Raw genomic sequence first — 113860 nt, 5'->3', positions numbered from 1 at the left:
GCACGCCGAATATCGCCACCAGAGAATCCACTGAACGTGGAATACCAATCGCCACTACGTCGTCCGCTTGTAAACCGCGTGCGATCAGCAGGTGCGCCAGTTGCATCGCGCGATCGGCGAGCTGGCGATAGCTGAGGCTGCGCTCGGCGCACACCACCGCAGTTTGCGCGCCGTATTGCTCCGCAGCTTGCAACAGGATATCGACGATGGTGCAGGTATCGGCAGGCGGCACGATGGTGGGGCCGGTCGACCAGCGTTGCAGATCGATCTGCTCCTGCGGCGCCAGCAATGACAGCGCGCCCAGGCTCATGTTGGCATCCGCCGCGAACTGCGTGAGCAGATGGCTGATACGCTCGGCGTGACGTTGTAGCGTTTGCGCATCGTAGCGGCGCGGGTTAGCCACCAGTGTGAGCTGTAATACGCCATCGCGGAAGCCGACTTCAAACTCCAGATCGTCTACCGGGCCCATCGCCAGCGTGTGGGTTGGGGCAGCATGGCCGTCGAATTGCAGATCGTCGTGGTAAACCTTGACGTTAATCACCGGGCCATACAGCGTCTGGCTGCTGCCGACCAGGCCGAGATCGCGGCGCAGCTGTTCTGCTTCATAGCGCTGATGACGGCGCGCTTTGCGGATTTCGCCTTGCACCTGCTGCACCAGCATCGGCAACGTCATCTCATCGCTAACGGTGAAAATCAGCGGCAACACGTTGACCACCGGGCCGAGCGTGGAAATCGCCGCCGAACCCATGCGGCGCATAAACGGGAAGCCAATCGACAAACGTTGGCTGTTGCTGAAGCGGGCCAGATAAGCCACCAACAGCGCGCTGACGATATCGCCTTCGCTACTGTCGGCCAATTGTTGTTGCTGACGCAGCGTGGCCAGTTGCGGCAGCGTGACCTGACAGCTGATCGGACGATCGCCATGATCGCTCACATTTTCGCTGGACAGCGTCAGCGTCTCTGGCAGATCCGCTGCGTAGCTTTGCCAGTGGCTAGCGGAGCGCGCATATGCAGGTGAATCCTGCCACTGCTGAATCTCTTCAATCACCGTGGTGAACGGGGTAAACGGCGAGGGCGCGGGCGTTGCTCCGGCGCAAAGGGCGGCATAGATCGCCGCGACGCGTTGGGTCAGCGCTTCAAAACTGAAACCATCCACCAGCAAATGGTGATAGCGCTGATACCACAGCCAGCTGCCGTCGCCGATGCGCATCAGCGCGTGACGATAAAGCGGTTTGTCGCCGTCGGCGGGCAGCTCGGCGGCGAGATCGGCCTGCATTAGTTTGTGCGCCTGGCTGCTCGCATCGGCACGCTGGCTGAAATCGTGCCATTCCGGCGCGACCGGCGCTTGCGCATCAAACCACTGCGCCGGATTGCCATTATCGTCAAGGCCGAAGCGCGCCTGCACAGTATCGGCTTCCGCCATCGCTTGCTGAATGGCGCTGTCCAGCGCCGCCCGATTGATGTTGCCGTGCAGCACGCTGTAGTGCGCCACGGTAAATTGGTTGCGCGGCTGCGCAATGCTGTCAGCGATCCAGATGCCGGGCTGCGCCGCGACTAAAGGATAGGCCGCTGAAGGGGCCGGATTAAACGTTGCCAAAGGACAATTCCTGTCGAGAAAAACGATTAAAAAAAGAGAAAGTTAAAAAATTAATGCGCGGTAGACGACGTCTGTTGCGTCGCTGGCCGCATGTCGTGCCAGTTTGCTTCGATAAACTCAATGGCGGCGCTGCGCGTCAGTGGTCCCGCCACGTTGTGCCAGCCTGCCGGAACCGGAGCAAAAGCCGGCCACAGGCTGTATTGCTGACGCGCGTTGAGCAGCACCAGAAAATCGAGCGTGTCGTTATCAAACGGATTCTGTTGTTCAGACATGGTTATTACCTTCAGAAGGTGAGGTTGTAGGGAGAAAATCGGCCAGCAGCCAGCGGCAGCCGTCGATCAGACCGCCGCGCCAGCACAACGCATCGTGCCCTCCGGCGAAGCGGCGAAAATGTAATTCATGGCCTGCGGCTTGCAGCGCCGGGACGATCTGCTGGTTGACGTACACCATGTCTGCCTCGCGATCGCCCACTTCCTGGAAAATCTTCAGCTTGCCCGGCGGTAAATCGCCCTGTTGCAGCCGTTCCAGTATCAAACCCGGCGCGTGCTGCTCGCGGTTGGCGTAGTCGCGGATGTATTGCAGATGCGGCCACCAGAAGGAGCCGGATTGCGTGAGAATGCGGCCAAAACGCTGCGGCCAGTGCAAACCCGCATACAACGCGGCAAGTCCGCCATAGCTTTGTCCGGCTACCAGCGTGCGGTCGGCGTCGCCGCTGAACGCTGCGTGCTGGCGTGCCAGCGGTAACAGTTCCTGCTGCACCGCCTGCCAGAAGGTTTCATTGCACGGCAATTCGGCTTCGCGATGCTGGCTATCGATGACATCGATAAACAGCCAGCAGGCGGGCGGAAGTTCGCCATCGGCGGTGACCTGATCCAGCGCGCTGAAAATCGGTTGGCCGTACACCCAGTTTTGTCCGTCGAGTAGGATCGCCAGCGGACGCTGTTCGGGCTGAGTTGTTGTGCCGGTGCTGTAGAGCCAGACGTTACGCATGACGTTGAGCAACGTGCTGTGCCACTGCAGGGTTTGCAGCGTATCTGGCCAGGTTTCCGCCATGCCGGCATCCAGCGCGCGCCAGGCGGATTGATCCGGCGCATCCGGCATGTGCGCATTGCTTAAGGCAAAACGGCGGCTGCTGAGAAATGGCGGCGTGGGATTGAATTTGTCGGGGATCGCCAGCGGCATCAGCGAGATCCACCACTTGCGCTGTAGCGCGCGACAGGCGGCATCGTCGCCACAAAACAGCGGCGGCAACTGCTGTGCGGTGGCGGGAATCAGGCTGTAACTGCCGCGCCAATCAGATTCAATGGCGGTCAACCAATGCCAGACGTTGCTGTCGCCCACGCGAACCAGACTTTCTGGCGCTTCGCTGTGGTGATCGGTGACGCCGTTAATATCGACGTAAACCCGTTCAGTGGAAGAAAGTGCGGAATGTCCTTCAGGATCGCGCCAGAAGAAGTGCATGGTCGTTTGGCCATTTTCGTCACGCTCAACCAGCGGCGTACCGACCGCATAAAGCCGCTGCCACCAGCCTTCGCTACCCAAATCCGCCTGCTGCAACCATTGCGCAACTGTCCCGGCGGGCAACCACGTCTGCGTCGTTTTTTCTGCGCTTGTTAGAAACATCCTGCAACCCATCTCCACATTTTGTTCACTGTCTTTACTTAACCAAAGCTAATGCAAATGCTATTGATAACGATTTACATTTGCAATATGATTTTTCGCGCCTAAGAAACCTTCGGATTATCAGTGGATTATTTTGTGAAGGACGTCACGCAGGGAGATTAGGACCGTAAATAACGCAAGCGAGTAATATTTCAATCCGTTACAGCCATTGTCGTTGGGCGAGGGCGACTGAACGGATTATTTCATCTACAAGGCAGTTTGAAATAGAGATGGCAACTATGTCCGTTAAAGCAAGAAATTCAGCAATACCTGCTGTGGCACGTCAATTCAGACTTAATCCTCTGTACCTTTCTCTGGCCTCAATTCTGTTGGTGGCACCGGCTGCCTTCAGCGTGGCCGCCGAAGAGACCCTTACCGTAAACGCCGACACGCGTGAAAGCGTGACCTCGCCGCTGCAAGGTTATGTGGCGAAAGAGAGCGCGGCGGGCACCAAAACGTCCACGCCGCTGCGCAAAACCCCGCAATCCATTTCGGTGATTACCCGTGAGCAGATGGACGATCAAGCCGCGGCTTCTGTTGCCGATGCGTTGAGCTACAGCAGCGGCGTGCTGACCAACTATCGCGGTAACTCCAACCGAAACGATGAGATCATCGCGCGCGGTTTCCGCTATGCGCCGAAATTCCTCGATGGCCTGAGCTACGGTTTATCCGGCCAGGCGGGCGCAGCGGGGCAAATCGATCCCTGGTTGCTGGAGCGCGTAGAGATGATCCACGGCCCAGCATCTGTGCTGTATGGCCAGGTGAATCCAGGCGGCATTGTGGCGATGACCAGCAAGCGCCCAACCGCGCAGAGCATTCACAAAGTACAGCTCAGCACCGGCAACCAGCATTTGGGTGAAGCGGCGTTTGATTTCGGCGGCAAGCTGAATGATGACAACACGCTGTTCTACCGCCTGAACGGTATCGCCAGCACCAAACATGAGTTCGTGAAGGACAACAAACAGCAGCGCATGGCGATTGCGCCAGCGATGACCTGGCTTCCGAACGCGGATACCAGCTTTACGCTGCTGACCATGTACCAGAACGAGCCTAAAGCGGGTTACCGTAACTTCCTGCCGGCCAGCGGTACGTTGAAAGAGAGCAGCGCGGGTTACATTCCTTACGATTTCAACGTCAGCGATCCGAGCTTCAATGAAGCCAAGCGCGAACAGACCTCGATTGGCTATATCTTCGAGCACAATCTCAACGACAACCTGAGCTTCACGCAGAATCTGCGCTACAGCAACATGGACGAATCGTACAAATATCTGGTGTACACCTTTGATGCGGATAACGATCACTCAATCAACCGTCGTCCGCAGCATGACAAGATCAAGTCGAAAGAGTTGGGCCTTGATAACCAGCTGAAAGCCACTTTTGAAACCGGCAACATCGCGCACACTGTGCTCGGCGGGCTGGATTACAAATGGAGCGACGTGGATAACAAACTGTGGCGCGACAGTGGCGATCAATACATTCTCGACTGGGCCAATCCAACGCGTATCAGCATCAACGAGAGCGATTTGACGTTGACCACCAGCACGCGTAAAAAGCTCGATCAGGTGGGCGTTTATCTGCAGGATCAGCTGGAGTGGAATCAGTGGAACCTGCTGCTGTCTGGACGTCACGACTGGAGTGAAGTGCGCACTCAGGATCGCACCGACAACAGCCAAACCCAGCAGAATGACAACAAGTTCACTGGCCGTGCAGGTCTGCTGTATGCCTTCGATAACGGCATTTCACCGTACGTCAGCTACAGCACCTCGTTCGAACCCAACCTCAACAGCGGCGCGCCAGGCACCGATCCGTTTAAACCGACTACCGGCGAACAGACCGAAGTGGGCGTGAAGTATCAGCCGGTCGGTTGGGATGCGGTGTTCACCGTGTCGGCATTTGATATCACGCAAAAAAACATCACGGCGTATAACAGCGTGACCGGCTACAACGAGCAGATTGGTAAAGTGCGTTCGAAAGGGATCGAAACCGAAGCGCATGCGCAGATTACGCCGGAGATCAAACTGTTAGCGGCTTATACCTACACGGATGCGGTGACCAAAGAGAGCAGCATTACTGAGCGTATCGGCCATTCACCGTCGAGCATTCCGCGTCATGCGGCGTCAGCGTGGGGCAGCTACACCTTCCTCGATGGCGTGCTGAGCGGCTTTACGCTGGGCAGCGGCGTGCGTTACACCGGCACCGCGCCAGCGGACGAAATTGGCGTCGACAAAGTCCCGCATTACACCTTGTATGATGCGATGGCCAAGTATGAGCTGGGCGAAGCGGCGAATTCGCTGCGCGGCACCACGCTGCAACTGAACGTCAACAATATCGCGGATAAGCATTACGTAGCGTCATGCAGTAACGAAAGCGCCTGCTTCTACGGCAGCGGTCGCACCATCGTAGCGTCCGTCAGCTACAGCTGGTAATTCCCACTGGCGGCCTCTCTGGCCGCCATTTCTTTCGCATTCCGTGCGGCTCGCTTGCCACTAAGACACTTCTTAGCCGGTTTTCGGAAAATACTGTATTTGTGTGACTGTCATCACTCTGCAAGGCGCGTTAAAATGAACGCTTCTCATTTAGCAGGGGTTTTTCGTCACGATGTTATCGCGCTTCACTTTAGCCACTTTGATGGCAACAATCATGCTTAGCGGCTGCGCCCGCCTTGCCGCCGTTACGGGTACATCACATGACAGCACTGCGACTGCGGACGCGTCCGCCGCTCAGCCTGCAACCGGCGCGCCAATCGACAACAACGATTCGCCTTCACCGTTCGAAACCGGCCCAACGGTAATCAACATTTCGCATGTGGTGACGCGTACCGATGACGGTTCTACTATTTATGTGACGGTAGATGGCCAGGATGCAGGTCTGCTGAAGAAGGGTGAGAAGAGAGAAATTCGCGTTTCGCCTGGTAAACACCAGATTGGAGGTTACGTGCAGACGCTGTTTGGTTTTGGCAAAGTGACCATCGCCTCTGTGGATGTCACCACCGATCCCAACAGCCCGAAAAACGTGGTCTATTCTGTGACGCGCCAGAAGCCCGCGTTCAGCGAAACCGACGCCACGCCGCCAAATAATTCGTGATGTTTGGGTGCGTAAATATGCGCACCAGCAAGGTTTTGTAGGGTCGCCATTCATGGCGACCTCTAAACATCAACTCCGGCTAAACACCAACTTCAATCCGGCAACTGTAAAGCAACAAGCCAGCAGCGCATCCAGCCCACGACGGATGCGGCGATAAAATGTCGCCATCACCGCAGTGGAAAACAACACCGCATAACCGCCAAACACCAGCACGCAAATCGCCGCGCAGCCTGCAATAATCATCGGCAAGGTTGATGCCGCTGCACCCGGTTTTAACGCCACCGACATAATCGCCACCCACGTCAAAATCGCTTTAGGATTGCCGACGTGCATCAACATGCCCTGACGAAACATTTTGCCGAAGTGCGCTTTTTCGCTGCCCGGCGCGAATTCGCTGGCATCTGGCTTACGCAGCGCCGATTTCCCCGCCTTAAACGCCAGCCACAGCAGATACAATCCGCCGCCAATCTTCAGCACAATCAGCAGTTGTGCGAAAGTGGCCAGCACGGTGAGCACGCCGCAGGTCGCCAGCAGCGCCCACATCATCGAACCGCCAATCACGCCGCTGGCTAATGCCAGCGCCGCGCCGCGTCCCTGTTTCATCGCCGTACCCATAATCGCCATATTGCTCGGGCCAGGACTGGCGGTGGCGACGAAATAGGTGGTGTAGATCAGAATCAGTTCATGTGACAGCGCCATAGGTTCCTCTACGATGGCGGAAGGGAACTCACTTTATATCGCCTGAAGCTGCATTCTTCCAGAATGGTTTAGCTAATTGCACCCTTACTTCCCGTGCAACTCCTTCCGTAACAGCACCAACTCGCCCGCCAGATCGCGGCACAGCATCGCCGTCATCAGATGATCCTGCGCATGCACTAAAATCAGCGTGACCGGCACTTTACCGCAGCCTTCATCGGCGCCAATCAATGCGGTCTGGATTTTATGCGCCGCTTTGGCGGCCTCATCTGACGCCGCCAACGCCTCATCGGCACCTTGCCAGTCAGCTTTGCGCGCCTGCTGGATCGCCATCATGGCTTGCGATCTTGCCTCACCGGCATTAATCAGCAACTCCATCATCGTTTGTTCAAAATCCATATTCGCCTCACTTATTGGTATGCCAAATTGGTGGTAACGATGCTACCGGAATACCAAAAAGGAGTTCCGCGAGCATGATCACAGAAATTAAGCGCGAATATCGCCATTTTGGTATGCCACGAACTATCAAGCTGATGCATAACACCTAAAACCGCTGAGGGTTGACCAATGTCTCTACAGGAACGTCTTATCGATTCGCTGGGTAGCTTTGCCACGCGATTCAATAGCTACCGCTACATCATGGCGATCAAAGCCTCGTTCATCACGCTGATGCCGGTGATCATTGTCGGCGCGTTTTCGGTGCTGATTTCCAACATGGTGCTGGACCCGAAAAATGGACTCGCCAGTTTCTCTGCGCTGTCGTTTCTCGCCGATTTAAAACCGATCACCAGCAGCATTAACTACGCCACGCTGAGCTTTCTGAATATTGGCGCGGTGTTTCTGATTGGTATCGAACTGGGCCGCATCAACGGTATCAAAACGTTGTTTCCCGGCCTGTTGGCGATCATCTGCTTCATCTCGGTGACGCCCACCACGCTGCAAATGCTGGTGGATGGCCAGATGCATGTGGTCACCGATGTGCTGGCGAAACAGTTCTCCGATACCAAAAGTCTGTTCCTCGGCATGTTTATCGCCATTCTGTCGGTAGAGATTTACTGCCGGCTGGAGCAGGTTGAACGGCTAAAAATCAAAATGCCGGATACCGTGCCGCCGAACGTTGCTGCGTCATTTTCCGCCCTGATCCCGTCGATCATCACCGTCTCGCTGGTCGCTACGTTTGGCTTTATCTTCCATCAGATCACCGGCATGTACCTGTACGACGCGGTGTACAAAGTGGTGCAGCAGCCACTGGAATCGGTGGTGCAGAGCTTGTGGGGCATTCTGTTGCTGATGTTTGTTGCCCAGCTTTTTTGGGTGATTGGTATTCACGGCAACCAGATGGTGAAACCGATTCGTGAGCCGCTGCTGCTGGGGGCGATTCTGGTCAACATGAACGCCTTCGAACAGGGAAAGGAAGCGCCAAACATCATCACCATGCCGTTCTGGGATGTGTACATGAGCATCGGCGGTTCCGGCCTGACGATTGGCCTGTTAACCGCGGTAATGATTGCCACCAAACGCAAAGAGATGCGGGAAATCGCCAAGCTGTCGTTTGGACCTGGCTTATTCAACATCAATGAGCCGGTAATTTTTGGTATGCCGATCATGCTGAATCCCATTCTCGCTATTCCTTTCATCATTACGCCGTTAGTCACCGGTTCAATTGGCTATTTCGCTACGGTGATGGGCTTCGCCGGTAAAGCGGTGGTGATGGTTCCCTGGACCACGCCGCCAATTATCAACGCGTGGCTGTCTACCGCCGGTTCGATGGGCGCGGTAGTGACGCAAATTATCTGCATCGTGGTTTCGGTATTGATTTATCTGCCGTTTGTCAAAGTGGCGGCACGTCGCGCCGAAGCGGCGGAAGCAAAAAATCTGCAAGCCGAGCTGGCACAAAATTAAGGAGATTCGATGAGTAAGCACACCATTGCGCTGCCGCAGGGCTTTATCCTCGGCGCGGCGGCATCGGCCTGGCAAACCGAAGGCTGGAGCGGCAAAAAAGCCGGGCAGGATTCCTATCTGGATGCCTGGTACCAGCAGGATCGTCATGTCTGGCACAACGGTTATGGACCGGCGGTGGCGACCGATTTTATCAACCGCTTCCGCGAAGACGTGGCGCTGATGAAAGCGGCAGGGCTGACGCACTATCGCACCTCAATCAACTGGTCTCGTTTTCTCACCGACTATGAAAACGCGGTGGTGGATGAGGAGTACGCAGCCTATTACGACCAGCTGATTGATGAGATGCAACGTCAGGGCATTGAACTGATGTTGTGCCTCGAACATTACGAACTGCCGCTGCAGTTGCTGGAAGAGTACGGCGGCTGGCAATCAAAACATGTGGTGGAGTTGTTTATCCGCTATGTCGAAAAAGTGTTTGATCGCTACGCCGGAAAAGTGACGCGCTGGTTTGTTTTCAATGAGCCGATTGTGGTGCAGACGCGCGTCTATCTTGATGCGCTGCGCTGGCCGTATGAGCAGAACACGCATAAGTGGATGCAGTGGAATCATCATAAAAATCTCGCCACGGCGAAGGTGGTGAAACTGTTCCGCCAGCAGGGTTATGCTGGCACGGTGGGCACCATTCTTAATCCTGAGGTGACCTATCCGCGCTCGTCGGCGGCGCACGATGTGAAAGCCGCGAAAATCTACGATCTGTTCTACAACCGGGTATTCCTCGACCCGGCGATCAAAGGCGTTTATCCCGCTGAATTGTTGCAGCTGCTGGATAAACATGAAGTGCAGTGGGACGTCACCGAGGACGAGCTGGCGATCATTGCCGCCAACACCGTCGATGAAGTGGGGCTAAATCTTTACTATCCGCATCGCGTAAAAGCGCCGTCTCGTGCGTGGCATCCGGAGACGCCGTTCCATCCGGCCTTTTACTACGAACATTTTGAACTGCCGGGCCGCCGCATGAACAGCTCGCGTGGCTGGGAAATTCAACCGCGCATTGTCTTCGACATGGCGCAGCGCATGAAAGAGGAGTACGGCAATCTGCCGTGGTTTGTGGCCGAGAGCGGCATGGGCATCGAAAACGAAGCGCAATTTAAGGATGCACAGGGGGAAATCCAGGACGACTACCGCATCAACTTTATTGCTGAACACCTTTACCAGGCAGTGCGTGCGCGTGAAGCGGGCAGCAACTGTCTGGGCTACATGTTGTGGGCGTTTACCGACAATGTTTCGCCAATGAACGCCTTCAAAAATCGCTACGGACTGATCGAGATCGACCTCGACAACCAGCGGCAGCGGCGCATGAAGAAATCCGCGCACTGGTTCCGTCAGTTGCGTGACACCCAGCAATTGACCCTCAACATTGACGATGAAGCCAAATAAGGACCACCGATGAAACGCATTATTTTGGCCTGCGCAGCAGGCATGTCGACTTCGATGTTAGTTACCCGCATTGAGAAAGAGGCGGTAGCACGCGGTCTTGAATACCAGATCTACGCCATCCCGGAACAGAACCTGCGTGAAGAGTTACAAAATTACGGTCAGGACGTGGTAGTGGTGCTGCTGGGACCGCAGGTGCGCTTTAAGCTTGAGGAGAATAAAAAGCTGACCGACAGCTATCAGCTGCCGATTGCGGTGATCGATACCGTGGCTTACGGTACGTTGAATGGTGCAAAGGTACTCGATCAGGCGCTGGCTTTGGTACACTAGCGCCCAGATAGCAGTCAGGTTCCGGCTCGCACAGGACGCGGCCGGGCCGAATGCACCATGATGCAAAAGGGTGAGAGCGTGGAAAAAGCCGAAGCGCCACAAGAGAAAAAGCAGTATCAGGAAATTGGTCAGCATCTGCGTCAGCAAATCCTCGATGGCCATTACCCGGTTGGCTCACGACTGCCGCCAGAGCGCCAGTTGGCGGAAACCTGGGGCGTAAGCCGCACCATTGTGCGTGAAGCGTTGCTGATGCTGGAGCTGGAAGGCACGGTGGATATACGTCAAAGTTCCGGCGTTTACGTGATGCGCATTCCTTCAGAAAGCGAGGATGCGGAAGAGGCCTTTTTCCGCAGCGATGTCGGCCCGTTTGAGATGTTGCAGGCGCGTCAATTGCTGGAGAGCAATATCGCCGCCTTCGCTGCGAAAATGGCCACCAAAGCCGATATCGAAAACCTGCGCCGCACGCTGGAGCAGGAGCAGCGCGCCATCGCGCTCAACGACAGCAGCCAGGATAATGACAAGTTATTTCATTTGCTGCTGGCGGGCGCGACGCAAAATCAGATGCTGCTCGATACGGTCACCAGCGTCTGGCGCCACCACGAAGCCAGCCCGCTGTGGCAGCAGCTGCGGCCGCAGTATGAGACCCGCGCCTATCGCCTGAAGTGGCTGGGCGATCATCAAACCATTCTGGCCGCGCTACGACGTCGTGATGTGATGGGTTCCTGGCAGGCGATGTGGCAGCACCTGGAAAACGTCAAGAACACGCTGCTGGAGTTATCCGATGCCGATGCGCCGGACTTTGATGGCTATCTGTTCGAATCGGTACCGATTTTTCAGGGTAAATTGATGTGATGAGGTCGCCATAAATGGCGTAATGCTCGTCAGTTAAGACTTAATCATGCCGGAACGCATAGCGTTTCGGCTTCTTTTTCACCGCTCGCGGATAATGTCTCGTCCGCCGGGTTGGCAGCACGAAGCTTCCCGCCATCGCCATTATTTCATCTATTATTCTCGGAATTTTTCCCGGCGCTACCGCAGGCAGGAGTCTCAGTTGACCTGTCAGGTACAGTGCCGCCTGCTTAAACCCCAGCTGATAAGGCTCCACGTTTTTCAGGCTATAGGCCATCTGCGCCATCATAAAACGCAGCAGGTTATACGCCAGCGCAACGCCCCATAACTCCTGCTTCACCAGTTCCGGTGTTTTGCTTCTCAGCGTGAGCTCGTTGTTCAACAGATGCTGCTTCATCTCCCGGAAGCCATGTTCTATTTCCCAGCGATGTCCATAAAGATCAACGATATCCCCTCCCGGATATCGCAATGGATCGCACATTGACGTCAGGATTTTCACCACTCTCCCGTTAACCTTTTTGCTTATCAGTCGCGCCGTCAGCGTTTCCGGCACATCTTTCCATTTTTTACGCGCCTGCCACGACAGGTCCAGTTCTATCAGCTCGCTGCCTGAGCCCTGTTTTTGCAGAACACGGTATTTTGCATCGTTGCGCAGAGGTAGCATCCAGTGTCTTTCCACCCCCGAGGTCTGCCAGTAATGCAGGAAGCCGGGCGCATAGAAGCCTTTATCCAGGATCGTTAGCGAGTGATCCGGCGTCTGTCCCACCAGTTGTGCCGCAAGATCAACCTCGCTGGTTTCGGTCACGCTGCCAAAGCTCACGCCCGATAAGAGATGGCTTGTCAGCTCCATCTGGCAGACCATGCGCAGCTGAGGCCAGTCAGACTGACTGTGTGCATTTGCCGTCCGCCCAAAGGCCTTATCGTTTTCCGGCGTATCGGGGGCCCGCCACAGCGTGCCGTCGACCGCCAGCAGTGTCAGGCCGTTCCAGTGTGACAGCGGTGTTTTATCAAACCAGAGCTGGCGTGACTTTTCAAAGACCCGGCGGACCACGTCTTCTCCGAGCCGCTGACGCGCCTGCACAACCGCGCTGGTCGCGACGAATGGGCGCTTGCCCGGCAAAACGATATCCAGATGAGAAACAATCTGGTTCATGGAAAGCGAGCGGAACAGGGCCATGCCGGTAACGGCCCAGACCATCATCTCCATTGGAAGACGGCGTTTTCGCACGGTCACGATACCAGTATCAGCCAGGCATTCGTCGATGAGTTCAGGCGAGAGCAGATCGGAGAGCGCGGAGAACTCTTTGGGCGTAAAGTTAAGAACGGCATCGAGAGCCTGACTGAGTAACATAAAAAAATCCGTAATTCCTGTGAGATTACGGATTTTTGCAGAACTGGAGGATCGTTCAACCGATCATTTCGGGCTTAACTGATCGGCATTACGCCATAAATGGCGCCCCTACAAACCCGCTGTCGTAGGGTCGCCATTCATGGCGACCAGGTGCGCATTTATGCGCACCGCCACGGTGCAATGTAACATTGCCCCCAATTATTTAACCGCTGAAAACTGAAGCCTTTATTTATTTTCTTATGGATCCGCATTAATTACTGCACCAAATTGTGACGCGCATCGCTCTATTTAATCATTAATGCACTTAATTTGTGCCTCTTCTCATAAAACAGACATAAGAAAACACTATATCAGCGTGAAATCCGATTTATTGCAGCATTTAACTGATCCATGTATTAATAATTAAGTTGATATTGTGGTTATTAATCATATGTTTAATTCGCCATCTTCCGTATAAAGCCCCCATTTTTTCGTTAATTTAAAACCTCGCACCTGTCATATTCATGTAAAAAAGACGTTGCACACCTAATTTTTAAAGTGATAAAAGCTTCTCACTTGATAATTATTTTTCATTTCAAAAGGTGACCGATAATGGCTCTTGAAACGGCTGAAGTCCGTATTTCGACATCATGGCAGCGCCCGGAAAATAAATGGCTGGCGGCATTCGCCGAATTTCCGGTTGCCAACATTGGCGATGCGATGGAAAGGCTCAATATGTGCGATGGCGGCATTGTTCCGGTCTCCTCCAACACGGCATTTGTCGGCTTTGCCTTTCCGGTTCAGGTCACGGCTGGCGACAACGCGGCGGTGATCCGCGCGCTGGATCACATCCAACCGGGCGACGTGATGATGATTAACGGCCAGGGTCACATCGATCGGGCGCTGGTGGGTGAGCAGCTGACGCAGCGTTTTCAGCATGCCGGTGCGGTAGCGCAGGTGATCGACGGCGCAGTTCGCGATCGTAGCGTGATTGAATCCACCGGTTTACCCACGTTCTGTCGCGGCACCACACCGGCGGGCCCATTCAAAAACGGTCCGGGCGTGATTGGTGAACCGGTGGCGATTGGCGGCGTAGTGTGCTGCGCGGGTGACATCGTGGTCGGCGACGATGATGGCGTGATCATCATTCCCTTCTGGCGCGCCGAAGCGGTATTAACGGCGGTACAGGAAGTGGCGCGCCGTGAAGCAGAAATGACGGCAGAAGTGACGCGTCAATATAAATAAGCCGCTGGCTTAGCGCATTCCGGGGATGTTTTCACCACACTTTCAGGGCAAACCAATGACGAAATCACATGCGGTAACAATGGATTACGCTTTGCCGAAGGACGGAACAACCAAGAATAACGTCGTCCGTCGCGCCTCGCTGGCGGGCGGCGTCGGATCCTTTGTCGAGTGGTATGACTACGGCATTTACGGCTTATTGGTCAGTTCACTGGTGCTGGTGTTTTCCGCCAGTGACATGAGCACCACCGATTCCGGCCTGATGTTGACCTACCTCGGCTTCACCGTAAGCTTCTTTGTGCGCCCGTTCGGCGGCGTCATTTGCGGCTATCTTGGCGACAAAATGGGCCGTCAGAAGCTGCTGGCGATTCTTTTGCTGATGATCTCGCTGGCGACGGCGGCGATTGGCCTGCTGCCAAGTTACGCCAGCATTGGCTGGGCGGCACCGGCGCTGCTGATTTTGCTGCGCATCGTCCAGGGTTTCTCTGCTGGTGGCGAAGTTTCGGGCGCCGGTTCGTTCGTGGCGGAATATGCCGAAGATCATCGCCGCGCGGTGGTGATGTCGCCGCTGGTGATGGGATCGTTTATCGCGTTGCTGTTCGGCAGCCTGCTGATCAGCGGATTGATCAACGTATTCGGCACGGAGGCGATGACCGCTTGGGTGTGGCGCGTGCCGTTCCTGCTGGCGATTCCAATGGCCTTGATTGGTGTCTACATCCGCACCCGCATTGAGGACACGCCCCATTTTCAGATGGTAAAAGCCAACAAGCGCGTGGTGCGCAATCCATTGCGTGAAGTGCTTTCCTCTAAGCGCCATCTGAAAGCGATTGGACTGGCGATCACGCTGCCAGCGGTCAACGGTCCGGGCTATTACATCCTGTTTGTCTACATGCCGACCTACCTGAATAAAGTGATGCACTTCCAGCAGATTCAAAGCCTGATGGTCACCGCCTGTGGGTTGATCACCATTATCGCCACCATTCCGATGATGGCGTGGCTGTCGGATCGTCTGGGACGCAAGCCGCTGCTGGTGGCGTCGGCCATTGCGATGGCGCTGCTGGCGTGGCCCTGTTTCTGGTTATTGACGCTCGGCATGTTCCCGCTGGCGTGCATGGCGGCCGTTCTGCTGGCCTTTGCCTTCGCCGGACATGCCGGTGTGATTCAGGCGACGCTGGCCGAAATGTTCCCTACCAACGTGCGTTACAGCGCCTACAGCATCGGCTTCAACCTCTCAACGGTGATCTTTGGCGGCTCCGCGCCATTACTGATGACGTGGCTGATCGGCCTGACCGGCATCGCCAGCATTCCCAGCTATATGGTGATTTTCACCGCCGCGCTGACGCTCATCAGCACGCTGTATCTGAAAGAAACCGCCGGTAAGCCACTCGCTGCCGAGTGAACGCCGTAGCAATCTGCCCACATTCTGGATTTCGAGGTCATTATGAAAAACGCGTCACCCTGGCGTATAGGGTTTGATATTGGCGGCACTTTTACCGATCTGGTGCTGTTGAATGACATCACTGGCGAGGCGATCCGGCATAAAACCCTGACCACGCCGGAGGATCCTTCGGAAGGGGCGTACACCGGTTTAACCCAACTGGTGGAGCTGGCCGGGCTCAAAGCCAGCGACATTCACACCATCACGCACGGCACGACGCTGGCCATCAACGCGCTGCTGGAGCGGCGCGGCGCGAAAACCGCCTTCGTGGTGACGCGCGGCTTCCGTGACGTCTTGGTGCTGGGGCGTGAATACCGTTATGACATCTACGATCTGAATGGCGCACCGGCGCAGCCGCTGCTGCCGCGTTCACAGTCGTACGAAATCAGCGAACGCGTGACGGCGCGCGGCGAGGTGATAACGCCGCTCGACGAAGCCGAAGTGGTGCGGCTGGCCGCTGAGCTGCGCGACCAAGGCTATGAAGCCGTTGCCGTGTTGTGCATGCATGCCTATGCGTGGCCGGAACATGAGAATCGCATCGAAGCGATTTTGAGCCGCGAACTGCCGGGCGTATCCATCTCGGTGTCGCACAAAGTGTCGCGTGAAATCCGCGAATACGATCGCGGCGTGCTAACCGCCATGAACGCCTTTGTGCAGCCGAAAGCGCGCCGCTATATGGCACGGCTGGAGACCAAATTGCGCGAGGGCGGCTTCACCTGCGACTGGCTGGTGATGGGATCGAACGGCGGCCTGATGGCGCCGCAGGTGGCAGCGGATTATCCCACGCGCATCATTGAATCCGGCCCGGCAGGCGGCATCGTCGCCACCGCCGCCTTTGCGCGGAAAAATGCCGAACGTCAGGTGCTGGCGTTTGATATGGGCGGCACCACCGCAAAAGCGTGCGTAGTGCGCGATGGCGAACCCTCCATCACCATCGATTACGAAGTGGGGCGCGCGGATCGCCTGCTGAAAGGCAGCGGCTTGCCGGTGAAGTTGCCGGTGGTGGACATGATTGAGATTGGCGCGGGCGGCGGCAGTATTGCGCGCGTCGATTCCCTCGGCCTGCTGGAAATCGGCCCGGAAAGTGCCAGCGCCTGGCCGGGTCCAGCCTGCTACGCACGCGGCGGCGAGCAGCCAACCGTCACCGACGCCAATCTGGTGCTGGGCTTGCTCGATCCCGACGCCTTTCTCGGTGGCCGCATGCCGCTCGATGTAGAAGCCGCGCGCCAGGCGATTCGCCGCATCGCCGAACCGCTGGGGCTGAGCATTGAAGACGCCGCGTGGGGCATTCACGAAGTAGCCAACAGCAAAATGTCTGAAGCGCTGCGCACCCATTCGGTGGAGAAAAACGTCAGCCCAGCGCAAATGACTATGCTGGCGTTTGGTGGCGCGGGCCCAAGCCACGCCTGGTCGCTGGCGAAGCAGCTGAGCGTTAAGCGCGTTTACTTCCCGAACGGAGCGGGCGTTTACTCGGCCTTCGGCTTATTGACCGCGCCGCCCAGCGCTGACTTTGTACGCAGCGATCGCTGCCGCCTGCAGCCTGGCATTGATGTAAAACGCATTGCGGCGCTGTTCGCCGAAGGCTTTGACGAAGCGATCACCACGCTGGCGGCGGCCAACGCTGATCCGAATACCGCGATTCAGCAGAAGCTTGCGGGCGTGCGCTATGTCGGCCAGGGATCGGAGCTCACCGTCACGCTGCCGGAAAGCTTCCTTGCGCACGGTGATGTGCAAGCCTTAATCGACAGTTTTGAAGCCGCCCATCTGGCGCGTTTTGGTCGCACTTTGCCGGGACAAGGTGTGGAAGTGGTTAACTGGCGCGGTCGCGTGCAGACCACGCCACCCGTGCTGAATACCACCGATCAACTCAGCCATCCTGAACCCGACGCGCGCGAGAAGAGCTTGCAAGTCTATCTGGGCCGCGAGCAGGGATTCAGCGCCTGCCGCGTCATCCCACGCAGCTTACTGATTACCGGCGAAGCCATTCACGGTCCGGCGCTGTTGCAGGAAAAAGAGTGCGCGATTTATGTTGGTCCCGGCGCATCCGCGCAGCTGGACGCGCAAGGTAATATTTTGATGGAGCTGAACTAATGAGTGCGACAACCCCCGATCATCTGCGTTTTCTCGACGATCCGATTAGCCTGCGCATTACCTGGGATCGCCTTGTCAGCATCTCGGAAGAGGCGGCGGCCACGCTGGTTAACATGGCGTTCTCGAGCATTATCCGTGAAGTAGGCGATTACTCTTGCCTGCTGATGGACGCCAGCGGCAGCTCGCTGGCACAACCGAAAACCAGCGTGCCAGTGTTTATTGGCACCTTGCCCGCCACGGTGCGCCATCTGCTGGCGAAATTCCCGGCGGAGACGCTAAAACCCGGCGATGCGCTGATCACTAACGATCCCTGGCTCGGCACCGGCCACCTCAATGACGTGACGGTGGTGACGCCAGTGTTCCGCGCCGGCAAGCTGGTGGCGTTTACCGGCGCGGCGGCGCACATGTCCGATATTGGCGGCTCACTGAATATGGGCTCATCGCGCGACATGTTTGAAGAGGGATTCCTCATCCCGCCGAGCAAACTGATGATCGCGGGCGAGGTGAACCAGCAGTTGCTGGATCTGTTCCTTGCCAACGTGCGCTCGCCGGATCAGGTGGAAGGCGATCTGCACGCCATGCTGGCGGCCAACCAAATTGGCGCTAACGGCTTACTTGGCTTGATGGAGGATTTGCAGCTGGAATCGGTGACGCCGCTGGCGGAGAAGATTCACTCGCTGACTGAAATCGCCATGCGCAAAGCTATTGAAGCGGTGCCGGATGGTCGCTATGAAGCGGCGGTGGATATTGGCGATTACGAAGGCGATATCCATCTCAATGTGGCGGTGATTGTTGAGGGCAGCAACATCACCATTGATTATGCCGGTTCGTCGGCGGAATCGCTGTTTGGCAGCAACTGCCCAATGTCATTCACCTATGCCTACAGCGTCTATCCGCTGAAATGCCTGCTTGAGCCGCATCTGCCGAATAACGAAGGCTGCTTTAAATCCATCACCGTCACCGCGCCCGAAGGCTCGATTGCCAATGCGCGGCCGCCTTGTGCGGTGGAGATGCGTAACCGCGTCGGACACATGGCGCACGCCGCCATTTTCACTGCGCTGGCCGATATCATGCCGGATCGCGTAATGGGCCACTCGGGCAGCGCGCCGGTCACCTGCGACGTGTTCGCCGGACAATTTGATGACGGACGCCGCTTTGTCGAAAGCCTGTGCGTCAACGGTGGCACCGGCGCGCGTCCTGCCGCCGACGGTATCGTCACCGGCTTCCCCGGCAACATGTCCTCCACGCCGGTTGAGCTGATTGAATCCGCCACGCCGCTGCTGTTTCTGCAGAAATCCATCGTGCCCGATTCGGGCGGTGCCGGGCGCTATCGCGGCGGCGTGGCGCAGCGCATGGTGATTCGCAACACCAGCAAATATCCCCTCTCGCACAGCATGTTCTACTCGCGGCAAAGACACGCGGCAGAGGGCGTGTTAGGCGCGGCGGCGGGTGCGCCAAACGTTGTGGCGATTAACGGCGCATCGCTGGCGAAACCGGTGGGACGCCATGATGTGTTACCCGGCGACGAAGTCACCATTCAAATGCCGGGCGGCGGCGGCAAGATGCCGGTGGCCGAACGCGATCTCAACGCCATCCTGTGGGATGTGCAGGAAGGTTACATCACTGAAGCGGGCGCGTTGCGTGATTACGGCGTGAACCTGCATGACCTTAAAAGAGGCTAAAACATGGACAGATTAACAGGAAAGGTGGTGCTGATTACCGGCGCGGGCAGCGGAATTGGTAAAGCGGCGGCAGCCGGTTTTGCCGCGCGCGGGGCGCAGGTGATTTTGGTAGGACGACGTCAGGCGGTGCTGGATGAGGTGGCGGCGAGCCTGATCGCGCAGGGCGGTAAAGTGTCGGCTTATGCGGCAGATATCGCGCAAAAAACCGAGGTTGAGGCGCTGGTGGCGTGGGCGATAGCCGAACGGGGCCAGGTCGATATTCTGGTTAACAACGCCGGCAGCGCCAGCAAGACGCTGAATGCGCGCTGGATTGCCGAAGAGGAGTGGGATCAGGTACAGGACGTCAACATGAAAGCGGTATTCCTGCTGACGCAAGCGCTGCTGCCGGACATGCTGGCGCGCAAAAACGGCACCATCATCACCGTATCCTCACTGGCGGCGCTGCGGCCAAATCTGCTGGGTGGCGCGGCCTACGGCGCAGCGAAAGCCGCGGTGCGCAACTTTATGACCTATCTGCACAACACCTTCCGCAACGACGGCATCCGCTCAACCTGCATTTTACCGGGTGAAGTGAACACGCCGATCATGGATAACCGCGCCAATCCGCCGGATCAGGCGATTCGTGATGGCATGGTGCAGCCGGAAGATGTGGCTGAAGCCATTCTGCTGTGCGCCAGCTTACCGGCGCGCACCGTGGTGGAAGAACTGATTGTCGCGCCGACGGTGCTGCGCGATCTCTCCGGCGATCTGGAGATCAGCCGCTGGAAAAATGCCCCGGCAGCGTGCCAGGCCGAACGTGAAAAATCGTAATAGGAATCCTTATGTCGAGCCAAAATTTTAAAGCCGCCGAGGCGGTATTACGTGTAGAGCGCACCTCGCTGCGTGTGCAGCAACCTGCGTCGAGCGGCGATATGGTTTCTCTGGCGATGGGCGAACCGGATTTCGATACCCCGACGCGCATCGTGCAAGCCGCGGTTGAAGCACTGCAAGCCGGTTACACCCATTACGCGCCGCTGCTCGGTGACAAAGCCTTGTGCAGCGCGCTGGCGGACGAGGTATCCGCGCAAAGCGGCAACGCGGTGAAAACCGGTGAAATTCTGGTCACGCACGGCGGCACCGCCGGTCTTGCGGCGGCGATTCTCTCCATCGTCAATCTAGGCGATCGCGTGGTGATCCCCGATCCAACCTATTCGCTGTACGCGGATTTGGTCAATATGGTCGGCGGCATCTGCGTGCCGATGCCGTGCCGCGCGGATCTGCACTGGGATCTGGAACGTCTGGATCGTGCGCTCGACGGCGCCAAACTGTTTGTGTTCTGCAATCCCGGCAATCCCACCGGCATTGTGCACAGCCGCGCCGAAATTGAAGCGCTAGGCCAACTGGTGAACCAGCACGATACGCTGGTGATCGCTGATGAAGCTTATAGCGATCTGGTATTTACCGATCGTCCCTTTACCTCGGTGCTGCACATTCCCGCCTTTGCCGGACGCACGCTGTTCTGTCAGACTTTCTCTAAAAGTTACGCCATGACCGGCTGGCGCGTGGGTTATCTGGCGGGACCGGCGGAGATGATCGCCGCCGCCGCGCGCGTACACAATACGGTGAACGGATCGGTGAACAGCGCGGTGCAGCGTGCGGCGCTGATGGCGCTGACGCAGTGTAAAGATGACGTAAAACGTATGTATGATGTCTACCGCCAGCGTCGCGTGCTGATGATGGAAGGATTGTCGGCGATTCCAGAGTTGAAACTGAATGAACCCGAAGGCGCGTTTTACTGCTTCCCGGCCTATTCGTTGCCGATTCCGGCGATTGATATGGTGTCGTTGCTGCGCGAACAGGGCATCGCGGTGCGGCCTGGCAGTGAATTTGGCGCGGCGGGCGAAGGGCATTTGCGCCTCTCTTACGCTGCCAGCAGTGAAGCCATTACTGAAGGTGTGCGCCGTTTGAAGCGCGGCCTGGCCAGTTTCAAGTAACATCAGCACGTTTAAGGAAGCATACCCACAATGACGGGAAAACCGATGCGCAGTGATACCGAAAGAAACCGCAAGAACCTGATTCAGGCAGCTGCCCGCTTGTTCGAGCGCTCCGAAACCCCGATAAGCATGACGGAAATCGCCGCGGAAGCTGGCGTCTCCGTGGCCACCGCCTATCGTCAGTTTACGTCGGTTGAAGAAGTGCTGAATGCTTATCGTCAGGACGTGGGGCAACTGCTGCTGGATTACAGTCTCGAGCAAAGCTGCAGCGGCTTACTGAAGCTGGAAAAAGTCAGCCGTTACTGGATCAAACTGGTGCGTGAGCGCGGCGCGGCGATGGTGCCGATGCGTAACCGCCGCGGCTATCTGGAACGTTTATGGGAAGGCGCGGAATACCTGTTAGTGCAGGCCGACGCGCTGCGCCCGGCGTTGCGTGAAGCGATGGAGGAGATGGAGCTGCCGGATATTGGCGATAAGGCGGTGTTCCTGTGGAATATCCTGTTCGATCCGCGCGAAATCTTTGATTTGCTCGACACGGTAGGGCTGACGGAAAAACAGGTCGGCACCCAGCTGATGTCGGTTCTGGTCGGCGGTTTACGCGGCTTCGCTACCGCGAATGAATTCATCGCCGAAGCCAGCCGCAGTAAATAGTTTATGTGCCAGGTCGCCATGAATGGCGACCCTACAAAACCCGCTCGTAGGGTCGCCATTCATGGCGACCTGCCTTAAAGCTTCGCGGTTAACGCCCGCAGAGGGGGCCGCAAAACCTCATGCAGCGCGCGGATCGCCGGGGAAAACTGTTTGCGATGCGGGCAGATAAGGTGCAGTGGCGTGCTTTCTCCCGGCATCTCCGGCATTACGCGCTCCAGCCTGCCGGCCAGCACGTCGTCACACACATCAATCCACGATTTATAGGCGATGCCCATACCGGCAATGGCCCAGCGCCGCGCCACTTCGGCGTCATCACATAGCATGCGGCTTTTCACCGTGATCTGGCGGCGCATGCCATCCTGCGGAAATGTCCATTTGTCGTAAACGTGGCCGCCCATAATAAACAGCAGGCCATGATGATGCTGCGCGATCTCCTCCAGCATCTGTGGGCGACCGTGACGATCGAGGTAATCCGGCGACGCCACCATCACGCGGCGATTGTCTTCTGCCAGCGGCAACGCCACGTAGCTGCTGTCTTCCAGCTTGCCGTAGCGAATGGCAATATCCACGGGATCGCGGAACACGTCGCTGATCTGGTCGGAAAACGAGAGACGCACCGCCAGCGCTGGATGCTCGCGGCAAAAATCGGTGATCAGCGGCAGCAGAATATTGCGGCCAATGTCTGATGGCAGCGCGATTTTAAGCTCGCCGCTCAGCGCATCTTCATCGCTCTGCAAGCTGTCGGCACCGGCATGCATCAGCGCCAGCATCTCCTGCGCATAGGGCAGATACTTTTCCCCTTCGGCGGTTAAGCGCAGGCTGCGGGTGGAACGGGCAAACAAGCGCCGGTCCAGTTCCCGTTCCAGCCGCTGGATCGCCGCGCTGACCTGTCCGGGCAGCAAATTCACCTCGCGCGCCGCGCGTGAAAAGCTGCCGAGTGCGGCGGAACGCACAAACAGGGTGACATCTTCCAGTCGGATCATCTTCTTATTCATCGTGGTAGTCGGCAGGGATTTTCACTCTAAGAGTGAAAGTGTTCACCTGCAACTGGCATTTTTCATTGCGCGGCGGCCCGCTATGCTGGATTCACTTCACCAAACCTGCTGATGAATAAGGATCTGCCTGATGAAAGCCATTGTTTATAGCCAAAACGGTTTACCGATTTCCGATGAAAATGCGCTGTATGAGCTCGAGGTTGAGAAGCCAACGCCATGCGCGCGTGACCTGCTGGTAAAAATTCACGCCATCGCGGTGAATCCGGTGGACACCAAAGTGCGCGCCGGTGCGCCAACCGATAAGCCGCGCATTCTGGGTTGGGATGCGGTGGGCGTGGTGGAAGCGGTGGGCGCAGAGGTCACGCTGTTCCAGCCGGGCGACGAGGTGTTTTACGCCGGTGATATCACTCGCGCCGGCAGCTATGCCGAATATGGTCTGGTGGATGAACGCATCGCCGGGCACAAACCGCGTTCGCTGAATGACGCCGATGCCGCCGCGCTGCCGCTGACCTCACTCACCGCGTGGGAACTGCTGTTTGATCGTCTGGAGGTGCAGGCCGATGACAACGCCGCGCTACTGATTATTGGCGCAGGCGGCGGCGTTGGCTCCATGCTGACGCAGCTTGCCAGCAAATTGACCAGGTTGACGGTGATCGGTACCGCATCCCGCCCGGAAACGGCAGATTGGGTGCGTTCACTCGGCGCGCATCACGTGATTGATCATTCTCAACCGCTGGGCGAACAGCTGGCGGCAATTGGGCATAAAGAGGTGCGCTATGTCGCCTCGCTGACGCACACCGACAGCTATTACGATCAGCTGATTGATGCCCTTGCGCCACAGGGCAAGATGGCGTTGATCGACGATCCCGAGACGCTGGATGCGGTGCCGCTGAAGCGCAAAGCGATTTCGCTGCACTGGGAATTGATGTTTACCCGCTCGTTGTTCCATACCGCCGATATGCAGCGCCAGCATGAGATTCTTCAGCGCGTGAGCCAGTTGATTGATGACCAAACCCTGCAAACCACCGCGGGCGAACATCATGGCGTCATCAGTGCCGCCAATCTGCGCAAGGCGCATGCGTTGATCGAGAGCGGTCGCGCACGCGGTAAGATTGTGTTGAGCGGGTTTTAAGTATTTTAAATAAATCAGGAGATCTCACATGACACTCAATGATGCAGTCGCTCGTCGTCACACCGTCAAAGCGTTTGAGGGCGGTAAAAGCCTGCCGCAGGATGAAATCGACACCTTGCTAAACGTGCTGCGCAACAGCCCGTCATCGGTGAACTCGCAGCCGTGGCATTTTGTGGTGGCGTCCACCGCCGCCGGTCGCGAGCAGATGGCCAAATCCACCGAGGGCGCCTTTGTCTACAACAGCCCGAAAGTGCTGAACGCCTCGCACGTTATCGCGCTGTGCATGCGTACCGATCTCGATGAAGCGCATTTACAGAATGTGCTGGCGCAGGAAGAGAAAGATGGTCGTTTCGCCAAACCAGAAGGCAAAGCGGGGCAGGATAAGAGCCGTCGCAGCTACGTGGATATGCACCGTTACGAGCAGCGCGATGTGCCGCAGTGGATGGAAAAACAGGTTTACCTGGCGTTAGGCGGATTGTTGCTGGGTGCGGCGATGTTGGGCATTGATGCCACGCCGATGGAAGGTTTTGACCAGCGTGCGCTGGATCAGGCGCTGGGCCTGCGCGAGAAGGGCTTTACCAGCGTAGTGCTGGTGTCGCTGGGCTATCGCAGCGAGGCGGATTTCAACGCTGCATTGCCGAAATCACGCTTGCCGCGTGAGGAAATTTTTACCTTTATTTAAAATTTGCGGTCGCGATTTCGTAGGGTGCGCATTTATGCGCACCGTTTCAATGGCCGCACCCAACCGATGGAAACCGCAAGGTAAAACGATTCACGCCATCTTCGCTGTGCACCTCACAACGTCCCTGATGCAGCCGCATAATGCTGCGTACAATCGATAATCCCAAACCGCTGCTGCCCTGATGCCGTGACGCGTCGGCGCGCCAGAAGCGATCAAAGATGCGCGCCTGCTGTTCGGCACTCAGCGGCGAACCCTGATTTTCCACCATCAAACTGTTGCCCTGATTGAAAACTCGTACGGTGGAATCTCGATCGCCATAGCGCAAGGCATTCGCCATCAGATTCGCCAGCGCGCGTTGCAGCAGTTGCGGATCGGCGCGAAGTTCGCCGTGCAGCGTCATCTCCAGCCGCATCGACTGCTCTTCTGCCATGCCGTCAAAGTAGTCCTGCAACTTCTCGCCAAGCTGCGCCAGATCGATGTCCTGCAGATCCATTGCCTGGCTGGCATCTTCCGCTTTGGCGAGAAACAGCATGTTGTCGATCATCTTCGCCAGCCGGTCCAGCTCCTCGTAATTGGAGCCGAGCAGCGCCTGATAATCGCCGACGCTGCGCGTCTGACTCAGCGCCACTTCGGTTTGGCCGATCAGCGTGCTAATCGGCGTACGCAGATCGTGCGCCATATCGGCAGAAACCTGGCTCAGCTGGTGATAACCCATTTCAAGGCGGCTCAGCATCTGATTAAAAGCCGCCACCAGCGGCTGCAGTTCCGCAGCTGCCTGTTCAGGCATGCGCTGCGACAAATGGCGTACGTCAATGGCATCCGCCTGCGCCGCCAACCGACGCAGCGGTGTTAAAGCGCGCCGCACCAGCCAGACGCTGATCGCCGCCACCATCAACGCCGCCAGCGCGGTGGCGAGGATGATTTGATCGCGATAACTGTTGAGCGTTTGCGTGCGGTCGCTCATCAGGCGGCCGGTGATGATCTCAATCTGGCCGTTGCCATCACGCGTTGGTGCCAGCGCGGCCGCTGAGATAAACGGCGTGCCGTCAGCGGCAGCGAGATGATGTACCGAGGACAGCGCCAGCGGTTGATCGGCTGGAACCGGCGTAATCGCAGGAATCGGGCGCTGGCCGGGATTGACCACAATCAGCGGCGGCTGGCCCGGAAAACGCAGCACCAATAACGATTCGGTATTGCCGAGCATGTTGGCGAATAAACGCGGCTTTTGCTGAATCAACGTAATCGCATCTTCATCGCGCAGCAGGGTGCGAATCTGATCGATGCGCGTCAGCAGCGCCGCGTCATCGCGCACGCCAATCTGTGTCGCCAGCGAGTGATAAAGCGCAATACCGCTGAGGGAAAAGATGACGAACACCGTGGCGCTGAGCAGCAGCGACAGGCGGGCGGCGAGCGAACGGGTCTTCATGATTCGGCTTCGCAGCGATATCCCACGCCGTACACGGTGTGAATCAGCGGCTGGGCAAACGGGCCATCAATTTTCTGTCGCAGACGTTTCACCGCTACATCCACCACGTTGGTGTCGCTGTCAAAATTCATGTCCCACACGCGCGAGGCAATCAGGGTGCGCGTCAGCACTTCGCCGGGATGCAGTAGGAACAAGTGCAGCAGGTTGAACTCTTTATTGGTGAGATCGATACGCTGGCCGCCGCGCTCAACGCGACGTTTCAGGATATCCAGTTGCAGATCGGCGAGCTGGAGAACATCCGGCAACTTCTGCTGACCGCCCCGCCGCAGTTGGGTGCGCACCCGCGCCAACAATTCGGCGAACGAGAAGGGCTTCACCAGATAATCATCTGCGCCGAGTTCCAGCCCTTTGATACGATCCTCCAGCGTCCCTTTGGCGGTGAGGAAAATTACCGGCGTGTGGATCTGCTTATCCAGCGCCGCCATTACTTGCCAGCCGTCCATGCCGGGCATCATTACGTCGAGCAGAATCAAATCGTAATGATGCTCCTGCGCATAGAACAAACCATCCTGGCCGTTTTCCGCCACATCGACGATAAATCCCGCTTCGGTCAATCCTTTGCGCATGTAATCGCGCGCTTTGGCTTCATCTTCAATCACCAAAATTTTCATGCGCTTCTCCGCGGGATAGGGTTTCAGGGCTGGGCGTGTAACGCGGCTTGCTCGATCAACTTCGCGACGTCATCAGGATGCGATTGATACACCGAATGGCTGGCTCCGGCAATCTCCACCGTGTGGCTGTGCGCGCGTTTGGCGTACATGCGCTCCAGATCGGGACTGATGATTTTGTCAGCTTTCGCCACCATGTACCAGCTAGGCTTGGTCTTCCACGCCGGGTCAGGAATGTTGGCGGTGAACACGGCTGAGTTGGTTGGCATCTGCGCGTGCGCTTCAAAATCAGCCTGCGCCGCCGGTAAATCGGCAGCGAAATCACTGTGGTAATTTTCCGGCGCGATGGTTAGATAACCGTCGCTGGATTTAGCAAACGGATGCGCGCTGTTGGGGAATTTTTTGCCGTTGCTGGCTTCGGTTTCGCCGTTATCCAGCGCATGCGCTGCGATATAAACCAGCCCAGCCACTTTCGCGTCGTTACCGGCTTCAGTGATGATCGCACTGCCGTAACTGTGGCCGACCAGAATCACCGGGCCATTTTGCTGATCGATAATGCGGCGCGTCGCCGTCACATCTTCCGGGAAGCCGGTCAGCGGTTCTTGTACCAGCGTCACGTTGTAGCCGTCATGCGTCAAACGGTCATACACCGGACGCCATCCCGCACCGACGACGAACGCGCCATGCACCAGCACAATATTCTTCACCGGCTGCGCCTGAACCTGTGCCGCGCCGCCTGCGATAGCCAACAGCATGCCCGCTGCAAAAGTAAGTTTGTTCAATTTCATCGTAATGCTCCTGATGGGAAGGTAGGCCATCAGGATATGCAATCGGCTCTGACATCAGCGTGAGCGAGTTATGACAAAAGAATGACATGCAACTGGCGAGCATTAAGTAAAACTTAATGGGGCATCAATAAAAGCTAACCTACTAACAATTATAAGTATTTACTCTGCATTAAATCCGTAATTTCTGTAGTGGGATCATGTCCACCATGTTATTAACTCTGTATGACGTTGTGAATTTAGCTACCTGCCGGAGAGAACAATGAAGAAAAGTTTGTCCTTTGCCTTACTGCTTTCACTGAGCGCGTTTAGCCACGCTTCTTTTGCTCAGGAAACCTTGCGTTTCGGCGTCGATCCCACGTTCCCGCCGTTTGAATCCAAAGCCAGCGACGGTTCGCTGCAGGGCTTTGATATCGATCTGGGTAACGCCATTTGTGCCCAGGCGAAAGTGAAGTGCCAATGGGTGCAGATTGGTTTTGATGGCAGCATTCCGGCACTGCAGGCGAGAAAGTTTGATGCCATTCTCTCGGCGATGTCGATGACCGAAAAACGTCGCGAGCAGGTGGCCTTCAGCGACATGCTTTATGTCACGCCGAGCGCGTTACTCACACCGGCCAACGCGCCGCTAACCGGAGACATTAACGCGCTGCGTGGCAAAAGAATTGGCGTCGCGCAGGGCACCATTCAGGAAACTTACGCCAAAGCGCAATGGGCAACCAAAGGCGTGAGTGTGGTTTCTTACCCCAATCAGATGGAGATCTATCCGGACTTGGTGGCAGGACGTCTCGACGCCAGCCTGGCAAATGCGGTTTCGGCAGAACAAGGTTTCCTTAACACGCCAGCAGGCAAAGACTACGTCATCAGCGCCACGCTGGTGGATAAAGAAGTGTTGGGTAATGGCGTGGGCATTGGATTGCGGAAAGACGATGCGGCCAATCTGAAGTTGATCAACACCGCGCTGGCGGAACTGCACAGCAACGGCACTTACGATCAACTGGCGAAGAAGTACTTCAAGTTTAAGGTCTATCCGTAAAAGTCATATGCACGTAGGGTCGCCATTTATGGCGACCTCGCTCACCAACCGCACCCACACTCATTCAAAAAATCATGCAAAACTTACCTCACTACCCAACTCAACGCGCCCGTTTTCTCGCTGCCGTTAAACGACAAAACGGCGCATTAACGTCTTACGCGCATCCGTTACCCGGTCCGCAAGGAGAGGAACTTTTCACCGATGTGGCGGTGATCGGCGATGCTAAGGCATCCCGTCTGATGCTGGTGATTTCCGGTACGCACGGCGTGGAAGGCTATTACGGCTCCGATTGCCAAATCGCCTGGCTGGATACCTTCAACCTCACGGCGCTGCCCGCTGACACCGCCATCGTGATGCTGCATCTGCTCAATCCGTGGGGCGCAGCGCATTTACGCCGCGTCAATGAAGACAACATCGATCTCAATCGCAACTTCATCGATTTTTCACAGCCCGCACCCGCCAATCCGGATTACGCCGCGTGGCATGGCATTTATCATGGCGATCGCGCCAGCGCCGATAAGCTGTTAACGGAAACGCTCAACAGCGCCGGTTGGCCAGCGGTAAAACGCGTGGTGGAAGCGGGGCAATATGGTGCGGCGGACGGTTTCTTTTACGGCGGCCAACAGCCAAGCTGGTCGTATCGCACGCTGGAAACCATCATCGCCCATCATTTATCGCAGGCCAAAACCATCATCAGTTTCGATTTGCATACCGGCGCGGGCGCATGGGGACATCCGATGCTGCTGTCGATTGCCGAGCAGCGCTTCGCTGCGCATGACTGGGGCAAAGCGATTTACGGCGAATGGTTAACGCTGCTGTTCACCGGCGCGGGACGCGACAGCGAAACCGGCGTCACCGCGACGGCCACCGGCTATGTCTCGCAATTCCTGCTGACCTCGCTTCCGAACACGCAGATTTTGCCGCTGGTGGTGGAGTGCGGCACTTATCCCGGCGAGGAGATGCATCGCCGCGTGCGCGACGATCACTGGCTGCATCTGCAAGGCGATCCAGCCAGTGAAAGCGGGCAGGCGATTAAGCAGGAACTGGTGGAAGGATTCTGGCCCGCCGACGCTGACTGGCGGGCGCTGGTGGCCTTTCGCACTCAGCAAATCTTCGTACGCGGCTGGCGGGCATTAATCGATTTATAAGCGTCCGTAAAACGTCATGCGGGCGGTTTCCGACAGCGCAATGCCCGGCTCGGTGTTGTACGCCAGCACCGCCAGCATGCGCGTGATATCGCCTTCGGTTGGCGTGACGCGATGCAGCGAATTGCGGCCACGGAATAGCACCAAATCCCCGGCATCAATCGCCAGCGCTTCCACTGGCTGGCGCTGATCCAGCACCGCTGCCACGCCGTCGAAATTCATCTCGCCGGCATCGGCATCGCGCAGATCCTTCACGTACTGGAACACCGCGCCGGCGCGCGGCTTCTGCACCAGCAGCGTGATGGCGAACGACGAGTTATCAAAGTGCCAGCCCAGTTCCTGACCGTCGGGCGCGTAGTGCAGATTGATCGACGACAGCGGATCGGCATACGGATAGAGCGCCTCTTCACCCAGCACATCGCACAGGAAGCTTTTAAACAGTTCATCATTGTAGAGCTGGCGCAGCGGCGAATCGGCGGCAATCACATCATCGGTGATGCAGCCTTTGGTGCTGATGACATCGCGATTACGCGGATGATCGGCGCTGAAAGCCTCATCTTTCTTCATCAGATAAACGTTGTGTTTGCTGGCGGTGTGATACGCCAGATGGCGCTGCGCCTCACCTTCGGCAATGATGGCTTGCAGCGCGGCGGGCTGCAGAAACTGACGCAAAACTAACGCGCCGTGCTGATTAAGTTGCTCACGGCAGGCGCGACGCCAGTCGGCATCGGCCAGCGGATGCAGATCGAAACGAATCAAGGCAGACATAGTTTCACTTCTCATGCGTTACAGGTGTGTAAAGACTGTAACTCGCTGATATGTTAATACGTAACGATAAAAATTTAACACCTTGCTAAGGAAACCTTAATGCCCGCGCCATCACCGCGTTTGCCCAAAATCAGCGTTATTCAATCGTTCAAAGTGGCGGCGGAACTCGGCAGCCTGGCGAAAGCGGCTGCGCAACTGGCGTTAACGCCCGCTGCGGTGAGCCAGCAAATTCGCCAGTTGGAAGAACAATTAGGCAGCGCGCTGTTTGTGCGCACGCAAAGCGGTGTGATGCTGACGGAGATGGGCAAAGAGTATCTGCGTTATGTCACCGAAGCGTTTGACATTCTGCATCTCGGTCAGCAAAACCTGCGTCATGCGGCATCAACACCGCGTTTAACGCTCTATTCGCTGCCGGCGCTGGCCTCAAAATGGCTGCTGCCGAATATTGCGCAGTGGCGCGAGCAATGTCCTGATATCGATTTAGCGTTGCACGGCACGCATACGCAGGTGGATTTCAACGCCACGCCCGCCGATTTTGTTATCTGTTTCGGCGAAGATCGTTATCCGCAGTTGGATAAGCAGTTGCTGTTCCTGGATGAAGTGTTGCCGGTGGCGAGTCCGGCGCTACTGCAACGTTTTGCTGATCAGGATGTGTTGCAGCATGCGCCGCTGATCCACCTTGACTGGGGCAACGAAGGGCGCTTTTTACCCGACTGGCGCAGCTGGTTTCAGGCGAAGGGCATTGACGAACCTCCACCGCAGCCGTCGTTCAGTTTCAATCTCACCTCGCTGGCGATTGATGCCGCCGTGGCAGGCGCGGGCTTGCTGCTCGGTCAGCGGCGTTTAATTGCCAACGAACTGGCGTGTGGCGATTTAGTCATCGTCGATCCACTTAGCCTGCCGCTCAGCAAACCCTATTTCCTCGCCTGGCCGCAGCGTTCGCTCAGCCAGCCGGGCAGCGACGCGCTGATCCGCTGGCTCACGCAGCTAGCGGGTTAACGCAACCACTCGAAGGGTCGCCATTCATGGCGACCTGGAAAAGAAAGGGAGTTCACCAATGACCGCAGATCTCAATTTCTGGCTTACCGCGCTGGTGGTCGGCATCACCATTTTGCTATGGGCCAGCGCGCGTTTGCCGGAATACGTCACCGCGCTGCTGTTTTTCGCGGCGGCGATGTTGCTTCAGCTGGCGCCCGCCAGCAGCGTATTCAGCGGCTTTGCCTCATCGGCGTTCTGGCTGGTGCTCAGCGGTTTTGTGCTGGGCGCAGCGATCCGCAAAGTCGGCCTTGCACAGCGCTGGGCCAACTGGCTGGTGGTGCCGCTCAGCCAAAGCTGGCCGCGCATGATTGCAGGCACCGTGCTGCTGACTTATCTGCTGGCGTTTGTCATGCCCTCTAATATGGGACGCATCGCGCTGCTGATGCCGGTGGTGCTGGCGATGGGCGAACGCGCGGGAATCAAAGTGGGCAGCCGTGGCAGTATTGGCCTGGCGCTGGCGGTGGGATTTGGCACTTTCCAGCTATCGGCCAGCATTTTGCCCGCCAACGTGCCGAATCTGGTGCTGAGCGGCGCGGCGGAGAGCGCCTATCAGCTGCATCTGCAATGGTTGCCGTGGTGGTTGCTGCACATGCCGGTGGTGGGCATCGCTAAAGGATTGTTGTTGATTGCTTGCCTGCTGTTGCTGTTTCGTGCTCAGCCTAAAGCGGTGCTACAGCGCGATAGCTTAAGCGCGCTCAGCCGCAGCGAGTGGCGCTTGATTGGCCTGCTGGCGGTCACCTTGCTGCTGTGGATGACCGACAGCGTGCACGGCTTACCGGCTGCATGGGTAGGATTGGCTGCCGCCAGCATCTGTTTGCTGCCGCGCGTGGGGTTTATCTCCAGCGAGGACTTTGCCAGCGGGGTGAATTTTCGCACCTGCATCTACATTGCCGGGATTCTCGGCGTCGCCACGCTGGTGGTGGATTCCGGTCTGGGACGGATGATCGCCAACGCGCTACTGAGCGTATTGCCGCTGCAGGATCATCCCTCCTTTAGCAATTTCGCGGTGCTTAATGCGCTGGTATCGCTGCTAAATTTTGTGCTCACCGCCAACGGCGTGCCGGCGATGGTGACGCCGATGGCGCAAGAGCTGGCGAACGCGTCCGGTTTTCCGCTGCTCACCGTGATCATGTTGCAGGTGTTTGCCTACGCTACGCCGCTGCTGCCGTATCAGGCGTCGCCGGTGGTGGTGGCGATGGGACTCGGCAATGTTCCGGCGAAGGCCGGTTTGCAGCTGTGCGCGCTGATTTTTCTGCTTAGCGTGGTGTTGCTGTTACCGCTGGATTACCTGTGGTTTCGGCTGCTAGGCTATGCCTGATATCTCTGCGTGAGAATGCTTATGCCAGCCAATAACGATTGGGTTGATTTTCGTCGTGACGATGAGACCGGAATAGAAAGCGTCAACGCGCATTTTCGCGGACATGCTTACGATCCGCACGATCACAACGAACTGCTGGTGGGCGTGACGCAGCAAGGTTTACAACGCTTCAACTGCCACCGTTCGCTGCACACCAGCACACCGGGTCGGGCGATTTTGATCGAGCCGGGCGCGGTTCACGATGGACACGCGCCGGACGCCGAGGGTTTCACCTACGTGATGCTTTATCTGCCGCAGAGTTGGGTGGCGGAGATGATGCAGCGTCGCGGATTGGGCGATGTGTCGAATATCGAAGGCGCTTTTCGCCACACGCTCACGGACGATGCGCTGTTAGCCAGCGCCATTCAGCAAGCCTGGTTTGCGGTGCATCAGGGCGAAGGGCGGTTGGCGCGCGATCAAAGTCTCGATCACTTGCTTACCATGCTATCGCGCCATCTGGATACCAAACCCAGCGTGCAGCACAGCGAAGCGATGCGTCAGATGCAGCTGCTGCGCGACTATCTGCACGATTTTATGGCGCAGGATATTGGACTGGATGAGCTGTCGCGCCTTTCCGGCATCGATCGTTTCCGCCTGACGCGCCAGTTCAAACAGGCGTTCGGTCAATCGCCGCATGCCTATTTGGTTCGTTTGCGCTTACGCAGCGCACGCACCTTGCTGGCACAGGGCATTGAGCCGGTAAACGTTGCAGCGCAGGTAGGATTTGCCGATCAAAGCCATCTCGGCCGCTGGTTCCAGCGCGCCTATCGCATGACGCCCGCCGCTTATCAACGTCAGTGCACAAACGTTCTATACGCTTCCCCGTCCGCTCTTAGATGATGAGGTTTTCGTTGTCATTGGAGAGTTGTTGCAGATGTTTGATACCAAAATCGCCCTGATCGTACGTGATGATTTAGCCACCTGGCAGCGCCTGAATGTGGTGGCGTTTCTCGCCACCGGCGTGGCATCCGCCGCGCCCGAGATGATGGGCGAACCCTATGTTGATGCCAAAGCGCGACAGTACGGCAACATGGCGGGCCAGCCGATGCTGGTGTTCGCCGGGGATTTAACCGGTTTACAGCGCGCGCATCGTCAGGGATTAGAGCGAGAGTTAACCATTATTCCTTATGTTGAAGCGATGTTCTCCACCGGCCACGACGCGGCGAACCGCGAAGTTTTTATGGCGGAGGATGCCGATAATTTGAATCTGGTCGGCATTGCGCTGCGCGGTCCAAAGAAAGCGGTGGATAAGGCGATCAAGGGATTGACGTTGCACGGGTAGTGCGGGTTTTCCCTCACCCTAACCCTCTCCCGCATGCGGGAGAGGGAACCGAATGTGCAGTTTAGCGGCTAATCATCCCCTCTCCCTCTCGGAGAGGGCCAGGGTGAGGGCGGCGCTAGCAAACAAACCTATCCGCCGCGCTCAGCAACAAATCTTCCCGTCCTCGCAGCGCCAGCAGCTCCAGCCCAATCGGCAAACCCTCATTGCTAAATCCTGCTGGAATGCTGATCGCTGGCGCACCGGTCACCGCTGAAATCAGCGCGTTGCTGCCTTCCTGCATCTCACCGTGCTTAACCGGCGCACGACGCACTACTGGATAAGCCAGCAGATTGATCTGGTGCGCAGCGAAAAATTCAGCCAGCTGCTGATACAGATCGCGCTGACGCTGCTGTACCTGCTGATAACCTTCACTCGCTACGCCCGGATGCTGCGCCCGCGTGGTAAAGACCGTTTCCAGCTGCGGATGGTAGCGCTTGGACGCCACCACTTCCGCCAGCGTGCGGATATGTGCCTGAGGCTTGTCCGCCAGATACTTTGCCAGCGCATCAGCAAATTCGTAGCCGATGATATTGGCGTCAGCCGCCAACGTCTCCAACTGCGGATAACTCACCTCACGCGGCGCGAAATCCGCCAGCGCCGCGCGCACCGCCTGATTAATCTCGACTTCATCAGCAGCAAAACCTTCCTGCCAGATGCCGATGCGCAGTGGCTCATCGCTTTCGGCAAACTGCTGCCCGCTCAAAATCTCAGATGCTAACCGTAAATCCTCTGCTGAGCGTGCCAGCGGGCCGGGAATATCCTGCGTTGGCGACAGCGGCACAATACCTTTGGTGCTGATGGCGCCGCGCGTCATGCGCAGTCCAAACAACGCATTAAACGCCGCCGGAATGCGCACCGATCCGGCGGTATCGCTGCCGATCGCCAGCGGCACAAAACCGGCCGCGACCGCCACGGCAGAACCGCTGCTCGATCCGCCCGGCGAGCGGCCTTCAACCCACGCATTGTGGGTAAAACCGCTCAACGATGACGCGCCGGTAATGCCCGCCGCCAGCTCATGCATGGCGGTTTTGCCGATCAGAATCGCGCCTGCCTTTCTCAATCGAGTAACCAACGGCGCATCGTCGCTGGCGATAACCTCACGCAGCAGCACCGAACCGGCGCTGGTCGGCCAGCCTTGCACTTCGATATTGTCTTTGATCAGCACCGGAATCCCTTCCAAAGGTCCCGCCACTTCTCCGTGCTGACGACGCGCATCGCTGGCGTCCGCCGCTGCCAGGGCTTGTTCGGCAAACAGCCAGGTAATGGCGTTGTAGCGCGGTTGATCCACCTCGCCAATGCGTTGCAGCGCGAACATCGTTAACTGGCGAGCGCTCACCGTGCGCTGCGTCAGCGCCTGCTGTAAATCGTTAATCGAAGCGGTGAGATAATCGGCGTATTGCATCAGGTTAAACCTCCAGTGGAATCCATTGCCCGTCGCGCGTGACGCGTCCGCACGAGCTGCCATTAAAGTGGGTGCTGAACCAGATTGCCTGATGTTGTGCGCACCAGTCCACTACGCGTTGCCGCGACGTGGCGGCCAGCGCTTTATCCTCGCAAAACAGTGAGTTCCAGTGCGGATACTGAAACTGGATGGAATTGTGCATCACATCACCAGCAAAGATGGCCGATTCACCGACGCTTTCTAACACGATCGATGCATGATCGCCGCTGTGACCCGGTGTGGAGAGATAGCGCAGCACGCCCGCAAACAGCGGGGAATCCTGCACGTTGATGGTCTCAAGCTGTCCGCTCTCGATCAACGGCAGAATGCTATCGCGATAGAGTTCCTGCGCCGCCGGATTTTGCTGGCAATGCGCCAGTTCCCGCGCCGAGCAGATATAGCGCGCATTCGGGAACATCGGTTGCCATTCACCGTCTTGTTGATGGGTGTTCCAGCCAACGTGATCGGTATGAATATGTGTCATCAGCACCAGTGTCACGGCCGCCGGGTCAACGCCCGCGCGCGCCAGATTTTCGGCATACGGCGTATTCAGCTGATGAAACAGCGGTTTGTTATCGCGATTGCGGCCGTTGCCGGTGGCAGTATCGATGATGATGGTGTGTTCGCCGGTTCGCACCACCCAGCTGTGAATCGACATTTCAGCAGGTTGATTGGCTAATTCGTCACTCATTTCCCCGCGATGCGGCGTAAACAGCACGCCGATTGGGAAGATGGCGGTTTGTTCGCTCACTTTGGTAATCAGGCAATCGCCGACGCGAGTCATCATGAGGTGCTCCTTATTGCTTGGTTGCAGCGAAGAAGCCTCACTATACTGGCGGCACGGTTATTATTTAAATCGATTAAAATTATGCAAAGCATCAACGAAAATGATTTTGCACGCATCGACCTGAATTTGCTGGTGGTGTTGCTGGTGATGTACGAGGTGCGCAGCGTCACGCTGGCGGCAAACCGGCTCTATCTTGGGCAACCGGCCGTGAGCGCGGCGTTAAAGCGTCTGCGCGAGATGTTTGACGATCCGCTGTTTGTGCGCGCCTCAAACGGCATGACGCCAACGCCACGCGCCGAGCAGTTGGTGCAGCAGTTCGCGCCGCTGATGCAGGATCTGCATCGCGTGATCTTCACGCAGCAGCCGTTCAACGCGGCAGAAGATAGCTACAGTTTTCGCATTGGCATGAGCGATTGGCTGGAACATTGGCTAATGCCGGATTTGCTGGCAGAACTGGCGTGCGTGGCGCCAAATATTGATGTGAAAGTCATCGCCGCCGATCCGTGGCAGGCGATTCCGCTAATGGAGCAGCAGCATGCGGATGTGGTGATCACGGTCGGCAACGAAACCAGCCGCGACCTTACGCGTGAGAAGATCCTACGCGCAGGTTTCAGCACGGTTTGGCACCGCGATCAGATTCAACTCGACGCGCCGCTGACGCTGCAGCAGTTTGTCCATTACGATCACGCGCTGGTGTCATATCGCGGCGTAAGTGAAAGCGCGCTGGATCGGCAGTTGCATCAGCATGGAATGGCGCGGCGCGTGCGCTATGTGACGCCGCACTTCTCCGCGTTGCCAATGCTGCTTAAGCGTCTGCCGCTGTTCGCTACGGTGCCACAGGGTTTGGTGCCAGGCTGGTGCGCGTTATATGACTTGAGCGCCGCGCCCGTGCCGGTCAGCATGCCGGATTATGAGGTGTCGCTGCTGTGGCACAACGCATGCAGCGAAGATGCCGCCAACCGCTGGCTGCGGGATGTGCTGCGCGGGTTGATAATGAATAAGCTTTGATAAGGTCGCCATGAATGGCGACCCTACGACAGGGCGGCGGGAATTCCGTAGGGTCGCCATTTATGGCGACCGACATGCCGACCTGCTCGCTCACCACGGCACCACGCGCCCTAAATAATCCAGATAATGGATCCCGCGCCGTCCGGCGTAACTTTCCATGGTATTCAGCAGATTCGGGATGCTCTCCTCTATGGTCAGGCGCGCTTCCGGGCCGCCCATATCGGTGCGCACCCAGCCGGGCGCCATCAGCAATAACGTGCGTTCGCCGCCACTGCGTGCGGCGAAGCTGCGCATAAACATATTCAGCGCCGCTTTGCTGCCGCGATACACCTCGTAATTACCGTTGGTGTTGTTGGTCAAACTGCCCTGGCCGGAAGACATTACGGCGATGGTGCCGCTGGTCGTCACGCAATCTTTAAAGGTCTCGATCACCCGCAGCGGACTCAGCGCGTTGGTCACCATCACGCGGTTAAACTCACTGGTTGAGACATCGGCGATGGTTTCGCGATCGTCATTTTTCACGCCCGCGTTAATAAACAGCATGTCGAACTGGCGATCTGCCAGTCGCGCATGTAGCGCCTTGACCTGTTCGGGTTCATTGATATCCACGCTTTCTACCGTAAGTTGTGCGGGGAAGCGATCGGCCAGTTGCTGTAAATTCCCTGTCGAATTTTCACGTCCGGTGGCGACCACCTGATAACCGCGCTGCAGCATGGTTTCCGCCAGTGCCAAACCCAATCCACGCGATGCGCCAATCAGTAAAATGTTCATGTTGTTCTCCTCGGTGTTTGATATGCATAGAGTGTAGCGCCGGGTGAGGGCAGGCGGAACGCGCAGCATTGACATTATTAACCTGCACCAAACGCCTTGTCTCGATGCGTCGAATCGGCGAGGATAAACCGCATGAATGATGCCGATCTCAACCTGTTAATTGCTTTGGATGCGCTGCTGATTGAAGGCAGCGTGATTGGCGCTGCGCGTCGCTTAGGCTTAAGCGAATCGGCGATGAGCCGCACGCTGGGACGCTTACGCGCCACCACCGGCGATGCGCTGTTAGTGCGCGCCGGGCGCCAAATGGTGCTGACGCCTTATGCTGAAGCGATCCGCGAGCGCACGCATCACACGGTAAGTGAGGCGCGTGCGGTGTTAAGCCCGACGGCGCAATCGCTGGATTTGCGTCAGCTGGATCGCTGCTTTACCCTGCGCACCAATGAAGGATTCATCGAAGCGTTTGGCAGCGCACTGATCGCTGCCGTGGCGGAACAAGCGCCGCACGCGTGGCTCAGTTTTGTGCCCAAGCCAGAGAAAAGCGCGCGCGATTTGCGCGAAGGCAACATCGATTTGGAGATTGGCGTGCTGGGCAATATGGGCCCGGAGATTCGTTTGCAGGCGCTGTTTCGCGATGACTTTGTCGGCGTGGTGCGCGCCGGACATCCGCTCACGCAGCAGCTGGATATCGCACAGTTCGCCGCTTTTGGTCATATCGTGGCGTCACGGCGCGGTGAGCTGGGTGGGCCGATTCATGATGCGCTGCGGCAGGCCGGATTAACGCGCAAGGTCGCGGCGCTGGTACCGGCATTTTCCAGCGCGGTGGCGCTGGCGCAGGATTCAGATCTTGTCGCCTTAGTGCCGCGTTCGCTGTTTCTGCATCATCCGTTAATCAAAAACAGCAATACGTTAGCGATGTTTGAATTGCCGTTCGCCACGCGGGAAATGGCCGTGTCACAGCTGTGGCATCCGCGACTGGAAAACGACGCCGCGCACCGCTGGCTGCGTGGCGTGGTAAAAGACGTCTGTCAGCCGCCGCGCACCGAACCGCGCCACACCACATCGGCCTGATACAGCAGACTGTCGTGCTGCTGTTCACCTTGCGGCGTGAAGCCGGTTTCCTCCTGCTCGGTTTGTATCAGCCACTTCACTGCATCCTGCGCGAACTGCTCAACCGGCTGGGAAAAGGTGGTGAGATTATAGGAAGACCAGCCAGCCTGCGCGATGTTGTCGTAGCCGATCAAACAGAGATCTTCCGGCACGCGCAGGGCAAAGCGGTGACGCGCTTCATCCATAAAGCCGCAGGCCACCAAATCGGTGACGCAAAACACCCCGTCTGGCCGCTGATGGCGCGTCAGCAAGCGGTGCGCCAGAATCTGGCCGCTCTCATACGATGTGGTGCCAAAGCGTTCCACCGTCACGCTTAATCCCGCACGTTCCGCAGTCGCGACAAAAGTGTCTTCACGCTTTTTCAGGCTTGGCGTGCCCGCCAGCGAATTGGCAAACGCCAGATGCTGGCAACCGGCGCGCTGAAATGCCATTACTGCGGTTTGTGCAGCGCTTTCGGCATCGAGATTGATGCTAAGCGAGCCCGGCAGCGCTTCATCGCGGTTAATTAAAATGATGCGCTGGCCGTGCTTATAACACTGGCGCGTGATGGTGCGATCCGGCATGCCGGAGAGAATGATCGAGGCATCGGCGCGGAAATTAATCGCCTGCTGCAGTGCCGCTGAAACGCTGTTGTCCGAGCGATCGGTGTTGATCAGCATCGCCACTTTGCCTGCTTCCTGCAAAAACTGCGTCAGCCAGCGCACCAGGCTGGCGCGATAGGGCGTGGCGATCTCCGAGACGATCAGGCAGACAATGCTGCTGCGATTGCTTACCAGACCGCGCGCCAGATGATTGACGTGATAACCCAACTCTTCCGCCGCTTTCATTACCCGTTCACGCGTTGCCGGTGACACGCTGGCGCCCGGCGTAAAGGCGCGCGACACCGCCGAGCGCGAAACGCCCGCGCGCTCGGCGACATCCTGCGCACTGACCACCGCTTTCTCATGCTGCATGCTCAACACCTCTTCACAATCTGGCTGCCACTGAGTCTGCCTCAGATTGCAAAGCTGTGCAAACCGCTTTAGATCTCATTTGTTGCATTTTTGTGACATCGCCTAACAATTGCGCAGTATGGTGTTTGACAGGACATTTCTTGTTCATTACTACTTTGCACACACGTGCAATAAAAGGTGCCAATGAAGCACCCACCCTACAATCCAGGAGAACACTATGCGAGTCACCTCAATGGCCATCGCGCTATCCCTCTGTTGCACTGCACTGCCGTTTGCCGCCTCTGCAGCGGGCAATCTGAATATGGTTTGCTCCGCCGATGTGGTGGTGTGCGAGCACATGACCAACATCTTCAGCAAGGCGCATCCGGATATCAAAGTCAGTATGGTGCGCCTCTCAGCGGGCGAAGCCTATGCACGTCTGCGCAGCGAAGCACGCAATCCGCGCACCGATATATGGTGGGCGGGCACCGGCGATCCGCATATGCAGGCGGCGGAAGAGGGGCTGACGCAGCCATACAAATCGCCGCTGCTCGATCAGCAACAGGATTGGGCGCAGAAGCAGGCGGAAAACTCCAATTACCGTACGGTGGGCATTTATGCTGGCGCGCTTGGTTGGGGTTATAACACCAAACTGCTGGAATCGAAAAAGCTGAAAGAGCCGAAATGCTGGGCCGATCTGCTGGACCCAAGCTTCAAAGGAGAAATTCAGATAGCCAACCCGAATTCGTCGGGTACCGCCTACAACACGCTGGCGACGCTGGTGCAGATCATGGGTGAGGATGAGGCCTTTGATTACCTGAAAAAGCTTAATGCCAATATTTCGCAGTACACCAAATCGGGCTCGGCGCCGGTGAAATCCGCAGCGCGCGGTGAAACCACCGTCGGCATCGTGTTTATGCATGATGCGGTGGCGATGGAAGTGGACGGTTTCCCGATCAAGACCGTCGCGCCGTGCGAAGGCACCGGCTATGAGATTGGCTCGATGTCGATTGTCAAAGGGGCGCGCAACCTCGCTAACGCTAAAGTCTGGTACGACTGGGCGCTAAGCGCTGAAGCGCAATCACATATGAAAGAGGCCAAATCTTTCCAGCTGCCGTCGAACCGTAACGCGGAGATTTCTGAGTACGCGCCGCGCTTTGAGAACATCAAACTGATCGATTACGACTTCAAAACTTACGGCGATTCGGCCAAACGTAAAGCGTTGCTGGGACGTTGGGACAAAGAGATCGGTGCCAGCGCGCAGTGAGATCGGTGTGGTTTGTGGGAAGGTCGCCATAAATGGCGACCCTACAAAACCCAATGAATTCCGTAGGGTCGCCATTTATGGCGACCTGGTTAAGCACCGCACAAAAACCCGAATTCGAGGTATGTGATGAATGCAAATAATCGCCGTCTGGCAGGCGCGCTGATCATCGGCGCAGTGGCGTTACTGCTGCTGCCGTGGTTCAGCCTGGAAGCCGGTTTCTTCAGCAGCGGCTGGCTAACCAGCCTGTGGAGCGACAGCGCCAACGCGCCCGCGCTGTGGCAAGTGGGTGAACATCCGTGGCTGCTTATCGCCATCGCGCTGTTCGTGCTGTGTGCCGGTTGCGGCATCCTGCCGGGCGCGGCGCGCAGCCGTTTGCTGCTGCTGTTCAGCGCGCTTGGCGTGCTGTTCCTGGTGATTGAAGGTCACGCGATTGGCTACAGCGGCTGGAGTTGGCTGTGGCTGGAAAATCGCTTCGGCGCGCTCGCATCCGGCCAACCGGCGATGGGCGCGGGTGCGCTGCTGTTGCTGACCACTTTCCTGCTGCTGTTCTCCTTCGCGCTGGCCGAACGCGGCGTAATGAAAGGTGATGCCTTTGTGGTGGCGTCGCTGGTGCTGCTCACCGCGCTGGTGAGCATCTTCGTGCTTTATCCGGTGCTGAGCATGTTTGTGGTGTCGGTGCAGGACGTGGACGGCAGCTTCAAGCCGGATGGCTTAATCAGCAACATTCAGGACCCGTCGATCTGGAGCCTGTCCTGTTTGTCGGGTGGCACCTGCGGCACCGCATGGCGCACATTGTGGCTGGCGCTGATGACCGCCGCCGGATCAACGCTGCTCGGTCTGGCGTTTGCCTTAGCCGCCACGCGCACGCCGCTGCCGTTTAAGAAAGCGCTGCGCATGTTGACGATTCTGCCGATCATCACGCCACCGTTTGTGATTGGCCTGGCGCTGATCCTGCTGTTTGGCCGCTCCGGCGTGGTGACGGAACATCTGGCGGCGCTGTTTGGCATCGAACCGGGCCGCTGGCTGTATGGCTTAACCGGCATCTGGATCGCGCAGGTGCTGTCGTTTACACCGATTGCGTTTCTGGTGCTGATTGGCGTAGTGGAAGGCGTAAGTCCGTCGCTGGAAGAGGCGTCACAAACGCTGCGCGCCAATCGCTGGCGTACCTTCACGCGCGTCTCGCTGCCGCTGATGGCGCCGGGTTTAGCCAACGCTTTTCTGATTAGTTTTATCGAAAGCATGGCCGATTTCGGTAATCCGATGGTGCTGGGCGGCAGTCACGGCGTGCTCTCCACTGAGATCTTCTTCTCGGTGGTCGGCGCGCAAAACGATCCGAGCCGCGCAGCGGTGCTGGCGATGATTCTGCTGTGCTTCACGCTGACGGCCTTTGTGCTGCAGCGCTGGTGGCTCGGCGGCAAAAACTTCGCCACCGTCACCGGCAAAGGCGACGGCGGCAAACATGTGCAGCTGCCACGCGTGCTGCGCTTTGGCGTGTACGGCATGGTGATTCCGTGGGGCCTGTTCACGCTGGTGATCTACGGCATGATTGTGGTCGGCGGCTTTGTACAGTCGTGGGGATTGAATGATGCGCTGACCATCGAACATTACGTGCGCGCCTTTGGCGTGAGTTTCAGCGACGGGCATCTGCTGTGGAGCGGCGTGGCGTGGAACTCGTTCTGGACCACGCTGGAGATCGCGCTGATTGCCGCACCGCTCACCGCAATAGTTGGGCTGCTCACCGCCTGGCTGATTGTGCGACAGAAGTTTGCCGGTCGTCAGACCTTCGAGTTCCTGCTGATGCTGAGCTTCGCCATTCCCGGAACGGTGATCGGCGTAAGTTATGTAATGGCGTATAACCTGCCGCCGCTGGAGATCACCGGCACCGCGATGATCCTCGTGGCCTGCTTTGTGTTCCGCAACATGCCGGTTGGCGTGCGCGGCGGGATCGCGGCGATGAGTCAGCTGGATAAAAGTCTGGATGAAGCGTCACTGACGCTCGGGGCTAACAGCTTCCGCACGCTGCGCAAAGTGGTGCTGCCGCTGCTGAAACCGGCGATCAGCGCCGCGCTGGTCTACGCCTTCGTACGCGCCATCACCTCGATCAGTGCGGTGATCTTCCTCGTGAGCGCGCAGTACAACATGGCAACCTCTTACATCGTCGGGCTGGTGGAAAACGGCGAATACGGTGTGGCGATTGCTTACTCAACCGTCTTGATTGTGGTGATGCTGCTGATCATTGGCATGTTCCAGTGGCTGGTGGGCGAACGGCGTCTGCGCCGCGTGGCCCGTCCGGTCGACATGGCAATTCCGCCAGCTTCAACGTCCTTAACCCAGGAGAGAGCCGTATGACACGCGTAACCGCTGGATCTGTGGTGTTTGAACACGTCTCGAAACGCTTTGCCGGTTTTGATGCAATTCCCGATCTCTCGCTGACGGTGGAACCCGGCACGCTGGTGACGCTGCTAGGTCCATCCGGCTGCGGCAAAACCACCACGCTGCGGCTGCTGGCCGGGTTGGAGCATCCCACCGCTGGACGCATTTTGATTGGCGGCAAAGATGTCACCAACTTGCCCGCTAACGAGCGCGACGTGGCGATGGTGTTTCAGTCTTACGCGCTGTTCCCGCACATGAGCGCGCTCGACAACATCATGTATGGCTTGCAGTCGTCGGGCATGAATAAGCGTGAAGCGCAGGACCGCGCCCGTGAAGGGCTCAAGTTGGTTGGCCTCGAACATCAGGGCCAGCGCCTGCCTTCGGAGCTTTCCGGCGGGCAGCAACAGCGCATTGCGGTGGCACGCGCGCTGGTGCTGGAGCCGCAGGTGCTGCTACTGGATGAGCCGCTCTCGAATCTTGATGAGCGTTTGCGCCGCCGGGTGCGTACCGATATCCGCGACTTGCAACAGCGGCTCGGCTTCACGGCGGTATACGTCACGCACGATCAGGAAGAAGCGCTGGCGGTGTCCGATAAGATTATTGTCATGAAAGAGGGTGATATTGCCCAGCAGGGCGCGCCGGAAAGTCTCTATCACGCGCCGAACTCGGTGTTTATCGCCGACTTTATGGGCGAGGCGAATATTCTGCCGTGCGAAGTCGAGCAGCTTGATGGCAGTGAAGCGCTGGTGCGACTCGGCAGCCAGCGTTATCGCGTGCGCGGCAACGGTTTGAAAACCGGCGCGGCACAGCTGTCGGTGCGACCGCAGTTTATTACGCTGCGCGGAGAAGGCGCAGGCGCACTGCGCGGCGAAGTGACGCACAGCACGTGGCTTGGCGACCATATCGAATATGAAGTCGCTACCGAATTGGGTTCGCTGTTTATTGTCGATGCCGAGATGGAGCAGCAGCTGCCGCTGGCATCGAACGTCGCGATTGATTTTAAACCTCAGGGTTTGGCCCTGATTGCCGGTTAATTTAAGGATGGATGATGAGTGAATTAGACAATGACCCGCTGTTATCACGCCTGATTTTAGCGGAGAAGGTGGCACGCGCCGGTGGCGCGAAGGCGCTGGAGTATTTCCATCAGCGCGACACCTTAGTGGTGGAGACCAAATACGATTTGCAGGATGTGGTGTCCCGCGCTGACCGCGAAGTGGAACAGATGATCGACCAGCAAATTCGCGCACAGTTTGCCGACGACGGTTTTCTTGGCGAAGAGTACGGATTGCAGGACGGTTCATCGGGTTATACGTGGGTGGTCGATCCAATCGACGGTACCAGTCCATTCCTTAACGGCATGCCGAACTGGTGCGTGTCGGTCGCGGTGCTGCACGACGGCGTGCCGGTGATTGGCGTGATTTTCGCGCCCACTTATCAGGAATGTTACGTCGCCGCTCTCGGACAGGGTGCGACGCTCAACGGCAAGCGCTTGCAGGTGGATGCCAGTCGCACGCTGCAAAATCATGTCACCGGATTTGGTGCCAACAGCCACGTTAGCCCGGATGAAGTGGGGAAAATCCTCGCATCGCTGCTGGCGGCGGGCGGGAATTTTATTCGCATTGGATCGGGTGCCTTGATGCTGGCGTGGGTCGCAGCTGGGCGTGTGGTCGGTTATTACGAGCCGTATATGCATGCGTGGGATTGTCTGGCCGGTTATTGCCTGGTAAAAGAGGCGGGCGGCTGGTATCACCCGTTTAACACCGAAGGCGAACGTTTGCTGAAAGGCGCGCAGGTGCTGGCGGTTGCGCCGGGTGCGGAAGCGGATTTGAAGCGGATTGCCGGATTGTGATGTTGGTTGCGGTCGCCATGAATGGCGACCCTACAAAAACGCGCAGAATCGTCGTAGGGGCGCCATTTATGGCGACCTCCTATCAAACCAGAATAAACTCCCGATAACCCGACCAAATCACATAGATCGCGAAATAGACAAAAATCAATGCGGAAGCGAGATAGGAATACTTCAACAAACGCTGCCCCAGCAGCTTGCCGCCCATGCTGCCAACCATGCACATTACGCAGGTCCATACCACGCCCGCAATAAAGAAACCGCCGAGGAAGGATGACGTTGCCGCCGCGCTGCCGTGTCCCATGCGTGAAATCAAGGCACCGCCGACGCTGGCAAACCACAAAATCGCGGTCGGCGACGACATCGCCAGCATCACGCCACGGCTGAACTCGCGCAGCAGCGATCGATAGGGCTGTTGTGCGGTTTCCGGCAGTGCAGCCTGCTTCTGCAACGCCGCATGCAGCATCTTCCCGGCAAACCACAGCAACATCACGCCGCCGCCAATCCATAAAACCCAGCGCACGGCGGTGAACTGCAACACAATCGCCATGCCCGCCAGCGCCAGCAGCGCATAGATTAAGTCACCAATGCAGGTGCCAATCCCCAACCAAAAACCGTGAAAATAGCCGCGTTGCATCGCCAGCGTGATCATGGCGATATTGGCGAGACCGATATCAAGGCACAACGACAAACTCAGCAGAAAACCATTTGAAAACTGCAGCATAGCAACATCAGCATCCCTGGCATGTTAAGAGGGCTTCATTAAAGCATGCCGGGAAAACGCAGTAATAATAAGAATTACGCATTTGAGGTATTTGGGCTGTTAAGTTTGGAGGTAATCGTGCTCTAACGGCGGATAAATCCCCGATAATGTGAACACGATCACGCCCGTTCGACGCGAATCAAAGCAATACCACTATAGTCGTAAAGCGGTCTGCAACATCGGCCGCAAGCACAATAAAAAATCCAACGCGACTAACGCTTTTTATCAAGAACATTCCGATTATGGTGGGTACTACAATGAAAAATCACAATAAATCCGTGTCTGGCGGTTTGGCGTCACGTCTAAGCGTGGCATTATCGCTAGCTGTTTTCACATTAGCGGGAAGTGCAATGGCAACTGCAGCGGAACATCACAACCAAACGGCCTTAGTGGGCACATGGACCAGCATCCCGGATGCGCCGTTAGTGCAAAATCCAGGTCATCCCAGCGAAGGCTTGTACCGTTTGAAGGTCAATAGCGACGGCACGCTGACGCCGCTCGATTTCATCAAAATGAAAAGCCCATCGTGGATTGTGAAATCGCACGATGGTCGTTTTGCCTACACCACCAATGAAGAAAACGCCGGTGCGGTCACTGCACTGGCGATCGATCACAGCGGCAAGGTGCGGGTGATTAACGCGGTGGATAGCCACGGCCAGCAGCCAACGCATGCCACCATCAGCCCGGACGGTAAATTCCTGTTTGTCGCCAACTATTCGGTGGCCAAAGGCGGCGCCAGCGTAGCGGTGTTCCCGATACATCATGACGGTTCGCTCGGCGAGCAGGCGCAGAATTTCCCGTTTGCCAGCGGCAGCGGTGCGGTAAAAGATCGTCAGGATAGCGGCCACGCGCACTCCACCACCTTTACGCATGATGGCAAATACCTTTACGCCGCAGATCTCGGCGGCGACAAACTGCACGCTTATGCCTATCACGCGGGCAAAACTCAGCCGCTGGCAGCCGATACTTCGCGCGATGTCTCCTTCCCAGCCGGTTCTGGCCCGCGCCACATGGTGTTTTCCCCGGATGGCAAACACGCGTATGTCATTACCGAAATGGCCGGTGAAGTGGTGGTGTTTGCGGTGAAGGACAATCGTCTGGAGCAGCAGGCTAAGGTCAAACTGAACACGGAAAACAGCAGCGCCGAGTATCGCAGCGGCGGCGGCATTATCCTTAGCCCGAACGGCAAGTTTGTGATTGCGGCTAATCGCGGATCGGATAACAGCTTAGTGGTGTTTAAAATTGAGCAGGATGGTTCACTGGGAACGCCGGTGCGCTACAACGCGGATGGCATTGAACCGCGTGCTTTCGCCTTTGATGCCAGCGGTAAATACCTGTATGTGGCGAACGTGTTCACCAATAACATTACGATGTTTCATTTCGATGCTGAAAGCGGTGTGTTAAAAGCCGCAGGCGAAGTGGCGAAGATTGCCACGCCTACGGATATTAAGTTTTTTAATTGAGTGGTTAATTGAGGTCGCCATAAATGGCGACCCTACAAATCGGTGATAATCATTCGTAGGGGCGCCATTTATGGCGACCTGCACCTTATTAGTGCTCAATGCTATTTAGCAGTGCGCACATTCCCATAGCAGCGCAATTAATCTCCCCATTACGCCAATCTGCGGCCTGTTAATTATTTGGCCCACTTCTTGCTTTATACAAAATAACGCCCCAACGATGTGGCAACCCTCTTGTTAACGCAGACAGCGCCGTCTGCCGATCGCTTTTATTCTCTCCGGCCTCCCGGAAACAATCCAATTTGACCCTTCCCTTTCAAGAGGTTGCTATGGCTATTAGTCGTCGTTCATTTATCCAGGGTTCAGCAGTTTCAGCATTAGGTTTGGCGGCGGGCGTTGCGCCTAAGTTTTCTTTCGCCGCCGACAGCAAAGACGCGATTAAAATCGCCAGTATTCTCGACTTATCCGGCGGGCTCGATATCTACGGCAAGCCAATGTCGAACGCGATTAATTTGGCGGCAGAAGAGATCAACGCAGCGGGCGGTTTATTAGGTCGCCCGTTGCAGGTGATTAATTACGATGCGCAATCCAACATGCAGCTTTATGCGCAATATGCGCAGCAGGCGGCGCTGAAAGATAAAGTGGCGGTGGTGCACGGCGGCATTACCTCGGCTTCGCGCGAGGTTATTCGTCCGGTGCTGGATCGTTTTCGTTCGCTCTATTTCTACCCGGCGCAATATGAAGGCGGCGTGTGCGATCGCAACTATTTCTCTTCCGGTTCTACCCCGGCGCAAACCGTGGAAAAACTGGTGCCTTATGCGGTGAAGAAGTGGGGCAAAAAAGTTTACGTGCTGGCGGCGGATTATAACTACGGGCAGATCGTCTCGGCGTGGGTGAAAAAGTCGGTGCACGATAACGGCGGCGAAGTGATGGCGGTTGAATTCTTCCCGCTGGATGTCACCGATTTTGGTGCGGCCATCTCCAAAATCCAGAGCGCCAAACCCGACATGGTGTGGTCAGCGCTGGTCGGTGGCGCGCACATCTCCTTCTATCGCCAGTGGCATGCGGCCGGTATGAGCGGCAAGATCCCGATTGCCTCCACGGTGTTTGGTGGCGGCAACGAACACATCATTCTGTCACCGGAAGAGAGCAACGGCATTCTGGTGGCCGCCAACTATATGCAGGAAATCCCCTCGCCGGAAAACAAAGCGTTCGTCGAACGATTCCATGCGCGTTACGGCGCGAATACGCCGTACATCAGCGACCTCGCGATGGGCGCTTATCAGGGCATGTTGATCTGGGCGGAAGGGGTGCGCAAAGCGGGCGATATCGATCGCATGAAAGTGATTGAGGCGCTGGAGTCCGGCGTCACGCTGACCTCGCCGAGCGGCAAGCTGAGCGTTGATCCGGCCACGCATCACTGTTCGCTGGATGTGCATATCGCTGAAGTGGAAAACCATCAGATGAAAATTCTGGAAACCTTCACCGATCAAGCGCCAGTGGATACCGCGATGGTGTGCGATCTGAAGAAAAATCCGCGCGATACCAAACAGTATCAAATTGAGCTGTAACAGGAGCCGCTATGGATCTGTTCATTATCTACGCCATTGAAGTGCTCAATGCCATCGCCGTGCTGGTGATCATGAGCGTTGGGCTGGCGGTGGTGTTCGGCATGATGAAAATCGTCAATATGGCGCACGGCGAATTCATGATGCTGGGCGGCTACAGCGCCATTTTGGCTACCAATCAGTGGGGCGTGCCGATTTGGATCTCAATGTTGGTGATCGCGCCGCTCACCGTGGGCGTGTTTGGCGCGGTGATTGAGCGCGTGATTATCCGCCATCTGTATGGGCGGATGATCGATACCATGCTGGCGACTTGGGGGCTGAGTCTGGCGTTGATCGGTGCCGCCACCATGCTGTTCGGCAACACCACGCTGGGCATCAGTTCGCCGCTGCCCAGCGTCAGCATCGGCCATTACAGCACCAGCGGTTATTCGCTGTTCATGATTGTGTTTGCCGTCGGCTTGCTCGGCGCGCTGTGGCTGCTGCTGCGCTTTACCACCTTAGGTCTGTGCGCGCGCGCCACCATGCAGAATGCGCGCATGGCGGCAGCGCTCGGCAGTAATCCGGGCAAGATCTACAGCCTGACGTTTGGCTTGGGTGCGGCGCTGTCGGGTTTGGGCGGCGCGCTGTTAGCGCCGATTACCGGCGTGATCCCAACCATTGGCGTCAGTTTTATCGCCAAAGCCTTTATCACGGTGATTGGCGGTGGCAGCGCCATCATCGCCGGTACGCTCTCCGCCTCCACGCTGTTCGGCACCATCTCGCAGTTGGTGACCTACTTCTCCACGCCGGTATTTGGTGCGGTTGCGCTGTTGCTGAGCGCCATTGTGCTGCTGCGCTTGCTGCCGCAGGGCATCACCGGACGCTTCTTCAGGAGATCGCTGTAATGAAACTGTTCTCGGAAAAGATCCAGATTGTCGTCACTTCTCTGGCGATGGTGCTGGTAGCGCTGTGGCTGTCAGGCGCGATTGAGCTCTACACCTTGCTGTCACTGACGGTGTTTCTGGTAATGGGCTTGTTGTCGCTTAGCCTGGCGTTTATCTGGGGTTGCGGCGGCATCCTGTGCTTCGGCCAGGCGGCGTTTTTCGGTTTAGGCGCTTATACCTATGCGATTTGCGCCATCAACTGGGGCGATTCGACCTGGGCAGTGGTGATGGCGGTGCTGCTGCCAACGCTGTTCTCGCTGCTGCTCGGCTACGTGATTTTTTATGGCGGCGTCAGCGATGTCTATCTCGGCGCGATCACGTTGGCAGTGAGTCTGGTGCTGTTTAACTGTGTTAACTCCACCTCCGGCAGCGAATATCACATCGGCGAAGCGCTGCTGGGCGGCTTTAACGGCATTCCCTCAGTTCCGACGCTCAACCTGCCGTTCCAGCCGGATGCCTTTTTATCGCCCGAGGCGATCTTTATGGTCACCGCCGGTTGTCTGGCGCTCTGCTACGCCTTGCTGAAGTTCGTGCTGCTGAGCCGCTTTGGCAAAACCGTGGTGGCGATTCGTGAGAACGAGCAGCGCGCCGGATTGCTCGGCTACAACGTGCCGGCGCATAAGCTGGCGACCTTCGCCATCGGCGCAGCCATTGCCGGACTGGCGGGCTGCTTGTATGTCAACTGGGGCGCGTTTGTCAGTCCCGGCGTGTTCAGCATCAGCCAGTCGGCGCAGATCATCATCTGGGTGATTGTCGGTGGACGTGGCACGCTACTTGGGCCGGTGATCAGCTGCGTGCTGTTGCAGTGGATGGTGACGCGGCTGGGCGCGCAGCAAACCGTGGATGTCAATTTAGTGCTCGGCGTAATCCTGGCGGTGTTTGTGTTGCTGATTCCGGGCGGCATTTTACCGACGCTGCAGCGTCTGTGGCGGCGCAAGCGTCCCGCCGCCGCACCCGCCAGCCGTGCGCAGGTCACTGAGGTGAAACAATGACAACCAACGTGTTACTGGAAACCCGCAAAATGGGCGTCAGTTTTGGCGGCGTACATGCGGTGAAAGAGGTGGATTTCACCTTACGTGAAGGCGAGTTGCGCTGCCTGATTGGCCCCAACGGCGCAGGCAAAAGCACCTTCTTCAAGATGTTGAGCGGCCAGGTGACGCCGACGCGCGGCGAGTGTCGCTATCGCGAACAGGTGATCTCCGGCAAACGACCTTGGGAGATCGCGCGTTTGGGAATTGGCATCAAAACCCAGGTGCCGAGTGTGTTCGAGAGGTTAAGCGTGCGGGAAAACTTGTGGCAGGCGGCAGCCAATAAGCTGGCGAAAGCGGCGCTGCCAGCGGCGATTGAACAGGTGCTGGGGGATATCGGTCTGGTTGATCTGCAACACGCGGTGCTCTCGGAACTGGCGCATGGTCAGCGGCAATGGGTGGAACTGGGGATGATCCTGATCTCCAAACCGCAGCTGGTGCTGCTGGATGAACCGGCGGCGGGCATGACGCATCAGGAAGTGCGTAAAACCGCGCAACTGATCAAGGCGATTAATCAGCAGAGCACGGTGGTGGTGGTGGAACACGACATGGAGTTCATCAGCATGATTGCGCAGCAGGTGACGGTATTTAACCAGGGAGCGGTGCTGGCGGAAGGCAGTTTCCGCGAGGTGACGCAAAATCCGTTGGTGAAAGAGGCGTATCTCGGCAATCTGGAGATTAAACATGCTTGAAATAAAAGAGATGGTTTCGGGCTACAACAAGATTCCGGTGCTGAACTTATCCGAGCTGTTTGTCGGCGCGAAGTCGTTCACCGGCGTGCTGGGCCGCAACGGCATGGGCAAAACCACGCTGCTGCGCACCATTATGGGCGAACTGCCAGCCTGGCAAGGCCGCATTGCGCTGAACGGCATCGATATTACCGGTTATCAGGCGCACCAGCGTGCGGTGGCGGGCATCGGTTTTGTCCCGCAAGGACGACAGATTTTCCCGCAGCTGACGGTGGAGGAGAATCTGCGTATGGGCTGCGTGAAACACTTCTCCCGCGCCGGGCAGATTATCGATCAGATGCTGGAATATTTTCCGCGCCTGAAACGCCTGCTGGCGCAGCCGGGCGGTGCGCTATCGGGCGGCGAGCAGCAGCTATTAGCGCTGGCGCGTTGCCTGTGCGGCCAGCCGCAGCTGGTGCTGCTGGATGAGCCAACGGAAGGGATTCAACCGAATATCTGCGAGGAGATCATTGAGACGTTGCGGCGGCTGCGCCACGAGATGGATATTTCGATCATTCTGGTGGAGCAGGATATCGAGTTTCTCTATGCGCTGTCTGACCAGATTCATGTGATTGAAAAGGGGCAGATTGTGCAGAAGATCAATCCGAAAACCCAGTCGAGTGCCAGCGTGGCGGAACAGTTTTTAGGGTTTCATGTTTGAGTTGTATTGCCATTGCCCTCACCCTAGCCCTCTCCCGCAGGCGGGAGAGGGGACAGATTGAGCGGGCTTGTATATGGCAGCATCGCCCTCTCCCTGTGGGAGAGGGCCGGGGTGAGGGCATCAGCGCGCAGAGGACGTTGTCCGCCCTGACACAGCACCCGGCAGCATCAGCAAAGCACGGATTCAGCCGCTCGCTTACTGTGAGGCTTCCTCATTCGGGATGCGCATAGGGTGAACCATGACTGAACAAACATTACTGGCAACGCTTTCTGGTGTCCGGCTGCATATTTTCCATCCTGATTCACAGAGCGTGCGCGCGTTTTGCGCTTCGCTGACGCAATTAGGCTGTCACGCGCATCACAGCTGGCCGCCTGCTGCATCAATCCCTGTGGATACGCAGCTGCTGCTGGTGGCGATTGATGTGCATCAGCAGCAGCCTTTATCCACTCTGTTCAACAGCGCGCGCGAAAAGGATATTCCCATTATCGCGCTGGCGGATAGCCACAACGCGCGGCTGTTTCCGCTACTGCTGCAATTCCAGCCGAACGCCATCGCCGAGCGTGAGCTCAATCCGTTTGCCTTAATTGTGCAGATGATTGGCACGCTACAAACCGTGCTTCATCACCAGCGGTTGCGTGCGGTGCAGGAGGCGCGTAAAGCGCGCGGGGAAAGGTTGGCGCAGGCCAAAGGCGTGCTGATGCAAACCTTCGGGCTGGATGAATCGGGGGCGTATCGCTTGATGCGCAGCGAAGCGATGAACACGCGCAGCAGCATGGAATACACCGCCGAGCGCGTGATCACCACGCTACAAAAGTAGCGGCGCGTCCGGCTGCCGTAACAGGCTGCTGGGCGTATAACCAAAGGCTTTGCGAAACGCCAGGCTGAAGTGCGACATATCGCTGAAACCGTGATCCAACGCCACCTGAGTGATATTGCGCGCTTTGCCTTCGGCCAGAACGCGATGGCACGCCTGCAAACGCTCCTGCCAGAGGAAGTTCATCGGCGTCGTGCCGTGGGCGGCAAACACCCGGCTGATGGTGCGCGGCGAGACGTGATGCGCATTGGCGATCTGCGCCACCGACAGCTCCGGCTCCTGCAAATTGTGGCGCAGAAAACTCACCACGCGCGAATACAGATCCGGTTTCAGCGCCTCTTCACTGTGCTGCAAATTGACGCTCACCGAAATCATATTCAGCAGCGTGTTGGCAAACTGCTCCGCCAGAAACGGATTCTCGCGGTCGGGATTAAACACAAAGGCTTCCTGTAAAAGCAGCTTAAGCGATGCCATGCCGGGGCGCGTAAGATCCAGCGTTTTGCCCGCCAGTTTGGCGGTGGCAGGCGCTTCCTTCTCCATGATGTGGCGCGGCAGATGCACGATATTGATCGCCACCTTCTCCATGGCAAAATCAAACGGCGTCGCGGCATCGTAGATCACCACGTCGCCCGCGCTGACGCGTGATTGATGGCCATTCTGCCGCAGCGTGCCGCTGCCAGCGCAAACATAACCCAGATAGAAATCGTGATTAGGATGGCGGCGGATGCACTCCGGCGTGCGTTGCCACATCAGCGCGGTATGCGATACGTGATTGGCAATATCCATGTGACCGAGCATCGAATAGGCAAAGCTGCCGGAAAAGGTGCCTGAGTGCATCTGGCGCGCTTCGGCTTTGATCAGACGCGAGCACACCGCATCACGCCAGGCATCGAAGCGATGACGGTTATCGAGATCGTCGGTGGTGAAAAGCTCTTTCATATCAGCATCCCCTAAACATGGCGAAAAGGGCGGAAGTCAGGGAGTTAAAGCAAGTTTCAGGCCATGAGCGGGTGAAATGACCGCCCCGAATTTGTTGGGGCGGCAAAGGCGGCGGATTTACAGCGCGGGATGCTGTTTGTGCCAGTCGGTAACCTGCTGGAAGGCCCACGCGCCCTGAATCATGGTGGTTTCGGCGAAATGTGCCGCCACCAGCTGGAAGCCAATCGGTGCGCCGCTGGCGGTTTTGCCGCACGGCAAGGTGATGGTGGGGTGTCCGCTGGCGTCGAATGCACTGGTATAGCGCAGTACGCCGTTAAACAGTGCCTGATCGGTACCAAAACGGGTCATGGTGTCCCAGGTCAATCCGGCATACGAGGTGGCCGGTGCCAGAATCAGATCAACCTGAGTAAAGAGCGCGGAGATATCTCCACGCAGCGCTGCACGGCTGAGCAGCAAGCGCTGATACGCCAGCGCGGTGACGCTGTGGCCAAGATCCAACAGGCCAGCCAGGCCGGGACCGTATTGATCTTTCTGCGCTGGATAGGTCTCTTCATGCGCCAGCGCAGTTTCCACGGCGCAGAGTGCGCTCCACTCGGCGGCGGCTTTTTCGGTATCAGGCAAGGTGATATCCACCATGGTCGCGCCGAGCGAGCTCAAGGTGGCGATCGCCGATTGCAGCGCGGCGCAGGTTTCCTCGTCAACTTTCTCCAGCGCCCAGCTTTTATCTACGCCGATGCGCATCTTGCTAATGCCGCGCGTCATCAGCGCCAGATAATCCGGCACCGGCTCGCTGCTGGAGGTGGGATCTTTGTCATCGCGACCGGCAATGGCCTGCAACATGGCGGCGGCATCGGCGGCGTTACGCGCCATCGGACCAATATGATCCAGTGATGCCGCCAGTTCACAGGCACCGTGACGCGTGACGCGGCCCCACGTCGGTTTAATGCCGGTCAGCCCGTTGGCGTTGGAGGGAAAGCGAATCGATCCGCCGGTATCGGTGCCAATCGAGCCGAAGCATAAACCTGCGGAAGTGGCGACGCCGGATCCGCTGGAGGAGACACCGGTCCACAGCGCGCTGCCCCACGGATTATTGGGGCGGGTGATATCGGGATGGTGATCGGCGAAGGCGCTTTCGGTTTGCGTCAGCTTGCCGAGAATCACCGCACCCGCCGCGCGGAAGCGCTCCACCACGGTGGAGTCTTCCGTTGGGTAACGATCTTTGTGGATGATCATGCCGTGGCTGGTGGGCGCGTCTTTGGTCCAGATCAGATCTTTCAGCGCAATCGGTACGCCGTGTAGTGGACCGCGCATTTTTCCCTGCGCAATTTCGGCATCGGCTTCAGCCGCCTGTTGCAGCGCACTGTCGCGCATCACGTAGAAGTAGCTGTGTAAGTCGCGATCGAGCGTATCGATGCGCGTCAGCAGGGTTTGTGTGACCTCCACCGAAGAAATTTCGCCCGACTGAATCAAGCGGCCAATTTCCAGCAAGCTTTTGTAATGCAGATTATCCATCGTGACCTTACCTCGTGAGTGAGAGATGTGTTGATGAATAACGTAAGTCACCGCGTGAAGTGCGGCTGTGTTTAGGCGGACAGATGGTATGTCAGAACTGCCAATGCATTTCCCTCACCCCAGCCCTCTCCCGCAGGCGGGAGAGGGAGCAGACGGTGCACAATCGGTTCCCTCTCCCGTTTATGGGAGAGGGTTAGGGTGAGGGCAAAAACCATTAAAGCTGCTGAACATTTCGCCGATAACTCTCAGGAATAGTACACAACGAGGATTATTTTCATGCTAAATGGGATTGGCAGCAGCGTACTGAGAAATTTAATCGCATCGAATGCGGTGGTGACGCCAGCGGTGAACAACAAATCCGCGCAAAACGCCCTGACGGCGGAAGCGTCCACCAAAGTCACCTTCAGTGAGGCGAGCGATGCCATCGCCGCTATCTATAAAATCGAACCCGCGCAGGTTAAGAGTTCCGTCGATGTCACCAGCAGCCTGCAAGCGCAGCTCAACGGTGCCGCGCATGCCAGCGGCGTCGGCATGAACGGTCTCGGCAGCACCTTACTGAGTAATCTGGCCAGCCATCGCGGCGACGTGACCTTGAGCGTGCCAGCCACCGAAGCGGTGAGCGGCGCAAAGAGCAGCAGCCAAAGCGCGCTGGCACTGACCATCACCACGCAATCGGGCGTGCAGGTGAGTTTGCAGATGACGCGCCAACAGGGCGGCATGGTGGTGGAGTTGAAAACCAGCGGCGGCCAGCTGAGCAACGATGAAGCGGCGGCAATGGGGCAACTGTCAGCAGGCTTGCAAAAAGCGCTGGATGGCCTGGATGGCAGCACCACCAAGCTCGATATCAGCGATCTGATGAAGTTCGACAGTTCAGTATTGAAAAGTGTCGATTTGAAGACCGATCTGCGGAATGGCAATAACGTCACGCAATCTCTGAATCTGCATGCCGACGATCAGGAGCGCTGGCTTGGTTTCCATAACGGCGATGTCAGCATCAAACTTGATACTGATATGTCGAAACTGACGCAGGCGGGCAGCGCGGGGCAGCAGGCGGCGGCACTGGATCAGTGGAGCAGCAAATTCGATCAGGCGGCTTCGCGCGGCCATGGCGATAGTGACATGCTGGCGCTGTTTAAGGACAGTTTCCGCGCGCTGAACACTACCGAAGGTAAAGCGGCGGAAAGCATCAACACGCAGCGTGTGAAGTCGATTGATGCCAATGCAGCGAAGAACGGTGCGATCAGCGGACTGGCAGATTTCTCGGCTACGTATCAGCAGACGCCGGTTTCCGGTAATCCGTATAAGCCGGAAGAGCAAGACACCTTCTCACTTAACGTGGCGCAAAAAACCGCTGCCCAGACGCATGGCGATACCCAGGATTTGACCCAGCAAACGCTGTTTAAACTCAAGGCCAGCTTCCACACCGCGCTGGATTCTGACTCGGCGGTGAAATTGACCGAACAGAAGTCGTCACAAAATTATAAGTACCATTTGATTGATGACGAAGAGCGTAGCCAGACATCGGTGGCGCAGAATAAGAAAGGCGATTTGACCGCGAATTATTCCCAGCAGCTGACGCAAACTGAGACGGTGCAAACCTATCAGCTGGCGAAGTTGATTGATAGCGTACAGATCCCGCACAGCGTGAAAAACGAATTCACCCGCAGTTTCGCCGCCGCGCAGTTTGATGCGCAAATATAAAATCGTAGGGTCGCCATTAATGGCGACCTTATATAATCCCGCACAATTCCGTAGGGTCGCCATTTATGGCGTAATGCCGATCAGTTAAGCCCGAAATGATCGGTTGAACGATCCTCCAGTTCTGCAAAAATCCGTAATCTCACAGGAATTACGGATTTTTTTATGTTACTCAGTCAGGCTCTCGATGCCGTTCTTAACTTTACGCCCAAAGAGTTCTCCGCGCTCTCCGATCTGCTCTCGCCTGAACTCATCGACGAATGCCTGGCTGATACTGGTATCGTGACCGTGCGAAAACGCCGTCTTCCAATGGAGATGATGGTCTGGGCCGTTACCGGCATGGCCCTGTTCCGCTCGCTTTCCATGAACCAGATTGTTTCTCATCTGGATATCGTTTTGCCGGGCAAGCGCCCATTCGTCGCGACCAGCGCGGTTGTGCAGGCGCGTCAGCGGCTCGGAGAAGACGTGGTCCGCCGGGTCTTTGAAAAGTCACGCCAGCTCTGGTTTGATAAAACACCGCTGTCACACTGGAACGGCCTGACACTGCTGGCGGTCGACGGCACGCTGTGGCGGGCCCCCGATACGCCGGAAAACGATAAGGCCTTTGGGCGGACGGCAAATGCACACAGTCAGTCTGACTGGCCTCAGCTGCGCATGGTCTGCCAGATGGAGCTGACAAGCCATCTCTTATCGGGCGTGAGCTTTGGCAGCGTGACCGAAACCAGCGAGGTTGATCTTGCGGCACAACTGGTGGGACAGACGCCGGATCACTCGCTAACGATCCTGGATAAAGGCTTCTATGCGCCCGGCTTCCTGCATTACTGGCAGACCTCGGGGGTGGAAAGACACTGGATGCTACCTCTGCGCAACGATGCAAAATACCGTGTTCTGCAAAAACAGGGCTCAGGCAGCGAGCTGATAGAACTGGACCTGTCGTGGCAGGCGCGTAAAAAATGGAAAGATGTGCCGGAAACGCTGACGGCGCGACTGATAAGCAAAAAGGTTAACGGGAGAGTGGTGAAAATCCTGACGTCAATGTGCGATCCATTGCGATATCCGGGAGGGGATATCGTTGATCTTTATGGACATCGCTGGGAAATAGAACATGGCTTCCGGGAGATGAAGCAGCATCTGTTGAACAACGAGCTCACGCTGAGAAGCAAAACACCGGAACTGGTGAAGCAGGAGTTATGGGGCGTTGCGCTGGCGTATAACCTGCTGCGTTTTATGATGGCGCAGATGGCCTATAGCCTGAAAAACGTGGAGCCTTATCAGCTGGGGTTTAAGCAGGCGGCACTGTACCTGACAGGTCAACTGAGACTCCTGCCTGCGGTAGCGCCGGGAAAAATTCCGAGAATAATAGATGAAATAATGGCGATGGCGGGAAGCTTCGTGCTGCCAACCCGGCGGACGAGACATTATCCGCGAGCGGTGAAAAAGAAGCCGAAACGCTATGCGTTCCGGCATGATTAAGTCTTAACTGACGAGCATTACGCCATTTATGGCGACCCTACGTTATATGCATTATTTAAATTTTGATTGCGTTATTTGATCTTAAGAATTACTCGCCGCTTTTTTATACTCGCTAATTGCCCGCAGCGCCGCTGCTAGCCTGTTGTTGTGCTTAATTAAATCCATAGCTTAATAATGGCAACGCATTGCCGGATATAGCATAACCGCGCTATTTACTTGTTTTAACCTCGCTGATTATCATCGCTTTCAATCCGTTATTCATTCCACGGCCTGCTGACTTTTTCAGTGCAGGCTTACCCTTCGCTGTGCAGTAAAAGTGAAATCAGCTATGACGCAAAACAGTGACGAGATTATTAACCGCGCGGCGGTATTAAATAGCGATGAACAAGCCATCGCCGCCGCACGCCATTTGGCCGAGCAGGCGAAAGGCGGGGCAGTCGAGCGCGATCAGCAACGCATCTATCCTATCGCGCTGCTCAACCAGTTCACCGCGTTGGGCCTTGGCAGCATCAGTGTGCCACGCGAATTTGGCGGCGCAGGTTTGTCGTACCAAACCCTGGCCGAGGTGTTTCGTCTGATCTCCGCCAGCGATCCGTCGCTGGGGCAAATCCCGCAAAACCACTTTGGTCTGATTCAGTTCATCCTCGGCGAAGGTTCGGCGGCGCAACAGCAGCAACTGCTGAGCGCGGTGGTGCAGGGCAAGCGTCTGGGCAACGGTGGGCCGGAGAAAAACACCAAACATACGCGTGATGTGCAGGCACAGCTGGTGACAACGTCACAGGGCCTGCAGCTCACCGGCGAGAAGTTCTACTCCACTGGCGCGTTGTTCGCCGACATTTTGGTCACCACCGCGATGCACGATCAGCAGCCGAAGATGGCCTTTATTCCGCTGCCAGCATCGGGCGTGGAGATTGTTGATGACTGGTCGGGTATCGGCCAGCGCACCACCGCCAGCGGCACGGTGAAACTGCAGCAGGTTGCGGTGGATCCGGCGTTATTAATGTCGCTGCCCGCAGCCGAAAAACCGACGCTGCGCGGTGCGGTTTCCCAACTGATTCAGGCGGCGATTGATGCAGGCATTGCGCAAGGCGCGCTGGATGAGGCGCTGGAGTTTGTGCGCAGCAGCTCGCGACCTTGGGTCGATGCCAATGTCAGCCGCAATGCCGACGATCCTTACATCCTCGCCGATGTTGGCCGCATCAGCACCGAACTGAGCGCCGCCAACGCACTCCTGACGCGGGCCGCCCGCGTGCTCGACAGCATCGATCAGCAGGCGCTGACCGCCGAAAACTGCGCGCGCGCCTCGATTGCGGTAGCGGAAGCCAAAGTACTCACCACCCAAGTGGCGCTGCGTGCCAGCGAGAAACTGCTGGAATGGGGCGGTAGTCGCGGCACTTTGCTGCGCCACGGACTCGATCGTCACTGGCGCAATGCGCGCACTCACACTTTGCACGATCCGGTGCGCTGGAAAACCCACGCCATCGGCAACTATTACCTCAATGATGCGCTGCCTGCGCGTCATGCGTGGATTTAAGGAGCAACCATGACGCAGGTATCGCCTAAACAGCGCGCATCGCGCATCACCCACGCCCAACAGGCCTTGCAGGTGGCGCAGGAACTGGCGGAACGTTTTCGTGCCGGTTCCGCCCAGCGCGACCGCCAACGTGAACTGCCGCACGCCGAGTTGCAGGCACTGTTTCAATCCGGGCTCGGTGCCATCACCGTGCCGCGTGACTTTGGCGGCATTGAGATTTCTACCGCCGAACTGGCCGGGATTTTCGTGATATTGAGCGCCGCCGACGGATCGATTGGTCAGGTGCCGCAGAACCATTTTTATGCGCTGGAAGTGCTGCGCATCAACGGTAGCCAGGCGCAGAAACAGCGGCTCTACGCCGAAGTGCTGGCAGGGGTGCATCACGGTAATGCGCTGGCGGAATTCAGTTCTCCTGCCGCGCATCAACGTTCTACGGCGGTTTCGCAACAGGCCGAAGGATTGCGCCTCAACGGCAACAAGTTTTACTGCACCGGCGCGCTGTATGCCGACCGTATTCCGACGCTGGCGATTGCCGATGACGGCAAAGAGCAACTGGTGTTTGTGCCGCGCCATCAGTCCGGCGTCAACGTGATTGATGACTGGAGCGGCTTTGGTCAGCGCACCACCGGCAGCGGCAGCGTGCAGTTCCGCGATGTGGCGATTGCGCCGGAAGATGTGGTGCCATTCCAGACCGCGTTCGAGCGTCCGAGCACCGTTGGGCCCTTTGCGCAGATTATGCATGCGGCTATCGATCAGGGCATTGCGCGGGCGGCGTTTGAAGACATGCTCGATTTCCTGCGTCTGCGCGCGCGTCCGTGGCCGGACAGCGGCGTGGATCGTGCCAGCGACGATCCGCTGACGCTCGATCGTACCGGTCGTCTGGCCGCACGTCTAAGTGCGGGCGATGCGCTGCTGGCGATTGCCGGTGATGCGGTTGACGTCGCGCAGCGCGATCCCAGTGCCGAAAACGTGGCGCTGGCGTCGGTGGACGTGGCGAAGGCGCGCGCCTGGACCACAGAAGTGTCGCTGGAAGCCAGCAATCTGCTGTTTGAACTCGGCGGATCGCGTTCCAGCCTGCGCGAACACAACTTCGACCGCCACTGGCGCAATGCGCGTACGCATACCTTGCACGATCCGGTGCGCTGGAAATATCCGGCAATCGGCAACTACCTGCTGAATGGCGTGTTGCCGCCGCGTCGGGGGACGATATGAGTCAAAAACAGATTCTGCTTAACGCCTTCAATATGAACTGCGTTGGGCACATTCATCACGGCATGTGGACCCATCCGCAGGATCGCTCGGTGGATTTCAACTCGCTGGATTACTGGCTGGATCTGGCGCGCTTGCTGGAGCGCGGACTGTTTGATGGGCTGTTTATCGCCGATATTCTCGGCGTGTATGACGTCTATCAGCAAGGCATTGGCCTGACCGCTAAAGAGTCGATTCAGCTGCCGGTCAACGATCCGCTGATGCTGATTTCCGGCATGGCCAGCGTCACGCAGCATCTGGGTTTTGGCGTGACCGCCAATCTGAGTTATGAAGCGCCGTATCCGTTCGCACGCCGCCTCTCCACGCTCGATCACCTGACCAAAGGGCGTATCGGCTGGAACATCGTCACCGGATATCTCGATAGCGCCGCGCGTGCCATGGGGCAGCAACAGCTGCTGGCGCACGACCGCCGCTACGATCAGGCCGATGAGTTTCTCGATGTCACCTACAAGCTGTGGGAAGGCAGCTGGCAGGATGATGCGCTGGTGCAGGATAAAGCCCATCGTTGCTACGCCGATGCCAATAAAATTCACCAAATCAATCATCAGGGCGAGTTTTATCAGATGCAGGGTTATCACCTGAGCAGCCCGTCGCCGCAGCGCACGCCGCTGCTATTTCAGGCCGGTTCCTCGGCGCGCGGCGTGCAGTTCGCCGGACGTCACGCCGAGTGCAGCTTTGTCAATGCCGCGTCACCCGCCGCGATGCGCGAGCAATCGACGCGCCTGCGCCAGGCGGCGGTGGAGGCCGGACGCCATCCTGACGATCTGCGTATCTTTATGGGCGTCAGCGTGATTGTCTCGCCAACCGAACGCGAAGCGCAGGAGAAGCATAAAAGCTACCTCAAATACGCCAGCCCGGAAGCGGGTATCGCGCACTTCTCCAGCTCGATTGGCCTGGATCTGGCGGCGTTCGAACTTGATGAGCCGATTCAGACCGGCGACACGCGCGCCATTGAATCAGTGAGCAAAGCTTTCAGCGGCTGGACGCGCCGCCGTTTGCTGGAGCAGCACGCGATGGGCAGCCGCTATCCGCTGATCGTCGGCAATCCGAGCCAGGTCGCGGATGCATTGATTACGTGGATCGATGAAGGCGATATCGACGGCTTTAACCTGACGCGCATCCTCAATCCGCAGAGCTACCGCGATTTTATCGATCTGGTGGTGCCGGAATTACAGCAGCGCGGCCGATTCAAGACCGCGTATCAGCCCGGTTCGCTTCGCCACAAAATTTTTCAACAGCAGGACCGCTTGCCCGATCGCCATCCGGCGGCGCGCTGGCGCGACGGCGTTTAACCTTCGTTAATTTAACCTCAGGGATCTGATATGAACATTGCACGTCATTTTGCACTGGCTGCCAGCGTCGCACTGCTGGCGTTTAGCGCCGTCGCCGCCGAAAACTACAGCGGCCCGCTGAAAGTCGGTACCACCGCCGCCTTTGCACCGCCGCTGGAAACCGCAGTTGCCGAGGCGAAGAAACAAGGCTTGAACGTCGAGCTGGTGGAGTTCACCGACTGGACCGCGCCGAACGTTAGTGTGGAAAACGGCGATATCGACGTGAACCTGTTCCAGCACAAACCGTTCCTGGAGAACGCCAATCAGCAGGGCGGATTCCATCTGGTGCCGTTCGCGCCAGCGATCATCAATAACATCGGGCTCTATTCGAAGAAACATACCGCGATTGACCAGATTCCTGATGGCGGCACGGTGGCGATTGCCAACGATCCAATCAACGGCGCGCGCGGCCTGCTGCTGCTGCAAAAAGCCAAACTGATTACTTTAAAACCGGGCGCGGGCCTCAAATCTACCGTGGATGACATCGTCAGCAACCCGAAGCATCTGAAAATTATTGAAGTGGAAGCGGTGCAGCTGTCGCGTTCGCTGGATGAAGTCGATTTAGCGCAGGGTTATCCGCACTATCTGCGCCTGTCGAAGACCATCGATCCGAACAATGCGCTGCTTTTCGATGGACTGGAGCATCCGGAATACGTGATTCAGTTCGTGATCCGCGACGGTCATCAGAACGATCCGCGCCTGGCGAAGTTCGTTGATATCTACCAGCATTCGCCGGTGGTGCGCGCCAAACTTGATGACTTCTACGGCAAGCTGTATCAGCCGGGCTGGAGCCAGTAAATATGGTGAGCCTGACGCTACCTGGCGAGCGCGATGCGTTGCTGTCACCGACGGCTGAGACGGCAGGGAAAATCCACGTGCAGATTCGTGGCCTGAGTAAGCGCTATCCGGGACAGACTCAGGACGCGCTGAAGGAGGTCGATTTGCAGGTTAAGCGCGGCGAGATTTTTGGCATCATTGGGCGCAGCGGTGCCGGTAAATCGACGCTGATTCGCTGCCTCAATCGGCTGGAAAATCCCACTCGCGGTCAGGTGGTGATTGACGGTATCGATCTCGGCACGCTGAGCGATCGTCAGCTGGTGGATTGGCGACGCGGTACCGGCATGATTTTTCAGCACTTCAATTTGCTGTCGGCAAAAACGGTGCGGGAAAACATCGAGCTGCCGATGAAAGTGGCGGGCGTGCCTGCGGCGGAGCGGCGGCGCAAAGTGGATGAACTGCTGGCGTTGGTGAGCCTTGAGCAGCGCCAGCACGCGTGGCCTGCGCAGCTATCCGGCGGGCAGAAACAGCGCGTCGGCATTGCGCGCGCGCTGGTGCACGATCCGGAACTGCTGCTGTGTGATGAAGCCACCTCGGCGCTCGATCCGGAAACCACGCGTTCGATTCTGGCGCTGCTGAAAAAGATTAATCAACAGCGGCACATCACTATCGTGCTGATCACCCATGAAATGGATGTGGTGCACGACCTCTGTCATCAGGTGGCGGTGATTGATCAGGGCGAAATCATTGAGCGCGGACCGGTGTGGCAGGTGTATAGCAATCCACAGCAAGAGACCACGCGCCAGCTGCTCAATCCGCAGTTCAGCGCCTTGCCGGAAGCCATTCAACCGCTCTTGACGCCGACGCGTCTGCATGGCGATTCACGCTTGCTGGTGCGTCTGCGCTACACCGGACAAGGCGCGCAGCCGGATTTGGCGGCCCTGAGTGCGCGGGTGGGTGGGGAGCTGACGCTTATTTATAGTGCGGTGGAGTGGGTGGATAGCAAACCGACCGGGCAAATGTTGCTGCTGCTCGATGCACAGCATGACGCGGACGCCGCGCGGACGCGGTTAACCCCGATTACGGACCAACTGGAGATTCCGGGCTATGTCACTGGCTATTGATCGTTTATGGATTGGACTGCTGGATACGCTGCTGATGGTCGGCGTGTCGTCGCTGCTGGCGCTGGCGCTGGGATTACCGATGGCGGTGATTCTGGTGGTAACCGGACGCGGCGATCTGTTCCCGAGCCCGCTGCTGAATCGCGTGCTGGGTTGGGTGGTGAACCTGTTCCGCTCGATCCCGTTTTTGATTCTGATGGTGGCGCTGATTCCGTTCACCCGCTGGATCGTCGGCACCACCTATGGCGTGTGGGCGGCAGTGGTGCCGCTGACATTGGCTGCGACGCCGTTCTTTGCGCGCATCGCCGAAGTGAGCCTGCGCGAAGTGGATAAAGGGCTGACCGAAGCGGCGCAGGCGATGGGCTTCCATCGCTGGCATATTATCTGGCATGTGCTGCTGCCTGAAGCGCGGCCCGGCATTGTCAGCGGATTTACCATTACGCTGGTGACGATGATTAATGCTTCGGCAATGGCGGGCGCGATTGGCGCGGGCGGGTTAGGCGATTTGGCGTATCGCTACGGTTATCAGCGTTTTGATATGCAGGTGATGCTGACGGTGATTGTGGTGCTGGTGGCGTTGGTGACGGTGCTGCAGTTTTTTGGCGACAGGTTGTCGCGCAGGTTGAATCATCGTTAGGTGCGGTGTTTGGCCAGGTCGCCATAAATGGCGACCCTACGGCGCGTTATGTGCATGACGGTGATGTGGGGTTTTCGTAGGGTGCGCATTAATGCGCACCGTTTAAATGGCCGCGATTTAGCGGATCTGTAATTCTTCTAACGCCGCCAGCAGCGCATCCACTTTGGGAAGCAGCTGTTTGCGGCGCGGCCAAATCAGGGTTAAGGCCAAACCGTCCGGCTGTTGCTCGGGCAGAATAATCTCCAGCTCGCCGCGCGCCAGCGGTTCACGTACCAGCCACGATGGCATCTGCGCCACGCCCAATCCGGCGCACAGCGCCTGCATCTGCGCATCCACATCACCCAACGCCATGCGGTGTGGCAGGTTGCGCCAATGCGGATAGCCATCTTCCGTAGTGAACAGCCACGGCTTGGTGCTGCCATCGACGCGTTCATACATGATCGCCTGATGCTGCAACAATTCGGCTTCGCTGTTGGGTCGCCCCACGCGCGCCAGATAATCCGGTGCCGCGCAAAACACCATGCGTTCGCGGCCCATCTGACGACAGCCCAGCGAGGCGGGCAGATCCGGCGAGCCACCAATGCGCACCGCAACATCAATCCCTTCATCAAACAGATCAATAAAGCGATCCGAGAACGTCAGGTTGAGCTCCACATCCGGATGCTGACGGCAAAACGGAATCAGCAGCGGCATTACGCCAAGGCGACCATAGGTGTTTGGCACCGCCAAGCGTAAGCGCCCGGAAGGAATGGTGCGCTGCGCCGCCAGCACCGCTTCGGCTTCTGCCAGTTCCTCCATAATGCGCAAACAGGTTTGGTAATAGGCGTTGCCTGCATCGGTGAGTTTCAGGCTGCGGGTGGTGCGCTCCAGCAGCCGTGAACCGAGACGGGTTTCCAGCCGCGTGACGCTTTTGCTCACTGCCGAACCGGTGAGATGCAAGCGCTCAGCGGCGGCAGCAAAGCTGCCGCTCTCGACGCTGGCAACAAAGGGAACGATATCTTTCAGGCGCTGATCGTGCATGTATTCGTGAACTCAGGTTGTGAATGCCGTGAATTAATGCCAGGGATGGGAATTAAATTCTCTATTAAACTCATCATTACTGAAACTTAGGAGAATTGAAATGCATAAGCAGGCATTGATTGTTGGCATCAGCGGCGTAATTGGACGTGCGCTGGCAGAAAAATTACAGCGCGAAGGTTGGCAGGTGAGCGGTTTATCACGCGGGCGTGGCGCGGTGCCGGAAGGTTGCCGCAGCCTGACCGCCGATCTGACGGATGCCGACGCAGTGCGGTCTGCGCTGGCTGAAGAGAAGCCGGATGCGTTGTTCTTTAGCGTCTGGTCGCGCCAGGAAAATGAGAAAGAGAATATCCGCGTTAATGGCGCGATGGTGCGTAACGTGGTTGAAGCGCTGGGCGAGCGTCTGAATGGCGCGCATGTGGCGCTGGTGACCGGCCTGAAACATTATCTCGGCCCATTTGAAGCCTATGGCAAAGGCGCAGTGCCGGTGACGCCATTCCGCGAAGAGCAGGGACGTCAGCCGGTCGATAACTTCTATTACGCGCAGGAAGACGAAGTGTTTGCCGGTGCCGAGAAATATGGCTATCGCTGGAGCGTGCATCGTCCGCATTCGATCGTTGGATTTGCACTGGGTAACGCGATGAATATGGGCCAGACGCTGGCGGTGTATGCCACGCTGTGCCGCGAGCAAGGCTTGCCGTTTATTTTCCCAGGTTCGCCCGAGCAGTGGAATGGTGTGTCCGATGTCACCGATGCCGGTTTACTGGCGGAACAGTTGCTGTGGGCCGCGACTGCGGCAGAAGCGGCCAATCAGGATTTCAACGCGGTAAACGGCGATGTGTTCCGCTGGAACTGGCTGTGGCCTCGACTGGCGGCCTATTTTGGTGTGGAAGCGGCAGCGTATCCGGCGCAGATGATGCCGCTGGAAGGGCGCATGCAGGATGCCGCTGAAGCATGGCGCGAAGTGGCGGCGCGTTATCAGTTGCGTGAGGCTGATATCACTAAATTGGCCTCCTGGTGGCACACCGACGCAGATTTGGGCCGTCCGATGGAAGCCTTCACCGACATGAGCAAGAGCCGCAAAGCGGGCTTCACCGGCTATCGTTCAACGCTGGATTCATTTACTCAGCTGTTTGATCGGTTGAAAGCGGAGAAGGTGATTCCGCAGTAACGTTATGTTGATAGAAAAGGGCGGCTTGCTGGGCCTAATGCACGTTAGTTAAGCGTAAAATGGTCGCCATGAATGGCGACCCTACAAAGGTTTGGCGCGTTTTTCGTAGGGTGCGCATTCATGTGCACCTATATACATAAAATCAGGCATTGAGCGCAAAACCTGCATTAAACGCGTTGAGGTGAAAAATATAAATCACCTAAGTCACATCCTGCCTATGATTAGTTTTATATTCCTGTAAGTAATTAATGATTTTTTATTCATTAACATGCTCATTCAACTGATTTTATTCCTATCTTCACGATCCTCACTTTTGCAGTTTAAGTTGTACAATATAAATCACCTTGTACATATTAAATTCATAGCCTGCTATTTATTATGATCGCCGAATAAATTATTTTTCCAATTAAATGTTCAGGAAAAATAATGCAGTCTATATTGATCCTACGCATTTCTTAAATTCGAGGCTGGTATGTTTCTTAACTACTTTGCGCTTGGGGTTTTAGTTTTTGTTTTTCTTGTCATCTTTTACGGGATAATTGTGCTGCACGATATCCCCTATCTTATTGCAAAATCACGTAATCATCCGCACGCAGATGCAATACACGTCGCCGGCTGGGTAAGCCTGTTTACACTCCACGTCTTATGGCCCTTTTTATGGATTTGGGCCACGCTTTACCGGCCAGATCGGGGCTGGGGAATGGAAGGTAGGAACGCGTCACTGGAACAACGCATAACGGCGTTGGAACAAAAGGTGACGGCAGACCGGGATTCTCCGAAGGGGTGACATATGGACTTACTGATTATATTGACCTATGTCGCCCTGGCTTGGGCCGTTTTCAAAATATTCAGAATACCGGTAAATAAATGGACAGTCCCAACAGCAGCATTGGGCGGTATTGTGCTGGTCAGCGGCTTGATATTGTTAATGAATTATAATCATCCCTATACTTCGCTGGCACAAAAAGCCGTTATCGCCATCCCTGTGACACCGCAAGTGACCGGTATTGTCACCGAAGTCACTGACAAACAAAATATGCGGATTAAAAAGGGGGATATGCTTTTCCGCCTTGATCAAACCTTGTTTAAAGCGCGCGTCGACAGGTTGAATGCTGACCTCGTCACTGCCATCCATAATATTCAGGTATTACGTGGACAATTAGAGGAATCCCTGGCGAATACCTCAAATGTGAGTGCGGAAAGAGACCGGTTATATAAAAATTACCAACGTTATCTTTCCGGCAGTAAAGCCCGCGTAAATCCGTTTTCTGAACAGGATATTGATGACGCAAGGCAAAACTATCTCGCGCAGGATGCTTTGGTAAAAGGCTCGGTTGCTGAACAACGGCAGATAAAAAGCCAGTTGGATAGCATGGTCGGCGGCGAGCAATCGCAGATTGTTAGCCTGAGAGCCCAGTTAGCTGAGGCGCAATATAACCTTGATCAAACAATTATTCGTGCGCCGAGTGATGGATACGTAACGCAGGTATTAATTCGTCCCGGTTCTTTCGCATCTTCATTACCACTGCGGCCGGTGATGATTTTTATACCTGAACAGAAGCGTCAGGTTATTGCGCAATTCCGACAAAATTCATTGTTGCGTTTAACGCCCGGTGATGAAGCGGAAGTGGTATTTAATGCGCTACCGGGGCAAGTATTCAGCGCGAAACTGCTGAGAATTATTCCGGTGGTGTCGGGCGGTACATATCAGGCTCAGGGAACCTTGCAATCTTTGACGATTGATCCCGGTTCAGATGGCGTGCTGGCAGTGGTTGAATTAGATCCTGATGCGGCAGTCGATGCATTGCCGGATGGTATTTTTGCACAGGTTGCTGTTTATTCCGATCACTTTTCGCATGTTTCAGTAATGCGTAAAGTATTGCTGCGCATGACCAGCTGGGTTCATTATTTGTATCTTGACCATTAATAAAAAAGATATTATTTAATGCTTGTTAGTCAAGCTTGCATTGGTCGCCATAAATGGCGACCCTACGTGATTTGGCGGAGGGCGTAGGTAAGATTATTTCATTTGAAAAGGACTGCCTCAGCATAAGTCATATTCATGCTGAGGCAGTTTTGAAATTACTTTTTCTTGTAGACGATTGCAGTACCATAAATTTTGTTATTGGTATTCGCGGACGTCACGATATAGATGTCGCCGCCTTTTTCATCTGCCAGTTTGGACAGCTCTTCTTTTGCACTGGCGGCATCCGTTTCGCCTGATGTGGAAATATTGCCGACCTCGACATACTGATCTTTTACTTTTTCAAACTCGACCTTGGTCATCAGTTGCGCGGCAAATGAGCTGAATGATAAAGCGCTTACAACTAAGCCTAAAATTAACTTTTTCATACTGTTCCTTGGGTTAGAGAAAAAGATGAGTTGCTATTATTGTATAGTTTAGAAGCGAAACATTTACAACCTGAAGCAAGTCATTACGTTTTTATAGGCTTATGAATCGAAAGTCACCAAACGTTTCCCCACCAGCACGGTTAACGCCACTATCGTTACTATTGCTGCCAGATGCATGACAAAATCCAGCGGATGCAGATGCACCGGATGGCAAAACGCCAGCAACGTCACTGCCATGCAGGAAACGCCCAAGCCCGCCATCGCCAAACTGCGCACTGGATGCAGTGCGCGAGTGCGGCGCAGGCTGGCGATCATCAGCGCCATCATCGGTGTGCTCACCACCAACAGAAAGGTAAAGCAGCGCGCGCTGTCGTTGTCATGTTCGATCGGCACCTCACCGGGAATCTGGCTGATGCTCATACCGAGCCACAACAAGCCAATCGGCAGCAGCGCTTTCCAGCTGATACTGCGGCGTCCGGCGATGCTTATATTGAAGGCGCTACGAATCGCCAGCGTGCCGAGGATAAACGCCAGCACCAGTTGAAAGATTGCCTGCAACGCGCCGGGCTGCGCCCAGTCGGTGAAACTGCGCTGCACCAAAAAGCTGGCGGCGATGCCACAAGGTAACGCCAGCAGCAGCCAGGTGAAGACACGCCTGCCAGTGGATCGCAGCGGTTTAACGGGCTGCATCTCGCGCCCGAGTTTTTCAATTAACAGGTCATGATCGGTCATGATTGGCTCCAAAACGGCGCAGATTCGTCAGCGCGCGGTGCAACAGCGATTTCACCGCTGCAACACTCAGATTGTTATGCGCGGCGGCTTCCGTCAGGCTCATTTCGCGCAGATGCACATGTTCGACAATGTCGCGCTGACGCGAGGGCAGCTGGCGCAGGTAGCCAGCCAGCTCTTCCTGCGTCTCCTGCTGCGGGGCGTCGGGCGGACTGGCCACTTCCGGCATCGCGTCGTCGTTAATTTCCCACTGCTGATGACGGCCACGTCGCCGCAGCGCATCAATCGCGCGCGCCGAAATAATCGCCATCAGCCAGGGTAAAAAAGGGTAGGCAGGATCATAGGTGTGACGCACCCGATGCACCGTGAGTAGCACATCCTGAATCACATCTTCTACCAGTGCGTTATCGGTAATTTGTTTGCGTGTTTGCGCACGAATCACTGGCACCAGCGCTTTCAGCAGTCGGGTGTAGGCGAGCTGATCGCCCGCCTGCGCCTGTTCCATTAGCGCGGGCCAACTTTCGCGCGCGCTATCGCTTGTTTGCATAATCCGCCTTGTTGTTCTTACGCCTTCTTGCTCGCCTGGTTCAGCGCGTTCACCACAATATTCGGTGTCAGCACCTGCGGCAGCACTTTCGGCGGTCCGCCATCGGCAGGGTAAACCAGATACATCGGTAATCCGCCCTGACCGAACTCGCTCATGGTGTCATCCACGTCCGGATTAAATTTAGTGGAATCTGCCACCATGTACAGCGTGCCGGTTTTGGCGATGGCCTCTTTCACGGCCTGGGTTGAAAGCGAGGTTCTCTCATTCACCTGACAGGTGATGCACCAGGACGCGGTGAAATCGACAAAGATCGCTTTACCGTGACCGCGCTGCGCTTCAACCGCTTGCGGCGTCCATTTGGCTTTGGTCACTTCCGCCGTCAGCTGATCGCCTGCCAGACCTGCGCCGGGTTTGATAAGGCCAGGAAGCGGGGCGATGACGGCGATGATCAGCACCGCCGTAACGGCATACAGCACCTTGTGACTTTTGCCGGCAAAGTGGCGATGTTGCGCCATGCCGTACAGCCAGCCGGCGAAGGCCACTATCACCGAGGCGGCCAGTAAGGTTGCCAGCGCCGCGCTTCCCGCTTGCTGCGCCAGCACCCAAACCAGCCAGGCGTAAGCACCAAACATCGGGAACGCCAGGCCGCGTTTTAACACGTCCATCCATGCGCCGGGACGTGGCAGGAATTTAGCCAGCGCCGGGAACAGTGATACCAGCGTGAACGGCGCGGCGAAGCCGATGGCCAGCGCAAAGAAGATCACTAAGGCGACGGCGGGCGGCTGCACCAATGCATAACCGATGGCGCTCGCCATAAAGGGTGCGGCGCACGGCGTGGCGACGATAATCGCCAGCGCACCGGTTAAGGCGGAACGCGTAAACGCACCGCGACCAACGTCAACCGATCCGACGCGTTGTACCGATAAGCCCACTTCAAACACACCGAGCAGATTGAGCGCGGCGGCGAGGATCACTAACGACAGCAAGGCGATCACCAGCGGCGATTGCAGCTGGAAACCCCAGCCAACCGCCGCGCCACCGGCGCGAGCCGCCAGCAGGATGCCCGCCAGCGCCATCATGGTCACCACAACGCCAAGTAAAAAGCCTATCCCTTCACGACACGCACTGGCGGCGTTATCGGTATGGCGCAACAGGCCGAGCGCTTTCAGCGAGATCACCGGAAACACGCAGGGCATTAAGTTCAGAATGATGCCGCCGATGAAGGCGGCCAGCATGGCGGTTAACATCGCTGGCCTCTTTATTTAGTGAGTTTGCGGGTGAGAAGCGTCGTATTGCTTAACGGCGGCCATCGCTTTTTCAATGTGCGTGTCCGGGTTTCTGTCAGTGTAACTCAGCAGAATGTTGCCTTCGGGCGCGATCACGTAAGAGGTACGATCGGACAGCGTTTTGCCTTTCATCTGCATGGTGGTTTGATACTGTGCCGCCACTTTCGCGCCTGGATCGGCGGCGACGGTGAATTTATCGCGGCACTCCAGTTTGGAGAAATCGCTGACCTGATCGGTATTACCGGCAGTTACCCCCACCACCGTTGCGCCCATTTTGGCGAAGCTATCGGTGGCTTCAGCGAAATCGTGCGCTTCAATGGTGCAGCCTGCGCTGAACGCCGCCGGGAAGAAATAGAGCACCACCGGGCCTTTCTTTAAGGCGTTTTGCAGTGAAAAGGTCAACGGCTTACCAGCTAACGCGCCCTGCAGTTCGAAGTTCGGTGCTTTCGCGCCTACCGGCAGTGCGGCACCGGCGTTAAAGGCGGACAGACCCAATGCGGCGGTCATGGTCAGGGTACAAACGAGGGATTTGATGCGTTTCATTTTCTGCTCCTGCGATGAATGGGAGTTCCGATTTGGATGTCTCAGTAATTCAGTTCGCTGAAGCAGGGAGGAAAGTTTCGGTGAGGTGGAAAATTATTTTTGCAGGCGTGCCAACATGCGCAAGCTGTTTTCAAACAGGTGTTCAGCGATACGTTCAGGAAAACCCGGCGGCAATGTTTTGCTTACACGCTCAATCGCGGCTCCCATTTCAGCAATAAAGAAATCGATGATCGCGATCATACTATTCTGATCAAAATTAACCTGCTTTGCCGTGGCTAAAAAATGACGAGGGAAAATTTTATCAATTTGATTTTTTCTGCCTTTACTGGCTTTCAAGCTCATGGCCAGTTTCAGGTCGCGAATATTCAGGCCATTTCCGCCCATGGAGGTGAAGACAGAAATGATGTCGTAGAAAGGCGTGAGCCGATAACTTCCGCCGCGTTCGATAAAGAGCGAGAAATTTTTGGCATGGCCGTCGGTTGCGCCAATCAACCACTGGAATACCTGAAATTTCATAAACGCATAGCGATCTTCTAACGCATTACTGGAGCCCATCAGGAACTGCATAATGTCGGCGATGCCGGGTCCACCGTCAGATTCATATTTGAGTGCTGATGGTAAGCCGAATGCCTGACACATGTCTTCCTGAGGCAAACGCAGCAAGTGTGTTTGTTGGTGGTTCCAGCGCCGGTCAAAGCGTTGCACGGCCAAAGCCTTCATCTTGCCAGCGTGAATGATGCTGGCATCGGGCACAGCAAATCCCAACGCTCTTGCCAATGCCAAGCAAAGGTACTCATTCTCGACACTTTCACGCATATCCAAAGTGGCAAAGGGTTGTTTTATTTCACCGATGGGTAATTTAATGATGTGCGATGTTGGCGTTGCACCATGCGGAATGGCCCAGCCAGCGTCCGTTGCCAGCAACGCTGTTTTCTCCTGAGCACCCGCAACGGAGATGCGGAAATCGTGTTCTTCACTGATCATGCCTAACGGAATATCCGCCTGATAAGCCGACAGGATACGTTCCAGCTTATGCTCATCCAACCGTTCGAAATTCAATCCTAAATCGGCGGGTGTGCTATCTGTTGGCAATAGCATGACGGCACCGACGCTATCTTTGCCGATCTCACGCAGCAGATCGAAAGGCTGGCGTGATTTCGCCTGATAGCGCGCAACAATGCGATCGCGTACTAATGGGCTGTCAGGCAGTAAATTATCAAAATAGTTGAGCACTGCGGCGGATGAGATCACCGGCAATTGCAATGGCAATGAAAGAGAAAGCGGCCTGGCCAGACGATTGTTTAACCAGCTAGGGTCGTATTGGAAAGTATGTGCACCGTTAGTGTTGCGCGTGAGAATGCCTACGCGTTCACCGTTCATCCATGCGATTAATTCCTGCTTCACCAGTCATTCTCCTGACCTGTAATCGCAGAGGGGGCTTTTTCCTGCACGTCCATTTTTAGCTCAAGTGACTGCAAAATTTTGAACAAAGTTGCGAGAGTGGTGAGATCGGGATTGTTTTCAAAGTGAGATATGGTGGATTGCTTGAGGCCGACTTTTTTCGCCAATTCACTTTGCGTCCATTGGTTTTTTTGGCGAATCAGTCTGACATGATTTGCAAGTTGGCGCGGACTGTAAATCATCGCTTATTCTCATTTGGAGTCGATGTGAAAGCCTGGATTATCCTTTAATGCGGATATTTGTGACGTTATCCCTTAGGGGGGATAATGTCAAGTTTATCCTTTGTGGGGGATAAATGCTGCATGACTCAAGGTCGCCATGAATGGCGGCCCTACGGGGTGGGCTGAATGCCTTTGCAAAATAAACTCAACGTATGCTGCACAATGATTTCGCGGTGATAAGCGGGATCGTTGGCAAAGCGGGTGAAGGGCACCAGCACCAGGCTGAGAATCGAGGTCATCAGCAGTTGCGGCTCCAGATCGGGGTTGAGTAATCCTTGCTGCTGCCAGCCTTCAATCAGTTTTTTTACCTGATCGCGTTCGCCGTGACCAAAGCGTTTTTTAATGTGCTGCCCTAAACCGCCTTCACCTTGCATCACTTCCTGCATCCACAGCGGTGCGAACCAGTTGTGTGTGGTAACAATATCCGCCACTTCACGAATGAAAGCGCTGAAGGTGGTGACAGGGTCACGCGGATCCTCCATAAAGTGCGCCACCAGGCGCTGGCGTAAGGGCAAAAACCGCTCCTCAATCACGATATCCAGCAGCGATTCGCGCGACTGAAAATAGTAATTGAGCATCGCCGGACTGACGCCCGCTTTGCGCGCAATCGCGTTGAGCGAGGTTTCGCCGATGCCGTTTTCGGCATACAGCGCTAAGGTGATGTCGAGCAGTAGTTCGCGCTGTTGCACGTTGATGGCGCCACCGCGTGGTCGGCCAGGACGGCGAGGTTTGGCGGCGTTGGCTATTTCGTCAGCAGGGACTTTTCGTGCGGTCATCTTTACTCGCTCACTTGATTCGTGTCAGACTGCGATCCATATTAATTGGGTATTTAATTAATTTCAATTGGTGTCTGTTATGAAACCCCTAACACTCGCGCCGCAGTCGGGCAGCGGGCAGGAGAATCCTCCTTCCGTCCGCCTCCTGATGAGCGCTTTATTACTGGTCATGCTGCTAGCGGCGCTGGATCAGACCATCGTCTCTACCGCGTTGCCAACCATCGTCGGCGAACTGGGCGGGCTCGATCGCCTGTCGTGGATCGTCACCGCCTATATGCTGGCTTCCACCCTTGTCGTGCCGCTGTACGGCAAATTTGGCGATCTGTTTGGCCGTAAAACCGTGCTGCAAATCTCGGTGATTCTATTCCTGATCGGCTCGGCGCTGTGCGGTCTGGCGCAGAACATGGAGCAGCTGATTTTTACCCGCGCGCTGCAAGGCTTAGGCGGCGGCGGTTTGATGGTGGTGAGCATGGCGGCGGTCGCCGATGTGATTCCACCGCAAGATCGCGGTAAATATCAGGGCCTGTTCGGCGGCGTATTTGGTCTGGCGACTGTGATTGGTCCGCTGCTGGGCGGCTTTATCGTGCAGCATGCATCGTGGCGCTGGATTTTCTACATCAATCTGCCGCTCGGTTTGTTTGCACTGGTGATCATCAATGCGGTGTTCAAGACCGATAACAAGCGTAAGCCGCATGAAATCGACTATCCGGGCGCGGTGTTTCTTAGTCTGGCGCTGGTGGGCATTACGCTGTTCACCAGCGAAGGCGGCACGTTACGTGAATGGTCCGATCCGCTGCTGTGGTGCATTCTGGCATTTGGTGTGATTGGCGTGATCGGCTTTATTTATGAGGAACGTCGCGCCTGGGAACCAATTATTCCGCTGTCGCTGTTCCACAATCGCAGCTTCTCGCTCGCCAGTTTAATGGCGTTTATTGTCGGCATGTCGCTGTTTGGCAGCGTGACGTTTTTACCGCTTTATCTGCAGGTGGTCAAAGGCTCCACGCCCACTGAAGCCGGTTTGCAACTGCTGCCGCTAATGGGCGGATTGCTGATCACCTCCATCGTCAGCGGACGCATTATTAGCCGCACCGGTAAATATCGGCTGTTCCCGATTTTTGGTACTTTGCTGGCGACCATCGGTATGGCGCTGCTCACCACGCTTACCATCGATGCGCCGCTGTGGCATATCTACCTGTTTGCCTGCGTGTTAGGGATGGGAATGGGCATGGTGATGCAGGTGCTGGTGCTGGCGGTGCAGAACACCGTGACGCCCGATCGCATCGGCGTCGCGACGTCGTCGGTGACGCTGTTCCGCTCGGTGGGGGGTTCGATTGGCGTGGCGCTGTTTGGCGCGGTGTTCAGTCAGGTGCTGAAATCGGGTTTAACCACGCTGGTGGAGCAGGGCAAAGAGCTGCCGCGCGCGCTCGATCCGCAAGCGGTGCATCGTTTGCCGCATGATGTACAACAAGCCTATTTGCAGGTGTTTGGCGATGCGGTGCACTCAGCCTTTCAAATGGCGGCGGGCGTGATGTTGCTGGCCTTTGTGCTGTCGCTGTTCCTGCCAGAATCACCGCTGCGCAAGAAAGACGCAGCGGCTTAACGCTGTTACACCGCCGCGCGCTGCTGCAAGGTTTTTACCGCTTGCGCAGCGTCGCGGCCCAGTTCCGACAAATCCACTCCGGCTATCACATCCTCCTGCATCAGCACTTTTCCTGCGCAGATCAGCGCTTTTAAACTGGCGCGTCCGCCGCTGGCCACCGGGCCAATGGCGGGGTCGTGCAGGCCAAAATAGCGCGGATCGTCAAGGCGATAGACGGCAAGATCGGCGGCCATGCCGGGTGCAAGGCGGCCGGTGTTCAAACCCAAGACCTGCGCGCCGCCGGATGTGCCCCAACGCACCACATCTTCGATGCTGGCGGCATCGCCACCGCCTTCAAAGGTGCCACCGACATAGCGCGGCTGCGCCAGCATGCCTTTGCGTGCGCGCTGAAGCTGCCAGGCGGCATGGGTTTCGCTCTGCATATCCGCCGCTTCATTCGAGGCAGCGCCATCAACGCCAATCGAGATCTTCACGCCCGCGTGCTCCATCGCCACTAAATCGGCAATGCCGCTGCCGAGACGCGCGTTACTTTGCGGGCAGTGCGCGATACCGCTGCCCGCCGCGCCCAGCATGGCGATCTCTTCCGGCAGCAGTTTCACCAGATGCGCAAACCATACGTCGTCGCCAATCCAGTCATGTTCGGCGCAAAACTGCAGCGGCGTCATACCAAACTTCGCGCGTGCGGCGTCAAGGTAATCCACGGTTTCCGACAGATGGCTGTGCAGACGAATGCCGAGTTGACGTGCCAGGCGCGCGCTTTCACGCAGTTCCTGCGGCGTGGTGGAGTGCAGCGTGGTGGTGGGTGCCATCACGATGCGGCGCATCGCGCTATCCTGCGGTTGGTGATAGCGCACCACCAGCCGCTCGACATCGGCCATCATGCTGTCAAAGCTCTCCGGGCACAGCGCAGTGGGCAAGTCGCTCTCTAAGCCGCGACTTTGCGTGGCACCGCCGCGACACAGCACAAAGCGCACGCCCAGCTTGTCGGCTTCATCGAACAGGATTTCTGCGCCATCAAATGGCATATCGGGCCAATAGAGATAATGATGGTCGGCAATGGTGGTGCAGCCAGAACGCACCAGCTCGACCAGGCCAACGCGCGCGGCGATGCGAAATGTCTGTTCATCGAAGGCACCGCGAAAGCGGTACGGCGTCGCGGCCAGCCAGCCGCCCAAACTCAGGTTCAGACCTTGCGGCTCCCCTTTGAGCAGCGATTGAAACAGATGATGATGCGTATTGACCCAGCCGGGATAGACCACGCAATCGCGGGCGTCGATCACGGTTTCATCGGCAGCGGCATTGAGCTCGCCCATCTCCTCAATCAGGCCATCGCGGATGCGAATATCGCGCGCGCTGCTGCGCGGTTGCTGTTTGTCGCCGGTCAGGATCGCGGCGCAGTGTTTGATTAACAGTTGGCTCATGAGCAATTCACTCCGCTTTGGCCGCGACAAACTGCGTGCTAAACGCGCTCTGCCAGTCGGTGGACGCTTTGAGCAGACCGGCGTTGACCATAAAGTCACGCGTTGCCTGCCAGCGCTTATCCGTCATCACGCCTAAACCTTGTTTCGCCGCATCACCGCCGTCAATCAGGTGCAGCGCTTTCATTTGCGACACGCCGAAGGCGAGAATTGCGTCGGTCATCTGCGGGTTCTCTTTTTTGATCAGTGCATTACCGGCAGCCGGATTGGCGAGGTAGGATTGCCAGCCTTCCATCGATGCCGCAACAAAACGCTTCATGACGTCCGGCTCTTTTTGCAGTAAATCGTCGCGCGTCACCAGAATGCCGCCGTACGCCGGGTAGCCATAATCGGCAAACAGATAGAATTTACTGTCCGGCTGCACCTCTTTGATTTGCTGCACTTCGGAGGTGGCATACGCCTGCTGCGCAGTATTTTTGTCGGCGAGGAAGGGTTGCATGTTGAAGGTGTAAGGGCGAGCTTGGCCATCCTGCAGCTGATATTTGCCTTTCAACCACGGCCACCAGCTGGCTTGTCCGCTGGCTGAAACCAGCACGGTTTTCCCTTTCAGCTGATCCAGCGACTGCACATCGCCGTGGGTGACAATGCCTTGTGGATCAAACTGAAACGGCGCGGCGATGGCCTTCAGCGGGAAGTTGCGCTCAACGCCCTGCAGCACTTGCAGATCGTAGCTGACGATGACATCAGCACGATTCGCCAGCAGCAGCGTCATGTTATTCAGCTGCGGCCCGCCGGAGCGCACCTCAACATCCAGCCCGTATTTTTTATAGATGCCAGTGGCGAGCGCCTGGTAATAGCCGCCTTGTTCAGCCTGAGCAACCCAGGTGGTTTGTAATACCAGTTTGTCGGCGGCGTGCGACAGGGCAGAGGTGCTCAGCAGAGCAGCGAATAACGAGAAACGGAAACGCGACATTGTCATAAAACCCCCAATAAACGTTGAGTTTGTTGTCGTCATCAGGGGCGTTGCGGCGCATGGCGTGCTCACGATACGTAATTCGCATCGTCCCCTGACGAGGTACAGCTAATGCTGTAGAGCAATGTCCTGCGTGAATCTGCTGTCACGCTGACCGCTTATACTCAATAAGGATTTAGCAATGCGCATGCCATGTATGTAACACAATGAAATTATTAGCTTTAATCTGAAATGTGATGAGATTTTGTATCATCCACTGATCGTTGATGATGCAAGGCACCCCTTTTTGCACCGCCGTTGTGCAGGCATGATGCGCAAGATGGCTTAACTTGTTGATTTAGGTAGCACCGTGAGATGGCACAGGCTTTGCTTGTCTGAAAATGAGTAGAAGCTGTCAACCGTGGTTTCACCCGGTGGGTCATTGCTCGATCGCCTGCACGTAAAGCAGGCGCGGGGATGACTGCCACACAGCGGGTGGGTCATCCGTTATCGCTCAATAACGAGGTGCACCAATGGAAAAGACCACTTATGACATGCATGAACTGGCAAAAGAATCGCGGATGGGCGCGCGCGGCGTGGAAGCGGCGCGAGATGTGCGCATCATCGATCTCTCCGATTTCGAACAACGTAAAGCGGAAATAGCCGATCAGCTGTGGCAAGCCGCCACTGAAATTGGCTTCTTCCAGGTTTCCGGCCACGGTATTCCCCTCGACGACATCAATGCGGCTTTTGCTAACGCCGAGCGCTTTTTTGCGCTGCCACAAAGTGACAAAGCACGCCATCCACTCAGCCGCAATGCCGGCTGGGAATATCGCGCACAGATTCGTCCCTCCACCGGCAAACCGGACCAAAAAGAGTCGTATCAGGTGACACGTCCGCGCATGGAAGGCTTGTGGCCAGATGATGCCACTTTGCCGGGCTTCCAGCATGATGTATTGAAGTTCGAGCGTCAGTGCTGGGAAGTGGGCATGCGTTTGCTCTCCTGTTTTGCCCTTAAGCTGGGATTTCCCGACGACTTCTTTGCCAAAGCGCATGAGCCCTCGCGCGAAACCTATCAAAGCACGCTGCGGATGCTGCACTACTTTGCTATTAGCGGTGAGCCAGATGGCCCGTGGCGTGCGGGTGCGCATACCGATTTCGATTGCCTGACCTTGCTGTTCCAGCGTGATGGGCAGGGCGGTTTGCAGGTGTGTCCGGGCAAAGAGATGGAGGAGCAAATCTGGACGCCGATCGCGCCGCTGGAAGGCTTAATTACCTGTAATATCGGCGATATGTTGATGCGCTGGAGTGACGACAAGTTGCCGTCGAATTTCCATCGCGTCAGCAATCCGCTGCCGGGTGAATCGTTGCCGGCCCGCTACAGCCTGGCGTTTTTCTGCCAGGCGAACGAAGACGTGATTATTGAAGGACCGGAGAAAAAATATCCGCCTATTTCCGCGAAGGATTATCTGGCGCAGCGTATTAGCGCCAATTTCTCCGGCAAGTATTAAACGTACAGCTGTAAGTCGAAATTGATGTCATTCTGTGCAGGAGCGCAAATATTCTCCTGCACAGAAAAAGCGCAGCGCGGGAAATAGATTTTTAACTCAAATACAAGATGTTACCGTTGCGTAAACTTAGGTAAAAACAACCGGCAAATAAAAGATTTCACCGCGCGCCTATTTATTTCTGCAACTTTTTTACGGTATAAATCTCTAACCACTGTCTCCCTCAGCGAAAACACCAACACATGATCAATTCTGCCGCCAGCAAAGTTATCGCCTGCCTGTTTCTTTTTACTCTGGCCGGCTGTTCTTCTAAGTCTTCGCATGCGCCTGCAGAGGACAACGTGGATACCTCGGCTGACGGTGGCAAGCAGCCCGATTTAATTCCGGTGATTGCTGCGCTGCACGATCAGATGCATTCGTGGGAAGGGACCAAATATCAGTGGGGCGGTACGCAATTAACCGGCGTCGATTGCTCGGGATTTGTCTGGCGCACGCTGAAAGATCGCTTCAATATTCCGATGGACCGCGTCACCACCAAAGAGTTAATCGCCATGGGCAAACCGGTGGATCAGGCGCATCTGCAACCCGGTGATTTAGTGTTCTTCCGCATTAAGCGCGAGCTGCACGTCGGCTTTTATGACACCGATCATCAATTCCTACACGCGTCGGTGAGTCAGGGCGTGATGCGCTCTTCGCTCAATAATCCGTACTGGAAATCGGTTTATTTAGAGGCACGACGTTTGCCGAAAGAACAGAATTCGCAGATCAGTTTCAATTATAAAAACAAGGTTTGATGAGTGCGCATTAATGCGCGAATGTTCGAAAGGATCGCCATGAATGGCGACCCTACGGTTAATTAAAACTGATACGAAACGCTCATCGAAACACTGCGCGGCGCGCCATAAACATAGCTGTTCATGTAGCTGTAATATTCGCGATCAAACAGGTTATCGATGTTCGCCTGCACCGCCACCTGCTTTGTCACCTGATAACGCGCAAACAGCGATGCCAGTGGTATGCTGCCCTGATAAACGCGCACGGTATCGCCGCTGGCATTGGTGGCATCTTCAAACACGCGGTTCTGCCAGTTGATGCCGCCGCCAACCGTCAGATCCGGCAACATTGGTAGCTGATAACGGGTGAACAGTTTGAAGGAAGTTTGCGGCTGATAGCTGTTGAAGCGTCCATCTTTATCCCGCGCCACGTAGCGTGTGGCACCGAACGTCAGCTGCAGATTATCCGTTAGCGCACCGTTCAGCTCAAACTCCGCACCTTTGCTGACTGCACCTTTAGCGGGCGCATAAGCCTGCTCGTTACCGCTCAAGTAGACGCCAGCAATCGCCTGACCCACGTTATCCTGCTCAATGCGGAATACCGCAACCGTCGCGGTTAATCGACCATCATACCAGGCGGACTTCAGGCCGGTTTCATAGCTTTTGCCGGTAACCGGCGACAGGTATTTGCCGCTGGTATCGCGGTAGGTTTGCGGCAGGAAGATCGAGGTATAGCTGCCGTATGCTGACCATGTATCGTTGATGTCGTACACCAAACCGGCGTAAGGCGTGGTGTTATTTTTCGTCATGTCGCCGCTGCTGCCGTTGGTGCTCCACTGCGTGTAGCGCGCACCAATAATCAGCGACAGCGGATCGGCCAGCGAGAAGCGCGCGGCGGTGTAAGCGGATTTCTGGCGGATGGTATCGTCAGCATTCTGATACCAACCTTGCCACTGCGGCTCGGCGATGTTGCCGTTCCAGCTGTTGTTGAAAATGCCCATATCGGCTGAGGCGATATCGTAGTTTTCCAGATCGGTAACGCCATCCTGGCTGTAAGTCGCATTGTGCTGGCGGCTGTAGCTCACGCCCGCCATCAACTGATGCTGACGCCCTAACAGCTCAAACGGGCCGCTGGCGTAGCCATCGAACGAATCCATCTGGCGTTTACCGCGATCCATGCTGCCGTAGCCGGTGGTGCCTTCGCCGCTGTCCTGATCAGGGCTGCCCGTGACATACAGCAACTTATCGTTGAAGGTATTCTCCGCGTGCGTGCCGTTGACGTAGATGTTCCAGCCGTTATCGAAGTTATGATCGATGTCGGCGAACACTTTGCGCGAATTGGTGTTGTAGCGTGCCCAGTTGGCGGCGGAGTTGAGGCTGCGATCGTAATGCGTGGTGGCGTTGTTGCTGTAGAACATCGGCAAACCGCCCCACGTTGGATTGCCGGTGTTGGCATCTTCGTAGTCGTAGCCCAGCGACAGCGTGGTGTGCTCGGTGATATCGGCATCGATCACGCCGTAAAGGAACTTTTTGGTTTTGTGGTAACGATCGAGCCAGCTGTCTTCATCGCTGTACCCGGTCACTACGCGGCCGCGCAGGCTGCCATCCTGATTCAACGGCGCAGAGAGATCGGCAACATAACGCTGTTTGTTCCAGCTGCCGTAGCTGGCGCTGACCGAGCCGGTGAAGGTTTTGCTGTCGGCGTGTTTGCGTACCATATTGATCGACGCTGACGGGCTGCCCGCGCCAGTCATCAATCCGGTGGCACCGCGTACGATCTCAATACGATCGTAAATGGCGGTATCCGAGGCGGCATCGCCGTAGTTCCAGCTGTCATTAACCGACGTGGGGATACCATCAAAGGAGAAGTTGGTGACTTTAAAGCCGCGCGAATAGTATTCCGAGCGCTCACTGTCCATCAGGTTGGTGGAGATGCCGGTGGCGTTGGTCAGCACATCGTTCACCGATTGCAGGTTCTGATCCTGCATGCGCTGCTGCGTCACCACACTCATCGACTGCGGCACATCGCGTGGCGTTAGCAACAATTTGGTGCCCGCCCGCGTGGTTTTCACCGCGTAATCCTGCTTTTCGTTATTATCGCTGTCGCCGGTTGCGGATGCATCGACCACCAAATCCTGCTGCGTGTCGCTGGCCGCCTGCGCCATGTTTGGCGTAAGCAGCGCATGAATCGTCACCGCCAGCAGTGAGACGTTAAAGGTTTTCCTGATGCCAGACATAAAATTTCCTGTAAAAATCGTGTTATAGGAAGCTGTTTTGCTTCGTTTTTTATCGTTTACGGTGTGACTTATCCGCCGAAAAGGGCAGAAGAGCAGGCACGCAAACTGCCACTGCGCATTTATTGAGAAAGCCAATGATAATCATTTGCTTTAAAGAATCTGCGGAAGGTTTCAACTGCAATTGTAATAATGTGTAAGCGGGCTATTAATCAATGGTTTACAGGTGAAAATAACCTGTTAATTGCTAATGTTTTCGTGTTTTTAAAGCGATATCTGGACGTTTTAGGCAAAGAAAGGTGTGCGGCTAGCAAGACAGAATTCACGGCAAAGTAAAGAAGATCGTCGAGAAAGTTGCTAACTTTATGCTAATGCGTATGATTCTCATTCTTCTTGTATTTTCCGTACGCGCACGCGCGCAACGGAGCCGTTCATCCATTAATGGAGTTGAGCATGAAATCGTTATTTAGCCCGCGCAAAGCCGCCTTAGCTGCAGCGATCGTCGCTGCTTTCAGCCTGACCGCTTGCCAGGCTCCGGCTAAAAAAGCCGAAGCGCCAGCCGCTGCTGCCAAGCCAGTTGATACTTCTCTGACCCAGCGCACCCTGGGCGATGGCCTGTATGAAATGGCGTACTCGCCTGCGGCGAAAGCGTTATACGTTGCCAGCGCGCAGAGCTTTAAAGACGTGAACGGCGGTGTGATTTATCGTCTCGACCCAACCACGCTGGAAACTAAAGGCGTGACGCATACCGATCTGAAAAACTTTGGTACGGCGATCGATGAAGCGGGTAGCGTGTTCTACACCACCAACTCGCTGGATGGCGCCATCTCGAAAGTGGATGCGCAAAGCGGCAAAGTGCTGGAACGTTTAGTCTTCCCAGGTAAGAAAGATAAAGAAGGTTATCCGGCGGGCGCGCGTGAAGTGCTGTGGCACGGCAACGAGTTGTATGTCGGTCGCGTGGCCGATCCGGGGTACATCTCGGTGGTTGACGTGAAAACCTTCAAGCTGAAAGCCACCATCAAGAATGCAGGAAAATGGGTAACCGGCATCATCTATTCTCCGCTGACTGAGCGCATTTATGCGACTAACGGCGCGGGCGAGATTCTGGTCATCAATCCACGCACGCACATAATTGAGAAGCGCTGGACGGCGGGCGACGGTAAAGAGTACTTGTTCCTGAATATGGCGGAAGATCCGGCAACCGGTCGCCTGTTCGTTACCGACGATTCGAAAGGCAAAGCCACGCTGGTGTTTGATGAGCGTACCGGCAAAGTGATCAAACGTATTGAAGGCGATGCGCTGGCTATCAAATTCAATGCTAAGCGTAATGAGATCTACATCAGCCAGCGCGAATCGAAGAAAGTGCTGCAACTGGATGCCACTACGTACGCGGTGAAAAACAGCTGGTCGTTTGATAACAATCCAAACAGCCTGCTGATTGGCCCAGACAACAACACGTTGTACGTAACGTTGAAAGCAGAGTTCAACAAAGACTCCTCAACCAAAGGCCAGGATCAGATTGCGCGCATCGCGCTGAAATAATCCCCTCAAGCGGTAACGATAATTCCTGCCCTCGTAAGAGGGCATTTTTGTTTCCAATGGCTTATAACTGTGCAGGTTAAGCTGTTTTCCCCTGTTAATAACGAATAAGGCGCTGGCTATGTTTAAAGGATTGAGTGCGTTTCCCCTGACTCCGCTGAATGCTTCTGGAATTGATGAGAAAGCTTTTCTTCATATCCTTGCGCGACTCACGGCAGCAAAAGTCGATTCACTTAGCGTGCTGGGTTCCACTGGCAGCTACGCCTATTTCACGCGCGAACAGCGCAAGCGCATTGCGACGCTGGCGGTGCAGCATGCGGACGCTATTCCGGTGATGGTCAGCATTGGCGCGGTGAGCACCGATGAAGTGCTGCGACTTGCCGAGGATGCGCAACAAGCCGGCGCCAGCGCGTTGCTGCTGCCCGCCGTTTCCTATCAGAAGCTCACTGATGACGAGGTGTTTGGCCTGTATCAGGATGTCACGCGCTACGTTTCGCTGCCGGTGTGCATTTATGACAATCCCGGCACCAGCCACTTTGTCTTCTCCGATGCGCTGCATGCGCGTATCGCCACGCTGCCGCACATCGCTTCCATCAAAATTCCCGGCGTGCCAGCGGAAATTGCGGCGGCGACGCAACGGGTAAACGCTTTGCGCGATCAATTACCGCAAGACGTCACGATTGGTGTTAGCGGCGATGCCTTTGCCGCAGCAGGCCTAATCGCTGGTTGTGAAGTGTGGTATTCAGTGTGCGGCGGACTGTTCCCGCACACCGCTAAAGCAATGACGGATGCGGCGATGGCGGGAGATTTTGCGGCGTTAGCCGAACAGGGACAGCGGCTCGCACCGCTTTGGGCGCTGTTTACGCAACACGGCGGCAGTATCCGCGTCATCGCTGCAGCGGCCAGTGCGCTGGGCCTCGCTGAGTATGATTGCCTGCCGCGCCCACTGCGTTCGCTGTCGGCGGCGGATGTGGTGGAAGTGAAGAGGGTGATTACAGATCTCGAGTTGGCGTAGTGATAATGAGTTGATTAACTGTGATCGCACTAATAGTTAATCTGATAATAGTTTCAATGGTTATTATTATTTCCATCGAAGGCGCACAGCCTTCACATCAAACAACTAAAGGAATACGACCATGAAAACTATCAAAACTCTGACTATCGCCGCTGCTGCCGCTCTTTCACTGATGTCTGCTGCTAGCTTCGCTCAAACCGTTTCAGCTACTTCTCTGACGCTGGATGGTGCTGAAGCCAAAATCGCTGCACAGGCTAAACAGAATGGTGAGCAATATAAAATTCTGGAAGCAAGCAACGGTAACGTCGTACATATGACCGCAGAACTTTACAAATAACGGATGGTTGCATACGGATGTGCCAGAACAGGTCGCCTACGGGCGGCCTTTTTTGTCGATAAAGCATCGGGAACTGTATAGTTATGTAAGTTATCGTGATCGCACTAATGGTTAATATTGAAACGATAACATCAGTTATTATTATTTTCATCGAAGGCACACAGTCTTCTAATTAAACCACTAAGGATTATGACCATGAAAACTATCAAAACACTGTCTATCGCCGCTGTTGCTGCTCTTTCAATGATGTCTGCTGCTAGCTTTGCGCAGAGCGTCTCTGTTGAGTCTTCTACTCTTGATGGCGCAGAAGCAAAAATCGCTGCACAGGCACAAGAGCAGGGTGCGCAGTACAAAATTACTGAAGCCAACACGAATAACCGCGTACACATGACTGCAGAACTGTACAAATAAGTTAATCGCACAAGACGTTGTATTAAGGCCGCCTCCGGGCGGCTTTGTTGTATCTGCATGTCCGTAAATGGCCTGCGCATGTCCCGCCGTCCGCTCGCGCTCTGTGTATCATCAACGCAGTTCTCCTCCACACGGATATCGCATGAAAACCTACGTCAGCAAAAACTTCTCACCTGCTAAAGCCTGGGATGCGCTAGACATCGCCAACTTTGGCGGCACTAGCGTGCGTCTGCACTGGACCAATCAACCTTACAAATGGCACATCAATGATGGCGAAGAAGTATTTGTGGTGCTGAACGGCGCGGTAGAGATGCATTACCGCGATGCGGGCGAGGTGAAAAAAGTGCTGCTCAATACTGGCGACATTTTTTACGCCAGCATTGGCACCGAGCATGTTGCGCACCCGCAAGGCGAAGCGCGCGTATTAGTGATCGAAAAAGAGGGTTCGGTTTAAAGCCTGATACTGACGCACCTAAACACGCTAACGCATCAAGTGTGTCAAACCGGTCGTTGGAAATTCACAATCGTGCGAAAAGTAACCGTCTGCGCGCATCGGGCGCTGTGTGGTGAGAGGCGAGTTTTATCCACAGGTTAACGGCGACTCTACACACGGGGATTGTGGATAACCTTCAGCAAGGTGCCCTTAATGTGGACCTCAAAAATTAATTGATGGCATTCACAAAGCGGCGCGTTATCTGCTGTGGACGCGTAATCGCGCCGCCGACCACCACTGCATGCGCGCCCAGCGCCAGACAGTGCGCCGCCATTTCCGGCGTTTCGACATTCCCTTCGGCGATGACCGGCACTTCTACCGCAGCTAAAACGTCACGCAGGAAGCGGCAATCATCGGCAGCCAGATAACAACCTTGCGTTTCTGCGGTGTACCCGTGCAGCGTGGTACCAACGCAATCGAAACCTAATTCCGCTGCCTGACGCGCTTCTTCCACTGTGGCGATATCAGCCATCAGCAGCAAATGCGGATAGCGCTGGCGAATCGCCGCCACCAATGCCGGCAGCTGCAAATCGCCAGGACGCGTGTGCAGCGTGGCATCCAGCGCAATCATCGCCGGATTCGCCACCATCAACTCATCCACTTCCCGCAACGTCGCGGTGATATACACATCGCTGCCGGGATAGTCGCGTTTAATAATGGCGATAATCGGCAAATCCACAGTTTGCATAATCTGCTGTACGTCGAGCAGGCTGTTGGCGCGAATCGCCGCTGCGCCGCCTTCCATTGCCGCCAACGCCATGCGCGACATAATAAATGGGCTGTGTAACGGCTCATCTTCCAGAGCCTGACACGAGACCACCAGTTTTCCCTGAATCTGGGCCAGCATCGGTGCTTTCATAGTGCGAGTAACTCCTCTACTTCATTTTTGATAATGGTGACGTGCGGGCCATAAATCACCTGCACGCCTTTGCCACGTTGGATCACGGCGCGTGCGCCGGTGGCTTTCAATGCGTTTTCATCGAGCTTGCTGCTGTCGATCAGCGTGATGCGCAGACGCGTGGCGCAGCAATCTAGTTCGGCGATGTTCTGTTTGCCACCTAAAGCCGCGATGACCTGCAGTGGACGTTCTCCGGCGACCATCGGCGCTGTTTCAATGCTGGCATCTTCACGGCCCGGCGTTTTGAAATTGAAGCGGGTGATCAGCAGGCGGAAAGTAAAGTAATAGAGCAGGAACCACGGCACGCCAACCAGCGGGACATACCACCAATGGGTTTTCGCTTCGCCCTGTAATACGCCGAACAGAATGAAATCGATCAGGCCGCCAGAGAAGGTTTGGCCAATGGTGATGTGCAGGATGTGGGCGATCATAAATGCCAGCCCATCAAACAGCACGTGGATGACATACAGCACCGGTGCAACAAACAGGAACGAGAACTCAATCGGTTCGGTGATACCGGTAAGGAAAGAGGTCAGCGCTGCCGACAGCAGCAATCCGGCCACGCGTTGGCGGTTTTCCGGTTTGGTGGTGTGATACATCGCCAGACACGCGCCGATCAGGCCAAACATCATGGTGATGAAGCGCCCAGACATAAAGCGCGCGGTGCCAAGGTAGAATTGCTGGGTATTAGGATCGGCAAGCTGGGCGAAGAAGATGCGCTGCGTGCCTTCCACCAGATGTCCGTTAACCACTTCGCTGCCGCCGAGCGCGGTGGTCCAGAATGGCAGATAGAAGATGTGATGCAGGCCGAACGGGCCAAGCAATCGCAGCACGAAGCCGTAGATAAAAGTGCCGAAATAGCCGGTGGCATCCACTAGGCCGCCGAGGCCAAAAATCAGCTTCTGGAAATGCGGCCAGACAAGGGTCATCGCCGCGCCCACCAGAATGGCGACCAGGGAACTGATAATCGGCACAAAGCGCGAGCCACCAAAGAAACCAAGGAACTGCGGCAGAGCAATTTTGTTGTAGCGATTATGCAGCATGGCCGTGACCAGCCCGATCACCACGCCACCAAATACGCCAGTTTCCAGCGTTTGAATGCCAAGCGCCATGCCTTGTCCCACCGCGCTTAGGTTGCCCTGCGCCAGCACGCCGGTTAGCGTCAGCAGCGCATTGATGGTGGCGTTCATCACCAGATAAGCCAGCAGCGAGGCCAATCCAGCGGTGCCTTTGTCGCTTTTAGCTAAGCCTACCGCTACGCCAACCGCAAACAGCACCGCGAGGTTGGCGAACACCACTGAGCCGGCGCTGGCCATAATGGTAAACACGCCCTGTAGCCAGGCGACATCGAGGAACGGATAGGCTTTGATGGTATTGGGATTGGAGAGTGCACCGCCAATGCCCAGCAGCAAACCGGCTGCCGGTAGCACGGCGATCGGTAACATGAACGACTTGCCAAAACGCTGAGCTTTTTCGAACCAACCTCCCGATGAGGCACCGCTGAAAATGGATGACATAAATTTTTATTCCTGAAGTGATACTGCGGTAAAAATTATTACCACAATCTAATTCATTAGGTGAAAATTTCCATCATTATTGTGATAGCTTTCACTTATGCCCTAATCTGCTGCACACTGTGCGCCATTAATGCCGTGAATCAGAGAGACCGCCATGACGGACAATGAAAACATCTTGCTGCACCTGCGCCAGGGTTTGCCGGGCTACAGTCCAACGCTGCAAAAGCTGGGCGATTTCATCCTCACCGACCCGCAGAAAGTGCTATATCTCACCATCACCGAACTGGCGCGTGAGACCGACACCAGCGAAGCGAGCGTGACGCGGCTGTGTCGTCATCTCGGCTGCAAAGGCTACACCGAATTCAAAATGGCGCTGGCGCTGGATGTGCAACACAATCAGCCCGCTGCACTTACCAGCGGTGACAGCATCGACATGCTGGTAGAGGAAACGGTGCAGGCGCTGCGGGATACCGGGAAATTCATTAACCGCGAGGTTTTACAGCTTGCGGTGGAAGCGCTGCATCAGGCCAACACCATCCAGATCTACGGCGTGGCGGCCAGCGCGATTACCGGTGAGTATCTGCACTATCGCCTGTTGCGCTTAGGCAAATCGGCGCAGCTGTTTGGTGATATGCATCGCGCGGCGATGAATGCCTCGACGCTAAAAGAGGGCGATTTGGTGATCGCCATCTCTGCATCCGGTTCAACCAAAGATGTGATGCATGTGGTGAAGGTGGCGAAGAAGCAAAACGCGCGCGTGCTGATGCTGAGTAATACACTGCGCAGCCCGATGGGCAGCTTAGCCGATATGCTGCTGGTGGCTGCAAGGCCGGAAGGCCCGTTCAACGCCGGTGCGCTGAGCGGCAAAGTGGGCGCGATGCTGCTGGTGGAAGTGCTGATTAATGAATTGATGACGCACGATGCACGTTATCTGGCGGCGAGCCAGCAAACGGCAACGGCGACGTTGCCGATGTTGATGTGATTTGCGTGGGATGGGGGAAGGTCGCCATGAATGGCGACCCTACGGCGTGAGATTTGATTATTCGCTGGCTAACGCCGCTACCGGATCCATGCGCGCGGCTTTGCGCGCCGGAAGATAACCAAAAATCATGCCGATGATGGTGGAGCAAGCAAACGCCGCGCCCGCCGACTGCCACGAGAAGATCGCCGTAATCATGCCGCCCGCCAGCAGGCTGATAATCGGTCCAATCACCAGCGCTAACGCGACACCGAGCGATCCGCCCACCAGACAGACCAGAACCGCTTCGATCATAAACTGCTGCATGATGTCGCCGCGTCGCGCGCCCACCGCCATACGCACACCGATTTCATGGGTACGCTCGGTTACCGACACCAGCATGATGTTCATCACGCCGATGCTGCCAATCATCAGCGCAATCGAGGCGACCAGCAGAATCAGCAACGTTAAGGTTGCGGCGGCGTCTTCAATCGCTTTACGGTATTTGTCGCGGTTGAACACCAGGAAATCTTTGGTGCCGTGACGCGCGGTCAATAATTGCGTCAGCGATTCCACCGCCGGGCCGCTCACCACATCATCCTTGAGTTTAATGCTGATGCTAGTCAACGCGGTTTGCCCGCTGATGCGATACATCACGGTGCTCCACGGCAGCCACACGCTGAGGCGATTGGGCGACATGCCATCGTTGTTATCCGCCACGCCAATCACCCGCACCGGCACCGAACCCAACACGATCATCTTGCCAATTGGGCTTTGACCCTGTTCGCCGAACAGTTTATTGCGCGTGTTGGTATCAATGATGATCTCCTGACGCGCGTGACGCTCATCGCTGAAGTTGCTGCCTTCCAGCAGTTTGATGCCCTGAATCTGGAAATACTCTTTACCGACGCCATAAACCGAGGTTTTGGATGCGTTGGAGAGATAGCGAATCGGCTGATTGGCGATCATTTCTGGACTGACCGCCGCAACAAACTGCTGGCGCCCAATCACATCAGCATCCGCCATCACCAGCGTCAGCACCGGATGCGCTTCATCCTCAACGAAATCACCACCGGCATAGATTGACACCACGTTGGTGCCGAGCCCGGAAATACTCTCCAGCGTTTTTTGCCGCGCGCCCTGGCCGAGCGCCACCACCGTAACCACTGCCGCAATGCCAAAAATGATCCCGGTCATGGTCAGCGCGGTGCGCAGTCGATGCGCGTTCATCGCATTCAGCGCCATGCGCAGCGATTCGCGTAAGCGATCGAGAAAGCCGCGCAGTTTGCTCTGACTTTTACGCGCTGCGGGAGCATATTGCGCACGCGTGGCATCCGGTTTGCGGCCGCTGTCGGCAACAATCTCGCCGTCCTGAATCTCAATAATGCGATCGGCGTGCTGCGCCACTTTCATGTCATGCGTCACGATGATCACCGTGTGACCTTCGCGATTGAGATCGTGCAGGATGCGCAGCACCTCTTCGCCGGAGTGTGAATCCAGCGCGCCAGTCGGTTCATCGGCAAGAATAATTTCGGCACCATTAATTAGCGCGCGCGCAATACTGACGCGCTGCTGCTGGCCGCCGGACAACTCGCCCGGCTTATGATGTTCGCGGCCCTGCAAACCTAAACGCGCCAGCAGATCCGCCGCACGCTGCTGCCGCGCTTTGCCCTGCAGATTGGCATAAATAGACGGGATTTCAACGTTGCTCAGGGCGCTAAGATCGGGCATCAGATGATAGCGCTGGAAGATAAAACCGATGTGTTCGCGGCGTACTTTCGCCAGCGCATCCGGCGACAGCGTGGCGGTGTTCTGACCACTAATCAAATAGTCACCGCTATCCGGCGCATCAAGGCAGCCGAGAATGTTCAGCAGCGTCGATTTACCCGAACCGGACGGCCCGATAATCGCCACCAACTCGCCGCTGGCGATACTCAGATTGATGTCTTTCAGCACATGCAGAGATTGTGAACCGTTAACATAGCTGCGCTGAATGTTTTTCAGTTCGATAATATTCACATCACCACCTTGTCAGCGCCCGCCGTCTGCGTGGCAAGGATCACTTTCTCGCCGGCTTTTAAGCCGCTCAGCACCTGAATATCAACGCTGTCAGTGATGCCGGTGGTGATAATGCGTTTCACCGGCTGGTTATCCTGATCCGGGATTTCCACATAGGTTTTGCCGTCGGCATCTTTCTTCGTCGCCTGCACCGGCACCAGCAACGTATCTTTCACCGCATCACGAATGAGATTGACCTGCGCGGTCATGGAGATGCGCAGCGCGTTGTCCGGGTTTGGCACATCCAGCAGGGCGTTATAATAGACGGCCGCATTGGAGGTGCTGCTCGACGTGCTCTCGCTATTGCCCATTAGCGCGTCATCTTTCATCACCGATTCGGGTGCCAGTTCGAGGCTGCGTAGCGTGGCGTTGTAGCGTTTATCCGGATTGGAGAAGGTGGTGAACCATGCTTGCTGACCGGGCTGCACATTATTGATGTCGGCTTCGGAGATCTGCACTTTGATCGTCATGGTACCGAGTTGCGCCAGTTTAGCGATGGTCGGCGCCGTTTGCACCGCGTTCACCGTTTGGCCTTGCTTGGTGACAATGGCGATGACCGTGCCATCCATGGGCGCCATGATGCGGGTATAGCCGAGATCGAGCTGCTTTTTATCCACCTCAATCTGCGCCTGAATCACGCGCGCTTTTTGCGCCGTCAGTTCTGCGCGCGCACTGCGCCAGTTTTCTTCTGCGGTGTCAAAATCCTGACGCGAGATCGCATTGGTTTTAATCATCTGCTGCAAACGCTGATATTGCGCTTGCTGTCGCACCAGCGCGGCTTCGCGGGTTTCCAGATCGGCCTGCGCCACGCTCAGCGCCGCTTGCGCATTACGCAAGTCGCTGCGTTGTGGCTGATCGTCAATTTCGGCGATCAGCTGGCCTTTGCTGACGCTATCGCCCGCTTTGATATAGAGTTTTTTAACCTGCCCGGAAACCTGCGCACCGACGTTAACGCGTTCAATCGCATCCATTTTGCCGGTGGCGGCAATTACGTTTTCGATATTGCCCTGGCGCACTTCGGCGGTGACCACCGCGTTGGGTTTATTGCGTGAACCGGCGTAATGCCAGATCAACAGCAGGAGAATGACCACAGTCAGCGTGGCGAATAGCCACTTTTTCGAGATATTGAGCATAAGCGTCCCTTTTATGAAGTGAGAATCATAATCACTTCAGGCAACAAACTGGAGAAAATTCGCCGGATTTATCTGAGTAACGTGCGTTGGTTGAAAAATGATTAAATTTTTCCGAATAGAAATGGCGGCTGAGTTGTTTACAGCGTATCTGAGTCACTTGTTGCCTCAGCACTGAGTTCCATCCATAACACGCCATGAGGATCAACCATGTATACAATGATGAAATTACGCTGGTTAGCACTGCCCGTATTACTGATGACGCTGCATGCGCCTGCTGCCCTGGCAATGGGCGATGATGACAGCGACAAAAAGACGCCGGATTGCCCGAAAGGCCAGGTTTACGACAGCAAATCTAAATCCTGCGTGCCGGAGAAAACCAGCATGCTGAGCGACAGCGACAAAACCAATTACGCTTATCACCTGGCGAAAAAGGGCGAGTATCAAGCGGCGATCAACTTGCTGGATACGCTGCATAATCAGAACACCAAAGAAGCCTGGAACTATCGCGGTTATGCCACGCGTAAGCTGGGTAAAACCGACGAAGGCATGGCTTATTATCAGAAATCGATCGCACTCGATCCGAAATATGCCAAAGTGCGCGAATATCTGGGCGAAGCCTGGATGATAAAAGGGCGGCCGGATCTGGCTAAAGAGCAGCTCACTATCATCAAATCGTTGTGTGGCGTGGATTGCGAAGAGTATCGCGATCTCAATGCCGCGATTCAGGGCCATCCGGAAGCCTGATGAACGCCGCGTTTAGAGGATATCAAAAATCACCAGTACTGAAGTCCGCCAGCATTTAGCGGCGCATTTGGCCCGCCTGTGGCGCTACGCCATGGTGTTGTCCCGCAACCGCGATGTCGCCGAAGAACTGGTGCAATCCACTTGTGTCCGGGCGCTGGAACGCAGCGCCCAGTACACGCCCGGCACGCGTATCGATCGCTGGCTGTTTAGCGTGCTGCATTCGGTGTGGATCAATGAACTGCGCGCGCAGCGGGTGCGCCTCGGGCAAGGCTTTGTCGACAGCGACGAGCTTGTTGCGGCGGATCAGCAACAACATGATGAGCAACGCCGTCAATACGCCAAAGTGATGCAGCGAGTGAGTCAGTTGCCAGAAGCGCAGCGCAATGCGGTATTCCTGGTTTACGTCGAAGGATTCACCTATCAGGAAGCCGCCGATACGTTGGCGGTGCCGATTGGCACCATCATGAGTCGCCTCGCGGCGGCGCGCACGACCTTAGCCAGCGCAGCCACGTTGCGCCCGGCTGGACAGGAGAAACGTTTGTGAAGGCAGCAAGTTTTAGTTCGCCTTATGCGGACGAGGCCATCGTCGCCTGGCTGGATGGCGAGATGCGCGCGGATGAAGCGCTGGCGTTTGAAAATGAACTTAAGCGCAGCGAAGCGCTGTCGGCGCGCACTGCCGAGCTGATGAAAAGCAATCAACCTTTTGCTGAGGCCTTTGCGCCAATGCTGGATGACGCACCGCTGGAACGCATGTCGCCGCGCTTGGCGCATCTGCTGGCAACCACACCGTCCGCGCCGCAGGTCAGCCGCCGTGCGCTGATCGCCGCGTCGGTGAGTTTTTTGCTGGTGGGCAGCGGCATCGGTTTTCTGGTGCGACCGGCAATAAAAGCTGAGCAGGGCGAAAGCGAAAAGATCCGCGAGCTGGAAGCACAATATATGTCGCTGTACAGCGCGGAAACGCTGGCCGACGTCGACAGTTCACCGCCGGTGTTGCAGCAATCGCTGGCGCGTACCGCGCGCGATCTCGATCTGCATTTCACGCCGGCGCAGTTAACGCTACCGGAAGCGACGTTAAAAAGCGTACGCATGTTGCGTTATGACGATGCGCTGATTACGCAGATAGCCTGGAATCACAGCAGTTACGGCCCGATGGCGCTGTGTATTTCGCGCGAAGATCATCAGCAAACCACGGATTTGGCGCAGGAGAAACGACAGGGGATGAATGTGGTGTGGTGGCATAAGGCGGGGTATCAATTTGTTTTGATTGGCCGAAATCCTGCGCAGCAGTTGAAAAAGACCGCGCAGGCATTAATACAGGCAATGCTGGCCTAGGGTCGCCATTCATGGCGACCCATTCACTACAGATCCAGTTGGGCTTTCAGCAACGCAATCTCCTCACGCCACTGTGCCTGCAACGCGGGTTTCTGGTGCTTCGGCTTGCGCGCCAGATCCTCATCCAGCTTGCTTTCCACCTCCAGTAACGCCAGCAGTAACGCATCTTCATCCAACGCTGTTGCCGTCGCAGCAGGTGCGACAAAGTCTGACGTTGTTGTCGCCTGATCAGCACGCATGCGCTCGGTTACCGCGTCAAAATCGTGCCATTCGCTGAGTTGCTGATCCTCAATCAGCCAGAACCGGTTGCAGCTGTTGGCGATTAACTGACGATCGTGCGACACCAGCAACACCGCGCCCTCAAACTGGTTTAACGCTTCTGCAAGCTCCTCTTTGCCCACCATATCCAGATGGTTGGTGGGCTCATCGAGCAGCAGCAGCGAATAACGCGCCAGCGTCAGCCCAACAAACAGCAAGCGCGAGCGCTCGCCGCCGCTGAGTGAGCCAATCAACTGCTGATGACGCAGATAGGGAAAACCCGCGCCAATCAGCGCCATCTTGCGGTGCTCATCGCTGAGCGGAGCAAAATGCGCCAGTGCGTCACTCAGCGTTTCCTCATCGTGCAGCTGATGCAGACTTTGATCGTAATAGCCAAGGCGCGCGCGGGGATGAAACAGCGGGCTATCTGTGTATTGATATTCACCCCATAAATGCCGTAGTAGCGACGATTTACCGCAACCGTTGCGACCAACAATCGCTACGCGATCGCCACTTTTCACCTGCAACATCGGCAGAGAAAACAGAGCAGGTGCGTCATCGGCTGGATGAATCGACATCTCCGGCAACGCTAAAACGCGATCGGCATCCAGCGCTTCACCTTGCAGTTGCAGCCGCCACAGCGCTCCCTCGCTCAGCGTGGTTTGTGCCTCTTTCAACCAGCCGGCGCGTTTCTCCATCTGCTGCGCCTTGCGCGACAACCCTTCGTTATCGTAAGCGCGGCCCCACATCGCCAGACGTTTAGCGCTTTTCTCAACGCGCTCAATCTCCCTTTGCTCAGCCTGATAACGCTGCGCATCCGCTTCATCCTGCTCATCCAGCGCCTGACGCGCCGCGCTGCAGGGCAGACGGAAGAATTGCAGACCGCGATCGCGCAGAATCCAGCTGCAGTTGGTCACCCGATCGAGCAAGGTGCTGTCATGGGAAACCAGAACAAAGCTGCCGCTCCAGCCGTTAAGGAAATTCTCCAGCCACAACAGCATCGGCAGATCGAGGTGGTTGCTGGGTTCATCGAGCAGCAGCAGATCAGGCTGCAGGATCAGCGCACGTGCCAGCAGCAGGCGCATATGCTGGCCGCCGCTTAAGGTCGCGGCGGTTTGCGTTTGTTGTGCAGCCGTGAAACCCAGGCTGCCCAACAGCGCTTCGGCACGCCAGCGATCACTTTGTTCCGGCAGGCGCGCCATTACGCTATTCAGCAGCGAATCATTATGCAGCTCTGCAGGCAGATGCTGCTCGATACGCGCCAGTAAACAGTGATTAGCCGATGTAACGCTGCCGTGGCTGGGTTCCAGATCGCCACTGAGGATTTTCAATAAGGTACTTTTACCGGTGCCGTTATCACCCAGCAAACCGATGCGATCGCCTTTTTTCAGGCTGAAATGGATATCGTGAAACAGCGTGCCGAAGGCGTTATCAAAGCCAACATCGTGGGCAGATAATAGTGTGCTCATGTGCTTACTCATAAGTTGCAGGCGCAAAAAAGCCTGACGTCAGAAATCGCTGACGACAACCCGGTAAGCCGGAGGAAGGGATTAGATTTTCAGTAAACTTCGCTCAGGACGGATTATCGCAGCACGAGTGCGGAAATGCCTGAACGCGGCCAATTACTATAAAAGTGTGAGTAAAGAAACAATTCACACGATGGCATAGTAATCCTCCTTAGTTATCAGTGGGTGAATAAGTGAGCTGATAATAGTGGCGAAAAGCGGCACTTTCCAGTGAAAAATGCCATAGATGTGGCGGCGATCGCTATGACGTGCCGGGCAGGGCGCTGGCAACGATAATGAGCCTGGTCGGTGAAAATCGCCTTCAAAGGTCTTCTGCAAAACTCCAGCAAAACTCTTCTGCAAAACTGGTTAAAAAATGAGCTAACCTTGGGCCTGGGTGTTCTCATTAGTTGGCAGATCAAAATAAAGTGGGGAAGGCCGCTTAGTGCCAAGAGCGGACATAATCGGTGCACAGTGACGTGGTTTAGGACGGTTTTTTAGTTACCGTGACATTTTAGTCGGTCCTGTTCCAGCCACTGCACACCGATGGTGTGGAGGATTAAACGGACTTGCCCGGCAGAATAATCACGCCTTTCTGCGTAAGCGCTCCTCTTCTACCAGCGCCTTCCACTGCTGGAAGGACGGCCTTGCCTGCATGCGCTCATACCATTCGCGTAACGCGGCGCACTCTGAAGGTACCTGCAGGTTCACTAACGCAGAGAAAATCATCCCTCCGATTACCGCTATATCTGCCATTGAGAAGTTCTCACCGGCTACATAAGGTTGTTTCTGCAGAACACGGTCAAAATAATGCATCCCGCGGACCGCCTTGTCCCGCATCCGGTTGCCCCACTCAGGGTTCTGATAGAGTTCAACCTCAGGGCCTAAACCCGGAGTGGCGTGATGGAAATACACGCTCACTGCATCAAGGAACTCAATTTCAGCGCGCTTGGTCATCATATGGATGACGCCCTGTTCCACCGGAGTGGTGCCCGTCAGAGAACGTGGTGCACTCAGAGCGTCCAGATACTGCGTGATGGCCGTACACTCTGCGATAAGCGTACCGTCATCAAGCTCCAGAACGGGAAGCGTGCCAGAGTAGTTGATGGCAAGAAATTCGTTTTTCTTGTGTTCGCCCGTCCATAAGTTAACAGGCACAAACTCTGTATCAGAAAGCAGTCCTTTCTCGGCAAGTGCAATGCGAACGCGTGCGGGATAAGGGCCGTCATACCAGTCATAAATTTTCATCAGCGGATAATTCCTTTGTGTGATTGAGTTCAGGTCAAAGCAATAAAAACTAACTAACGGTAGGTAGTTATGCAGCTAAGATTGAGGCAGTTTCGGATGGCTGTCAATACCTACCTTACGATTGTTAGTTTTTTTTATCGATCTTTCCGGGACGCCCCTGATTCGATTAAGGGGTTCAGTTCGGGAGGAGTACTGTTGTTGCGATAGCGTGACAAGCCGCGAGTATGCCCGGAGAGGCGCCTGAGTTAACTTGCCCGCCTGTGCGGCAGAGGGGGGCCAGCCGTTTTATGCCAGACCGCAGCGCGCTCGTATGGATTTTCTGAAAGAGGTTCAGGCAGCGCCAGTTGAAGCAGGCGGCCACCTGATTTTTACTGCGGCAGGAGACCCGCAAGTTTGTAACCTTCAATGAGCTCATCAAACAGCTGAATATTGTTACGGCTTCTGGCCATCAGCTGCGCGCCGGCAACGGCAGAAAAAATGGAGCCGGCACGAACTCTGCTCTCTCCTGACGCGGCAATACCGGCCTCATGCAGCTGCCCTGCCAGCCAGTCGATGTTGATGTCAGCGAACTTTTGCACCTCATCCCTGACCGGTTGCGGCAGATCATCGTATTCAGCCGACATAAAGCTCCCCATACAGAGCCGGTTCCCGCTTTCGAGGGATCGGCGAAATATCTGCGGGTAGCGGCGCAGACTTTTCAGCGCATCGCCCTCATTTTCCCTCAGCATTTCCAGGTCACGCGCGGTGTCCTCCCAGTAACGCCGGGCTACCGCTGCACCCAGCTCGGCCTTACTGGGGAAGTGGTAGTAAACGCTGGCAGCCTTAATTCCCACCTCGTCGGCCAGTCCGCGTATGTTCAGGCCGGTGTAGCCGTGCGCCTGTGCCGCCAGCCGGGCTGCGTTCAGAATTTCGTCACGGGATGTTTTGCTCATAATTTCTCTTCTCCGGTAGCTCAGATCACAATTCTAACATTTGTTAGGTAGGTATTGACAGTCTGATTTAACAGGTCTAGATTTTACCTACCAACTGTTAGTTAGTTTATCAAGTCGAGGGTTTATCATGAGCAACGAAATTTATTATTCAGACGCTACCGACCTGGCCAGCATGATACGTAACCGCGACGTTTCGCCGGTTGAAGTGATGCAGGCGCATCTCGATCGCATTGCAGCCACCAACCCGGACGTCAACGCGATAGTCACGCTCGCAGAGGACGCACTGAAACAGGCCGAAGCGGCGGAAGCTGCCGTGATGAAGGGTGAGAAACTTGGCCCACTTCACGGCGTTCCCTTCACCGTAAAGGATTCCATCGATACTGCCGGCGTGCTGACTCAGCGTGGTTCACCCATCTTCAAAGGTCGTCTGCCGGATGCAGACGCGACCAGCGTGGCGCGCCTTAAAAAAGCGGGCGGGATCGTGCTGGCAAAAACCAACCTGCCGGAATTTTCATACTGGATTGAAAGCGATAATCTGCTTTCCGGCCGCTCTAATAATCCCTGGGACCTGACCCGCACGCCCGGCGGCTCGAGTGGCGGCGAATCTGCTGCAATAGCCGCAGGCATGTCCCCGCTGGGGCTGGGAACGGACCTGGCCATTTCAGTGCGTGGACCCGCCGCGCAGACAGGCATCACCTCCATGAAAGCCACCCACGGAAGCGTGCCCATGACAGGCATCTGGCCGCGCGCGCCGCGTCGCTTCTGGCATGTCGGCCCAATGGCCCGCTCGGTACGCGATATTGCGCTGGCGTTCTCTCAGCTTTCCGGACCTGATGGCCATGATGCGTTTTCCAGCGCCGCGCCACTGCATTCCGGCGGTCTGCCGCCGGTGCCCTCACGTCCTTTACGAATTGGCTGGATGACAGGCCCGGGGTTCGGTCCGGTTGATCCGGAAGTCGCAGCGGTAGTTAAGGCGGCAGCGGATGCGCTGAAAGCGCCTGGCGTTGTGGTGGAGCACGTCGGTATTCCCGCGCTGGAGCAGGATTTTGCGCTGGACGTCTTCAACCGTCTGCACGTTATGGAGATGAAGCCGGCTTTTGCAGCGGCAACGGCCGGTCGCCGCCCCGATGAAATCTATAAAATGGCAAAAACCATGCTGTCACTGCCTGATACGCCGATGTCGGACTTCATTGATGCGGAGCAGGCCGCCGAAAGGTTGCGTGATGGATTTGCGGAATACTTTTCACGTTACGACGCGCTGATTACGCACGTACTCCCCATCCCGGCCCACAAACACGGCGCAGACAGGTTTGTTATCGACGGTCAGAGCGTCGATGCCACCTATCTGCAGGGCGCCACGGTTCCACTGAACGTAACCGGCCTGCCGGGGATCGCGCTGCCGTTCGGTAAGAGTCGTGAGGGGTTGCCCATCAACGTGCAGATTGTAGGTAAATGGCATGATGAACACGTTATTCTCCATATTGCTTCTCTGCTCGAAGCAGTGAGCCCCGTTAAAGGTTCTCATCCGTCACTGTGAATATGGCCATGCCCCACGATAACTGTGGGGCATGTGAAATAGTTGCTCAGTGTGCAATAGCGAGATTGATCAGCATGTCCGATATTCGCTCGTAGCGTACCTGACATATGCGTCCGCTTTGTGCCAGAGGCGGACCTCCTACTATCGCCCGAATCCTGTATTCTTCCGTCGGCAAACGTTTCGGTGTGATTTGTTGTTATTGTCATACCGCACGAATTACTTATTCATCACTCTTTAGCCAACGAAAAGTTTACTATATGCTTTTATCTAGTGAACTAGATAATCAATAGCTAGATAATGAGTTGGCATATGAACAAGCAGTCACGGCAAGAAATAGGGACACAACTTTCTTTTGCGTTATATGGTGCGGCGAGCCGAATGAACCGGTTACATAAGCCGTTCCTGGACCCGCTGGGACTTACCTTCCCACAGTATCTGGTCATGCTGGAGTTGTTTAATGGCACCCCGCGCACCGTGGGGGATATCGGGAATAAGCTTGCCATGGATACCGGCACCATTACGCCCGTTCTCAAACGCCTTGAGGCTGCCGGACGCATAATCCGCACACGTGACCGCGCAGACGAAAGACGAGTTCTCATTACCCTTACAGATGAGGGGCTCGCTTTGCAAAGTGAGCTGTGGCTCGTAACCGAAAGAATCAAATCAGCCTGTCAGCTATCGGATGAAAAGCTCGAGGAGTTACGGGATACCCTGAATGGCTTTGCCCATCCCGCTGATAACTGATCATCCTCCACTCATACAAAAGGTACTGCTATGAAAATAGGCATTATTGGCGCCGGAAATATTGGTGCGACGCTGGCAAACAAGCTCTCTGTGCAGGGCCATGACGTCAAACTGGCGAACTCGAGAGGACCGGAAAGCATTGCAGACCTGGCGCGAAAAGTGGGTGCACTGGCGGTTGATCGCCAGGAGGCCGTACGAGAAGTGGACGTCATCATTCTGTCTATACCCTTTGATAAGCACACCGAACTTGCTGAGTTGATGCGCGACGTCCCTGAAAGCGTGATCGTCATTGATACGTCTAATTATTATCCTTTCCGTGACGGGGACATTATTGAGATCCGTGAAGGTAAGCCTGAAAGCGTGTACGCCAGTGAAACAGTTCAGCGCCATCTCATCAAAGCCTGGAATGCTGTTCTGGCCGAGACGCTTAAAGAGAAAGGTCAGGATGCAGGTTCTCCGTCCCGTATTGCTATTCCTGTTGCGGGCGACGACTCCGCAGCAAAGTCTGTTGTGATGGAGCTGGTCTGTCAGAGTGGTTTCGATGCATTTGACGCCGGTATGCTTAGCGAATCATGGCGGCAACAGCCCGGTACTCCAGCCTACTGCACTGAGCTTAACGCCGCAGAACTTAGAGCGGCCCTTCAGGCGGCGGATAAAGATCGCGCACCACTGAACAGAGATGCGTTGATCAGAGAATTCATGTCTGCAGGCGATCATTTAACACATGATGTGATAGTCAAACGTAACCGTGCAGTAACAGCCTGAGTTAAAGAGAAGAGCTTATGACACATAGAGAAAAGTACCGGATTGCAGTCCTGGGAACCGGTCATATCGGTAAAACACTTGCCCGCAGTCTTGCAGCTGCCGGTCATTTCGTAAAAGTCGCAAATTCACGCGGGCCAGAAACGATAGACCCCGACGTGCTTGAAACGGGCGCTGAAGCATCTGATACAGCCAGTGCCGTGCAGGACGCGCAGGTAGTCATCCTGTCCATACCTATGGCGAAGCTTGCGGGTATCGCGCCTCTGATACGCAATCTGCCTCAGGATGTTATCGTTGCTGATACCTCCAACTACTATCCACATCGTGATGGCATCATTGACACTTTCTCAGATGGTGAGGTTGAAAGTCAGTGGGTGGCGCATCTCCTGAACCGTCCCCTTATCAAGGCATGGAATGCCATAGGTTCAGATTCTCTCGCCAGAAAAGGTTCAACAGCGGGATCTCCAGTGCGTATTGCAATTCCGGTGGCAGGGAATATCGAAGAGCACAAGATGGTGATCATGCATTTTGTCATTAATACGGGATTCGATGCCTTTGATGCGGGTAACCTTGATGAGTCCTGGCGGCAACAGCCAGGTGCTCCGTGTTACTGTACGGACCTCACATATGGACAAATGAAATCCGCGCTGGCTGCAGCTGAAAAGGTACGATTACCCGTGCGCCGGGATATTGCAGTTCAGGCAATACAGGAGCGTGTGGGTGATAAACGCACAAACCCTGATGCCGATTATATTGTTCGTTTACACAGGGCGCTTTTCATGTAATTCGAAAGTCGTGTTACTCCCTCCTCAAATGACTGCTCTGTTATATCGATATTTTCGCTCAAATCATTTCCATTTGCTGATGTATGAGCGAAAAGCAACATCCGCTTTTCGCTGTGAGTTCAACGGGACGTTGCCACGCGCGCATGCAGGCACTGTGCCATGAGCGGACGTTGCTAACATAGCGTCATGGAGGACGCAACAATGAATAAGCATGGCAGGGTCAGATTGATTTATTACAGCGGTTACCCTCATGCCTGGCCAGAGCCTGCCGATAACTGTAATGTGCCTCATCAGGGGTGAAATAAACCGATATTGCGATTGAATGTGCTGAGCTATTGCTCCTCCTGCCCTGGAGGAGCTTTTTTTTTGCCGGAGATGACCCAAGTGCAGAATAATAAGTTTCTGTGCGTAACTCCCCGAAGTGAGAGCGAAGGCAGGGCCTAATACTTACTGGCAGCGGGAGCGCTAAGCTTGAGCCTTTCTGCCGCAAAGGTGAGGTTACTAATAGCAGGTTCCTTCAGCGTAGGTTATGTGCGACTGCCGGTGGAAGGGAGTTATCAGGCAGGGGGGCTGAATATTAAACGTCATTTGCCGATAACAAAAATGACACACATCATATGACCCCCTGATAACGAGAACCGACATGAAAATTTCTACACGCCTTGCTACAGGCTTTGGCCTGCTTATTCTCCTGTTTGTTATCTGTACCGTGATTGCGCTCATGGCGCTCGGCAGAGCCAGCGATGGTATGGACGATGCCGTTAACGTCAAAATGAAAAAATATCAGCTTGTGCTGGATATGCGCGGTGGCATCAGGGATATGGGCATTGCGGTACGCAACATAGCCCTACTCACTGACCCTCAGGCGATGAAGCCAGAATGGGAGCGATTACAGAAACAGGCGTCTCTGTATGAAGTCAATCGTCGGGCATTGGTTGATGTTATGAAAAGTGACTCAACCCCGGAAGGCCGTGAGGTCATTCGCCGCATTACTGATGCAGAAGGGCCAGCAATCTCTGCGCTGAAGCAGGCCGGCCAGCTCGGACTGGATAATCGTGCTCAGGAGGCGACGGCTTATCTGATGAATGTCACGCGCCCGGCTCAGACTATGTTGCTGAACGCCTTAAACGACATGACGCAGATCCAGCTGAAAAATACGCAGTCCGCCGTTGAGCAGAACAGTGCCGCGGCTGATCGTGCATCACTGACACTCGTTCTGCTCGCTGCTGTGTCCGTAGTGATTGCGCTCGTAACCTGCACTTTAACCATTCGCATGCTTATGCGCCAGCTTGGAGGGGAGCCTGCGCAGGCTCAGTCACTGGCGGCTACCATTGCCTCTGGCAACCTGACAACATCTGTGACGCTGCGTCGCAACGACACCAGCAGCCTGATGGCGTCACTGGATGGCATGCAGGCAAACCTGCGGGGGCTGGTATCGCAGATAAAAGACTCGGCTGCTTCTGTGGCTATGGCGGCGGATGAGATATCGCAGGGCAATACGGAGCTCTCCTCCCGTACGGAGCAGCAGGCCGCTGCTCTTCAGGAAACGGCCGCCAGTATGGAGCAGCTGACCGCTACGGTGAAAAGCAACTCAGTTGGCGCACAGCAGACAGCTGAGTCTGCGCGCGAAACTGCATCTTTTGCCCGTGCGGGGGAAACCGATATGCAGCGTATGTCTGAAACCATGAACGACATTTCACTCAGTGCGGCTAAGGTACGGGATATCACATCCGTCATTGAGAGTATCGCCTTTCAGACCAATATCCTGGCGCTCAACGCAGCGGTGGAGGCCGCCCGGGCAGGGGAAGATGGGCGTGGTTTTGCCGTTGTGGCAGGAGAGGTCCGAACCCTTGCCCAGCGCAGCGCCACCGCCGCACGGGACATCAAGCAGCTGATTGAACAGGCCGTAGAACAGGTGGAAAGCGGTGTTGAAGTGGCTGCTGGCACCGGACAAAGTATTCTGAGAATTGTTGGAATGGTGGGCGAGTTGGCAGAGGCTATGGATAACATCTCGCTCGCGTCTTCAGAGCAGATGCAGGGGATTTCTCAGGTCAGCATTGCTGTCAGCCAGATGGATGGCGTCACGCAGAATAACGCCGCGCTGGTAGAAGAGTCCTCTTCTGCTTCGCAGTCACTTTCTGAGCAGGCGCACGCCCTGCGTGGAATGGTTGATGCCTTCCGGGTATGAACAGCGACGAAATACAAGTAAATTAAACCCGTGAAGCGGGATATTCATGTTTTCAGAGCTAATAGTTTATGTTCAGTCAGGCTGGTATTGCCAGCCTGACTTAAAACATCAGTTACGCTTTTCATAACACACTTTCTCAAAAATATTTATAGTCAGCAATTTCTCCCCATACACTGAGTATTCGTCAGCGAACGTGTAGCACTTACAGGCTCGAAAGGAAAACGGAGATCATAAAATGATTTTCGCTCAATAATCGCAACCAATATGCGCAAATCCTTAATATTTTCAAGGTGTAACTTTCAGGGGCGAATTATTATATTTCTCTGTTAACGCAGCTTGTTTAAGGTGTGTTTCCGCTTTGCGCCAAAAAGGGGTGGTTTATGATCTATTTTTTTAATTAAAGATAATAGTTTGGAAAAATTATTTATTCCAAGAGGTGAGTTCTCTAAGATTCTAATGGTTTTTTAGCGTGGCTGCTTTATTGTCCATCCTTTGATGCCATTCACATTCTTAATGTTTTAAAAGAATCACGCACTCCGCTGAGCCGTAATTTTAAGGTTGCATGGAACGTTCAGTCAGATAACGCAACAACTAGCGTATCCGGGGACGCGGTAATGATACAGAGGGACTGAATGAGGTCAAACTTGAATGTAAAAGCGGCGTTTCTGTCAAGTTGACCACTAACAGGCTTCCTGACAAGGTGTAGAAATGGCTGTTACAAAGCTAGAAAGTTGCATATACGCGCATTAATCTTCACTCGTGGGTACTATTTATCACAACGCCCTCTAACTAGACGCAAGCAATCCCCCGCACAATCAAATAATTCTCGACGCAAAACAAGTGTTTAATCTTTCGTGAGGCTCATCACGATTTTGGTATGATCTAAGTCAATTAAACGGTTTTTTAGAGAGCGTATCTTCACCGCGTCGCAGGTTGATTAACGACTTGCGACACGCAAAAAATTAAGTTGTTCAATCAGAATTTCAAAATACAACACGAGGTCAACTAAATTGTCACTTTTCATTCGACTTATCACCTAATGCGAATAAATTTCCGGCTTTATATCGGAGAGCATCCAAGAAATGGGCTTCGTGAGTAGGTGATGAAATTTTTTGTATGGTCGGATTTGTAGTTCAGGTGATATGACAATAATTATTCATGCCGGTTCTATTGTGTTGGCATCAAAGCTGGGTCCTAACTAATGCGGTTGGCGCGTTATTTCTAAGGAAGAATTATTAAAACTTTCAAAGCAAGGAGTTAATCATTGGGATATGCCGCCGCAGTGATTACCTGGGCAAATAGAAGCGTAATGCGCATATCACAAAAAAGTAAGCGTACCGTGAGTTTTTGAATTTATACCTTTTTAAAGGCCATGTTACGTATGCGTCACTTAACTCAATGAGAAATTCTGAACAAATGGCTGGCAGGCCAAATCAGCAATCCAACTTAATTTACAAAAACTGACATAAATCAACTTTAGCGAGTTTAGTTTAATGAAAAGAACAATTGTGGCTGTAGCAATTTGTGCGATCTGTGGCGGAATTGTGACAACCGTGGCATATGCTGACGCATTAAATATGGGTTCTGCGCAAGATCTTTATAACTCTATCGTTTCTGGCCAGATGGATAATAGCACGGCGCGAAATGTCTGGACTTCAATGAACAGCGTGCAGCAAGCGCAGTTCAAAAGCATTGAATCTAGCAACAACATGGATTTCTCTGTAGATATGGGCAACGGCGTTGCGCCGGTAGCCGTACCACAGGCAACTCCGCAACTTACAACCCCGCAAGCATTAACCCCGCAGGCGATCCCGCAAGCTATCCCACAGGCAACGCCTGTACGTCAGAGTGAGCCGGTGCAACAGCTCGTCCCTGTGCCACAGCAGCAGACCCCACAGGCTACGCCTGTTCGTCAGAGTGAGCCGGTGCAACAGCTCGTCCCGGTAGCACAGCAGCAGACCCCACAGGCAACGCCTGTACGTCAGAGTGAGCCGGTGCAACAGCTCGTCCCGGTAGCGCAGCAGCAGATCCCGCAGGCAACGCCTGTTCGTCAGAGTGAGCCGGTGCAACAGCTCGTCCCGGTAGCGCAGCAGCAGATCCCGCAGGCAACGCCTGTACGTCAGAGTGAGCCGGTGCAACAGCTCGTCCCGGTAGCACAGCAGCAGACCCCACAGGCAACGCCTGTACGTCAGAGTGAGCCGGTGCAACAGCTCGTCCCGGTAGCGCAGCAGCAGACCCCACAGGCTACGCCTGTTCGTCAGAGTGAGCCGGTGCAACAGCTCGTCCCTGTGCCACAGCAGCAGACCCCACAGGCAACGCCTGTACGTCAGAGTGAGCCGGTGCAACAGCTCGTCCCGGTAGCGCAGCAGCAGACCCCACAGGCAACGCCTGTGCGTCAGAGTGAGCCGGTGCAACAGCTCGTCCCTGTGCCACAGCAGCAGATCCCGCAGGCAACGCCTGTTCGTCAGCAAGCAATCCGTGACGCGCTGACCACCCAGCACAGAGGCATTGCGGACGTTAAAGCGACGGCACCAACTATCGCCGCTGAACAGCCTGTAAAGAATAGCGACGCCACTGCATATCGCGCGGCCATTGTTAATCAGCAGCAGCCGGTCATGACCGAAGCGCTACAAGTAAGCCGGGACGCGTTGGCCTCACAAAATCAAGGCACGACAGACGTTAAAGCTGTTGAGCCTACTGTTAACGCTGAACAACCTGTTAAAAACAGTGACGCCACCGCGTATCGCAATGAAGTAAACGCCACTGTATCAAACCGTACAGTTGCTCAACCTGTTGTTGATAGTACCGGCCAAGCAATCAGCGCCAATGCTGGCAGTATCGACACTAACCGCCAACGTATTGCGGTAAATGGTCAATCAATCCAATACAACGCCGCACGCATCGATACCAACGGCCAAGCGATCAGCGCCAACCGCCAAAGCATCCAGCGCAACAGCGCACGCCTTGATAGCGCGGAGAAGAGCATCAAGCGCAACTCTGACCGCATCGACGACAATAGCAAGAAGATCAAGCAAATCGGTAACAACGCCGCCGCTATGTCCTCCCTCCACTTCAACGCAAATCGGGATAGCTGGGCGCTGTCTACCGGCACCGGCAACGGCGAAGGCGCTGGCTTTGCGGCCGGTATTCAGAAAGGTGTAACTGAACATACTGCCGTAACCTTCCAGGCTTCCACCGACTCACAAGGTGGCTGGATGGCTGGCGCAGGACTGCATGGTGATTTCTGAAGCAAACCCGCTATGGCGGGTTTTTTAACCTTTAATTGTGCACTTTTACGTTAGTGAAAGTGAATATATATTGGTTTGATAGAGCCTTGCTAATTCGGTGCGGCGTAATCACCGTATGGATTTTTTGAATGATGGGCATGGCGACGATCATGCAAAATGACTGGGATTGGAATGTTATGAATACTGAACAAGTAAAAGCGTGGTTGATGGTGCACGCGAATGGCACTGAGCTCATAACGCAGGAAGAAAAACACGCGAAAGCTGTTGCGCAATTGGCATTCTGGAAAGTCTACCCATTGAAACCAGTAGAGGGAACCAATGCCGTTAAGGTGGGGATTGTTTGCACAGGTTAAACGCCTTCGCAATGAACTAAGCCGAGAACCTCACCGCTATCGAGAGTTAGATAAAAGAATGAAAGATATAATCCTTATTGCCGTTGTAGCAACGCTGCTTAGTGGCTGCACTGCCCGGACTTCCACGCCGGTAGATCAAAAAATGGCTCTGGTTACAACAGGCCCATTAACACAAACTGAATGGGTTCATGCCGCTCAATATAGCATTCAATCAAAGTTCAGTGACGTTGACTTGTACAGCGGCAAGCGCTGCAAACTGCTTTTGAATGTGACTAAAGACGGGTTATTGCTGAGCACAAATGCGCAGGGCGGGGATCCTGAGCTGTGCGAAGCGGCCATAGCCGCCGTGAAGCAAGCAAAGCTGCCGCCGCTGACGGCGGGCCTGCCTCATGAGATTCCGTTAATGTTTGCGCCCGCTTCCGGGCAGTACGCACAAGCTGCGCGCAAATCCGCCGTTGAAACGTGGCACTATAAAGACGTTGTTGTCTCTCGCGATAAATTGGGGATTGTTAGCATTGATGGCAAGCCTGCTGTGATGGACGCGGAAGAGCTGGGGAACAAAACGTTTTCAGCGGGGATTAGCCAGGTAATTTTCTACAAAAACGGTAAAGTGGCATTGATGCAGAACGGCCAGTTTAAAGGGTGGATGAAATGATCCACGACGACATGAAGTTTCTTCAACAGTTACACCGTGAAACAATGGAAGCCATGCAGAAAGATTTGCGCGAAAAAAAAGTAGTTTGTTTTCTTACGGTCGGAACGTGGAAAAAAATTTTCGTGACGATGGGCCTGCTCTTCGGTGCAGCAGTTCTGGTTTGGTACCTGCATTGGACAGGTATTCATTGGCATAGAGAATAAAGTAAATATGTGCGCTTATGTGAGCATATTAAAGCCGAGCCTCAATGATGTGCCTTTTTTTACAAAATTAACCCATAGCCAGATACCGAAGATATGCCCTACATTAATCCTGATAAATGGGTAGTGAGCCATTGAACTCTGATTTACGTATAGCATGCAATAAGCACTGTTTACCATGGGAAGATCACTCGTTAGCAGGATGTTTCTCGGCTTATGGATAAAACATATAATGTATAGTCAGCTGCTATAGCGAAAGGCATCACAGGATTATGTTTGTTATTCCATGCCACTTAATTATCATTATAAAATGGCGAAATGCCCATAAATGATGAGGGGCTATAGGGCAAAGAATGGCTTATCGAAAAAAATGAAATCAGTTTTAAAATGAGTCAGTACTTTAGGATTACTGCAGACAACATTTTTTTCCGTTACGGTCCCTTTTGCTCTCGCAGTAAAGGTATTTGATATCACAGCTTAATGCGGACATCATTTAAAAGATATCCGCAACTACTTTGAATCAAAAGATCAGCTTCTTCCATTCACTGCTTCGCTCATCGTTATATTTGTCTGTCATTGCCTGATTTGAGTGCCCCAGAAGTGTTTGTGTATCGATGCCCTGAGCTCTGTAAAGCCGCTCAGACAGAGAGCGCTGCTCATGGAAAGAGGGAGCCTGTCCTTCCTCCCATAACAATCCTGATGCTTCTCTTGCCAGACGAAAATTATCTCGCAAAGAGTGCGGTTTAACCTGTTCCCCTCTTTTAGAGGGACCTTTGTCGTCGCGATGATGAAGCAGGTAGGGGCTCAGAATTCTGTCACGACATTGCCCGATGATTTCGCGCAAGCTGATACCCAGCGCATTGCAGTGTAGTGAAAGGGGCAGTGCTATGCGTGCGCCTGTTTTCTGCTGAACGATGTGCAGATGATCATCCCACACATCGGAAAATCGCATTTTCGAAATATCACTGATGCGCTGCCCTGAAACTACAGCAAGCAACATGGCGCGTTGCATATACCGGGGTTTTTCGGCATGGGCATAAATCTTTTTCCACGTAGGCAAATCAAGTCTGGCTCTCATGACTTTTGCCCTGGGTGTACGGGTCGATAACGCTGGGTTAAAGCCCGGGCTGACTTCACCCGCGCGTTGCGCCTCCTTAAAGAAATCAATACAAATCGTCCTTACAAGAAGCGCCATACTGTTTTTATTTCTTTCAAGGTAAGGCTCCATCAAGGCGTTGATGTCTTTCACGGTGACTTGATCAAGAGGCTTCATACCGATTTCTGGCACCAGAATGTCGAGCACCAGTTTCTTCTGCTGAATCGTCTTCGTTTTTAACTCGCCTGACTTAACGCGTCGTGTCTGCAACTGAAGATATTTTTCTGACCAGCCTGAAGTCGTTATTGACGTGTTCAGGCTTTCCGCCAGTTTATTCCTCGCTTTGATGAGATGACGCATCTGATTCTCAGATAATCTGGAGTTAGCTTCAATTGCGACGGCTTTTGCTTCCGCTTCATCGGTGCCTAAACCATGAAATTTACCGGTGACAGGATGCTTATATCGCCAGTAAACGCGTTTTGTTCTGGCATCAGTAAAACAGGAAAGATTAGGGATGATGACATTATATTTACGTGGTCTGGCCATCCTCTAATATCCTTTTCAATCTCACGTTATCACTTTGCCTGATTTCAGGACTGGACTGTGCACCGATGAATCGCGCAGAGCGTTCAACGCGCCAGATATTCCCAACTTTTACCGGAGCCGGAAATATCATTCCATTCCTGGCATATTTGCTGAGTGTAGCGGAGCCCGGAATCGGATTGCCGAATTCCTCTTCCGCCCAGGTAGATAACTTAATCATGCGAGACATTATATTCTCCGGTTAAAAATTTAATCGGTTGCCACGAAGTGGAAGAGTCATTTCTTTAAAGTATCTATCAGGAAAAATATTCTGAAAAATGATGTCTGGTTTTAAGAGCTCATGAATGAAAATTCGCACGCAAAGCGCGATAATAATGATAGATGTTGATTGACTACCCGGATTTCAGTGCTTCTTTCTCGGCTTTAGTGGCGAGGCGGGAGTAACCCATACGACAGCAAATCAGCACCGGCTTCTTTTTCTTCCATTTTGCTACATCACGCTCCCGATATGTACGGGGTGGATTCCCATTAACCGAGGCGATAACGTGATCCTCATGTACCTCTTTCACGCTGACCCGCCAAACAGAGAGTGTGCTGATGGTTGTATTACCCATCTTATGCCGATACAGCTGCCAGGCCGTATCACCAGGTTTCAGGGAACTAATTTTCATTTGATCTCCTGTGCTTAATTGCGCGAAGTTCCT

At 55.6% G+C, this 113860-nt stretch carries 106 protein-coding genes and 1 pseudogene (2 of these 107 running past the window's edge); 66 read left to right on the top strand and 41 right to left on the bottom strand.

The genetic code is table 11. The features are described 5' to 3' along the window. The 3 genes in view from AC6I8A_RS22940 to fes are tightly spaced (at most 50 nt apart) and all read right to left on the bottom strand, a layout consistent with a single transcriptional unit that may run on beyond the window. On the bottom strand, nt 1–1597 hold the beginning of the coding sequence (locus tag AC6I8A_RS22940; RefSeq protein ID WP_497819280.1) for an amino acid adenylation domain-containing protein. Its footprint begins 6806 nt before the window's first position; only the first 1597 of its 8403 coding nucleotides appear in the window; the start codon lies at nt 1595–1597; the stop codon falls past the left edge of the window. Nucleotides 1598–1647: 50 nt separating this feature from the next. Next, entirely contained in the window at nt 1648–1869 is a 222-nt protein-coding gene (locus tag AC6I8A_RS22935) for an MbtH family protein (RefSeq protein ID WP_256698520.1), read from the bottom strand. Further along, nucleotides 1862–3220: an enterochelin esterase gene (fes, locus tag AC6I8A_RS22930; protein ID WP_497819279.1), complete on the bottom strand. Its 1359-nt coding sequence runs from the start codon at nt 3218–3220 to the stop codon at nt 1862–1864. Before fes ends, AC6I8A_RS22935 begins: the two co-directional genes overlap by 8 nt. Nucleotides 3221–3498: 278 nt before the next feature. Here fes and AC6I8A_RS22925 point away from each other — a divergent pair, with 278 nt between their 5' ends. Together AC6I8A_RS22925 and AC6I8A_RS22920 are read left to right on the top strand one after the other, a co-directional pair. Further along, on the top strand, nt 3499–5685 hold the full coding sequence (locus tag AC6I8A_RS22925; protein WP_265302135.1) for a TonB-dependent siderophore receptor: 2187 nt from the start codon (nt 3499–3501) through the stop codon (nt 5683–5685). A gap of 172 nt (nt 5686–5857) precedes the next feature. Beyond that, nucleotides 5858–6343: a hypothetical protein gene (locus AC6I8A_RS22920; protein WP_293792541.1), complete on the top strand. Its 486-nt coding sequence runs from the start codon at nt 5858–5860 to the stop codon at nt 6341–6343. A gap of 69 nt (nt 6344–6412) precedes the next feature. On the opposite strand, the gene AC6I8A_RS22915 is transcribed toward AC6I8A_RS22920, so the two are convergent. Next, nucleotides 6413–7042, bottom strand: coding sequence for a LysE family translocator (locus tag AC6I8A_RS22915; RefSeq protein WP_479485604.1), 630 nt, complete (start codon nt 7040–7042; stop codon nt 6413–6415). 84 nt (nt 7043–7126) lie between these two features. After that, entirely contained in the window at nt 7127–7438 is a 312-nt protein-coding gene (locus AC6I8A_RS22910; RefSeq protein ID WP_061719101.1) for a PTS lactose/cellobiose transporter subunit IIA, read from the bottom strand. 168 nt (nt 7439–7606) lie between these two features. Here AC6I8A_RS22910 and AC6I8A_RS22905 point away from each other — a divergent pair, with 168 nt between their 5' ends. From AC6I8A_RS22905 to AC6I8A_RS22890, 4 genes are all read left to right on the top strand, one after another. Further along, the gene (locus AC6I8A_RS22905; protein WP_256698526.1) at nt 7607–8941 is read left to right on the top strand and encodes a PTS sugar transporter subunit IIC; all 1335 of its coding nucleotides are present in this window, start codon (nt 7607–7609) and stop codon (nt 8939–8941) included. 9 nt (nt 8942–8950) lie between these two features. Continuing rightward, nucleotides 8951–10378, top strand: a complete 1428-nt coding sequence (locus AC6I8A_RS22900) for a glycoside hydrolase family 1 protein (RefSeq protein ID WP_497819278.1) — start codon at nt 8951–8953, stop codon at nt 10376–10378. 9 nt (nt 10379–10387) lie between these two features. Beyond that, on the top strand, nt 10388–10705 hold the full coding sequence (locus AC6I8A_RS22895) for a PTS sugar transporter subunit IIB (protein WP_008110135.1): 318 nt from the start codon (nt 10388–10390) through the stop codon (nt 10703–10705). 78 nt (nt 10706–10783) lie between these two features. After that, entirely contained in the window at nt 10784–11557 is a 774-nt protein-coding gene (locus tag AC6I8A_RS22890; RefSeq protein ID WP_036650080.1) for an FCD domain-containing protein, read from the top strand. 40 nt (nt 11558–11597) lie between these two features. On the opposite strand, the gene AC6I8A_RS22885 is transcribed toward AC6I8A_RS22890, so the two are convergent. Continuing rightward, complete coding sequence (locus tag AC6I8A_RS22885; protein WP_265303508.1) at nt 11598–12905, bottom strand: IS4 family transposase; 1308 nt, start codon at nt 12903–12905, stop codon at nt 11598–11600. A gap of 591 nt (nt 12906–13496) precedes the next feature. On the opposite strand from AC6I8A_RS22885, the gene AC6I8A_RS22880 reads away from it, so the two are divergent. From AC6I8A_RS22880 to AC6I8A_RS22850, 7 genes are read left to right on the top strand one after another with little or no spacing between them, the layout of a single operon-like run. Further along, nucleotides 13497–14129, top strand: coding sequence for an RraA family protein (locus AC6I8A_RS22880; protein ID WP_256698528.1), 633 nt, complete (start codon nt 13497–13499; stop codon nt 14127–14129). Nucleotides 14130–14184: 55 nt separating this feature from the next. Then, nucleotides 14185–15525, top strand: a complete 1341-nt coding sequence (locus AC6I8A_RS22875) for an MFS transporter (protein ID WP_154156554.1) — start codon at nt 14185–14187, stop codon at nt 15523–15525. A 42-nt stretch (nt 15526–15567) separates the two neighbouring features. Then, nucleotides 15568–17655 carry a hydantoinase/oxoprolinase family protein gene (locus AC6I8A_RS22870; RefSeq protein ID WP_497819277.1) on the top strand — a complete coding sequence of 696 codons (2088 nt, stop codon included), beginning with the start codon at nt 15568–15570 and terminating at the stop codon, nt 17653–17655. After that, nucleotides 17655–19337 (top strand): hydantoinase B/oxoprolinase family protein, encoded by a 1683-nt coding sequence (locus tag AC6I8A_RS22865; RefSeq protein WP_293792546.1) that lies wholly within the window; start codon nt 17655–17657, stop codon nt 19335–19337. The genes AC6I8A_RS22870 and AC6I8A_RS22865 overlap by 1 nt, the downstream gene beginning before the upstream one ends. A gap of 3 nt (nt 19338–19340) precedes the next feature. After that, nucleotides 19341–20147, top strand: a complete 807-nt coding sequence (locus AC6I8A_RS22860; protein WP_256698532.1) for an SDR family oxidoreductase — start codon at nt 19341–19343, stop codon at nt 20145–20147. Between the two features lie 11 nt (nt 20148–20158). Next, entirely contained in the window at nt 20159–21310 is a 1152-nt protein-coding gene (locus tag AC6I8A_RS22855) for a pyridoxal phosphate-dependent aminotransferase (protein ID WP_497819276.1), read from the top strand. A gap of 30 nt (nt 21311–21340) precedes the next feature. Beyond that, complete coding sequence (locus AC6I8A_RS22850; protein WP_154156549.1) at nt 21341–21961, top strand: TetR/AcrR family transcriptional regulator; 621 nt, start codon at nt 21341–21343, stop codon at nt 21959–21961. A 74-nt stretch (nt 21962–22035) separates the two neighbouring features. Here the strand turns inward: AC6I8A_RS22850 and AC6I8A_RS22845 are convergent, their stop codons facing one another. Continuing rightward, the gene (locus tag AC6I8A_RS22845) at nt 22036–22944 is read right to left on the bottom strand and encodes a LysR family transcriptional regulator (protein WP_256698534.1); all 909 of its coding nucleotides are present in this window, start codon (nt 22942–22944) and stop codon (nt 22036–22038) included. Nucleotides 22945–23086: 142 nt separating this feature from the next. On the opposite strand from AC6I8A_RS22845, the gene AC6I8A_RS22840 reads away from it, so the two are divergent. Both AC6I8A_RS22840 and nfsB read left to right on the top strand, forming a co-directional pair. Then, nucleotides 23087–24088, top strand: coding sequence for a zinc-binding alcohol dehydrogenase family protein (locus AC6I8A_RS22840; RefSeq protein WP_497819275.1), 1002 nt, complete (start codon nt 23087–23089; stop codon nt 24086–24088). 28 nt (nt 24089–24116) lie between these two features. Beyond that, nucleotides 24117–24770 carry an oxygen-insensitive NAD(P)H nitroreductase gene (gene nfsB, locus AC6I8A_RS22835; protein ID WP_256698536.1) on the top strand — a complete coding sequence of 218 codons (654 nt, stop codon included), beginning with the start codon at nt 24117–24119 and terminating at the stop codon, nt 24768–24770. A 46-nt stretch (nt 24771–24816) separates the two neighbouring features. On the opposite strand, the gene AC6I8A_RS22830 is transcribed toward nfsB, so the two are convergent. The 3 genes from AC6I8A_RS22830 to AC6I8A_RS22820 are packed head-to-tail and all read right to left on the bottom strand — an operon-like array spanning nt 24817 to nt 27652. Further along, entirely contained in the window at nt 24817–26196 is a 1380-nt protein-coding gene (locus tag AC6I8A_RS22830; RefSeq protein ID WP_497819274.1) for a heavy metal sensor histidine kinase, read from the bottom strand. Further along, nucleotides 26193–26867 (bottom strand): heavy metal response regulator transcription factor, encoded by a 675-nt coding sequence (locus AC6I8A_RS22825; RefSeq protein ID WP_293797785.1) that lies wholly within the window; start codon nt 26865–26867, stop codon nt 26193–26195. Before AC6I8A_RS22825 ends, AC6I8A_RS22830 begins: the two co-directional genes overlap by 4 nt. 23 nt (nt 26868–26890) lie before the next feature. Continuing rightward, nucleotides 26891–27652 (bottom strand): alpha/beta hydrolase, encoded by a 762-nt coding sequence (locus tag AC6I8A_RS22820; protein ID WP_497819273.1) that lies wholly within the window; start codon nt 27650–27652, stop codon nt 26891–26893. A gap of 259 nt (nt 27653–27911) precedes the next feature. Here AC6I8A_RS22820 and AC6I8A_RS22815 point away from each other — a divergent pair, with 259 nt between their 5' ends. Beyond that, nucleotides 27912–28682 (top strand): transporter substrate-binding domain-containing protein, encoded by a 771-nt coding sequence (locus tag AC6I8A_RS22815; RefSeq protein WP_256698540.1) that lies wholly within the window; start codon nt 27912–27914, stop codon nt 28680–28682. A 74-nt stretch (nt 28683–28756) separates the two neighbouring features. After that, nucleotides 28757–29830, top strand: a complete 1074-nt coding sequence (locus AC6I8A_RS22810) for a DUF2817 domain-containing protein (protein ID WP_479490885.1) — start codon at nt 28757–28759, stop codon at nt 29828–29830. On the opposite strand, the gene AC6I8A_RS22805 is transcribed toward AC6I8A_RS22810, so the two are convergent. Continuing rightward, nucleotides 29825–30595: a 2OG-Fe(II) oxygenase gene (locus AC6I8A_RS22805; RefSeq protein WP_265302157.1), complete on the bottom strand. Its 771-nt coding sequence runs from the start codon at nt 30593–30595 to the stop codon at nt 29825–29827. The two genes, AC6I8A_RS22810 and AC6I8A_RS22805, sit on opposite strands and share 6 nt — an antisense overlap. A gap of 99 nt (nt 30596–30694) precedes the next feature. Between AC6I8A_RS22805 and AC6I8A_RS22800 the strand changes: the two genes are divergently transcribed. The 4 genes from AC6I8A_RS22800 to AC6I8A_RS22785 are packed head-to-tail and all read left to right on the top strand — an operon-like array spanning nt 30695 to nt 34272. After that, a complete protein-coding gene (locus AC6I8A_RS22800) occupies nt 30695–31594 on the top strand; it encodes a LysR substrate-binding domain-containing protein (RefSeq protein ID WP_497819272.1) in 900 nt (299 codons plus the stop codon). Nucleotides 31595–31652: 58 nt separating this feature from the next. Then, nucleotides 31653–32951 (top strand): SLC13 family permease, encoded by a 1299-nt coding sequence (locus tag AC6I8A_RS22795; protein ID WP_497819271.1) that lies wholly within the window; start codon nt 31653–31655, stop codon nt 32949–32951. Between the two features lie 21 nt (nt 32952–32972). Further along, nucleotides 32973–33830: an AraC family transcriptional regulator gene (locus AC6I8A_RS22790; RefSeq protein WP_256698545.1), complete on the top strand. Its 858-nt coding sequence runs from the start codon at nt 32973–32975 to the stop codon at nt 33828–33830. A gap of 34 nt (nt 33831–33864) precedes the next feature. Then, on the top strand, nt 33865–34272 hold the full coding sequence (locus tag AC6I8A_RS22785) for a DUF2000 family protein (RefSeq protein WP_265302164.1): 408 nt from the start codon (nt 33865–33867) through the stop codon (nt 34270–34272). A gap of 115 nt (nt 34273–34387) precedes the next feature. Here AC6I8A_RS22785 and AC6I8A_RS22780 read toward each other — a convergent pair whose 3' ends face one another. Beyond that, nucleotides 34388–35713, bottom strand: coding sequence for an amidase (locus AC6I8A_RS22780; protein WP_497819270.1), 1326 nt, complete (start codon nt 35711–35713; stop codon nt 34388–34390). Between the two features lie 4 nt (nt 35714–35717). Further along, nucleotides 35718–36539, bottom strand: coding sequence for an MBL fold metallo-hydrolase (locus tag AC6I8A_RS22775; RefSeq protein ID WP_479490889.1), 822 nt, complete (start codon nt 36537–36539; stop codon nt 35718–35720). 81 nt (nt 36540–36620) lie between these two features. Here AC6I8A_RS22775 and AC6I8A_RS22770 point away from each other — a divergent pair, with 81 nt between their 5' ends. After that, nucleotides 36621–37547, top strand: coding sequence for a LysR family transcriptional regulator (locus tag AC6I8A_RS22770; protein WP_497819269.1), 927 nt, complete (start codon nt 36621–36623; stop codon nt 37545–37547). A gap of 90 nt (nt 37548–37637) precedes the next feature. Here AC6I8A_RS22770 and AC6I8A_RS22765 read toward each other — a convergent pair whose 3' ends face one another. Then, complete coding sequence (locus AC6I8A_RS22765; protein WP_497819268.1) at nt 37638–38318, bottom strand: SDR family NAD(P)-dependent oxidoreductase; 681 nt, start codon at nt 38316–38318, stop codon at nt 37638–37640. A 132-nt stretch (nt 38319–38450) separates the two neighbouring features. Between AC6I8A_RS22765 and AC6I8A_RS22760 the strand changes: the two genes are divergently transcribed. Continuing rightward, complete coding sequence (locus tag AC6I8A_RS22760; protein ID WP_497819267.1) at nt 38451–39386, top strand: LysR family transcriptional regulator; 936 nt, start codon at nt 38451–38453, stop codon at nt 39384–39386. Here AC6I8A_RS22760 and AC6I8A_RS22755 read toward each other — a convergent pair. After that, entirely contained in the window at nt 39344–40378 is a 1035-nt protein-coding gene (locus AC6I8A_RS22755; RefSeq protein WP_436331841.1) for a LacI family DNA-binding transcriptional regulator, read from the bottom strand. The two genes, AC6I8A_RS22760 and AC6I8A_RS22755, sit on opposite strands and share 43 nt — an antisense overlap. Before the next feature lie 217 nt (nt 40379–40595). On the opposite strand from AC6I8A_RS22755, the gene AC6I8A_RS22750 reads away from it, so the two are divergent. The 4 genes from AC6I8A_RS22750 (at nt 40596) to AC6I8A_RS22735 (ending at nt 45846) form a co-directional block, all read left to right on the top strand. After that, entirely contained in the window at nt 40596–41624 is a 1029-nt protein-coding gene (locus AC6I8A_RS22750) for an ABC transporter substrate-binding protein (protein WP_256698551.1), read from the top strand. A gap of 126 nt (nt 41625–41750) precedes the next feature. Continuing rightward, nucleotides 41751–43973 carry an ABC transporter permease gene (locus AC6I8A_RS22745; RefSeq protein ID WP_256698552.1) on the top strand — a complete coding sequence of 741 codons (2223 nt, stop codon included), beginning with the start codon at nt 41751–41753 and terminating at the stop codon, nt 43971–43973. Next, nucleotides 43970–45031 (top strand): ABC transporter ATP-binding protein, encoded by a 1062-nt coding sequence (locus AC6I8A_RS22740; RefSeq protein WP_008109395.1) that lies wholly within the window; start codon nt 43970–43972, stop codon nt 45029–45031. Before AC6I8A_RS22745 ends, AC6I8A_RS22740 begins: the two co-directional genes overlap by 4 nt. 14 nt (nt 45032–45045) lie before the next feature. After that, nucleotides 45046–45846, top strand: a complete 801-nt coding sequence (locus tag AC6I8A_RS22735; RefSeq protein ID WP_154183011.1) for an inositol monophosphatase family protein — start codon at nt 45046–45048, stop codon at nt 45844–45846. Nucleotides 45847–45928: 82 nt separating this feature from the next. Here the strand turns inward: AC6I8A_RS22735 and AC6I8A_RS22730 are convergent, their stop codons facing one another. Continuing rightward, nucleotides 45929–46567 carry a LysE family translocator gene (locus AC6I8A_RS22730; RefSeq protein ID WP_265303364.1) on the bottom strand — a complete coding sequence of 213 codons (639 nt, stop codon included), beginning with the start codon at nt 46565–46567 and terminating at the stop codon, nt 45929–45931. Between the two features lie 281 nt (nt 46568–46848). Here AC6I8A_RS22730 and AC6I8A_RS22725 point away from each other — a divergent pair, with 281 nt between their 5' ends. The 7 genes from AC6I8A_RS22725 (at nt 46849) to AC6I8A_RS22695 (ending at nt 53791) form a co-directional block, all read left to right on the top strand. Further along, a complete protein-coding gene (locus AC6I8A_RS22725) occupies nt 46849–48069 on the top strand; it encodes a lactonase family protein (protein WP_497819266.1) in 1221 nt (406 codons plus the stop codon). A 326-nt stretch (nt 48070–48395) separates the two neighbouring features. Beyond that, entirely contained in the window at nt 48396–49637 is a 1242-nt protein-coding gene (locus AC6I8A_RS22720) for an urea ABC transporter substrate-binding protein (protein WP_008109387.1), read from the top strand. A gap of 11 nt (nt 49638–49648) precedes the next feature. Beyond that, nucleotides 49649–50518: a branched-chain amino acid ABC transporter permease gene (locus AC6I8A_RS22715; protein ID WP_265303370.1), complete on the top strand. Its 870-nt coding sequence runs from the start codon at nt 49649–49651 to the stop codon at nt 50516–50518. Further along, a complete protein-coding gene (locus tag AC6I8A_RS22710) occupies nt 50518–51549 on the top strand; it encodes a branched-chain amino acid ABC transporter permease (RefSeq protein WP_497819265.1) in 1032 nt (343 codons plus the stop codon). The genes AC6I8A_RS22715 and AC6I8A_RS22710 overlap by 1 nt, the downstream gene beginning before the upstream one ends. Next, on the top strand, nt 51546–52277 hold the full coding sequence (locus tag AC6I8A_RS22705) for an ATP-binding cassette domain-containing protein (RefSeq protein WP_497819264.1): 732 nt from the start codon (nt 51546–51548) through the stop codon (nt 52275–52277). Before AC6I8A_RS22710 ends, AC6I8A_RS22705 begins: the two co-directional genes overlap by 4 nt. Continuing rightward, nucleotides 52270–52974 carry an ABC transporter ATP-binding protein gene (locus AC6I8A_RS22700; RefSeq protein WP_436331846.1) on the top strand — a complete coding sequence of 235 codons (705 nt, stop codon included), beginning with the start codon at nt 52270–52272 and terminating at the stop codon, nt 52972–52974. Before AC6I8A_RS22705 ends, AC6I8A_RS22700 begins: the two co-directional genes overlap by 8 nt. Nucleotides 52975–53212: 238 nt before the next feature. Continuing rightward, nucleotides 53213–53791 carry an ANTAR domain-containing response regulator gene (locus AC6I8A_RS22695; protein ID WP_497819263.1) on the top strand — a complete coding sequence of 193 codons (579 nt, stop codon included), beginning with the start codon at nt 53213–53215 and terminating at the stop codon, nt 53789–53791. On the opposite strand, the gene AC6I8A_RS22690 is transcribed toward AC6I8A_RS22695, so the two are convergent. After that, nucleotides 53780–54727: a helix-turn-helix domain-containing protein gene (locus AC6I8A_RS22690; RefSeq protein ID WP_479490900.1), complete on the bottom strand. Its 948-nt coding sequence runs from the start codon at nt 54725–54727 to the stop codon at nt 53780–53782. The two genes, AC6I8A_RS22695 and AC6I8A_RS22690, sit on opposite strands and share 12 nt — an antisense overlap. 117 nt (nt 54728–54844) lie before the next feature. Continuing rightward, a complete protein-coding gene (locus AC6I8A_RS22685) occupies nt 54845–56239 on the bottom strand; it encodes an amidase (protein ID WP_497819262.1) in 1395 nt (464 codons plus the stop codon). 276 nt (nt 56240–56515) lie between these two features. Between AC6I8A_RS22685 and AC6I8A_RS22680 the strand changes: the two genes are divergently transcribed. From AC6I8A_RS22680 to AC6I8A_RS22645, 8 genes are all read left to right on the top strand, one after another. Then, nucleotides 56516–57940 carry a hypothetical protein gene (locus tag AC6I8A_RS22680; RefSeq protein WP_479490902.1) on the top strand — a complete coding sequence of 475 codons (1425 nt, stop codon included), beginning with the start codon at nt 56516–56518 and terminating at the stop codon, nt 57938–57940. Nucleotides 57941–58102: 162 nt separating this feature from the next. Further along, on the top strand, nt 58103–59410 hold the full coding sequence (locus tag AC6I8A_RS22675) for an IS4 family transposase (RefSeq protein ID WP_265303508.1): 1308 nt from the start codon (nt 58103–58105) through the stop codon (nt 59408–59410). Nucleotides 59411–59738: 328 nt separating this feature from the next. After that, on the top strand, nt 59739–60944 hold the full coding sequence (locus AC6I8A_RS22670) for an SfnB family sulfur acquisition oxidoreductase (protein WP_265303384.1): 1206 nt from the start codon (nt 59739–59741) through the stop codon (nt 60942–60944). Nucleotides 60945–60953: 9 nt separating this feature from the next. Then, the gene (locus tag AC6I8A_RS22665; RefSeq protein WP_436331852.1) at nt 60954–62156 is read left to right on the top strand and encodes an SfnB family sulfur acquisition oxidoreductase; all 1203 of its coding nucleotides are present in this window, start codon (nt 60954–60956) and stop codon (nt 62154–62156) included. Then, nucleotides 62153–63505 carry an LLM class flavin-dependent oxidoreductase gene (locus AC6I8A_RS22660; RefSeq protein WP_436331854.1) on the top strand — a complete coding sequence of 451 codons (1353 nt, stop codon included), beginning with the start codon at nt 62153–62155 and terminating at the stop codon, nt 63503–63505. Before AC6I8A_RS22665 ends, AC6I8A_RS22660 begins: the two co-directional genes overlap by 4 nt. A 30-nt stretch (nt 63506–63535) precedes the next feature. After that, nucleotides 63536–64342, top strand: coding sequence for a MetQ/NlpA family ABC transporter substrate-binding protein (locus tag AC6I8A_RS22655; RefSeq protein ID WP_179452337.1), 807 nt, complete (start codon nt 63536–63538; stop codon nt 64340–64342). Nucleotides 64343–64344: 2 nt separating this feature from the next. Next, nucleotides 64345–65445: a methionine ABC transporter ATP-binding protein gene (locus tag AC6I8A_RS22650; RefSeq protein WP_497819261.1), complete on the top strand. Its 1101-nt coding sequence runs from the start codon at nt 64345–64347 to the stop codon at nt 65443–65445. Continuing rightward, on the top strand, nt 65429–66079 hold the full coding sequence (locus AC6I8A_RS22645) for a methionine ABC transporter permease (protein WP_061719142.1): 651 nt from the start codon (nt 65429–65431) through the stop codon (nt 66077–66079). Before AC6I8A_RS22650 ends, AC6I8A_RS22645 begins: the two co-directional genes overlap by 17 nt. Nucleotides 66080–66196: 117 nt before the next feature. On the opposite strand, the gene AC6I8A_RS22640 is transcribed toward AC6I8A_RS22645, so the two are convergent. Further along, nucleotides 66197–67099, bottom strand: a complete 903-nt coding sequence (locus AC6I8A_RS22640; protein WP_497819260.1) for a LysR family transcriptional regulator — start codon at nt 67097–67099, stop codon at nt 66197–66199. A gap of 100 nt (nt 67100–67199) precedes the next feature. On the opposite strand from AC6I8A_RS22640, the gene AC6I8A_RS22635 reads away from it, so the two are divergent. The 3 genes from AC6I8A_RS22635 to AC6I8A_RS22625 all read left to right on the top strand — a co-directional run bounded on the left by AC6I8A_RS22635 (nt 67200) and on the right by AC6I8A_RS22625 (nt 70194). Further along, the gene (locus tag AC6I8A_RS22635) at nt 67200–68267 is read left to right on the top strand and encodes an SDR family oxidoreductase (RefSeq protein WP_497819259.1); all 1068 of its coding nucleotides are present in this window, start codon (nt 67200–67202) and stop codon (nt 68265–68267) included. A gap of 472 nt (nt 68268–68739) precedes the next feature. Beyond that, nucleotides 68740–69054 (top strand): DUF3302 domain-containing protein, encoded by a 315-nt coding sequence (locus AC6I8A_RS22630; RefSeq protein WP_008101941.1) that lies wholly within the window; start codon nt 68740–68742, stop codon nt 69052–69054. A gap of 3 nt (nt 69055–69057) precedes the next feature. Then, nucleotides 69058–70194, top strand: a complete 1137-nt coding sequence (locus tag AC6I8A_RS22625; protein ID WP_061719145.1) for an HlyD family secretion protein — start codon at nt 69058–69060, stop codon at nt 70192–70194. 155 nt (nt 70195–70349) lie between these two features. On the opposite strand, the gene yahO is transcribed toward AC6I8A_RS22625, so the two are convergent. From yahO to AC6I8A_RS22585, 8 genes are all read right to left on the bottom strand, one after another. Further along, nucleotides 70350–70619, bottom strand: coding sequence for a DUF1471 family periplasmic protein YahO (gene yahO, locus AC6I8A_RS22620; RefSeq protein ID WP_256698573.1), 270 nt, complete (start codon nt 70617–70619; stop codon nt 70350–70352). Between the two features lie 99 nt (nt 70620–70718). Continuing rightward, complete coding sequence (locus AC6I8A_RS22615; protein ID WP_479490910.1) at nt 70719–71351, bottom strand: NrsF family protein; 633 nt, start codon at nt 71349–71351, stop codon at nt 70719–70721. Next, on the bottom strand, nt 71338–71895 hold the full coding sequence (locus tag AC6I8A_RS22610; protein ID WP_256698575.1) for a sigma-70 family RNA polymerase sigma factor: 558 nt from the start codon (nt 71893–71895) through the stop codon (nt 71338–71340). Before AC6I8A_RS22610 ends, AC6I8A_RS22615 begins: the two co-directional genes overlap by 14 nt. Before the next feature lie 17 nt (nt 71896–71912). After that, on the bottom strand, nt 71913–73142 hold the full coding sequence (locus AC6I8A_RS22605; RefSeq protein WP_497819258.1) for a protein-disulfide reductase DsbD family protein: 1230 nt from the start codon (nt 73140–73142) through the stop codon (nt 71913–71915). A 15-nt stretch (nt 73143–73157) separates the two neighbouring features. Further along, nucleotides 73158–73724, bottom strand: a complete 567-nt coding sequence (locus AC6I8A_RS22600; protein ID WP_265303402.1) for a peroxiredoxin — start codon at nt 73722–73724, stop codon at nt 73158–73160. A gap of 93 nt (nt 73725–73817) precedes the next feature. Next, nucleotides 73818–75104, bottom strand: a complete 1287-nt coding sequence (locus AC6I8A_RS22595) for a type II toxin-antitoxin system HipA family toxin (RefSeq protein WP_497819349.1) — start codon at nt 75102–75104, stop codon at nt 73818–73820. Nucleotides 75105–75124: 20 nt separating this feature from the next. Continuing rightward, a complete protein-coding gene (gene hipB / locus AC6I8A_RS22590) occupies nt 75125–75367 on the bottom strand; it encodes a type II toxin-antitoxin system antitoxin HipB (protein ID WP_256698578.1) in 243 nt (80 codons plus the stop codon). Nucleotides 75368–75516: 149 nt separating this feature from the next. Then, complete coding sequence (locus AC6I8A_RS22585; protein WP_293797715.1) at nt 75517–76182, bottom strand: TetR/AcrR family transcriptional regulator; 666 nt, start codon at nt 76180–76182, stop codon at nt 75517–75519. Nucleotides 76183–76261: 79 nt separating this feature from the next. Between AC6I8A_RS22585 and AC6I8A_RS22580 the strand changes: the two genes are divergently transcribed. After that, entirely contained in the window at nt 76262–77782 is a 1521-nt protein-coding gene (locus AC6I8A_RS22580) for an MDR family MFS transporter (RefSeq protein ID WP_497819257.1), read from the top strand. A 5-nt stretch (nt 77783–77787) separates the two neighbouring features. Here AC6I8A_RS22580 and AC6I8A_RS22575 read toward each other — a convergent pair whose 3' ends face one another. Together AC6I8A_RS22575 and AC6I8A_RS22570 are read right to left on the bottom strand one after the other, a co-directional pair. Beyond that, nucleotides 77788–79203, bottom strand: a complete 1416-nt coding sequence (locus AC6I8A_RS22575) for an amidohydrolase family protein (protein WP_497819256.1) — start codon at nt 79201–79203, stop codon at nt 77788–77790. A 7-nt stretch (nt 79204–79210) separates the two neighbouring features. Beyond that, nucleotides 79211–80173, bottom strand: coding sequence for an ABC transporter substrate-binding protein (locus tag AC6I8A_RS22570; protein ID WP_497819348.1), 963 nt, complete (start codon nt 80171–80173; stop codon nt 79211–79213). A 512-nt stretch (nt 80174–80685) separates the two neighbouring features. Here AC6I8A_RS22570 and AC6I8A_RS22565 point away from each other — a divergent pair. Further along, nucleotides 80686–81663, top strand: coding sequence for an isopenicillin N synthase family dioxygenase (locus AC6I8A_RS22565; RefSeq protein ID WP_497819255.1), 978 nt, complete (start codon nt 80686–80688; stop codon nt 81661–81663). Between the two features lie 239 nt (nt 81664–81902). After that, nucleotides 81903–82454 (top strand): C40 family peptidase, encoded by a 552-nt coding sequence (locus AC6I8A_RS22560; RefSeq protein WP_256698584.1) that lies wholly within the window; start codon nt 81903–81905, stop codon nt 82452–82454. Nucleotides 82455–82516: 62 nt separating this feature from the next. Here AC6I8A_RS22560 and fhuE read toward each other — a convergent pair whose 3' ends face one another. Next, nucleotides 82517–84670: a ferric-rhodotorulic acid/ferric-coprogen receptor FhuE gene (fhuE, locus tag AC6I8A_RS22555; RefSeq protein ID WP_497819254.1), complete on the bottom strand. Its 2154-nt coding sequence runs from the start codon at nt 84668–84670 to the stop codon at nt 82517–82519. 450 nt (nt 84671–85120) lie between these two features. On the opposite strand from fhuE, the gene AC6I8A_RS22550 reads away from it, so the two are divergent. The 5 genes from AC6I8A_RS22550 to AC6I8A_RS22530 all read left to right on the top strand — a co-directional run bounded on the left by AC6I8A_RS22550 (nt 85121) and on the right by AC6I8A_RS22530 (nt 88423). Next, nucleotides 85121–86209 (top strand): YncE family protein, encoded by a 1089-nt coding sequence (locus tag AC6I8A_RS22550; RefSeq protein ID WP_256698586.1) that lies wholly within the window; start codon nt 85121–85123, stop codon nt 86207–86209. Nucleotides 86210–86327: 118 nt separating this feature from the next. Further along, nucleotides 86328–87221 (top strand): dihydrodipicolinate synthase family protein, encoded by an 894-nt coding sequence (locus tag AC6I8A_RS22545; RefSeq protein WP_497819253.1) that lies wholly within the window; start codon nt 86328–86330, stop codon nt 87219–87221. Between the two features lie 121 nt (nt 87222–87342). Then, the gene (locus AC6I8A_RS22540) at nt 87343–87558 is read left to right on the top strand and encodes a YdgH/BhsA/McbA-like domain containing protein (RefSeq protein ID WP_007890154.1); all 216 of its coding nucleotides are present in this window, start codon (nt 87343–87345) and stop codon (nt 87556–87558) included. 195 nt (nt 87559–87753) lie between these two features. Beyond that, a complete protein-coding gene (locus AC6I8A_RS22535) occupies nt 87754–87969 on the top strand; it encodes a YdgH/BhsA/McbA-like domain containing protein (RefSeq protein ID WP_007890153.1) in 216 nt (71 codons plus the stop codon). 142 nt (nt 87970–88111) lie between these two features. Continuing rightward, a complete protein-coding gene (locus AC6I8A_RS22530) occupies nt 88112–88423 on the top strand; it encodes a cupin domain-containing protein (RefSeq protein ID WP_256698588.1) in 312 nt (103 codons plus the stop codon). Between the two features lie 208 nt (nt 88424–88631). On the opposite strand, the gene AC6I8A_RS22525 is transcribed toward AC6I8A_RS22530, so the two are convergent. Both AC6I8A_RS22525 and AC6I8A_RS22520 read right to left on the bottom strand, forming a co-directional pair. Continuing rightward, nucleotides 88632–89321 carry an N-acetylmannosamine-6-phosphate 2-epimerase gene (locus AC6I8A_RS22525; RefSeq protein WP_497819252.1) on the bottom strand — a complete coding sequence of 230 codons (690 nt, stop codon included), beginning with the start codon at nt 89319–89321 and terminating at the stop codon, nt 88632–88634. Next, on the bottom strand, nt 89318–90877 hold the full coding sequence (locus AC6I8A_RS22520) for a PTS transporter subunit EIIC (RefSeq protein ID WP_497819251.1): 1560 nt from the start codon (nt 90875–90877) through the stop codon (nt 89318–89320). The genes AC6I8A_RS22525 and AC6I8A_RS22520 overlap by 4 nt, the downstream gene beginning before the upstream one ends. Nucleotides 90878–91031: 154 nt before the next feature. Here AC6I8A_RS22520 and AC6I8A_RS22515 point away from each other — a divergent pair, with 154 nt between their 5' ends. Then, nucleotides 91032–91859, top strand: a complete 828-nt coding sequence (locus AC6I8A_RS22515) for a MurR/RpiR family transcriptional regulator (RefSeq protein WP_497819250.1) — start codon at nt 91032–91034, stop codon at nt 91857–91859. Between the two features lie 57 nt (nt 91860–91916). Here AC6I8A_RS22515 and AC6I8A_RS22510 read toward each other — a convergent pair whose 3' ends face one another. Both AC6I8A_RS22510 and AC6I8A_RS22505 read right to left on the bottom strand, forming a co-directional pair. Then, the gene (locus tag AC6I8A_RS22510) at nt 91917–93854 is read right to left on the bottom strand and encodes a MacB family efflux pump subunit (protein WP_265303413.1); all 1938 of its coding nucleotides are present in this window, start codon (nt 93852–93854) and stop codon (nt 91917–91919) included. After that, nucleotides 93851–95026, bottom strand: coding sequence for an efflux RND transporter periplasmic adaptor subunit (locus AC6I8A_RS22505; RefSeq protein WP_497819249.1), 1176 nt, complete (start codon nt 95024–95026; stop codon nt 93851–93853). The genes AC6I8A_RS22510 and AC6I8A_RS22505 overlap by 4 nt, the downstream gene beginning before the upstream one ends. A gap of 207 nt (nt 95027–95233) precedes the next feature. On the opposite strand from AC6I8A_RS22505, the gene AC6I8A_RS22500 reads away from it, so the two are divergent. The 3 genes from AC6I8A_RS22500 to AC6I8A_RS22490 are packed head-to-tail and all read left to right on the top strand — an operon-like array spanning nt 95234 to nt 97102. Next, the gene (locus tag AC6I8A_RS22500) at nt 95234–95770 is read left to right on the top strand and encodes a tetratricopeptide repeat protein (protein ID WP_256698594.1); all 537 of its coding nucleotides are present in this window, start codon (nt 95234–95236) and stop codon (nt 95768–95770) included. 19 nt (nt 95771–95789) lie between these two features. Further along, nucleotides 95790–96314: a sigma-70 family RNA polymerase sigma factor gene (locus AC6I8A_RS22495; protein ID WP_256699128.1), complete on the top strand. Its 525-nt coding sequence runs from the start codon at nt 95790–95792 to the stop codon at nt 96312–96314. Continuing rightward, a complete protein-coding gene (locus AC6I8A_RS22490) occupies nt 96311–97102 on the top strand; it encodes an anti-sigma factor family protein (RefSeq protein WP_497819248.1) in 792 nt (263 codons plus the stop codon). Before AC6I8A_RS22495 ends, AC6I8A_RS22490 begins: the two co-directional genes overlap by 4 nt. 26 nt (nt 97103–97128) lie before the next feature. On the opposite strand, the gene AC6I8A_RS22485 is transcribed toward AC6I8A_RS22490, so the two are convergent. The 3 genes from AC6I8A_RS22485 to AC6I8A_RS22475 form a co-directional block, all read right to left on the bottom strand. Next, nucleotides 97129–98829, bottom strand: coding sequence for an ABC-F family ATP-binding cassette domain-containing protein (locus AC6I8A_RS22485; RefSeq protein ID WP_497819247.1), 1701 nt, complete (start codon nt 98827–98829; stop codon nt 97129–97131). Nucleotides 98830–99450: 621 nt separating this feature from the next. Further along, complete coding sequence (locus AC6I8A_RS22480) at nt 99451–100113, bottom strand: glutathione S-transferase (protein ID WP_497819246.1); 663 nt, start codon at nt 100111–100113, stop codon at nt 99451–99453. Between the two features lie 368 nt (nt 100114–100481). Next, nucleotides 100482–101045, bottom strand: coding sequence for a TetR/AcrR family transcriptional regulator (locus AC6I8A_RS22475; protein ID WP_497819245.1), 564 nt, complete (start codon nt 101043–101045; stop codon nt 100482–100484). A gap of 127 nt (nt 101046–101172) precedes the next feature. Here AC6I8A_RS22475 and AC6I8A_RS22470 point away from each other — a divergent pair, with 127 nt between their 5' ends. The 9 genes and pseudogenes from AC6I8A_RS22470 (at nt 101173) to AC6I8A_RS22430 (ending at nt 111520) form a co-directional block, all read left to right on the top strand. Further along, entirely contained in the window at nt 101173–102582 is a 1410-nt protein-coding gene (locus AC6I8A_RS22470) for an amidase (RefSeq protein ID WP_497819244.1), read from the top strand. A 309-nt stretch (nt 102583–102891) separates the two neighbouring features. Further along, nucleotides 102892–103326 (top strand): MarR family winged helix-turn-helix transcriptional regulator, encoded by a 435-nt coding sequence (locus AC6I8A_RS22465; RefSeq protein WP_497819243.1) that lies wholly within the window; start codon nt 102892–102894, stop codon nt 103324–103326. Nucleotides 103327–103350: 24 nt separating this feature from the next. Then, nucleotides 103351–104091: pseudogene (locus AC6I8A_RS22460) on the top strand (NADPH-dependent F420 reductase); the annotation flags it as partial. Between the two features lie 17 nt (nt 104092–104108). Further along, nucleotides 104109–104873 (top strand): NADPH-dependent F420 reductase, encoded by a 765-nt coding sequence (locus tag AC6I8A_RS22455; RefSeq protein ID WP_497819242.1) that lies wholly within the window; start codon nt 104109–104111, stop codon nt 104871–104873. 643 nt (nt 104874–105516) lie between these two features. Beyond that, nucleotides 105517–107061 (top strand): methyl-accepting chemotaxis protein, encoded by a 1545-nt coding sequence (locus tag AC6I8A_RS22450; RefSeq protein WP_277976450.1) that lies wholly within the window; start codon nt 105517–105519, stop codon nt 107059–107061. Between the two features lie 1577 nt (nt 107062–108638). Beyond that, on the top strand, nt 108639–110309 hold the full coding sequence (locus tag AC6I8A_RS22445) for a hypothetical protein (protein WP_497819241.1): 1671 nt from the start codon (nt 108639–108641) through the stop codon (nt 110307–110309). A 128-nt stretch (nt 110310–110437) separates the two neighbouring features. Then, a complete protein-coding gene (locus tag AC6I8A_RS22440) occupies nt 110438–110662 on the top strand; it encodes a hypothetical protein (protein ID WP_497819240.1) in 225 nt (74 codons plus the stop codon). Further along, complete coding sequence (locus tag AC6I8A_RS22435) at nt 110646–111317, top strand: cell envelope integrity TolA C-terminal domain-containing protein (protein ID WP_497819239.1); 672 nt, start codon at nt 110646–110648, stop codon at nt 111315–111317. The genes AC6I8A_RS22440 and AC6I8A_RS22435 overlap by 17 nt, the downstream gene beginning before the upstream one ends. Then, nucleotides 111314–111520, top strand: coding sequence for a hypothetical protein (locus AC6I8A_RS22430; RefSeq protein WP_497819238.1), 207 nt, complete (start codon nt 111314–111316; stop codon nt 111518–111520). The genes AC6I8A_RS22435 and AC6I8A_RS22430 overlap by 4 nt, the downstream gene beginning before the upstream one ends. A gap of 517 nt (nt 111521–112037) precedes the next feature. On the opposite strand, the gene AC6I8A_RS22425 is transcribed toward AC6I8A_RS22430, so the two are convergent. From AC6I8A_RS22425 to AC6I8A_RS22410, 4 genes are all read right to left on the bottom strand, one after another. Further along, nucleotides 112038–113159 (bottom strand): phage integrase Arm DNA-binding domain-containing protein, encoded by a 1122-nt coding sequence (locus AC6I8A_RS22425; RefSeq protein WP_101761673.1) that lies wholly within the window; start codon nt 113157–113159, stop codon nt 112038–112040. Continuing rightward, nucleotides 113143–113385: an excisionase gene (locus tag AC6I8A_RS22420; RefSeq protein WP_497819237.1), complete on the bottom strand. Its 243-nt coding sequence runs from the start codon at nt 113383–113385 to the stop codon at nt 113143–113145. The genes AC6I8A_RS22425 and AC6I8A_RS22420 overlap by 17 nt, the downstream gene beginning before the upstream one ends. Nucleotides 113386–113548: 163 nt before the next feature. Continuing rightward, nucleotides 113549–113827: a hypothetical protein gene (locus tag AC6I8A_RS22415; RefSeq protein WP_497819236.1), complete on the bottom strand. Its 279-nt coding sequence runs from the start codon at nt 113825–113827 to the stop codon at nt 113549–113551. After that, nucleotides 113817–113860, bottom strand: partial view of a hypothetical protein gene (locus AC6I8A_RS22410; RefSeq protein ID WP_497819235.1) — the 3' portion only. It continues 175 nt past the right edge of the window; the window shows 44 of its 219 coding nt (coding positions 176–219); its start codon lies beyond the right edge, outside the window; it ends in the stop codon at nt 113817–113819. Before AC6I8A_RS22410 ends, AC6I8A_RS22415 begins: the two co-directional genes overlap by 11 nt.

It is taken from the genome of Pantoea sp. X-Soil-ISGK-275, assembly GCF_059730795.1.
Note: the sequence above shows the minus strand (reverse complement) of the source record. Positions and strands in the feature narration are given on the sequence as shown.

Excerpts from the sequence above, each read along its gene's own strand:
- AC6I8A_RS22610 (WP_256698575.1), bottom strand. The coding sequence starts at position 71,895 with ATGCAAACAAGCGATAGCGCGCGCGAAAGTTGGCCCGCGCTAATGGAA.
- AC6I8A_RS22585 (WP_293797715.1), bottom strand. The coding sequence starts at position 76,182 with ATGACCGCACGAAAAGTCCCTGCTGACGAAATAGCCAACGCCGCCAAA.
- AC6I8A_RS22500 (WP_256698594.1), top strand. The coding sequence starts at position 95,234 with ATGTATACAATGATGAAATTACGCTGGTTAGCACTGCCCGTATTACTG.
- AC6I8A_RS22450 (WP_277976450.1), top strand. The coding sequence starts at position 105,517 with ATGAAAATTTCTACACGCCTTGCTACAGGCTTTGGCCTGCTTATTCTC.
- AC6I8A_RS22785 (WP_265302164.1), top strand. The coding sequence starts at position 33,865 with ATGTTTGATACCAAAATCGCCCTGATCGTACGTGATGATTTAGCCACC.
- AC6I8A_RS22885 (WP_265303508.1), bottom strand. The coding sequence starts at position 12,905 with ATGTTACTCAGTCAGGCTCTCGATGCCGTTCTTAACTTTACGCCCAAA.
- AC6I8A_RS22565 (WP_497819255.1), top strand. The coding sequence starts at position 80,686 with ATGGAAAAGACCACTTATGACATGCATGAACTGGCAAAAGAATCGCGG.
- AC6I8A_RS22475 (WP_497819245.1), bottom strand. The coding sequence starts at position 101,045 with ATGAGCAAAACATCCCGTGACGAAATTCTGAACGCAGCCCGGCTGGCG.
- AC6I8A_RS22775 (WP_479490889.1), bottom strand. The coding sequence starts at position 36,539 with ATGATGACTCGCGTCGGCGATTGCCTGATTACCAAAGTGAGCGAACAA.
- AC6I8A_RS22535 (WP_007890153.1), top strand. The coding sequence starts at position 87,754 with ATGAAAACTATCAAAACACTGTCTATCGCCGCTGTTGCTGCTCTTTCA.
- AC6I8A_RS22690 (WP_479490900.1), bottom strand. The coding sequence starts at position 54,727 with ATGAAAGAGCTTTTCACCACCGACGATCTCGATAACCGTCATCGCTTC.
- fes (WP_497819279.1), bottom strand. The coding sequence starts at position 3,220 with ATGTTTCTAACAAGCGCAGAAAAAACGACGCAGACGTGGTTGCCCGCC.
- AC6I8A_RS22540 (WP_007890154.1), top strand. The coding sequence starts at position 87,343 with ATGAAAACTATCAAAACTCTGACTATCGCCGCTGCTGCCGCTCTTTCA.
- AC6I8A_RS22705 (WP_497819264.1), top strand. The coding sequence starts at position 51,546 with ATGACAACCAACGTGTTACTGGAAACCCGCAAAATGGGCGTCAGTTTT.
- AC6I8A_RS22625 (WP_061719145.1), top strand. The coding sequence starts at position 69,058 with ATGGACTTACTGATTATATTGACCTATGTCGCCCTGGCTTGGGCCGTT.
- AC6I8A_RS22415 (WP_497819236.1), bottom strand. The coding sequence starts at position 113,827 with ATGAAAATTAGTTCCCTGAAACCTGGTGATACGGCCTGGCAGCTGTAT.
- AC6I8A_RS22935 (WP_256698520.1), bottom strand. The coding sequence starts at position 1,869 with ATGTCTGAACAACAGAATCCGTTTGATAACGACACGCTCGATTTTCTG.
- AC6I8A_RS22810 (WP_479490885.1), top strand. The coding sequence starts at position 28,757 with ATGCAAAACTTACCTCACTACCCAACTCAACGCGCCCGTTTTCTCGCT.
- AC6I8A_RS22570 (WP_497819348.1), bottom strand. The coding sequence starts at position 80,173 with ATGTCGCGTTTCCGTTTCTCGTTATTCGCTGCTCTGCTGAGCACCTCT.
- AC6I8A_RS22470 (WP_497819244.1), top strand. The coding sequence starts at position 101,173 with ATGAGCAACGAAATTTATTATTCAGACGCTACCGACCTGGCCAGCATG.
- AC6I8A_RS22650 (WP_497819261.1), top strand. The coding sequence starts at position 64,345 with ATGGTGAGCCTGACGCTACCTGGCGAGCGCGATGCGTTGCTGTCACCG.
- AC6I8A_RS22425 (WP_101761673.1), bottom strand. The coding sequence starts at position 113,159 with ATGGCCAGACCACGTAAATATAATGTCATCATCCCTAATCTTTCCTGT.
- AC6I8A_RS22895 (WP_008110135.1), top strand. The coding sequence starts at position 10,388 with ATGAAACGCATTATTTTGGCCTGCGCAGCAGGCATGTCGACTTCGATG.
- AC6I8A_RS22545 (WP_497819253.1), top strand. The coding sequence starts at position 86,328 with ATGTTTAAAGGATTGAGTGCGTTTCCCCTGACTCCGCTGAATGCTTCT.
- AC6I8A_RS22530 (WP_256698588.1), top strand. The coding sequence starts at position 88,112 with ATGAAAACCTACGTCAGCAAAAACTTCTCACCTGCTAAAGCCTGGGAT.
- AC6I8A_RS22790 (WP_256698545.1), top strand. The coding sequence starts at position 32,973 with ATGCCAGCCAATAACGATTGGGTTGATTTTCGTCGTGACGATGAGACC.
- AC6I8A_RS22760 (WP_497819267.1), top strand. The coding sequence starts at position 38,451 with ATGAATGATGCCGATCTCAACCTGTTAATTGCTTTGGATGCGCTGCTG.
- AC6I8A_RS22575 (WP_497819256.1), bottom strand. The coding sequence starts at position 79,203 with ATGAGCCAACTGTTAATCAAACACTGCGCCGCGATCCTGACCGGCGAC.
- AC6I8A_RS22855 (WP_497819276.1), top strand. The coding sequence starts at position 20,159 with ATGTCGAGCCAAAATTTTAAAGCCGCCGAGGCGGTATTACGTGTAGAG.
- AC6I8A_RS22440 (WP_497819240.1), top strand. The coding sequence starts at position 110,438 with ATGATGGGCATGGCGACGATCATGCAAAATGACTGGGATTGGAATGTT.
- AC6I8A_RS22485 (WP_497819247.1), bottom strand. The coding sequence starts at position 98,829 with ATGAGCACACTATTATCTGCCCACGATGTTGGCTTTGATAACGCCTTC.
- AC6I8A_RS22815 (WP_256698540.1), top strand. The coding sequence starts at position 27,912 with ATGAAGAAAAGTTTGTCCTTTGCCTTACTGCTTTCACTGAGCGCGTTT.
- AC6I8A_RS22560 (WP_256698584.1), top strand. The coding sequence starts at position 81,903 with ATGATCAATTCTGCCGCCAGCAAAGTTATCGCCTGCCTGTTTCTTTTT.
- AC6I8A_RS22900 (WP_497819278.1), top strand. The coding sequence starts at position 8,951 with ATGAGTAAGCACACCATTGCGCTGCCGCAGGGCTTTATCCTCGGCGCG.
- AC6I8A_RS22820 (WP_497819273.1), bottom strand. The coding sequence starts at position 27,652 with ATGAAATTGAACAAACTTACTTTTGCAGCGGGCATGCTGTTGGCTATC.
- AC6I8A_RS22925 (WP_265302135.1), top strand. The coding sequence starts at position 3,499 with ATGTCCGTTAAAGCAAGAAATTCAGCAATACCTGCTGTGGCACGTCAA.
- AC6I8A_RS22520 (WP_497819251.1), bottom strand. The coding sequence starts at position 90,877 with ATGTCATCCATTTTCAGCGGTGCCTCATCGGGAGGTTGGTTCGAAAAA.
- AC6I8A_RS22430 (WP_497819238.1), top strand. The coding sequence starts at position 111,314 with ATGATCCACGACGACATGAAGTTTCTTCAACAGTTACACCGTGAAACA.
- AC6I8A_RS22920 (WP_293792541.1), top strand. The coding sequence starts at position 5,858 with ATGTTATCGCGCTTCACTTTAGCCACTTTGATGGCAACAATCATGCTT.
- AC6I8A_RS22805 (WP_265302157.1), bottom strand. The coding sequence starts at position 30,595 with ATGTCTGCCTTGATTCGTTTCGATCTGCATCCGCTGGCCGATGCCGAC.
- AC6I8A_RS22580 (WP_497819257.1), top strand. The coding sequence starts at position 76,262 with ATGAAACCCCTAACACTCGCGCCGCAGTCGGGCAGCGGGCAGGAGAAT.
- AC6I8A_RS22685 (WP_497819262.1), bottom strand. The coding sequence starts at position 56,239 with ATGGATAATCTGCATTACAAAAGCTTGCTGGAAATTGGCCGCTTGATT.
- AC6I8A_RS22865 (WP_293792546.1), top strand. The coding sequence starts at position 17,655 with ATGAGTGCGACAACCCCCGATCATCTGCGTTTTCTCGACGATCCGATT.
- AC6I8A_RS22635 (WP_497819259.1), top strand. The coding sequence starts at position 67,200 with ATGCATAAGCAGGCATTGATTGTTGGCATCAGCGGCGTAATTGGACGT.
- AC6I8A_RS22905 (WP_256698526.1), top strand. The coding sequence starts at position 7,607 with ATGTCTCTACAGGAACGTCTTATCGATTCGCTGGGTAGCTTTGCCACG.
- AC6I8A_RS22615 (WP_479490910.1), bottom strand. The coding sequence starts at position 71,351 with ATGACCGATCATGACCTGTTAATTGAAAAACTCGGGCGCGAGATGCAG.
- AC6I8A_RS22465 (WP_497819243.1), top strand. The coding sequence starts at position 102,892 with ATGAACAAGCAGTCACGGCAAGAAATAGGGACACAACTTTCTTTTGCG.
- AC6I8A_RS22875 (WP_154156554.1), top strand. The coding sequence starts at position 14,185 with ATGACGAAATCACATGCGGTAACAATGGATTACGCTTTGCCGAAGGAC.
- AC6I8A_RS22550 (WP_256698586.1), top strand. The coding sequence starts at position 85,121 with ATGAAATCGTTATTTAGCCCGCGCAAAGCCGCCTTAGCTGCAGCGATC.
- AC6I8A_RS22860 (WP_256698532.1), top strand. The coding sequence starts at position 19,341 with ATGGACAGATTAACAGGAAAGGTGGTGCTGATTACCGGCGCGGGCAGC.
- AC6I8A_RS22740 (WP_008109395.1), top strand. The coding sequence starts at position 43,970 with ATGACACGCGTAACCGCTGGATCTGTGGTGTTTGAACACGTCTCGAAA.
- AC6I8A_RS22675 (WP_265303508.1), top strand. The coding sequence starts at position 58,103 with ATGTTACTCAGTCAGGCTCTCGATGCCGTTCTTAACTTTACGCCCAAA.
- AC6I8A_RS22840 (WP_497819275.1), top strand. The coding sequence starts at position 23,087 with ATGAAAGCCATTGTTTATAGCCAAAACGGTTTACCGATTTCCGATGAA.
- AC6I8A_RS22735 (WP_154183011.1), top strand. The coding sequence starts at position 45,046 with ATGAGTGAATTAGACAATGACCCGCTGTTATCACGCCTGATTTTAGCG.
- AC6I8A_RS22700 (WP_436331846.1), top strand. The coding sequence starts at position 52,270 with ATGCTTGAAATAAAAGAGATGGTTTCGGGCTACAACAAGATTCCGGTG.
- AC6I8A_RS22455 (WP_497819242.1), top strand. The coding sequence starts at position 104,109 with ATGACACATAGAGAAAAGTACCGGATTGCAGTCCTGGGAACCGGTCAT.
- AC6I8A_RS22755 (WP_436331841.1), bottom strand. The coding sequence starts at position 40,378 with ATGCAGCATGAGAAAGCGGTGGTCAGTGCGCAGGATGTCGCCGAGCGC.
- AC6I8A_RS22480 (WP_497819246.1), bottom strand. The coding sequence starts at position 100,113 with ATGAAAATTTATGACTGGTATGACGGCCCTTATCCCGCACGCGTTCGC.
- AC6I8A_RS22645 (WP_061719142.1), top strand. The coding sequence starts at position 65,429 with ATGTCACTGGCTATTGATCGTTTATGGATTGGACTGCTGGATACGCTG.
- AC6I8A_RS22660 (WP_436331854.1), top strand. The coding sequence starts at position 62,153 with ATGAGTCAAAAACAGATTCTGCTTAACGCCTTCAATATGAACTGCGTT.
- AC6I8A_RS22720 (WP_008109387.1), top strand. The coding sequence starts at position 48,396 with ATGGCTATTAGTCGTCGTTCATTTATCCAGGGTTCAGCAGTTTCAGCA.
- AC6I8A_RS22745 (WP_256698552.1), top strand. The coding sequence starts at position 41,751 with ATGAATGCAAATAATCGCCGTCTGGCAGGCGCGCTGATCATCGGCGCA.
- AC6I8A_RS22655 (WP_179452337.1), top strand. The coding sequence starts at position 63,536 with ATGAACATTGCACGTCATTTTGCACTGGCTGCCAGCGTCGCACTGCTG.
- AC6I8A_RS22525 (WP_497819252.1), bottom strand. The coding sequence starts at position 89,321 with ATGAAAGCACCGATGCTGGCCCAGATTCAGGGAAAACTGGTGGTCTCG.
- AC6I8A_RS22715 (WP_265303370.1), top strand. The coding sequence starts at position 49,649 with ATGGATCTGTTCATTATCTACGCCATTGAAGTGCTCAATGCCATCGCC.
- AC6I8A_RS22765 (WP_497819268.1), bottom strand. The coding sequence starts at position 38,318 with ATGAACATTTTACTGATTGGCGCATCGCGTGGATTGGGTTTGGCACTG.
- AC6I8A_RS22725 (WP_497819266.1), top strand. The coding sequence starts at position 46,849 with ATGGTGGGTACTACAATGAAAAATCACAATAAATCCGTGTCTGGCGGT.
- AC6I8A_RS22850 (WP_154156549.1), top strand. The coding sequence starts at position 21,341 with ATGACGGGAAAACCGATGCGCAGTGATACCGAAAGAAACCGCAAGAAC.
- AC6I8A_RS22845 (WP_256698534.1), bottom strand. The coding sequence starts at position 22,944 with ATGATCCGACTGGAAGATGTCACCCTGTTTGTGCGTTCCGCCGCACTC.
- AC6I8A_RS22750 (WP_256698551.1), top strand. The coding sequence starts at position 40,596 with ATGCGAGTCACCTCAATGGCCATCGCGCTATCCCTCTGTTGCACTGCA.
- AC6I8A_RS22910 (WP_061719101.1), bottom strand. The coding sequence starts at position 7,438 with ATGGATTTTGAACAAACGATGATGGAGTTGCTGATTAATGCCGGTGAG.
- AC6I8A_RS22730 (WP_265303364.1), bottom strand. The coding sequence starts at position 46,567 with ATGCTGCAGTTTTCAAATGGTTTTCTGCTGAGTTTGTCGTTGTGCCTT.
- AC6I8A_RS22665 (WP_436331852.1), top strand. The coding sequence starts at position 60,954 with ATGACGCAGGTATCGCCTAAACAGCGCGCATCGCGCATCACCCACGCC.
- AC6I8A_RS22915 (WP_479485604.1), bottom strand. The coding sequence starts at position 7,042 with ATGGCGCTGTCACATGAACTGATTCTGATCTACACCACCTATTTCGTC.
- AC6I8A_RS22640 (WP_497819260.1), bottom strand. The coding sequence starts at position 67,099 with ATGCACGATCAGCGCCTGAAAGATATCGTTCCCTTTGTTGCCAGCGTC.
- nfsB (WP_256698536.1), top strand. The coding sequence starts at position 24,117 with ATGACACTCAATGATGCAGTCGCTCGTCGTCACACCGTCAAAGCGTTT.
- AC6I8A_RS22595 (WP_497819349.1), bottom strand. The coding sequence starts at position 75,104 with ATGAACGGTGAACGCGTAGGCATTCTCACGCGCAACACTAACGGTGCA.
- AC6I8A_RS22420 (WP_497819237.1), bottom strand. The coding sequence starts at position 113,385 with ATGTCTCGCATGATTAAGTTATCTACCTGGGCGGAAGAGGAATTCGGC.
- AC6I8A_RS22505 (WP_497819249.1), bottom strand. The coding sequence starts at position 95,026 with ATGCTCAATATCTCGAAAAAGTGGCTATTCGCCACGCTGACTGTGGTC.
- AC6I8A_RS22680 (WP_479490902.1), top strand. The coding sequence starts at position 56,516 with ATGCTAAATGGGATTGGCAGCAGCGTACTGAGAAATTTAATCGCATCG.
- AC6I8A_RS22710 (WP_497819265.1), top strand. The coding sequence starts at position 50,518 with ATGAAACTGTTCTCGGAAAAGATCCAGATTGTCGTCACTTCTCTGGCG.
- fhuE (WP_497819254.1), bottom strand. The coding sequence starts at position 84,670 with ATGTCTGGCATCAGGAAAACCTTTAACGTCTCACTGCTGGCGGTGACG.
- AC6I8A_RS22515 (WP_497819250.1), top strand. The coding sequence starts at position 91,032 with ATGACGGACAATGAAAACATCTTGCTGCACCTGCGCCAGGGTTTGCCG.
- AC6I8A_RS22870 (WP_497819277.1), top strand. The coding sequence starts at position 15,568 with ATGAAAAACGCGTCACCCTGGCGTATAGGGTTTGATATTGGCGGCACT.
- AC6I8A_RS22825 (WP_293797785.1), bottom strand. The coding sequence starts at position 26,867 with ATGAAAATTTTGGTGATTGAAGATGAAGCCAAAGCGCGCGATTACATG.
- AC6I8A_RS22600 (WP_265303402.1), bottom strand. The coding sequence starts at position 73,724 with ATGAAACGCATCAAATCCCTCGTTTGTACCCTGACCATGACCGCCGCA.
- AC6I8A_RS22830 (WP_497819274.1), bottom strand. The coding sequence starts at position 26,196 with ATGAAGACCCGTTCGCTCGCCGCCCGCCTGTCGCTGCTGCTCAGCGCC.
- AC6I8A_RS22695 (WP_497819263.1), top strand. The coding sequence starts at position 53,213 with ATGACTGAACAAACATTACTGGCAACGCTTTCTGGTGTCCGGCTGCAT.
- AC6I8A_RS22780 (WP_497819270.1), bottom strand. The coding sequence starts at position 35,713 with ATGCAATACGCCGATTATCTCACCGCTTCGATTAACGATTTACAGCAG.
- AC6I8A_RS22880 (WP_256698528.1), top strand. The coding sequence starts at position 13,497 with ATGGCTCTTGAAACGGCTGAAGTCCGTATTTCGACATCATGGCAGCGC.
- AC6I8A_RS22445 (WP_497819241.1), top strand. The coding sequence starts at position 108,639 with ATGGGTTCTGCGCAAGATCTTTATAACTCTATCGTTTCTGGCCAGATG.
- AC6I8A_RS22605 (WP_497819258.1), bottom strand. The coding sequence starts at position 73,142 with ATGTTAACCGCCATGCTGGCCGCCTTCATCGGCGGCATCATTCTGAAC.
- AC6I8A_RS22795 (WP_497819271.1), top strand. The coding sequence starts at position 31,653 with ATGACCGCAGATCTCAATTTCTGGCTTACCGCGCTGGTGGTCGGCATC.
- AC6I8A_RS22800 (WP_497819272.1), top strand. The coding sequence starts at position 30,695 with ATGCCCGCGCCATCACCGCGTTTGCCCAAAATCAGCGTTATTCAATCG.
- AC6I8A_RS22630 (WP_008101941.1), top strand. The coding sequence starts at position 68,740 with ATGTTTCTTAACTACTTTGCGCTTGGGGTTTTAGTTTTTGTTTTTCTT.
- AC6I8A_RS22770 (WP_497819269.1), top strand. The coding sequence starts at position 36,621 with ATGCAAAGCATCAACGAAAATGATTTTGCACGCATCGACCTGAATTTG.
- yahO (WP_256698573.1), bottom strand. The coding sequence starts at position 70,619 with ATGAAAAAGTTAATTTTAGGCTTAGTTGTAAGCGCTTTATCATTCAGC.
- hipB (WP_256698578.1), bottom strand. The coding sequence starts at position 75,367 with ATGATTTACAGTCCGCGCCAACTTGCAAATCATGTCAGACTGATTCGC.
- AC6I8A_RS22670 (WP_265303384.1), top strand. The coding sequence starts at position 59,739 with ATGACGCAAAACAGTGACGAGATTATTAACCGCGCGGCGGTATTAAAT.